Below are 115,343 nucleotides of genomic sequence, written 5' to 3' on the forward strand. Positions count from 1 at the left end.
TCAATTGGATTGTCATTAAGCCAGAGTACTTCAGCGAAATTGATCAGCTTAATTTTGGAGACTGGACGCGCTTACCTGCCAATTTTCAGCAAAACCTGGGAGAACTGATCGCTTCCGAACGTGGTATAGTGATTCGAAACGCCCGAAATTTTAAACGTTATTTTTTGGACCTGAAAAGGGAATTAACGGATCAGGCAGATGGATATGAAATGATCGTGACCAATATTCTGGAAAATATGTTGATCGCTTTAAATCGACACCTGGAAAATAGAAAACAACAAATTCAGGAGGAAGACTCCTTTATTCTTTCTCTTAATGAGGCAATCAATGCGGACCTAACGAAAAAATGGATTGTGGATGATCTCGCTCAGCAGTTTGGGATGGGTAAAACAAAGTTCACCGATGAGGTTCGCAGATTAACGGGCTATCCTCCCAACAGCTATATTATCAACCTGAAACTCAAAAGAGCCAAGGATCTGCTGCTCAACGCCCCGTCTCAGACACTTTCACAAATTGCCTATACCTGCGGTTTTTCTTCACTTCAGCATTTTACCTCATCGTTCTCTCAGCGAACGGGAATCACCCCGGCATCCTTTAGAAAGAATGGAATGAATTGATCCGAGGCACCAATCATTTATCGCCATAGAGCAAGCCAGGCCTTTATACCTCTTATAAAAAGAAGAACCCTTCAAGTCACAAGCCTGAAGGGTCTATTCCATCAAGGTAATTTTTATCTATTCTCTTTGATATGACGTTAGTCCCACCGCAGATATGGATGCTACTTTCCAATCATCACTTCGCTTTTCCATAGAGTAGTTTTCATAGGTTTCCCAGTTCCGAACAAAGACAGAATCATCTATTGTCATTTTACCTTCCCATTTAATCTTGAATTCTGCAGTAGCCATGGTATCACATACACGAATGAAAAAATCATAAGGCTCAAGCGTAACTCTTGGTCTCGGAGGCCCATCATAATTCTTAGGCCAAAATCTGTTGTACAAAGCTGCCAGGGTATCATAGTTTTTGACAAAAAAATGACCTCCGGAATCCGCTGCAGAAATAAATACATAAGGTTCTGGCACCCACTGTCCCAACCAGGCATCTGCATCACTATTTGCATGAGCAGTAGTTAAGGTTGTAATGGCTGTTTTGATCAACTCTTTCTCCTGGTTAACATCAACGGGAGGTTTGGTTTCATTGGCCTGGGTCTGGCATGAAACAATCCATATGCATAACGCAAATGGAATTAGCAAGTGAATAAATTTTGATTTCATTATTAGGTAGTTTAGGTGACATTCAGAGCTAATGACCTTGATTAAGGTACAAAAAAATATGTTTGAAACAAACACAATTAAAGTATTGACACATAGAAAGATATGAACAAACGTTTAATCATGGAATTTACTAAGGCGTCGTCAAATCATTGCTACGAATAGTTTCGAGGATAAGAGAGTTGATTTACCCAACAATGAACTCAATATTCACATATCACAGGCACTTTCACCTTAATTAATTTTAATCTTGTTAGCAGCGATTACGACTATTGCAGGACTTTAGTCTGCTGATTTAATGATTCATCCTAAATTCATAATTTCCTGACTTCAATTCATACACCAAACGATCACCTTCGGTGCGTAGGTACTGGAAGGTTGATTTTCCTTGATTTTCCTCCACATCGGTTTGCTTTTTTCCTGGGAGATATATCAGAGCGGTTGTATTTGGTGGAACTGTGATATTCCAGGTCAGCTCCTCTCCCTTTTTCGTCCAATGACTTTTAATCAGACCATTCACAGATTTGTAAGAAGCTTTCACATAATCCAGATCCACATCAAATTCAGGCTTCATCTCAATCACTTTAAAACCAGGCTCTACGGCCTTGATACCTGCTAAACTGTGGTAGTACCACATAATCAAATCACCCAGCAGCATCACATGATTCTGAGAGTTCATCTTTGGATTGGCCACATTTCCGTGCCACAACTCCCAAATGGTAGTAGCTCCATTTTCGACCATGTAGCCCCAGGATGGATAGGTTCTTGTCGTGGTTAGCTTATAGGCAAGATCAGAACGTCCATATTTGGTTAAGGTCCTCATCAACCACTGAGTCCCTATCAAACCTGTACTTAAGTGCCCATTGTTCTTTTCCTCAATCGTCTTGATTAGATTATCAAAAACTATTTCTTGATTCCTGTCATCAACCAAACCAAAGTATAGTGGCAGAATATTATCCGTCATTCGACCTTCTCCATAGTACCCTTCTTCGTTATAGAACTTGGCATTAAAAGCCTGCTTAGTTCTTTCCATATCTGTCTGATAGTTTGAGATATGCCTTTCGTTTCTTGTGAGACTGGCAAACTCAATCATCATTTCCATGAAATGGTAATAGTAGGCAGAGGCGATGAGTTGACTGGGTTCCTTTAAATCCGCGTTTTTCCCTGTACCTTCTTCAATACTTTTAGGTGGTTTGCACCAATCCCCGTAACTATCCTTTGTCATGATGTATTCATCACTCATGTAGCGATCCCTCATATAGAAAAGCCATTTTCTCATCGCTGAATAATTATCTGCTATTGGTTCGATATCACCTGTCTGCTCGTAAAGCATCCTGGCTATAATCAACATGGTCCCCGGCCAGGTCATATTGTCGCTATAGTAATTCCAATAGGCAGGAGCTACGTCTGACATACTACCATCCTCCTTCTGTGCATACCGCATGTCCTCCAACCATTTCTTGTACAAAGGCGCATTGTCAAACATAAAATTCTCGCCATAAGTACCAACAGCATGATCAGCCAGCCATGGCTGACGTTCATTCCGTTGAGGACAGTCCACAGGCATACCCTTATAGTTACTTGCCGTCCCCCACCATGCATTTGCATAAATCTGATTGATTGTTGGGTCTGAAGTTTCGAACGAACCCACAGTTTCCATTTCATCATAAATGAATTTCCCAACAAAATCATCGATTGTAGGTTTCCCAGGATACCCCGTAATTTCTACATACCTAAATCCATGGTAAGTAAAACTGGGCTCCCAGGTCTCTATATCCTGCCCGCTCAAGATGTAGGTATCGGTAGCCTCCGCATCCCTCAGGTTGGTTACAAAGAGCTCTCCATCGTCCTGCAAGGACTCCGCAAATCGTAGCTTTACCTGCGTACCCTTTGGTCCCTTAACACGCATTTGCAACCACCCGGAAATATTTTGGCCAAGATCGAGGACATATCGGTTTTGATCGACCTGACTAATCGAGATCGGCTTAATTTCCTTCATGACCCTCATATTGGGATTCATCTGTGCCTGATAGGCTCCATTAGGTTCCGGCACGTATTCGACATCGAGCCACCTGGAGTCATCATAGCCTGATACCGCCCAATCGCCTAGCTCCTTGCGGGCATCATAGAACTCGCCATCATATTCATTGTTATTGCGTATTGGGCCATCCGTGGTGCCCTTCCACTTGTCGTGGGACCAAACTCTTTGTTGACTCCCATCCTCAAAAGTGATCACCATATGAAAGAGGAGCTTTGGCATTCCAAAATTCCTGATTTTATAAGGCTTATAGTTCTGCCTCATGGTAAAGTATCGTCCACTTCCAAGGACTACCCCTAATGTATTGCTTTCCCCAGATCGGAGATAATTTGTCACATCATAGGCATTGTACTTCACATTCTCAAAGTAATCAGTAGGTGCCGGGGCCAGCACTGCCTCACCCACTTTTTGGCCGTTGAGAAACATCTCGTATAGGCCTAAACCTATGATATATGCGGTTGCTGATTTAACCTTTTTCTCAAGTTCAAATTCACTTCGTAGATACCTGGCCCCAAGTGTGGGCCTTGTATCAATCTTCTCCCATTCAAATGGCTCATTAAAACCAATCCACCGTCCCCACCAATCCTTGTAGTATTTCAAGCCAGTGCTCCAGTAACCAATCTGGCTCCACTCGGTCACTCCTTTGTTGGTCCACACTTTTACTTTCCAGTACTGCTTCGAGTTGCTATCTGGTGCCGTTCCTGAATATTCAATTTGAGTAGCTCCACTCTTTACTTTCCCTGAGTTCCATAAATCTGCTGAGGCCTCAGTTAAACTATCCGCAGAACTCGCTACCAGCACCTGATAGGCTGTTTGATAAACATCGTTCTCATTTGTTTCAATCAACCAGCTTAGGCCCGGATCAGTAACATCAATACCTTCCGGACTGACCAAACCTTCAGTTCTCATAGAACCAATCGAGATGCTCTCATTAATTGTATTGTCCTCTTTTTTCGAACCACTACAGGAAAGCAAAATAAATACGATCAGAGCTGGGGCTATTCGTCTCATATTACAAATTTGCAGTAAGCTTTTGAAGAGAGGTTGAATTTGCGATTTGTTTACCATCAGCGAGTATTGTCAAACCAGCACCCTTTCCATATTTGGTTCCATCTTTATCCCAAATAATTGAGATCTTCTTGCCATGATACCGGACCCCATCTAATGCAAACCAGTCCCACTTGTCTGCTGGCACCAAGGGATTAACCTCAATAATGTCATCTGCTCTTGGACGCAACCCAACCAAACCAGTGATCACAAGGTCATTAAATGTAGAGTGATTGTAATATCGACTACGCTCCTGATCACCCTTGAGCCAATACCCTGTTTGCTCATCCAGGTATTCACCAATGTATGGCCTGCCTCTATAGTATTGAGACTCCACATAGGTTTCCAGTAGATCAAAATAGATTGAGTCGGTCATCAGCACCTGATCATAATCATTCAGCAGGTTTGCCAACCCCGTAAGCGTTTGTGAGGTAGCAAACGGCCAAACCGCACCATCCCATTCACATTTACAACATCCATTACCTCTAAATTCTGGATGTCTTATTTCTGCTGTAGTTAATCCAAAAGGTGCGAGGAAACCCTGCGGATCAGTCACTTGATTCCAGGCCACTGTCTTGTCTTCGCCTGGTAATCCAAAATACCAGGGAATGTAGCCTATTGCTTCTCTGACATCGGCATATTGACCATTTTCTCGAAGGGTTTCATAAAAGTTCAATTCAGGATTCCAAAGCACTGTGTCAACCAGGGCCTTAATCGTATCTGCCTTAGCTGTGTATAATGACGCTACCTTTTCATCTCCTTTTAGCTTTGCCATTTCAGCCAGGGCCAAAGCATTCCCGTACATATATGAATTGATGGTTGGTCTGGCGTTCTTAACCCGACGGCCTCCGCTGATCTGTTCCTCCATCCCGTCTTTCACGTCCTCCTGCCAAAAAAGGCCGCTAGAAAGTCTTCTTTCTTGTTCCCATCGTGAGTACTCCTTTACAAAATCCGGATACATATCCAGCAGGTAAGTCGTATCCAGATTCACCAGAAACCGCTGGTACTCTGCATAGGGTGTCCAACTGCTAAACTTATTGAGCTTTTTCATGGGTTGACCATCGTTCCCCCTGTACCACACATGAAGGTAATCATCCATGTACTGATCATTGTATAGCCATCTCGATTCTGACACATGATGACCAATAGCACAGGCAATTAGGTTGTATTTGTCGGAATAGCTCCTATCAACCAGGAATTCTGTCATGGCATAACCGACAGGAGTTGCCTTGATATGTTTTCGTAAGGTCCACCATCGGTAATAGTACATTTCCTCAAAATTCTGTTGTGGACACTCAAACAATGGGATATTGGCCTTCATCCATTCCCACGACTTGTTATTTGGTATGGCCTGAGTGATGTTCTCATCCTCACTACTATTGAATACATCCACATAATGTCTGTAATTATCGGCAGTCAAAATAGAAGTCTCGTCTTCATCACCAGAACATGCCGAGATAAAAATTAAGAGGACGAAACAAGCAATAATTACAGGAAGCCTTTCAAGTTTAAATTGGGGCATTTGGGTTAATTTTTATTCTATTCAGAATCACTTTAAAAATAAGTGTACAAATAACATCTATTATTCTTAGTTATCCATCCTGCACTATTATGTGTTGCCAAATTTTAAATGAGCAAACGTGTGCAAGATACTTATTGAAAAATTTTAGTCTTAATCTATTCAAAAAGGGTTTGATTACATTTCATAAACTTGGAAGTTGTTGATTATTAAGATATTTTCAAGCCGCCAAATTTTTGGGCTATTGACATATTATAACACAAATAACATTTTATGGGTTTTTTGACGCTTGATTACATTGTCTTTGGAGCCTACTGTGTAGTGATTCTATGCATAGGTTTATTTATCTCCAGAGATAAAGAGGGAGAGGAAAAGACTGCCAATGATTACTTTCTGGCAGGGAACTCTTTATCATGGTGGGCCATTGGAGCATCTTTGATTGCTGCCAATATTTCCGCCGAACACTTCATAGGCATGTCGGGTTCCGGTTTCGCGGTTGGAATCGGTATTGCTGCATACGAATGGCTGGCAGCTATCACATTAATACTGGTAGCTAAATTCTTATTGCCACAGATGATCGATAAGAAGATCTATACCATGCCACAATTTGCAAAAGAAAGATACGGCAAGGGAGTTAGTTTCTTCTTCTCATTTTTCTGGCTGCTAGTTTACGTATTTGTAAACCTTACTTCTGTTGCATGGCTTGGTGCGCTGGCTATGGAATCGATCTTAGGATGGCCAATTCAATATGGTGTACCAGGTTTATTGGTTTTTGCCGGTATTTACTCCATCTACGGTGGATTGAAAGCGGTAGCATGGACAGATGTAATTCAGGTAATATTCCTGGTTGGTGGTGGACTCATCACCGCATTTTTCGCATTATCTGCAGTAGCAGGTGATACCGGAGGAGCTTTCGAAGGCTTCATGATAGTATTAGATAAGGTTCGTGAAGTACCATCTGATCTTCACTTTAGTATGATCCTTAGAGAGGGTGTATCTACTATTCCTGATGGAGCTGGTGGCGTAAAAGACCCTTATATTGACCTGCCGGGTCTTGCAGTTATTTTTGGTGCCATGTGGTTGACCAATATCGGTTACTGGGGCTTTAACCAGTATATCATTCAAAAAGGACTTGCAGCTAAAAACCTTAAGGAAGCTAAGAGAGGCTTGATCTTCGCAGGATACCTGAAAATTTTGATCCCGATCATTGTTATTGTTCCTGGTATCACGGCTTACGTCATGTTTAATCACCCTGACTTGAGCCACTCTATTGAGGGTCTTTCAGGTACCATTGATAAAGCAGATCAGGCTTATCCATGGTTGTTACGAAACTTTGCTCCAACTGGAATTCGTGGTTTGGCGTTTGCAGCCCTGATCGCTGCGGTGGTTTCGTCATTGGCTTCAATGCTTAACTCTACGTCCACCATCTTCACATTGGACATTTATAAGGATATCATCAATCCTCAGGCAAGTGAGAAGCAATTGGTAAGAATTGGTCGTGTGACTGCGTTTGTTGCTTTGGTTATAGCAGTATTTGCTGCAAAGCCATTGTTAGGTGGACTTGACCAGGCATTCCAATACATTCAGGAATATACAGGGTTCATTTATCCTGGAGTTGTCGTGGTATTTGGTATGGGTATCCTTTGGAAGCGTGCAACTTATCGTGCGGCATTATGGACAACCATCGCTACCCTTCCGGTTGGTATTCTTATGAAGGTATTGTTACCGGAACTTCCGTTTATTATCCGAATGGGCTATGTATGTATCACATTGATCTCTATGGCCCTGATCCTGGTATTGACTGATAGCCATAAAGTACAGGCCAAGGAAATTTCTCCTGAAAACCGTAAGAAGCTCACCACAGCAGGTAAAGCATTTGGTTTTGGAGCTGTTCTTTCATTAGTCCTAGGCTTACTTTTCGGAACTCCTCTCTTTGGGTTGAGCATGAGAGATATTGGTTTTCATTCAATATTCATGATGGTGTTCCTATTAGGATTCCTGTCAATCATCATGTTTACCAATGCTAATTCGGATAAGGAAGATGAAAAGGCCTATACATTTGAGCCTGAGTTATTTAAGACTGACAAAACCTTCTTCATAGCATCCATGGGTATTGTGTTGATCATCGCAGTACTGTATGCTGTATTCTGGATGTAAATAGACACTTAATTACATATTTAAAAGGCCTTCAACTTAAGTTGAAGGCCTTTTTTATTGCATTCCTTATCATTTTTAGTGACATTAATAAAATGAAAACCTATCAAAAAGAAGATATTACAGTTACCTGGGAATCTGAAAAATGCATTCATTCAGGAGTATGTGCCAGAGGGTTGGCGGCTGTATTTAAACCTCGTGAAAAACCCTGGATTCAGGTAGATAACGCCTCCAAGGAAGATATCGTAAACCAGGTTAAAAAGTGTCCTAGCGGGGCGTTGGGAATCAAATAGACTATGATTCTTGCATTGTATCTAATATCCTCCAAATCGCAAATTCACTTTCCAGTTTCACCGATAAGGCAAAAAAAATCCCCACTTCAGAAGAAGTGAGGATTAAAATTTACTTCAGAAAATGAATCGATTCCCTTACAGAGAAGCGAGATAAGATTTCACTTCGTCGTAAACGTGTTCTCCTGTAAATCCAAACTTCTCATCAAGCACACCCGCAGGTGCTGAATAACCGAAGTGATCTAAACCGAATACTTTACCTTTCTGACCAACTAGCTGAGCCAATGTTACAGGCAAACCGGCTGTTAGTCCAAATACCGGCTGGCTGTTATCCAAAACAGAAGCCTGGTATGATTCTGATTGATCTCTGAAAAGTCCCTCAGAAATAACAGAAACGATGTTCACTGAAATACCATCTTTTTCTAGCAGTTCAGAAGCTGCGATCAAAGTAGATACTTCAGATCCATTTGCTACAAGCGTTACATCAGCACCTTCAGATGACTTAACTACATAAGCACCCTTCTCAGCTCCCATAGCATCTACAAAACGATCTCCGGTAGAAGGAATATCCTTGATACCCTGACGAGATAGAATGAGCGCTGTAGGCGTTTCTTTATTCTCAAGCGCCATCTTCCATGCAACAGTAGTCTCTGCGCTGTCTGCAGGTCTCAATGCAAGGAAACTTCTCTTTCCTTTGTGGTTTTTCAACTGCTCCAACAACCTTACCTGAGCTTCCTGCTCAATCGGCTGGTGAGTTGGTCCATCCTCTCCTACTCGGAATGCATCATGCGTCCATAGATAGATCACAGGAAGCTCCATCAAAGCTGAAAGTCTGTAAGCAGGCTTCTGATAATCAGAGAAGATGAAGAATGTTCCTACAACAGGAATTACACCCCCGTGAAGAGCCATACCATTCGCCATTGCAGCCATAGAAAACTCACACACACCGGCATGAAAGAAATTAGCATCAAATTGACCAGGAGCAAATTGCTTTGACTTCTTAAGGAAGCCATCAGTTTTATCACTATTTGCAAGGTCTGCAGAAGCAACAATTACGTTTTCAATGTTCTCAGCCATGTAAGCCAAAACAGATGCAGAAGCATCACGAGATGCTGCATTCTCTTTATGGGCAATTGAAGCAAGGTCAAGATCAGGAAGTTTTCCTGCAAGGAACATATCCAATTTCGCTGCAGATTCAGCATTTGAACTTCTCCATGAAGCTTCTTTCGCTTTTGCTTCTTTTACTTCGGCTCTCTTTTTATCAATAATTTCACTGTATAGGTCAGCCACATCAGGGAAAATCACAAAAGGATCTTCTAGACTACCACCCAAACCTTCGATGGTTTTGTCGTAAGAACCTTTTGTACCACCAATTGGCTTTCCATGAAGCTCAGACTTACCTTCATAAGGATTGCCATCAGCATCTTTACACCCCTTACCCATGATCGTCTTACCGATAATCAGGAATGGCTTTTCAGTCTCCTCATTAGCTTGTTTTAGAGCCGCTCGGATTTGGTCGTGATCATTACCATCAATGGTAACAACATTCCAACCCCAGGCTTCATATTTCTTAGCTGTATCTTCGTTTGTAACCTCGTCAGTGTAAGTCGAAAGCTGAACATCATTAGAATCATAGAACATGATCAGGTTGTTCAAACCAAGGTATCCGGCAATTCTACCCACACCCTGAGAAATCTCTTCCTGAATACCTCCATCGGAAATGAAAGCATAAATCTTGTGGTTCATCCAGTCACCAAACTTGGCTCCAAGGAATTTTGCTGCCAATGCAGCTCCTGCTCCCATCGCATGTCCCTGACCAAGAGGGCCTGATGTGTTTTCAACACCTCTGGCTACATCTACTTCAGGGTGTCCAGGAGTTACTGAACCCCATTGACGGAAAGATGAAATGTCTTCCTTTTTGTAGTTACCCAACAAGTAAAGTTGAGAGTAAAGCATTGGAGACATGTGTCCAGGATCGAGGAAAAAACGATCTCTGAATGGCCAGGACGTATCGTCCGGATCAAATTTCATAAATTCACTAAACAGGATGTGGATATAATCCGCACCTCCCATAGCTCCCCCTGGGTGTCCTGAATTAGCCTTTTCTACCATGGCAGCAGACAGCACACGAATGTTGTCAACGGCTCTTTGGTCTTTTTGGTGATTACTCATTATTTAACTTTTTCTGTAAAATTAGAACTAATAGTCAATTTAACTATAAGTCAGAAATCTCTATTTTGTAGAGAACTTCATAACTGTTACAGTGCGGTAAGTTTCCCCGGGGTTAAGCACTACGCTTGGGAAGTCCGACTGATTGGGTGAATCTGGGTAATGTTGTGTTTCTAAGCACAAACCAGTTCGATAGTTGTAAACTTTACCTTCTTTTCCTGTTATTGTTCCATCAAGAAAATTTCCAGCATAGAACTGAATAGCAGGTTCTTCGGTGTAGATTTCCATCAATCGACCACTCGTTGGTTCATACAAAGAAGCTGCAAAATTAAGACTGTCTGTGGATTCTGCAAGTACCCAGCAGTGATCATATCCTGGACCGTACTTTATTTGTTGATTATCCGCATCAATTTCAGCTCCAATAACTTTAGATTCAGTAAAGTCAAATGGTGTTCCTTCTACCGGTCTCAATTCGCCTGTAGGGATCAAAGTACTGTCAACAGGTAGAAAATAAGGTGCATTAATTTTCAACTCATGACTAAGGATATCATCCTTCATGGCCGTGAAGTTGAAATATGCATGTTGAGTAAGATTAACTACTGTTTTCTTATCTGTGGTCGCTTCATAACTTACAATCCAATCATTGTCATTGGTCAGCGTGTAAATTACTGATGTAGTTAGAGTACCTGGGTAACCCTCTTCCATATCAGCACTTACATAGCTTAATTCCAAAGCAACACCATTGTCAACTTCCAAAGGTTTAGCTGTCCAGTTAACCTTGTCGAAGCCGACTTCACCACCGTGCAAGTGGTTAGGGCCATTATTTGCTGCGAGCGAATATTCAACACTATCGAGAGTAAATTTCGCATCGGCTATTCTATTACCATATCGCCCAATAATAGCTCCAAAATAGGGTGTTTGCTCCAGGTATCCTTCAATATTATCATAACCCAGCACCACATCTTCCAGCTTTCCTTCTCTATCCGGGATCATCAACGAAGTAACGATACCACCATAAGTAATGACATCCATGCTCACACCATTGACATTGGTCATTGTGTATGAGGTTACTTCCTGTCCATCAGGGAGTTTTCCGAATGGAGCACTTGTAATTGTCGCTTCCTGAGCTTCCCCTTTCGGCGGTGTACAAGAGATTCCTAGAACTAGAATTAATAAAGCTAGAAGAAGGGTGTTTTGAATTTTCATTGGGTTACAATTTTATTTTATGGATTACATTTTATTTTGGAAAAGGTGATAGTATACCTCATTCCAGTGCAATTGATCTTTAAACTGTCGAGTGGTTGTGTCTTTGTCGATAACCACCATTTCAATTCCGGCCATGTCAGCAAAATCTTCAAAATATTCAGTATTTAAAGCTTTACTAAATACTGAGTGGTGAGCACCACCGGCAAGAATCCAGGTTTGAGCAGATACCTCAAGGTTTGGCATAGGATCCCAAAGAACTCTCGCAACTGGAAGCTTTGGTAAGTCATTCTCTGGTTTCACAGCTTCTACTTCGTTCACTACCATTCTAAATCTGGTACCCATGTCAACGAACGTCGCCATTACAGCAGGACCTGCATCTACGTCGAATACCAAACGAGCCGGATCTTCTTTTCCACCAATACCCAATGGGTGAATCTCAACTTTAGGAGTACCCATGGCGATTGAAGGACAAATTTCCAACATGTGTGAACCAAGAACTCTACTTCTTCCAGAGCGGAAGTCATACGTGTAGTCTTCCATAAACGAAGAACCACCTTCCAGACCTTCATCCATGATTTTTGCGGCTCTTACAAAAGCAGCCGTTTTCCAGTCACCTTCTCCACCGAAACCGTAACCTTCAGCCATCAAACGCTGAGTTGCGATACCAGGCAGCTGTTTCATACCATGTAGATCCTCGAAAGTATCTGTGTAAGCGCCAAACCCACCAGCTTGAAGGAAGGTTCTAAGCGCAATCTCAATTTTCGCAGAATCTTTAAGGTTAGGATTTTTCAAAACCTCATCAGTTATCTGATAGGTATCGCCATACTCTTTTACTAATTTATCTACCTCAGCATCAGACACCTGATTCAGCACATCTACCAAATCACCGATACCGTAACCGTTTACCTCAAATCCGAAACGAACCTGAGCTTCAACTTTATCTCCTTCTGTAACGGCTACCTGACGCATGTTGTCACCAATTCTGGCTACTCTTGTTGTCTGCCATGCATTCCAACCTGCAGCTGCTCTGGTCCAAACACCAAGTCTCTTTTGTGGTGCTTCATCCTTCCAGTGCCCAACAATAACTTTTCTGTTTTTTCTCAAACGAGATGCCATGAACCCAAATTCCCGACCACCATGAGCAGTCTGGTTTTCGTTCATGAAGTCCATGTCAATTTCAGACCATGGAATCTCAGTATTGTACTGAGTGTGGAAGTGAGCAAGAGGCTTGCTCAAAGCCTGAAGTCCTTTGATCCACATTTTTGCGGGAGAGAATGTATGCATCCAAACGACCATACCGATACACTTCTCAGCTACATTAGCCTCAACGCATACTTTGTAAATTTCTTCAGGAGTAGTTACAACAGATTTGTAAACTACCTTCACCGGAACGTGCTCACTATCGTTAAGCGCTTTCGCAATTTCCTCGGAGTGAACCGCAACGTTCTTTAGTGTTTCAGGACCATAGAGGTGCTGGCTTCCGGTCACAAACCAGACTTCGTATTGATTTAATTTCGTATTCATTGTTGTATTAATATTCTAGTTGAATTTGTTAAAAAGGACTGGACTTATGATTGACCATAGTAAGCATCCTTACCATGTTTTCTTTGCCAGTGCTTGTCTATAAGAGCATCCTTCAATCTTGGAGCCTGTGGATTGATCTGCCTGGTCAGGTAAGCCATTTTTGCTAATTCTTCCAAAAGTTTACTATTGAAAACAGACTTAGCGGCTGTCTTACCCCAGGTGAATGGACCATGGTTGCCTAGCAAAATCATTTCTACTTCCTTGTGGGAAATTCCCTTTTCCTGAAAGCAATCAAGGATCTGCTGTCCGGTCATGTGCTCATAGTTTCCTTTGATCAGCTCATCACTCATCGGAGGAGCACAAGGAATATCTGTTGTCAAATAATCAGCATGAGTAGTTCCAAAAATTGGAATATCCATTTGTGCCTGAGCCCATGAAACTGCATAGGTAGAATGGGTGTGAGTGATTCCACCAATCTCCTCCCACTCCTTGTATAGGAAAGCGTGAGTTTTAGTATCAGAAGAAGGCCTCATCGATCCCTCAACAATATTGTTATCATAATCAACGATCACAATATCTTCAGGCTTCAATATCGAGTAATCTACCCCACTAGGCTTTATTGCAAAAACCCCCTCCTTACGGTCAACCGCACTTACATTACCGAATGTAAAAATTACAAGACCATATTCCGGAAGCTGCATATTAGCTTCGTAGCATTCTCTTTTTAATTCTAAAAACTTGGACATTATTTATTGTTGATTTTAGATTCTACAAATTCACCAAGCAGGTTGTAGCGCTCGTATAGTTTGGCATAAAGCTCAACTTGCTCAGGCTGCGGATGATATGTTTTTTCGAAACCATTACCCATCGCAGCCAATGATTCTTTCATTGAAGGGTAAATACCCGCTGCAACAGCTGCATACATCGCAGATCCCAAGGCAGGTGCCTGATCAGAAACAGCAACTTTGATAGGTACATTCATTACGTTAGAAAGGGTTTGCATTACGAATGAAGACTTCTTCGCCACACCACCAATCGCTACAACAGATTTGATTTCAACGCCCTCAGCAGTGAACCTATCAGCAATTTTCTTTGAACCAAAGCAGATAGCTTCAACCAATGCTCTGAATATATGAGGAGCTTTTGAACCAAGGCTCAAGTTAACAATACCAGCTTTTAATGCCTGATTGGCATCCGGTGTTCTACGGCCATTAACCCAATCAAGAGCTACAGGCACGCTTTCATTAAGAGGAGTTTGCTCTGCTTGCTTAGAGAGTTCCGCTATGATACTTCCTTTAAGCTCATCAATTTGTTCTGTAGTGAGCATTCCTGATTTAGCAATCAGATTGTCGATCGGCCAGGAAATCACATCTTTGAACCATGCCAATACATCACCAAAGGCAGACTGACCGGCTTCAAGACCTATCATTCCAGGAATCACAGAACCATCAACCTGACCACAAATACCTTTTACCGTCTTGTCTCCTACAACCTCTTTGGATGACACGATAATGTCGCAGGTAGAAGTACCCATCACTCTTACAAGGGTAAATTCTTCGACTTCAGCACCTACCGCACCAGAGTGTGCGTCGAAAGTACCAACCGAAACAACTGTATCCTGAGTAAGACCTAATTTACCAGCCCACTCAGCGTTCAGCTTTCCGGCAACCACATCAGATGTATAGGTTTCCGTATATAATTTATTCTTTAACTCAACCAAATATGGATCAAGCTTGCTCAGGAAGGCATCTTCAGGAAGACCTCCCCAGCTCTCATGCCACATGGCCTTGTGACCAGCCGCACATCTACTTCTCTTAAGACCGTCAATATTTCCATCTCCAACAAGAATGTAAGTCATCAAATCACAATGCTCCACCCAGGTGTAAGCACTGTCCTTAACTTTTTTATCTTCTCTTGCAATGTGAAGGACCTTCGCCCAGAACCATTCTGAGGAATAAATTCCACCTTCATATTTAGTGAAATCCTCTCCTCCCCATGTTCTTGCCAGATCATTGATCTCATCTGCCTCTCCAATTGAAGTATGATCCTTCCACAAAATCATCATGGCGTTAGGATTTTCTTCAAACCCGGCAGTCAAAGAAAGTGCCTCTCCTTTTTCATTGACAGGAACAGGAGAAGATCCTGTTGTATCAATGCAAATACCCTTTACTTCAGCAGGGTCAACTTTGGTTTCAGACACAACCGCCTTAATGGAAGCTTCCATACCTTCGATATGATCCAGGGGGTGCTGTCTAAATTGATTCTCTTCAGGCTTGCAGTACTTTCCTTCTTTCCATCTTTTATACCACTGCACGTTGCTCGCCAGTGCTTCGCCATTAGCTGCATTTACCAGAACGGCCCTTACAGAGTCGGTACCAAAATCCAATCCAATTACATACTGATTTTTCATTCCGATTTTATGATTTTTTCAATTTGCAGCTAAATTATTAAAATAAATTCATAAGTGTAAGCAAAACAATTGTTCATTTTCTGTCTGAAAATCAGGATATTTCCTACCTTCGCTAGTTGCAAACGTTTGATTGATAAACCAGACCTGTTGAAATCGTTTTCATCATTTTTAAGATGGATAAAGAATTTTTTTTAGATCGTCCGACCATTACTGCCTACAAACACAATTTCAGAACTTTACTGGCAGTTGATAGTATCATCTTTGGATTTGACAACGAAGAGCTGAAATTACTTATCATAAAACGGGACTATGAGCCTGAGTTAGGAAGCTGGTCCCTTATGGGCGGGTTTATGCTCGAAGAGGAAACACTCGAAGAAGCTGCCAATCGTGTACTCTATAACCTGACCGGATTGCACGATGTTTACATGGAGCAAATTCAGGTCTTTAGTAAACCGGACAGAGACCCTGTCGAGCGTACGGTTTCCGTTCCTTTCTATTCTTTAATTAACATCGAGGAACATGACAAGGAATTACTGAAGCATCACTCCGCAAGCTGGTTTCCCCTTAAAAAAGTTCCCAAGCTGATCTTTGACCATAATGACATTGTCAATGCAGCCATCAAACAATTAAGGTACAAGACATCTATTCAACCTATCGGCTTTGAATTGCTTCCGGAAAAATTCACGATGCGACAGTTGCAGAAACTCTATGAGGCGATTTTAGACATAGAACTGGACAAGAGAAACTTCAGTAAAAAAATACGTCAGCTAGACATCCTCGTCAAACTTGATGAAAAAGACATGAGCTCTTCCAAGAAGGGATCGTTCCTTTACATGTTTGACAAACGTAAATACAAGGAGAAAGTAGCTGACGGCTTTATTTTCAAGCTATAGTTTTTCTACACACCTGAAAAGGCACTAAAACCTCCATCAACGGGAATGGTTGTTCCGGTTACGAATTTCGAAGCATCGCTGCACAACCAAAGTAGTGTACCAATCAATTCATCAGGCTGACCAAATCTCCCCATTGGAGTATGATCTACAATTGTTTTACCCCTGGATGTTAATGAGCCATCTTCCTCCGTCAGCAGACGCTCATTTTGTTTCGTAAGGAAAAAGCCAGGTGCAATCGCATTAACCCTCATCCCTTCGCCGTATTTATTTGCGAACTCTACTGCCATCCACTTGGTGAGATTATCAATACCGGCCTTTGCAGCAGAATAACCCACCACCCTCGTCATTGGCCTGGACGCTGACATTGAAGAAATATGAATAATATTTCCTTGTCCTTTCTTTGACATCGATTCTCCAAACACTACCGAAGGAACAACAGACCCCATGAAGTTTAGATCTATTACTCCCTGAAGGGCCTTAAGGTCTATATCGAAAAACGAACCATCAGGCATAATTGTCGCTCCTGCCATATTCCCTCCTGCCGCATTGATGAGGATATCAATTTTACCCCATTTGCTTAGCACCTCAGCACGTGCATCCTCCAAAGCCGAACGATCCAACACATCTGCAACTAAACAAATCGATTCTCCGCCGTTTTCACGAACCCTGTCCGCTACTTCACTTAAGGCATCCAGACGTCTTCCCAGCAATCCAATTTTGACTCCATTGGCCACCAGGCCATCAATTAAGGCTCCGGATAAAATACCAGCTCCACCAGTGACTACAGCCACTTTTCCTTCCAGATCACTACAGCTTATCATAATATCATTTTCATTTTAGAGCCCAAAATTATCCAATTGAATACCACCTGAGAGCCATATTTATATAAATATTCGTATATAAGCTTTACTTTATCTATGTTTCTAAGCATTTATACGTATTACTTCGCAAAAGAGCGTAAAAATGAAAAACCGCCTATCTCAGCAAATAGGTATTATTTTGAACAAAAGGCAATTAATAGGAAAAATGATTACCACTTTCGTAATCATTTCACATTAAAGCTGATTAAATTTGCATTCCCTCAATTTTTAAGAATACGTTTTGAAAAAATTGAAATAATATTTTAAGGACTTAGTAATAAGCCATATTATATTTTATTTCGCTGATAAAAAGCGATAATTTTGACGTCATTTTACCGAATACTCGGAGGAAAAAAGTATGCAGAAAAAGACATTATATAGGAAAGAATTTGAACACGATTCGTGTGGTGTTGGATGTGTAGCAAACCTAAGTAACAAACCTGACCATAATGTAGTGAAAGATGCTCTTTCGATGCTATGTTGCATGGAACACAGAGGTGGTACGGGTAGTGACCCGGACTCAGGTGACGGAGCTGGTATCTTAACTCAAATTCCTCATTCCTTTTTTAAAGAGGAGTTATCAAAATTCGCTATAAATCTTCCTAAAAGGGGTACTTATGGCGTGGGGATGCTTTTCTTACCAAAAAACTATCAGCTGAGAGAAAAGTGCAGAAGCATCTTAAATGAATGTATTAGCAATTTAGGTCTTAGCCTGATTGGGTACAGATTGGTACCAGTAGACGAATTGGTGCCAGGTCATGAATCAAAAGCTGTTGAACCATACGTTGAGCAGGTTTTTGTTGGAGCCAATGACGAAATGAGTCAGGACGAATTAGAAAGAAAGCTATTTGTTCTGAGCAACTATGCTTCGCACGAAGTTGAGCACAATGTCAAAGGTGAAAATGGCGACTTCTACGTATGTAGCTTCTCCAGCAAAAAGATTATTTATAAAGGACAGTTGAGAACTGATCAAGTTGGTCGTTACTATCATGACCTGAGAAATGAGAAATATGTATCAACCTTCGCGATAGTTCACTCAAGATTCTCGACTAACACCTTCCCTAACTGGAAGTTAGCTCAGCCTTTCCGTTACCTTGCCCATAATGGTGAAATCAACACCATCAGAGGAAACGTCAACAAAATGAAGTCCAAGGAGGCTACTATGTCTTCAAAATACTTCACAGACGAAGAACTGCAATGGCTACTTCCGGTAACTGATATTAAGAATTCAGATTCAGCTAACCTCGACGCGTTGGTTGAACTTCTATACCTTGGTGGACGTAAGCTTCCGCATGTAATGATGATGCTTGTTCCGGAAGCATGGCAGGACAATAAAGGCATGGACGCTGAAAAGAAGGCGTTCTACAAATACCATTCTGCCATCATGGAACCATGGGATGGTCCTGCAGCTCTATTCTTCACGAATGGAACTGAGCTTGGAGCTACCTTGGATAGAAACGGTCTGCGTCCGGTACGTTACTGTGTAACAAAAGACGGCAGAGTGATCATGGCATCTGAGGTTGGTGCACTAAACCTTGATCCAGACAACATCCTTGAAAATGGCCGTTTGCAGCCAGGAAAAATGTTGTGGATAGACCTTCCTAACAACAAATTGGTTAAGGATGATGAGATCAAAAGAACTGTGATCGAATCCAAACCATATTTTGACTGGGTTAAGAAAGAAAGAATCAAATTGAAATTGCTTCCTACTCCTGATTACACGATCGAGGAAGTGGATGATGATACATTATTGAAGCAAATGAAGGCCTATGGCTACACTCAGGAGGATCTGAAGATGACTCTTGAGCCAATGGCTCTTCAAGGAAAAGAACCTGTTGGCTCAATGGGGTCTGATTCTCCACTGGCTGTTATTTCCAGACAGAGTCAGCATGTTGCTAACTACTTCAAACAATATTTTGCGCAGGTTTCCAACCCTCCTATTGACCCAATCAGAGAGCGTTTGGTAATGAGCCTTTTCACTCGTGTGGGTGAAGCACAGAACATTCTGGATGAAACTCCGGAGCATACCCGTCAAATCCATATTTCACAACCGGTACTATCTCATGCAGGCTACCATAAGCTTATGGAGCAAGAGGACATTGGGTTTGGTCATCACAAAATTGAATCAGTGTATGATCCTTCCCAAGTTACCTTAAAGGAGGCGATCAACCGTGTTTGTAAAGAAGCTGAAGAGGCCGTTGAATCCGGGAAATGTGTAATCATCCTAAGCAACAGAAATGTTGACGAAAAACACGTTCCGATTCCATCGCTTTTGGCGACAGGAGCAGTTCATCATTATCTCGTAGAGAAAAACCTTAGAACCAAATCCAGTCTTGTCATTGAGGCCGGGGATATTTGGGAAACGCATCATTTTGCAACCATTATTGGTTATGGTGCCAGTGCTGTATACCCATTCAAGGTTTACGATATCATCAAGAGCCTTCAAAATGAAGGAGTTCTTGATCAAAGTGTTAAGCTTGGAAAATACTATGACAACTTCACTAATGCGGTTGGTCAGGGGCTTCTCAAGATCTTATCAAAAATGGGTATCAGTACCCTTCAGTCTTACCAGGCAGCTCAAATCTTTGAGTGTGTAGGACTTGGAGCAGAAGTAGTATCTAAATGTTTCAAAGGAACCGTTAGCCGATTGGATGGATTGACCTTTGATGATCTTGAAAAAGAGGCACTTATCAAGCACCATGCTGGATATGAGTCAGATAAAAAGATTCTTGAGGTTGGCGGATTCTTTCAGTGGAAAAGAAATGGAGAGGTTCACCTATTGAACCCTGAAACAATTCATTTACTCCAAAAGTCAACTTCTCTAAATGATTATGAACTTTGGAAGAAGTACTCTGAATCCGTTTACAACCATCAGGCGAAGAATAGTACGCTAAGAAGTTTATTTGACTTCAAAGCGCGTCCATCAGTGCCATTGGAAGAAGTTGAGCCGGTAGAAAATATCCTTAAGCGATTCGCAACCGGTGCGATGTCATTCGGATCCATCTCTTACGAAGCGCACTCGACCCTGGCTATTGCCATGAACCGAATTGGTGGTAAGAGTAACAGTGGAGAAGGGGGTGAAGATGAAATCAGGTTCGAAAAGAAACCCAATGGAGACTGGGAAAGATCTGCTATCAAGCAAATTGCGTCCGGAAGGTTTGGTGTTACAAGTAACTACCTAAAAGAAGCGGACGAACTTCAAATTAAAATTGCTCAGGGAGCGAAGCCTGGTGAAGGTGGTCAGCTTCCGGGACATAAAGTAGATGACTGGATTGCACGTGTAAGACACTCGACTCCGGGAGTAGGTTTGATCTCTCCTCCCCCACACCACGACATCTATTCAATCGAAGACTTGGCACAGCTGATCTATGATCTTAAAAATGCCAACAGACATGCCAGAATTAATGTAAAACTGGTATCAGAAGCTGGAGTAGGTACGATCGCATCAGGTGTGGCTAAAGCAAAGGCTGACGTAATCATGATTTCAGGAGCAGATGGTGGTACCGGAGCTTCTCCAATCAGTTCTATCAGACACGCTGGACTCCCGTGGGAAATGGGACTTTCAGAAGCACATCAGACCCTTCTTAGAAACAACCTGCGAAGCAGAATTGTCCTGCAAACGGATGGCAAGCTTATGACCGGTAGAGATGTGGCTGTAGCCACACTACTCGGTGCTGAAGAATATGGTTTTGCTACAACCGCTCTTATTGTTGAAGGTTGTATCATGATGAGAAAATGCCATCTGAACACTTGTCCGGTCGGTATTGCAACACAGAAACCTGAACTAAGAAAACTATTCACAGGTAACCCTGATCACGTAGTGAATTTCTTTAGGTTCATTGCTCAAGAGCTAAGAGAAATCATGGCTGAACTTGGTTTCAAAACGGTGAATGAAATGGTAGGACAGTCAGAGGTTCTTAAAGTGAAGTCTGATCTGGATCACTGGAAGTTGAAAACTATCGACTTTAATCCAATCCTTAACAAGGAGATGGTGCCTGATTCATTTGGTGTATATAACCAAATTGAACAAAACCATGGATTAGAACATGTTCTTGATACCAAAATCATCGAGGATTACCTGGTAAAAGAACAGAATCATAAGCTATACGACATCATCAATACCGATCGTTCAGTTGGAGCGATGTTCTCTCATGAGATCTCCAAAAAGTACGGTGGCAAAGGGCTACAGTTGAATAAAGCTAAAGTTGGATTCAAAGGATATGCAGGACAGAGCTTCGGAGCCTTCCTTGCTCCTGGCGTAGAGTTCGAATTGGAAGGTCAGGCCAATGACTACTGTGGAAAAGGTCTTTCAGGAGGAACGCTTGTTATCAAAGTTCCTGAGAAGACTTCATTCGTACCTAGCGAAAACATCATTATTGGTAACGTAGCGTTTTATGGCGCTACTTCTGGTAAAGCTTACATCAATGGAATGGCCGGGGAACGTTTCTGTGTAAGAAACTCTGGAGTTGAGGCTGTTGTTGAAGGTATTGGAGACCATGGCTGCGAATACATGACTGGCGGAAAAGTGATCATTCTTGGTGAAACAGGAAACAACTTTGCTGCTGGTATGAGTGGTGGTATCGCATACGTAATTGATGAATTTGATGCATTCAATGACAGGTTGAATGGTGAAATGGTCTCTCTTGAAAAACTGCAGGCTGAGGATCTTATCTATGTGAAAGAGGAAATCGAGAAGCACATTGAGCTTACTGACAGCGGACGTGCTAAAGAAATTCTTGAAAACTGGGATAAGTACCAGTCGAAGTTTGTGAAGGTTATGCCAAATGACCTGAAGAGAGTACTTGAAGAAAAAAGATTAAAAGAAAAAGTAGCATAAATGGGAGCAGTAGACGGTTTTTTAAAATACGATAGAGAGTTACCTTCATCAAGAGATCCGAAACAGCGAATTGGAGATTATAAAGAAATCTACGAACCATTTGCTGAGGAAAAAACAAATAATCAGGCTGCACGATGCATGGATTGCGGAATCCCATTTTGTCACAATGGATGTCCGCTGGGAAATCAGATTCCTGACTTCAATGATGCGGTTTATAAGCAGGATTGGGAAGCGGCGTACGATATTCTGACGTCTACCAATAACTTCCCTGAATTTACGGGAAGAATTTGCCCTGCTCCTTGTGAAGCTTCTTGTGTACTAGGTATCCACAAACCACCTGTTGCAATAGAACATATCGAAAAGTCAATCATTGAAATGGCTTTCGAAAAGGGTTATGTTAAAGCAAACCCTCCTAAAACCCGTACAGGTAAGTCTGTTGCCGTTGTAGGATCAGGACCGGCGGGCCTGGCTGCAGCTCAGCAGTTAAATAAGGCTGGACACAATGTAACAGTTTTTGAAAGAGCTGAAAGAATTGGTGGACTTCTCCGATTAGGTATTCCTGATTTCAAACTTGAAAAGTGGACCATCGACCGCAGGTTGAAGGTAATGGAGGAAGAAGGTATCAACTTCAAGACTAATGCGAACGTTGGTGAAAATATATCAGTAGAAAGTCTTAAGTCCGACTTTGATGCAATCATGTTAGCCGGAGGATCTACTGTACCAAGAGGCCTACCGCTTCCCGGTAAGGATCTTGAAGGCATACATTTCGCGATGGACTTTTTAAGTCAGCAAAATAACCGTGTCTCTGAAGCAAAAAATGAACTTGTAAATCACAAGGGAGAAACTTTGGAAGCACCGATCATGGCTACTGGGAAAAATGTGGTTGTAATCGGTGGTGGTGACACAGGTTCTGACTGTGTTGGGACATCTAACCGTCATGGAGCTAAATCTGTGACTCAAATCGAGTTACTTTCTAAGCCCCCTGATAGCAGGGCTGTACATAACCCGTGGCCAGAATGGCCTATGACCTTGAAAACCTCCACTTCTCATGAAGAGGGATGTTCGAGAGATTGGGCGGTTCTAACCAAAGAGTTTATCGGTAATGACAAAGGTGAACTGGCGGGAATGAAGATCGTTAGAATCGAGTGGGGTGAAAAAGGCTTTAAAGAGGTAGAAGGAACAGAAGAAGTGATACCATGCGAGCTTGCCTTGATTGCTGCTGGTTTCGTTCATCCTCAACAAGAAGGAATGATCGAGCAGTTGGAGCTAGACCTTGATGAAAGAGGAAATGTAAAAGCTGATAACTACCAGACCAGTGATAAAGATGTCTTTGCTGCTGGTGATATGCGAAGAGGGCAATCTTTGGTGGTTTGGGCCATTTCAGAAGGACGAGAGGCTGCAAGAGCTCTTGATATCCATTTGATGGGATCGTCACTCCTACCATCCAAACAAGAATCATTCTTCAAATTACAATCTTGATAGAATCGTAAGGGAGTTGAGTTATCTCAACTCCCTTAATTCAAAATCCCTTCCCCTCCCATACTTAATCAGTTCTGATAACTGATAATACTCCAGGGTATTTAAATCTTTAAGGTAAAAATCATCTGAACCCAGATATTCTGTGATCTGAAACTCATATAGATCTCCAAAATTTCTGAGCCAATACCTATGCCCTACTCTTAAGCTGCTAAAAGCCAGTCCCGCCATTTTCAGTAAATTGATCCAAGTATAACTTAGGACGAAAATATTGATTCGAAATTTCAATGCCAGTCAAAAAAACATTAAAATTGAAAATCATAAACTAACTATCTTCTAAAATGAAATTAAACTCTCGCTCATTGCTCAACTTCATCGCGATTGGATCCCTGTCAGGGGCGCTCCTAAGTTGTGGAGGATCAACAAAAACTGAATCGTCCAGTGAAGTGGAATTTGATGAAGAGCAACAAATCACGACTGATATCAGTAAAGTAATAGGCGATTTACCCTCACCTTCTGAGGTCCCATACACAATGCAGGCGATCGGAGCTGATTTCGATAAGTCTCTAATCAACGATCTTACTAAAATTGAGCACTACAGTGCAAAAGAAGATGAGGCTGCTTTAAATCTGGGAGTTTACGCAACTGACATCGGATACCTGTCATCTTATAAGAAAGGTGCGGATGCTATGGAATACATGCAGAAATGTCATGACCTTGCAGAAGCTCTAGGTATTGCAACTGTATTTAATGTTGCCACAATGGAAAAATTCCAGGAATCCATGGGTAGTCCGGAAGAATTTAACAAAGTTCTAAACGACGCAATCCTCGAGGCTGAGGAAAGATTAGAGACTTCAGATAGAGCATCAATCGCTGGTCTTGTTCTAACCGGAAGCTTTGTTGAAGGTCTTTACCTCGCAACTAAAGTAATTGAAACCTATCCAGAAGATGTTCTTGATGATCAGACCAGAAACCTTATCCTTGAGCCTCTGGTTCGAGTAGTTCTTGATCAGAAAAAACCATTATTGGACATCATTGGACTTCTTAATGACTTACCTCGTACTGAAATCATTACGCACATGATCAGCGAAATGAACATCTTAAAAATCTTATATAATGATGACCTTGCAGTCATTGAAGAAAAGATCAAAGCAAATACAGGCAACTTCGTCATTACTCAGGATATGCTTTACGATGTGACTGAAGAGGTAAAAAGAATTAGAAAAGACATTGTAGAGCTTTAAAGATTTTAACTAACCTACCTAACCTAAACGAAAGCATTGAGGAGTATCTTCAATGCTTTTTTGTATTTTAGCCCGACCTCACAAACGCCTAATACATGAGTGAAGAAACCCTAAGTGCAATCATACTATTGTTAGCTATCGTCGCTAAAGAGGATGATGTAACACTTGATGAAAAAGCTTCCATCCAGACTTTTTTGGAAGAGAGTCTCAATGAGACAGATGCTATCAGGTACATGACGCTCTTTATTAAACTCTCTAGTGAGCAGGCTCTCGATAAAGAATCTGAAAAGAAGCGCATAATAAAGGAATGCAGCAAAATCAACAGGGAACAAACCGTCCAGCAAAAAGTTGCAATCATCCTTCACCTTATCATCCTCATTGCAGCTGATGGGCATGTTTCAGAGCGTGAGCAAGAATTATTGTATTACATAAGTGAACAACTCAATGTAAGTAAACGGGTAACTGATTTGGTTAAAGCCTTTGTAATTTTCGAAGACAGAAAAAAAATTATTTCCCGTAACATCCTGATCATTGACAATGGAAAAGAAGAAGTCCCTGAGAGGTGTCGCCACCTGGCCCATGAAGGCATGCCGGGTTTTCTTTTTGTGCTGCTCGTTCCTGAAGTCAATATTTACTTAACCAAATATATCGGAGAACATGACCTTGAGTTGAATGGTGCTCCCATGAGGAACGGGAGAATTTACGTTTTCCCTACAGGAAGCGTTATCAAGTCTACCGACTTCTCTCCTATTTATCACAGTGAAATTGTCAATGAGTTTCAGACCATTGATTCGGATCACCACATCACCTTCACCGCCAGAAATATCTCCTTCAAATTTCCAAACGGAGACCTCGGACTTAGGGACGTCAATATTGAAGAAGAATCCGGAAAGCTCATAGCCCTAATGGGTGGGTCCGGTGCAGGAAAATCGACTTTGCTGAATGTCCTTAATGGAAACGAGCAACCGTCAAAGGGAAGCGTTAGAATTAATGGGGTTGACATTCATACCCAGAAGAGTAAGATTGACGGAGTCATTGGATATGTTCCTCAAGATGATCTACTCATCGAAGAACTGACTGTTTTTGACAACCTCTTCTATGCTGCGAAGCTGTGTTTCAAATCTCTAAACGATGGCCAGTTAGAATCACTGGTAACAAAGACCCTGCAATCACTAGGGCTTTATGAAACCAGAAACCTGAAGGTTGGTTCCCCTCTGGAGAAGACCATATCCGGTGGTCAGCGCAAAAGACTTAATATCGGACTGGAACTATTGAGAGAGCCCTCCGTGATGTTTGTGGATGAACCTACAAGTGGACTTTCATCCAGAGACTCCGAAAACATCATGGACCTGCTAAAAGAGCTTTCCCTTAAGGGCAAGATGATCTTTGTAGTTATCCACCAGCCTTCGGAAGAAATATTTAAGATGTTTGATAAGCTCATCATTCTTGATGTTGGGGGCTATCAGGTCTATTATGGTAACCCAATTGGGGCCATTGAATATTTTAAAAGCATCGTGAAAATGGTTGACCCGTCGAAGGCAGTCAACCCGGAACAGATATTTAACATCATTGAGTCCAAGGTCATCAATGAATATGGGAATTTTACAAATCAAAGGAAGGTTACCCCTGCCCAGTGGAACCAGCATTTCAAAGAACAAATTACCATAGAGGAGATAACTGAAACAGCTATCGTTCCCCATAAAACACTGCATGTTCCAAACAAACTGAAGCAACTGGCCATCTTCACTATACGTGACCTAAAGGCTAAACTCAGTAATAAACAATATCTCTTCATCAACCTGCTTGAGGCGCCCGTCCTGGCCGTGATTCTTGCATTTATTGTGAAATACATCCCTCATGAAATGACGGATTACGTGTTTAGAGAAAACCTCAATATTCCGGTTTTCTTTTTCATGAGTGTGATCGTTGCCCTTTTTATGGGCTTAACTGTGAGTGCCGAGGAAATTATCAAGGACCAGAAAATTCTTAAGAGAGAATCGTTTCTAAACCTGAGTCGGGGGAGTTACCTTTTTTCCAAGTTGTTTATCCTATTCGGACTTTCTGCCGTTCAAACGCTCACATTCGTTCTTATCGGGAGCTTTATATTGGAGATCCATGGAATGAATCTCACCTTTTGGATGATCCTTTTCTCTGTCTCTTGTTTCGCCAATGTACTTGGGCTAAATATCTCATCAGCATTCAAATCTGCGGTAACTGTTTATATCCTGATTCCATTGTTGGTCATACCACAGCTCATCCTGAGTGGTGTCGTAGTAAATTTCGATAAACTTCACCCAAATCTCAGCACCAGAGATAAGGTTCCATTCATCGGAGAAATCATGGCCTCACGATGGGCTTTTGAAGCTCTGGCCGTTCATCAATTTGTGTACAATGACTACGAAGCCAATTTTTATGGTGAAGATAAAATCATGGCGGAGTCAGAGTATAAAACCATCTATTTTTTCCCCGAACTGGAGTCGGACCTGGAATATATCCATCACAAGATCAATGGAAGTACTCCAGAAGATAGTGTTCATATCATTTCAAATCTGGCTATAATCAAAAAAGCTCTTCAAAGAGAACTGCTAAGTATTAAAGGTGCGGAATTCCCTGAAATTGATGAGTTAGAAATCCATAATTTCAAGGAACACACCTATGAAAGTACCAGAGCTTTCCTCAAGAAACTGGAATCGTACTATAATAAGAGGTATAAGAAAGCCAACGAGCTGAAACAAGCATTCCTAAGTAAATACACAAAGGACGAAAATGATCATCAGAAGTTGATTGACTTTAGGAACAAATGTGAAAATCAAGCCATTGCTGAACTTGTCAAAAACACAGCTGCTGAGCAGAGGTTCATCACCGTGGGGGATGAGATCATTCAGAAAATTTATCCGATATTCTCTGAGCCAACCTTCCCGGATCATGTCTTTGATTTCAGAGCTCAATTTTATGTGCCCTACAAACATTTTTTTGGAGCATTAATCGATACGTCAATATTCAACGTCTACATCATTTGGCTTATGACCGTTGTCCTTTTTGTAGCCCTGTACTTTGATTGGTTAAGGAAATTCGTATCCCTGTTCTAGCATGTTTTTCTATTTATCGAAGGTACTGGGGATACTAATTGATCCCTTCCTGTGGATTCTTGTGGGGTTGATTTATGGACTCTGGAATAAAAAAACCAACAAACCCAGATTTATACTTCCTGCCTCTTTGATCCTGCTGGTCCTTTTCAGCAACCCTTTCTTATCTAACTATGCCATGAGGCAATGGGAATTCCCACCGATAAATAAGGCAGACCTCCCCTATACAGACATAGGAATTGTCCTGACGGGAATGGCGCATCCGGACTTTATCCCGGAGGATCAAATTCACTTTTCTGAAGGAGCCGATAGAATTACAGAAGCCATTACACTTTACCATGATGGACTGATTGCCCGGGTACTTGTAACAGGGGGCATTTCCGTCATTAAAAAAGAAAGAACTCCGGAAAGCGAGGCATTGCTTCCCCTACTCCATGCCTCAAAAATTGAACAGAGTGATTTGTTCATTGAGAAGCAGGCGCGAAATAGTTATGAAAATGCCCGCTTTACTAAAGATTTTTTGGTTCATGAAAATTTGCAAGACCGAAGAGCATTGCTCATTACTTCTGCCTACCATATGAAACGAGCTATGGCCTGTTTTAAAAAACAGGGACTGGATGTGATCGCCTATCCTGTGGACTATCGCTCCGGACCAGTCGACTTTGATATTCAGTGGATTTTGCCATCAGCAATAGCACTGAATAATTGGAGAATACTCTTCAAAGAGTGGGTAGGTTACGTCACCTACAAGCTCCTGGGATATGCATAAAAAAGCCTGACTCAAATGAATCAGGCCTTTGATAATATTTTTGAATGGATGATTACTCCTCTGTTTTCTCAGGAGCCTCAGCTTCAGCAACAGGAGTTTCTTCAACCTTCGCTTCTACTTCTTTTACTTCCTCCTTTTTCTCAGCTTTGCTTTTGCTAGCTTTTTTAGGAGCAGCTTTTTTCTCGAACTCTGCTTTAATTGCCTCAACGTCAACCATTTTCAATACAGGTGCGCTGTTCAATCTTTTGATTGTATTTACACGAGCTTTCGCTCTGGCTTTGTTCTTTCTACCTTTTCTTTCTAGTCTAGTAATCGCCATTTTTAGATCATTTCCGTTAAACGAGGTGCAAATTTACGGGTTTAGTTAGATTTGTGCAAAATTTTTATATGTCAACTCAGAAACCTTCTATTCCTAAAGGAACACGCGATTTTGGCCCTGAAGAATCGTCAAGACGAAACTACATCATGGACATCATCAAGTCCAACTTTAAACTTTACGGTTTTAGCCAAATCGAAACCCCAGCTATAGAGAACCTTTCGACCCTTACCGGGAAATATGGTGATGAAGGAGACAAGTTGCTTTTTAAAATTATCAATTCTGGTGATTACCTAAAAAATGTAACCACTGATGACCTTGAAGGTGGAAGTCAGCAAATGCTAAGCAAAATATCTGAAAAAGGGCTTCGCTATGATTTGACTGTTCCCTTTGCACGATTTGTTGTGCAGCACCGAAATGATATCACATTTCCCTTTAAAAGATTCCAAATCCAGCCGGTCTGGAGAGCCGACCGACCGCAAAAAGGAAGGTATCGGGAGTTTTATCAGTGCGACGCCGATATTGTAGGTACTGATTCGCTATGGAATGAGGTCAACCTGACCATGCTTATCCAGGATGTATTCAGAGACCTGAAATATGAGCAAATCACCATTAAAATCAATCACCGGGACATATTATCTAAATTGGCCTCCTTCGTAGGATTACCGGGTCAGGAAATCCCATTTTGTGTAGCCATAGATAAACTTGACAAGATTGGCGATGAGAAGGTAACAGAAGAACTTATTGGCCTCGGTGCTGACTCTGCTAAAATTGCTGAATTATTTGAGATCTTTGGTAAAGAAGATTCCAGTGCTTCCAAACTAGAAGCAATTGCATCGATTTTAGGTTCTTCAAGAGGAATTGATGAGCTAAAGGACTATTTTAAATTCTTAAAATTAGCAGGGGGTTCTGACGCCAATGTGGAACTGGACTTTAGTCTGGCTCGTGGTCTAACCTACTATACCGGAGTTATCTTTGAAGTAAAAGCAAACGACGTGAAAATTGGAAGCATTTGTGGTGGTGGGCGATATGATAACCTTACAGGTGTTTTTGGAATGGAAAATGTTTCAGGTGTTGGAATCTCGTTCGGTTTGGACCGGATCTATGACGTCCTAACCGAGAAGAACCTCTTCCCTACTTCAGTAAACCAGCCAGTGGATGCTTTGATACTTCACTTCGATCAGGAAAGTTTTGAACATGGTCTGGGACTACTGGCAAAAATGCGATCCGCCGGAATTACTTGCGAGATATATCCTGATGTAATAAAAATTAAAAAACAATTTAATTACGCTGATAAAATCGGAATTCCTTACACCATCGTAATTGGTTCCGAGGAGATCAAAACCGGAAAATACGCTTTTAAGAACATGAAAAGTGGTGAACAACAGACGCTCGATATCAATGAAATAATTCAGTTGATTCAAAACGACTAAACTCGCTACTTTTTTCGTTGTGATAAAAAACATCACTATTTTGAAGAAAGGCCTATTCCTTTTAATGCTACTACCCATTTGCCTGAAAGCACAACATTTCAGCAAGCTGAATAGGTTTTCCATTGAATTTCCCCAGGGATGTGCACCTGCAACCGTACGAGTCACAGAATACACCCCTCCAAGTCAGCCTACTTCTTTTTTTTATGAGGAAGGCCAACCTGACATAGCTGACACTTCCTATACATTTACTGAACCCGGAACTTATCAGATCATCCAACTTTTGGGCGAAGATGTAACTCCAAAAACAGATACACTTACGTTTACGGTCATTGATCCACCGGCTCCTGAATTTGTTGTTTACTTCTGCTCATCTAATGAGGTGGAGGTGGAAATAACAGACACCTTCTATGACAGCTACAGGGTCTATTTTGGTTCACTGGATTCAATTGATGTACAAGGTTCAGACCCAAACCCCGGATATTCGTTTCCGGACGCTAACGCCAACATCACGGTCAAAGGGTTTCTGAATAACTCATTTAATGGCAATTGTGGCACTACGGAAAAATCATTTACCATCCCCAATAGCCTCTTCACACCACAGATAACAGGAACTTCTCTTTACAGAAGTTGTGATGATAGCTACACGCTCAATATTGGATTTTCGAACACATCCAATTTCTTTTACTCAATAGGGTTTGAAGCAAATCCCTCGAGTGGCATCTGGTTATATGAGGGTACTTTATCAGACATTACCAGTATTAGTGGTGTAGAATTAAATGGCGATACACAAAAGTGCCTTTATGTAAAAGTCACAGACATTTGTAATGGAAATTCAGTTACAAGTGATCCCTACTGCTTTTTCATCGATTACCAAATGTTGCCCAGGTTACAGGGAGCCTATGCCACGTATTCCGGTGCAAATATTCTGCTCCATTTCGGACTTAATGATTCCTATCCGCTAGATATCGAGCGATCTGCTAACAATCAAAATTTCACCTACTTGAGTCAGGCAACCGGGGCAAATTTTATTGATAATGTTTCTGGCTCGCCTACTTACTCCTACCGGGTAAGCTTCACAGATGATTCATGTGACAGTACAAGTCAAACAATTCTTGCGCCGCCTAAAATCAGTTTCAGGGCTTTTGACCGTGAGACCAATCAGGTGACTTTAAATGCGACAGCTCCTGTCAATGTTTTGAATGATGATCAACCCAGTAAATATGTTGTGCTTTACAGCCAGGACAGTTCCCAACTCCTTGAAAGTACTTATACAAATCCATTTACGTTAAATCCGGTCCTTGGCGAATACCAATACATTCGCTTGAAATACTCTTATGAAGACCATGTCGATATTTATTCCAATGCATTACTTGCTCATCAATATTACTCCGTCTATGTTCCGAAGGCCTTCACTCCCTATAATGGTGATGGCCTCAACGATCGCCTAGAGTTCTTTGGTCTACCCTCAGAAGAAGGCTCCTTTGATATTTATAACCGGTGGGGAGAAATGATTTATTCCTCAGACCAACTCACTCTTGGATGGGATGGATATACAAAACAGGGAAAGGTTCCGCAGGGAACTTACCGTTATAAAATTCGTTTTAAAACTCCCGGTGGGGATATGAAATCTCAAGTTGGTACTTTTGTTCTTTTAAGAGATTAAATCATTGCGATATGTTTGATATGATGAAAATGATGGGCAAGTTGAAGGAAGTCCAGGAAAAAATGAGGATTGCTCAGGAGGGCTTGAAAGATATTACGGCAGAAGGCGAATCCGGAGCGGGCATGGTTAAGGCTACCGTAAACGGACAAAAAGAACTTATCGATTTGCAGATAGACCCATCCATTATCAATCAGGACGATAGTGATATGATGAAAGACCTGATCATCGCAGCAACCAATAAAGCAATTCAGACGGCAGAAATCAAAGCCAAAGAACATCTTAGGTCAGCTACCGATGGCATGATGCCGAACATTCCAGGGTTCGACCTCAACAATATGATGTAAATGTCAAAAGTTGCGGTTGTAATACTCAATTATAATGGAACAGACTATTTAAAGGAATTCCTCCCCTCAGTCATCCAGCATACTCCCGAGGCAGAAATCATTGTTGCAGATAATTGCTCAACAGACCATTCTCTCGATGTACTGAAAAACCAATTCCCAGGAGTACGTATCATTATACTCCCTGAAAATTATGGGTATGCAGGAGGATATAATGAATGTCTGAAACAGGTTGAGGCAGAATATTACCTTCTTCTTAACTCAGATGTTGAGGTAACACCGAATTGGCTGGAACCACTCGTCGAATACCTGGATGACCATCCTGACTATGCTGCTGTCCAACCCAAGTTACTCGACTACAACAACAAGGAATATTTTGAATACGCCGGGGCTGCTGGTGGCTTTATAGACCAGTGGGGTTACCCCTATTGTCGGGGTAGAGTTTTTGATGTTATTGAACATGACAGTGGTCAGTACGATTCCTTTCTGGATATTCATTGGTGTTCGGGCGCATGCTTTTTGATTCGCTCAAAGGTATTTCACGAATTAGGCGGTTTTGATACCGACTTCTTTGCCCACATGGAAGAAATTGATCTCTGCTGGCGAATGATGAATCGTGGATTTCTTTCAGGGTATCTTCCACAATCCAAAGTATTCCATGTTGGTGGTGGGACACTCAATAAGACAAGCCCTAATAAGACCTATCTTAATTTCAGAAATAATATGGCCATGCTTATTAAGAACTTACCCTGGCCAACACTGCTGTGGATTTATCCGTTGAGAGTCATTTTAGATTTTTTGGCTGCCCTTAAAATGTGGTCTGATCAGGGATCAAAGCACTTTATGGCAGTGATTCGATCTCATGCCTACGTGATAAAAAACAGTCGAAGAATTTTAAGAAAAAGGTCAGTTACGAAAAGAATCCCATCTCAAATCCGGCTTCTGGAAGAATTTTATATAAGAAAAAGAAAAACTTTTTCAAGCTTCAGTAGTACCAAATAGCATTGTTTCTTCTTCTCAGCAGTTTCCTGAAATTCATGATAAATGCCAGCCCCAGATAGATGATAACGGGGGACCCAAAGGTCAAAAAAGAGCCGTAAATGAACAATAAACGGATATTTGAGGTAGGTATTCTAAACTTTTCACCTAACCGAGTACAGACCCCAAAAGCATATTTTTCTAAAAAATCCTGCATCTTTTATGAATTTATACAGAATCTATTGATTTTCGATGGAACAAATATAATAAAACCACATCCAGTTTGTTTTGGATGCATTTAGTATAAAGTTTATTTTTCCGTATTATTGCGATTAAATAATAGGAATTACACCATTATTATTAACAAAGAAAATTTAAAAATGATCCACATGAGAAAACTTAACCTGGCGACGGCTATACTTGCGGGAGCAGTTGTATTTTCCGGCTGTACTTTGAGCAAGATGATCAAGCTAGCAAAAGATCAGGACTTACAGGTAAGTCCTAATCCGCTTGAGCTTCACGGAGGCGAGATTCCGTACGAGATGTCTGTGGTTTTACCTCCTAAAATGTTGCCTACTGGCAAAACCTATACCGTCAACACCTATTACGTCTATGGTGATCAAGAAGTAGCAGGCGGGTCTATCGAGTTCAAAGCCGAAGACTTCCCTAACAGCAGTTCATCTACTTCTAGAAAAAGTGCAAGTTTCTCAATACCTTATCAATCGGGAATGAACCCGGGCGAACTTTTTGTAGAAGGTATTGCTTCCGATCCGGAGAGCGGAAAATCTAAAACTTCTCCAAGAATGCAAGTAGCAACTGGTCTTGTTATGACTGCGACCTTTGCTAAACCTGTTATTTACTCGTCTTATGCAGATCATGGCTATAATGAGCAGGAAGAGCTAATTCCTACTAAAGTTGATTTCTACTTCGAACAAGGTATTTCAAGATTGAATCCTTACTTCAAGGTAGATGGTGAAAACAACAAAACTAAGAGTAGCAACCTTTCAGCTTTTATCGCAGAAAAGAACGTAACCAGAACTGTTACTATTACTGGTACTCACTCACCTGAAGGTCCTGAAACTATCAACAGCAACCTTGCTGAAGATAGAGCTCAGACTATCGAAGATTTCTACAGAAAGCAGATGAGAAAGTATGACTACAAAGGAATGTCTGATTCTATCAAGTTCATCCTGAAGCCTGTAGTTCAAAACTGGAACTCATTCAAAGCAGCTCTAGCTGATTTCGAAGGTCTTGATGAAGAGCAAAAGGGTAAAGTAACCAACATCATAAATGGTACTGGTTCTTTCGAAGACAAAGCGAAAGCAATTGGTGAACTTTCTTATTACAGCACTATTCTTGATGAAATCTACCCAGGCTTAAGAACAGCTCAGACTGAAATCTTAACTGTAAAAGAGAAAAAATCAAATGCTGAAATCGCTGTATTAGCGAAACAAATTGTTGAAGGAAAAGCTGAGGCAGACGTGCTTAGCGATGAAGAGCTACTATTCTCTGCTACTTTGACTCCTTCTCTTGATGAGAAAGAAGCGATCTACAAAGCTGCTACTAAGAAATCTGGTTCTTGGGCTGCTCACAACAATCTTGCTGCAGTTTACCTTGAGAAAGCTAAAGCTGGTGACAAGGCAATGATCGAATCTGCTCTTACTCAACTTGAGATTGCTAAAAACAAAAATGGTAACGCTGCTGAAGTTCACGCGAACATGGCTGCTGCTTACATGCTTCAAGGTGCCTATGATCAGTCTCTAGAGTCTGCTATCGCTGCTGAAGGTGCCTCTCCTTCCAACACCACAAAAGGTAATGTTAAAGGAATGAAAGGTTCAGTTCAGTTAATGCAAGGTGACTATGAAGAAGCAAAAGCTTCTTTCGCTTCGGCTACACCAAGTGATGTTGTAAGCTTTGACTACGGTTTAGCTTCTCTTCTTAACGGTGATGCTGAAGAAGCAAAAGGTCAGCTTAGCAAAGTTACTGGTGACGAATTGATGGCTGAGGCTGCTTATCTAAGAGCTATAACTGCTGCTAGATTGAACAACACTAATGATGTGGTTAGCAACCTTAAAGCTGCTGTTGAAGCTGATCCTTCTTTGAAAGACAAAGCTTTAAACGATTTGGAATTCAACAAATATGCTAACGCTGTGGCGGAAGCATTGAAATAATTGAAATAACATTAATGAAAAGCCTTCCAATTATGGGAGGCTTTTTTCATTTATAGCCCTTTATGAATTAATTTAGCGCAGCTAAAAATCAAAATAAGAAATGCGAGAAATACAATTTAGAGAAGCACTCAGAGAAGCGATGAATGAAGAAATGCGCAGAGATGAAAAAGTGTTTCTTATGGGAGAAGAAGTAGCAGAATATAATGGTGCTTACAAAGTGAGCCAGGGCATGCTTGAAGAATTCGGTGCTAAACGAGTTATTGATACTCCAATTGCTGAGTTAGGGTTTGCCGGACTTGGTGTTGGTGCGGCAATGAACGGTCTAAGACCAATCATTGAGTTCATGACTTTCAACTTTTCTTTGGTTGCTATTGATCAGGTAATCAACAGTGCCGCTAAGATGATGTCCATGTCAGGTGGACAAATTCAGGTTCCTATTGTATTCAGAGGTCCTACAGGTAACGCAGGACAGCTTAGCTCGCAGCACTCTCAAAACTTTGAAAATTGGTTCGCAAACACTCCCGGACTTAAGGTAGTTGTCCCTTCCAATCCATATGATGCGAAAGGATTGCTTAAATCTTCCATCAGGGATAATGATCCTGTGATCTTCATGGAATCTGAATTGATGTATGGAGATAAAGGTGCTGTTCCTGAAGAAGAATACCTGATCCCGATCGGGCAAGCCGAGGTTGTTAAGGAAGGAAATGATGCCACACTGGTTTCTTTTGGTAAAATGATGAAGGTTGCCAACGAAGCTGCAGAGGAAATGGCTAAAGAAGGTGTAAACGTTGAAGTGATAGACCTAAAAACAGTAAGACCTATTGATTACGCTACCATTGTTAATTCTGTTAAGAAAACAAACAGGCTGGTAATCGTGGAAGAGGCATGGCCATTAGCCTCTATCTCAAGTGAACTTAGCCATCATATCCAACGCAATGCGTTCGATTATCTTGATGCCCCTGTTCACAGGATCACAAGTAAGGACCTTCCTTTACCATACGCTCCTACACTTATTGAAGAAATCCTTCCAAGCGTTAAAAGAACTATTGAAGCAATCAACGCCGTTTGCTATAGGTAATTAAGGCTCGGAATACAACATAAAAAAAGCCTCGATTCTTTAGAATCGAGGCTTTTTTCTTGCCCCGGAAAGCAAAAGTTATTATTTCAACAATCCGGAAAGCGCCTTCGCTCCTCCCATTTTGTTCATCGTTTTCATCATTTTACGCATCTGCTGGAATTGCTTTAACAGCTGATTCACCTGATTGACAGAAGTACCACTACCCTTTGCGATCCTTTGTCTTCTGGAACCATTAATGAGATCCGGGTTTTCCCTTTCAGTCGGTGTCATAGATTTAATAATAGCCTCTATTGGTTTCAATGAGTCATCATCTATATCTACATCCTTAATGGCCTTACCTACTCCGGGAATCATACCTAAAAGATCCTTCATGTTTCCCATCTTCTTGATCTGCTCCATCTGAGATAAGAAGTCATCAAAACCAAACTGATTTTTCTTAATCTTCTTATTGATCCTTCTAGCCTCTTCCTCATCAAAAGTTTGTTGCGCCTTTTCTACCAGGGAAACAACGTCACCCATGCCAAGGATTCGATTAGCCATCCTATCCGGATGAAAAAGATCAATGGCATCCATCTTTTCACCGGTACTGATGAATTTGATCGGTTTTTGTACTTCATTCCTAATCGAAAGCGCCGCTCCACCACGAGTATCACCATCTAGCTTGGTAAGGACCACCCCGTCGAAGTTCAGACGTTCGTTGAAGGTCTTCGCAGTATTTACCGCATCCTGACCAGTCATTGAGTCAACTACGAACAAGGTCTCTGAAGGCTTAACCTCCCTCTTTATCGCCTCTATCTCATTCATCATCGCCTCGTCAACGGCAAGACGACCGGCGGTATCTATGATAAGTGACTTCTTTCCATTTTCTTTCGCATACTTAACTGCATTTTTGGCAATTTTGATAGGATCCTTCTCATCCACTTCCGTATAAACCTCCACTCCTATCTGCTCACCCAATACCTTAAGCTGATCAATCGCAGCAGGTCGGTAAACATCACATGCAGCCAAAAGAACAGTTTTCCCCTGTTTCTTAAGAAGACTGGCAAGTTTCCCGGAGAAAGTTGTCTTACCAGAACCTTGTAGACCAGATATTAGAATCGTATTCGGAGAACCTTCCAGATTAATCGGAACGTTCCTTTCTCCCATTAAAACAGTTAACTCCTCTGCTACAATTTTTGTAAGCAATTGACCAGGAGAAACAGCAATTAAAACATCTCTACCGAGTGCTTCAGCTTTAATCTTATCTGTTACATCCTTGGCTACTTTATAGTTAACATCGGCATCGATCAACGCCCTACGAATCTCCTTAACAGTAGTTGCTACGTTGATTTCAGATATTCGTCCTTGTCCCTTGAGTGTCTTAAAAGCCTGATCAAGCTTTACACTTAAACTGTCAAACATATTCTTTCCTCTTTTCCAGTTGCAAAAATAAATAATTGATCGGTTTCGCAACCTGCAAATGAATATTTCAGTATTATGATATACGAAGTACCTTGTATTACATAATAATAAAATATGAAACGCCTTTTTATTCTTTCCACACTGGCCCTATTGCTTTCCCACTTCAACTACGCCCAGGAAAAAGTCAAACCAGGTCAATTAGCAGGGGATTGGAAACTGATTATTGACATTGATGAGGCCTTTGATGAAGCAAAGGAGGAACTGAAAGACGATGAGCAGCTGGTTGGATCACTCTTACTTTCTTCTATTTCCGGTCTGGTGGGAGGACTACTCGACAACGTCAATGTATTTTTTGAATTTGAAAAAGGAGGAGATTTAACAGTAACCGTGGAGGCATTTGGGGAAACGGAAAAAGAGTCATCCAATTGGAAAATTGATAATCGCGGGAGGTTATATCTCGATTATGAAGATTCTTTTTCAATCAATGAGGAATCCTACTGGATGCTCCAGAACAATATTCTGGTCAATTATGACGAAAACGACGAACCGAACAATATTTACCTTGTGAAGATTCTATAATAAATACCATATTTAAGGTATTTCATAACAATATTTACTCGTTTCATTGAATAGATGGTAACAATTAGTTTATTTTGTTCAAAATCTAATACAAACACCGTCTACCGTAATGAATCGAAACAAAATCACCCGCACAATTCTGTTAAGTTTCATATATGCACTACTCCTCACCTTTTTTGGTTGGCCTGAAGAAACAGCCACTCCGGATTTAGTTGAATGGAGCGCGAACTCAATCCAGAGCTTAGCTTTCTTACTGAAATAAGGGTAATTACTTATCAAGAATCCCTTTTATATCTGCTGGTGAATAATTCACCGATTTGAGTGTTTTATGATCTCCCTTCCGGTAAACCAGGAATTTACCATCCTCTTTTTTATAGTAGGCATCCGTTTCTTTATTCGAAACATAATGAGCCACTGTATTCTTTGCTTCTTCTTCGGTATCACATGCCTTACTCATGTTTGAACGCTGTACTTCATTGAACAGCTCAACAAACTTCTCTCCCAAACCAAATTCCAGGACAGCTCCTGACAAGACGTATTGAATATCGCATAGTGCATCTGCAATCTCTACAAGGTCCTTATCCTTAATCGCTTGTTCCAGTTCCTTCAACTCCTCCCTGATTAATGACACACGTAAATCGCACCTGCTTTCAGATGGTATACTAGGCGATTCCAGAATTGGGTGTTTGAAAGTTTTGTGAAATTCAGCTACCTGATTGAGTGCGTCTATTTTGTCCATATTACTTTGAAGAATTTTGTTTTTCTTTTCTGATCGCCAAAAATAAAAAGTATAAAAATCCCCCAACAACAAGTCCGAGAATAAATATCATACTGAGCACAGTTACCGTTGTCATAGCAATTATTTACAAAATGTTCTGAATAGGTATCTATTGAGTATCAAACCCACCAATATCACAGCTCCCCACTGCGTAACGATCGAAGCATTGCTATAGACATCCCTCCAATTCCAGTTCCCGCTTGCATCAAACCACGGGAAAGCGCTGTATCCCTGCGACATCCACCAATAAATCAAGAACACCCCAATAAATAGATTAAATATCAGGGAATAACGAAAATAGGCATTCGGAACCCGCATATCAGAGTCCAGATCGATAAGTTCCTTTTTGAATTTATTAGCACCGTATCTTACCGTCGCAAAGCCAATAAACAAACCACTCAAGATAAGACCAACTCCCCAGACCCAATCCTGATTGGAAAAGAAGTCTAATGAAAAAGCGGATGGGAAACCAATAGCCACGAACGCTACAAAAAGAATCCACTTATTGGCTTCTTGAGGTACTCCTGCACGTTCAAGGTTCGACTTAAAAAGCTCAATCATGGGGAGAAACGAACTGAATGCGGCCAATGACAATGCAAGGAAGAAAAACACAGACATGAAATAGCCTCCAGGAACATTCGCAAAGAGCTTTGGAATAATCGTGAAAGTCAAAGCCTGGCTTCCTGACTGAAGATGCGCAATAGCTTCTGATTCACTTGCTGCAAGTGCAAATACAGCAGGCAAAATGGCTATTCCTGAAATCAAAGAAGCAGTATTATTTCCAAACGCCCCAATGAACGTATTAAGAGTGACGTCCTCCTTATCTCTTGAGTGAGACGATATAGTCATCATTAAGCCCCAACCCGCCCCGGTGGACCATGCGGACTGCGACAGTGCCTCAATCCACACAGTAGGATTGCTAAAATGGTCTACATTGATAGAAAACATATATTCCAGGCCACTAACACCATTGTCCATTAACAAGGCCGAAAACCCTATAATGATCAAAAGCACAAAAAGCCCGGGAATAAGTACCCTGTTAGCCTTTTCTAAACCATTCTTTATCCCTTTCCCAATTACAAAAAGACCAATAATTATAACCACAATGTAGGTACCCACAGTAAGCCAATTGCCATTGGAAATTTGATCCCACTGGTCTTGTAGGTAGACAGGGTTGCTTTCCAGTTTTTCACTCAGGGTAAAACCATGAATAACACTATCATATAAATTGATAAGAGAAATGCCGAGGTATTCGAGGGACCACGCGGTAACAACGGAGTAATAGAATGCAATACCCAAAGTGCAGACCGTAATAAAGAAACCCATCCAGGTTAACTTACTTCCTGCTAATTGGCCATAAGATCCAATTACTCCACTCTTATATTTCTTCCCAATAGAGAACTCGGCCAGTAACAATGGAATGGACCAGACAAGTAAGAACAATATCCACAATAAGATAAATGTCCCTCCATATTGACCGGCTAGTCTTGGAAAACGCCATAAGTTACCCGCACCGATGGCCATCCCCAACGAAGCCAGAATGATCCCCCATCTGCTACTAAATTCCTGCCTTTCCGACATATCAACCTTTCTTTTTACTTACTGATATGATGGTAGTATACAGGTATATCAAAATAAGTGCAAGTAAGAATAGCCCCAAAAAGCTTCCTCCCATTCCAATATGTCCAACATGAAGATCTAAACCTAAAGTAACCAGCAATGCAATGAGTATCCCCATTAAAGCTTCACCTGTGATCAGACCGGAAGCTACAAGAAGCCCAGCGTTTTGCGCCTTGTCTTTCACAGCATCAGACACTTGATTGCTTTTGAAACTTCTATCCACCAGGTAGGCAATCACCCCTCCAATAAATATTGATGAATCCAATTCAAATGGAAGATATAGTCCAACTGCCACAGCCAAAACCGGCATTCGGAAATCAGAATTGATCTTCTTTAAATACAGGTCAGATATAATTATCAACACCCCAATGCATCCGCCGATGATAATAATAGTCCAGGGAAGTTCCCCACCGAAAATACCAGTGGCCACACTCATCATTAATGTCGCCTGAGGCGCGGTCAAAGGATTAGGAAATTCCGGCGTTGGGCTTCCTATCCCTTTAGAGTGCAGCAATAGATTCAAAACTGGAGCGATCAACAACGCTCCTGCAACCACTCCGATCATCTGCATGATTTGCTGGTTTCTCGGAGTTGCACCCAACACGTGTCCTGCCTTGAGGTCCTGCATGTTATCCCCGGCAATTGCCGCTGCACAACAAACCACACCTCCGACGAGAATAGCTCCAGCCGCACCTTTTGCAGGATCTGACGACCCCATCAAAAGCAATAAAAGAATTGCGGTGGTGAGAATGGTTGCGATCGTCACTCCTGAGATAGGGTTGTTTGAACTGCCTACCAGTCCTGCCATGTATCCGGCCACAGCCGAAAACAGGAAGCCTGCAACGACCATCATCAGAGCCATAAACAGCGTAATAGGAATGTCCTTAATAATAGTGATATAAATAAAGAAGACGGGAACGATCATCACACCTATACCTATAAATACCCATGACATAGGGGTATCCAGTTCAGTTCGTAAAATTTCTTCTGTCCTTGCAGCCCCTTTCTTGAAGGCCTCTACTCCGGATTTGAACGCCGCACCTAATGCGGACCTCAAATTAACTAATGCCCACAGCCCCCCTACAACCATAGAACCCACTCCTAAAAATCGCATCTTAGCACTCCAAAGAGCTCCTCCCAAAGCTTCAGGAGAAACCTGACTTACATCATCAAATTTTCCAAGTGCGACCAATTCAGCTGCTACATTTCCAAACCCATTCATACCAACATAAGTTGGTATGGCAATCCACCAGGTGATCACTCCTCCCATAAAGACAAGGGTCGCTATATTAAGACCAACAATATAGCCTACTGCCACCAGAGCCGGAGACAGGTTTAAACTGAAGTACAAATAGGCCTTGTCCCTTATGACAGTCGCCCTTTCAAATATACCATGCCACAATCCCATTGCTTCCGCTCCAAACTTGAATATGGCTCCAATCAAACTACCGTAGATTAAGAACTTCACGGATTTACCCCCCTTCTCTCCTGACTTCAGTACCTCGGCGGTTGCAACCCCTTCCGGAAACATTAATTTCTCCTTGACAATCAAAGCACTTCGCAATGGAACAGTAAATAAAACTCCAAGGACTCCTCCACAAATGGATATTATGGTCGTTTCGAAATAATTAAACTCCTGCCAATACCCCATGATCACCAGTGCCGGTATCGTAAAGATCACGCCGGCAGCAAGAGACTCACCGGCAGACGCTGCAGTTTGAACAAGATTGTTTTCAAGAATATTCGAGTTCTTGAAAAGTTTAAGAATAGCCATTGAAATAACCGCTGCAGGAATTGATGCAGAGACAGTTAATCCGGAAAATAAACCAAAGTATGCATTAGCCGCTCCCAGAATTATTGAGAGCGAGGCACCAATGAGAATAGATTTAAAAGTAAGTTCTGTAAGACGCGTTTCGGGAGAGATGTGGGGTTGGGACATAACAATACCAGGTTAATGAAATTAAAATCTAGTAAAAATTAGTTCTTCTTGAAACAAAAAAGGTGACCTTAAGTCACCTTTTAAAACCTTGAAGATAAAGACAAATACCACTTTGTTCTATTGATTTACTGCATATTATATTGATGGCAGCATAGACTCTCAAGCGGTATGGTTTAAATCTTTCTTGATAATTCTGCTAGTAGCCTTAATCCTTCCTTCAAATACGGATCATCCGAGAGCTTTTCCTCCGTTTCATCTTCTGTAACGACTTCATCCGCATCAATTGAAGTCGCCAAATCATCTGTACCGTCCTGATTCTTGCGAGTATCGAAATTTAGCGATATCTGGTTGTCCGCATTCATCCTTTTTATCTTGTTAACCTCATTGAGGAGATCAATAAGGTCCTTATCATCCGACAAATGCTTCTGATAGATTTTACTAAGCTTCTCGATCATCTCATCAGTCACTTTATTTGTGCTGTAAAATCTTGATGTCTTAATCTCATCCCATGGCAAGGCGTTCGGTCTACTACCCTCTCCAAACTCTTCCCCATCATAAGGTGAAGGAAACGCTATATCAGGAGCCACTCCAAGTCTCTGTGTGCTGCTACCAGTCACTCGATAAAATTTAGCCAGCGTCAACTTTAGCTGTCCTACCGGCAAATCACCTGAGAGCACCTCCGACCTCATTCTTACCAGCTCATCCACTTCATCTTTTGAAAAATTCTTGCTCAGGACTTCCCTTTTCAGCTCATTAGCTACTGAACGCTCTAATCCTATCAGGTTCTGAACCGTACCTTTCCCAAAGGAGTTTTCCCCGAGAACGATTCCTCGTTTATAGTCCTGGATAGCACCTGAAAAAATCTCGGAGGCTGATGCACTGTAGCGGTTAATCAATACGGCCAACGGACCATCATAAAACACCCCATCGTCCTCATCCTCATGTACATCAACCATTTCAAGTGGGTTCTTAACCTGAACAACCGGACCATCAGGAATAAACAACCCTGTTAAAGTAATTGCTTCATCAAGTGACCCTCCTCCATTATATCTAAGATCTATCATCAGGCCATCAATGCCATCCGCCTGCAGGTCAGTGATCAACTTCTTTACATCTCTGGTGGTACTCTTGTAGTCCGGAACACCTTTACTCCTTTCATCAAAATCGATGTAAAAACTGGGGACGGTTATAACTCCCAATTTGTAAACTTTATTACCTTCTGTTATTGGAATAATTTCAGCTTTGGCTGAAGATTCCTCCAACTTAATCTTGTCTCTCACCAACCTTAAGGTATCCGGAAGAGTACCCATTTCCTGGTTTGCTTTCAAAATTTGCAATCTCACCACAGTTCCTTTCGGACCTCTGATCTTTTGAACCACATCATCCAGTCGCCAGCCTATTACATCTTCATATTCCCCGTCATCTCCCTGAGCCACACCCACGATCTTATCATCCTTCTGTAGAAACTTGCTTTTGTATGCAGGCCCTCCTGGTATCACATCAGCTATCACCGTATAATCCAACTGCTGCGTTAATCGCGCCCCAATACCCTCCAGTGATTTGGACATTTCAATCTTAAAATTATCCCGATCTATAGGCGAGAAGAAATCTGTATGGGGATCATATGCACTTGTAAACGCATTCATATAGGCCTGATACACATCCTCACTGTTATATTGTATCAACGCCTTTTCAATTCGATTGTACCGTTTGGTTAGGGACGTACATATATCATCCCATTCTTTACCTGCCAGCTTATAACTAAGCGCCTGATTCTTTATGATCTTCCTCCATATCTCATTGAGCTCTTCGGTGGTTTCAGGCCACGGCATTTTTGATCGGTCCGCTACCAAATATTCATCCTCAGAGTAATCGAACTCATTTTCAAGTAAGGTATACACATGAGCTATGCGCTGTAAGGCCCGCTCACGATATAAAGTGAATACCTGAAAGCCAAATTCCACATCCCCATCCAGAATCGCATCATCTAGGTCATCTTTGTATTTCTCAAAATAGGCCACATCATTAGCAAGAAAGTATGACTTATTAGGATCAAGGGATGAAAAGTAGTTATTGAATATGGTGTTTGACAACGAGTCATCAATAAACACCTTGTTGTAATGATAGTTATTCAATAGCCCTACGATCACCTTCGTTTCTATGGCGTGCTCCGGCTTAGGCGCTAATTCCTGAAGGGAATCTACCTGCGCAAATGAACTTGTTACAAGACCAAGAAATAAAACTATCCCTAATATATATCTCCTCACATCTCTCATAATGTTGACCTTTTAATTCTTCACTGGTATAAACTTGCAAGTAACATGCCGTCTTTTAATTAACACAGCTTATTGCCAGATTATCACGGCAATGAGATGTTAAAAGTTATTAAAAACCGGAATAAAATCATTCATGATCCCATACCAAAGCAGCAGCACCAAGTATGGCAGCGTTCTTTTTAAGCATTCCGGAAGGCAGTAATTTTACTTTTCCTTTATAAAATGGAAGAAGGTTTCCCTCAAGATGTCGTCTTGTAGGCTCAAAAATCCATTCACCTGCCTTAGCCAATCCTCCGAGAAGGAAAAAAGCTTCAGGGTGCGAAAATGTTGTGAAGTTTGCCAGTTGCTCTCCAAGAATTCTCCCCGTCATCTCGAAAGCTTTGATAGCAATAGGATCACCGTCTTCAGCTGCTTTGGTGATAGTTTCTCCGTGCAGATTGTTATATGAATAGTTTCTCAAAACACTATCTTCCAATGAATCAGACAAGAGGTGAAAAACTGTTCTTTTGATTCCCGTTGATGACACATAGGCTTCCAGTCCGCCTCTACGGCCCAGTCCTGTCATTCGTCCATTTGGATCAATAACCACATGCCCCAACTCCCCGGCTTGAGAATCAAAACCATATACGAGTTTACCATTACAGACTATACCACTACCAAGTCCGGTACCCAGGGTAATGACCATGAAATCTTTCATGTTCTGAGCGTTACCGTAGATCATCTCTCCAATGGCCGCAGCACTTGCGTCATTAGTGATATAAACGGGGTGATCAAATCGCTTCCCGAACTCCTCAGAAAATGGCACTACTCCTTTCCACTTCAAGTTGGCGGCGTACTCAATTGTACCTCTGTAATAGTTGGCATTAGGAGCTCCTACTCCATACCCAACAATTTCATGTTCAAAATCAAGTTTTCCTCTAAGTTCCTGAACCAATTTCTGGAGGTGATCGAGGTACTCTCCAAAATCTTCATACTTTACGGTGCTAAAATCTTCATGGACAAACAGCTCTCCCTCCCTGTCTACTAACCCTACTTTGGTGAGAGTGCCTCCAATGTCAATTCCAACAGCTAATTTCTTACTCATAAATCAATCTTTTCAATTCGCCAAAGATATGAAAGTGCGGTTTCTTACAAACAAGAAAAAGGGAATACATATCATTTACATACCGCACCGCACGAATTGATATTTTGGTAAGCAAAAAATGCTGGCTCCATAAAACTATAATTATCTCCCCCAGTAGTAAATAACAGTCATAACTTACAATCCAGTTATTCTTTCTTAATTTTCAATATGGGATTGCTATGGTTTAACTATTAGGCATTTTGAGGGGTTAAAGTATAATTTACAAGGAATTCGGCTCCATTTGGCGACACCTAAATCGCGGTCATAATCTTATTGATTACAGTATATGAAGGAATACTTATTCGCTTACGGTTTACTGAAACGAAAGTATAGTTCGAACCCAATTTACGGAGTTCCGCCCATGCCCATAAAGTACGTTGGAGTAGGTATTTACCAGGGAAAGCTCTATCGGGTTGCTCATTATCCCGGGGTCAAGTATGACCCAAAATCCTCTAACAAAGTAATAGGAGATGTTTATGAGGTGAATAATCCCTTTTTCCTTAATCGTATGGATGCTTATGAAATGGCCTGGCCTTTGATCAAAAAATTTCCGGAATACAGGAGGGTAAAGCGGCCCGTAATAGTAAAGGGAAAAACTATTCAATGCTGGGTATATGAATATGAAAAGCCCCTATCGCCTTTAAAGCGGATTTTTTCAGGAGATTTCTGATAACCTGTACGTTTAATTTCAATCATTTTTAGGTATATTACTTATCACGGTACTGAACCTGAGACATCACCCCTATGAGCAATGTTAAACTTCATACGCTTCATTGTCACCTAAACGATGAAACGGATTCTGATGAGATCTATTTAAAGTATAACGAGAATAAAATTTGGCCCATGGGCTTCTTCAAATTGGTCAATTCCGGAGATATTAAAAAGCTGGAGATTACACTGAAACACGAAGACCCCAAAAAGCCACTAATCATTGAAGTATGGAACTATGATTTCTTATCAAAAAACGATCTCATAGGAACCTTTGAGCTAATTATTGGAAGTGAAACATCCGGCAGGTTTCAGGCCAACATGAAACCTGCAGAAAAAAGAGGAACCGCTTCTTATCTTTTAGATTGGGAAATACTCAACTAGATAAATTGATTCATCGTTTAATAAAACAACATAAGCCCTTAGTAAATGTCTAATTTTAATGAACTGATTAACCAGAACAAGCCCACACTGGTAGACTTTTCAGCCGATTGGTGTGGACCATGCAAGATGATGCCTCCCATCCTGAATCAGGTTAAATCTAAAATGGGAGAAAAAATACATATCCTAAAAGTGGATGTGGATAAAAACCAGAAAGCCGCGCTTAAGTATGGTGTTAGAAGTATCCCTACCATAATTCTATTCAAAAACGGCAAGGTGTTATGGAGAAAAACCGGTGTTGCGCAATCACCAGAAATCACCTCCGCAGTAAAAAAGGCGATCGGTAAAGAAATTTTGCAATAATATCATTTGATCAAACGATTTCGTTCACTCTGATTTGTTTAGTTTGCAGTAGTATTTAACAACTCGCAAATGATGAATCCATGGCATGATCTTAGGATCGGAGACAATGCACCTGAAGAGGTCAATGGTATTATTGAAATCCCAAAAAACACCAGGGCTAAGTACGAGCTGGATAAAGAATCTGGTATGCTTATTTTGGATCGAGTGATCTACTCTTCCATGCACTACCCTGCTAACTATGGATTCATCCCGCGTACTTATTGTGATGATGGTGACCCATTGGACATTCTCATCCTTACTCAGATTGAAGTTCAGCCTCTTTGTATAGTTCCAGCCAAGGTTATCGGCGTAATGCAAATGTTGGATCAGGGTGAAAAAGATGATAAAATCATCGCTGTTGCCACTGGCGATATGAGTGTAAATCACCTAAATGACACGTCTGACCTTGCACAACATTTTGTAAAGGAGCTCCAGAACTTCTTTGAAGACTATAAAAAGCTTGAAAACAAAACGGTTGTTATCGAGGATTTTCAGGATCGAAACACAGCTGTGGCTATTGTTGAAAAAGCCATGGCCGACTATCAAAAGAAGTTTTCAAAATAACTTTTCAGGACACCCTTCTCTGTTTGCCACAATACGTACAGGTGATAATTCCTTCGGGCACTTCATGATTACACGCCTCGCAGTTGTAGAATTCTGAAGTTAAGAGGTTTCCACTCTCATCCCGGTAAACATTGAGTTCTTTGCATTTCATGCAGTGAAAGTTTTGTATCTGGGGAAGTCGGTTGATAAAGCCACATTTTTGACAAACAGCCTTAACAGAGTCCCTTCGTTTATGGAGATACTTTACTCTGATCCAAAAAAAAGCTGGAAGAACCACAAAGGCCACAAAGAGCAACACATACAGATGATCATATTCCATGACGCCTTAATTAGATTAATGAAGCCTATTTCAGGTTTATGATCAGAAAAGTTTGGCGTTCATTACAATCTCACGCTTAACCTTATAGAATTCTTTGTGAATATTAAACCTTTTTTGATCCTCTGGCTGGTATGGAGTAAAAGAGCCATCCTCGTTCAGCACATAGGTATTTACATTGTCTTTAAGGTTATAAGCCAAAATATTGATTGCTTGCTGCTTCAATAATTGATCATTGATCAAAAACAATGACTCAAGTCTCCGCTCAAAACTACGCACCATCATATCCGCACTTCCTGAGTAAACCAGGGGTTTCCCATTGTTGTGGAAATAGTAGATCCTCGAGTGCTCAAGATAATCTCCTACGATAGACCTTACCTCAATATTTTCACTTAGCCCAGCCCTTCCTGGTCTAATAGAACATATTCCCCTAACAATAAGCTTGATCGGAACACCTGCCTGAGAAGCAGAATACATCGCCATAATCGTATCCTTATCCTGAAGGGAATTCATCTTAATAACTACACCCGAAGGTAAACCTTGCTTCGCATTTTCTTCCTCATTTTTTATGAGATCAATTAGTTTGTCCCGCATATCTCTCGGTGCGGTAAGCAGGTAAGTATATTTATCGGGAACCGAGTGCCCGGTAATTACATTGAAGAACTCCTGTACATCATTGGCATAACCTTCATCAGAGCTGAGTAAACTTATGTCAGTATAAAGCTTCGAGGTGTCCTCATTGTAGTTTCCACTTGACATATGAACAAACCTGGTCACCTTATCCCGCTCTCTCCTCACAATCAGCAATAATTTCGTGTGCGTCTTAAGTGAACCAACCCCATAAATAACAAAGCATCCAGCTTTTTGAAGCTTTTGAGCTTCCTTTAGGTTATTCTCTTCGTCAAAGCGTGCTTTTACTTCAAACAAAACTGACACGTGCTTTCCGTTTTCAGCAGCATTGAGCAGGGCATTGACCACGCGGGAATTTTTCGCCAGTCGATAGATGGTCAGCTTGATTGACAAAACATTTGGGTCCTCAGCTGCCTGATCCAAAAGGTCCAGCAATGGATCGATGGTATTGTACGGATGATGTAACAGTATGTCCCGATCCTTCAGGATTTTGAACATATTCTGATCCTCGTACTCCGACATACTAATTGGAGGAACCGGAGCCTGTCTGTCAGGTAAAAGATGCCTTAGATCTTCGTGACCAACCATTTGCCAAAGCCCAGTATAGTCCATCAACGCTTCCATTGGTATTTTGATCACATTCTCAGGACTGATGTCATATTTGCTCATCAGCTGGCGTAAGAGCCATTTGTCATGATCCGATTCAATTTCCAAACGTACAACCCTTCCGGTCTTACGCGTTTTAAGTTTCTTCTTTACCTCCTCGATAAAATTAGCCTCATCATCCTCAGACTCTTCGAGCGTAAAATCCCCATTTCTTGTCACTCTGAACAGTGTAGACGAAACAATCTTTACATTCTTGAACAGATCCCCTAAATGCTCCCTGATTATTTCTTCAATGGGAACGAATATGGTTTTCCCCTTACGGTCAAGCTCATAAAAGCGAGGCAGGTTCTGTGGTATCTGGATAAAAGACATCTTCTTTTTATCCTTGTTGTCCAGGCTCTTCGTTACCACTCCGAAAATCAGAACATTGTTAACCAGAATCGGAAAGGTATGGTAACTGTCATATACCATTGGAGTGAGCATCGGGAAAACGATCTTCTCGAAATAGTGAGTCACCTTATCTTTCTCCCTTTTTTCCAACTCCTCCAATCCCTGAACCAGGAACCCGTTTTGAGCAAATTCCGGCTTAAGTTTTTCAGTGAAAATTTTATTTTGAAGTGCCGCAAATGCCTGGTAATCTCCAAGCAGCTTCATCTTGAAGGGAATAGATCTTAAACCGCAATAGTCAATGCGCTCCTTACCATAATCAAGGTAATTGTAAAGACTTCCTACCCGAATCATAAAGAACTCATCCGCATTAGATGAGGTGATCGCCAAAAATTTCAGCTTATCAACGATACTCCTACCCTCCTTTTCGCTCTGATCCAGCACTCGGTGGTTAAAGTGCAACCAACTTAAATCCCTGCTGATCAGTTCACTTTGAAATATCTGCTGATTATATTTTTCGATCATCTTACGGCTCTTAAATATCAAGGAGCAATATATAAAATGAAAAAAAAAGCCGCTCGATGAGCGGCTTAATCTTTTATATAAAAAAGTGAATTTAGATCACACTCATCTCAGTAAGTACATCATTCATCTTACGAACAGCATCCGCGCTCGTTTTGAAGTTCTCTTGCTCAGCGCTATCAAGTTCGATCTCAACAATCTGCTCAATACCACCTTTACCTATAATCACAGGAACACCTAAAGCAATGTCACTCTGCCCGTACTCACCACTCAAGAATGCGGAGCATGGGAACATCTTCTTAGTATCACAAGCGATTGCCTGAACCATTGCAGATACGGCAGCTCCCGGAGCGTACCATGCAGAAGTACCTAACAACTTAGTCAAAGTTGCACCTCCAACTTTAGTTTCTTCCTTGACATAAGTAAGCTTGTCATCACTCAAGAACTTAGAAACAGGAACACTGTTTCTGGTTGCAAGACGAGTCAATGGAATCATGCCTGTATCGCTGTGCGCTCCGATAACCATGCCATCTACATCCGACTGAGGGCACTCCAAAGCTTCCGCTAATCTGTATTTGAAACGAGCAGAATCCAACGCTCCACCCATTCCAATGATTCTGTTTTTAGGAAGACCAGTTGCTTTGTGAGCCAAATAAGTCATAGTATCCATTGGATTGGAAACCACAATGATGATCACATCAGGAGAATGCTTGATCAGGTTTTCTGATACACTTTTAACGATACCCGCATTCGTAGAGATCAATTCTTCTCTAGTCATACCTGGCTTTCTTGGAATACCCGAAGTAATCACCGCAATATCACTTCCCGCCGTTTTCGAGTAGTCATTAGTTGTACCAGTGATCTTCGTATCGAAGCTGTTCAAAGATGCAGTTTGCATCAAATCCATAGCCTTACCTTCCGCAAAGCCTTCTTTAATGTCGATAAGTACAACTTCCGAAGCAAAGTCTTTGATAGCAATGTATTCTGCACAACTGGCGCCCACTGCTCCCGCGCCTACTACAGTAACTTTCATTATTATGTTTGTTTAGGGTTATTCCTGATAAAACAAGAGAATGACCACCTAAATAAGAATGGACACGTTCAACCTATTTATCTATGGAGTATAATTTCTATTTCGGGCCGCTAAATTAGCACCCAAATAAGGAATAGCAAAGTCAAAATAGCTGAAGTATGTCAGCTATACACGGTATTTAATTCAAAGAAGCCTCGATTACTCTTGTAGGCATCAAATAGTTTGGCGGTAAACTCATCGCAAAGCTGGGCGTAACCGGTCATCATCTTTGCCTGAATAGATGGATGGTGCTCCATGACCTCAAATATATTTGACGAGGGTATCACATAAAGCTCAGTGCCCTCCCCCAGAACAATGGCAGAATTTCTTCTTTTGGCTTTGGACAAAATAGCATTCTCTCCAAAAACACTTCCATTTCTCAAAATCAGCAGCTTTTCAAATTCACCTCCAATTTCAAGATTCAGCGAGACAACGCCCTTTTTAACGATATAAAGTGCGTGACTGGGGTCATTGGAAAAGTAAACCACTTCATTCTCATTGTAGCTGCGAACGTAGATATAGGGCTGAAGCTTAGCCAGTTCCTCATTGGACAATTCAGACATCAAACGATTCTTTCTTAAAAACCGATAGAGCCTTTTGTCTTCATCCGAGTAGGTTTTCTTAAAATACTTCAGCATCAGTAGAGATAATTTTCAAAACGCTTTTGGTGGCTTCCCCAACTTTGAAACGATCATCAATTCTATGACCAACCAGCCAAACAATCGCGCCATTAGACTCAACAACCAAAACGTCCTTTTTCAATGATACGGGAATTTTACTGTCAATCATATAATCACTTACCATTTTTTTACCCTTCATTCCCAATGGAACAAATTTGTCCCCTTTTTTCCAATTGCGAAGTTTCAAAGGCCATTCTATCTTATTCGCATCCAACAAGGCAACACCACTCCCCTGATCCAACTTTTCCACCATTTCAACATTCCTAAATTGCAATACCGCATTTGCAAAACGAACTATGCTTTCCCCTTCATACACCAAAACTTCCACATCACTCAACTCACTTGCCAAAGGCTTGATTATCAGTTTTTCTCTATCTACGTTGAGTGAATGGGTCTGAGAGGAAAACATCTTCCCCGATTGACCATCGAGTACACAACTATATAAATCCTGTATTTGCCTGAAATTCATCTGGTAATCAGAAAGAATTTCAGAAAGAATTAAAAGTGATTTTTTATCATTACTTACCCAATTGGTTCCGAGCTCTTCATAACCATTATCCATTTTCATATGAGAAGCCCTTATATCCATGGCAGTTGATTCTAACAACTCAATTGCTCCTTCCATTCTGACAAGCGTATCCTGAAAAGTCTCGAGTATTGAAGGGTTGATTTCTTTGAGAACAGGGCTCACATTATGGCGAATATGATTTCGCTGATAGTCTACCTTTGAATTGGAGGAGTCTTCGCGCCACTCCACATTATACTGCTCGGCGTACTTCTTAATTTGGTCACGATTGGCAAACATAAGCGGACGAATGATGTAACCATTCTTAACAGGAATACCTCGAAACCCTTTTGGACCAGTCCCTTTTATTAAGTTGAGCAAGACCGTCTCAATGGAGTCATTAAGATGGTGAGCAGTTGCCAGCCTGGTATATCCGTGATCGGCCATTAGAGATTCGAAAAATTCATAACGAATCTTCCTGGCGACCATTTGGATAGATTCATTTGTGTCATAAGCATCGGCATCTACCTCTTTTACATAGACCATGACATCATGGGCTTTCGCCCAGTCAACTACAAAGTCACGATCTCTGACCGAATCATCGCCTCGAAGATTGTAATTCACATGGGCAATCGAAAATGGAATCCCCGCGTTTAAGAATAGTTGAGCCATAACCATAGAGTCAATGCCACCACTAACCGCAAGCAGTAGTTCATCTTCCTGACTAAAAAGATTCTCTTTGGTAATAAATTTTAACAATGACTCAACCATAACTAAGTAATGACTATCGTCTGAATGATTAGCTTTGCGAACCCATGTTCAAGTTACAATATTACATTATTCCGCTCATCGTTTTCGCCACAACGTCCATCGGCTATTCTCAGAAGAAAAACGACAAGATCAGGTATAAAGCCGATGAGCTTGAACTTATAAAAATTGATAATGAAAAGGTAAGAAAGCTCAATCGAAATGTGATCTTTACTCAAGAAAACACGACCGTGTATTGTGACAGTTCCTATTATTATAAGGACACCAATATCATGGAGGCCTACGGTCACATACGAATTGTAGATAAAGAAACAACCATCACCTCCGAGCGACTTACCTATAATGGAGACACGAGGATTGCCTATCTCAGGAAAAATGTGATCTATCGCAATGAAGAACACACTTTATATACAGATTTCCTGGATTATGATATGGATAATGAAATAGCTCATTATTTCAATAAAGGAAAGCTGATTGATTCAACAAATACCTTAACCAGTAAAATCGGCTACTTCTACTCCATTCAGGATTATGCCATTTTCTGGAAAAACGTCTTTTTGGATGCTCCTGATTACGATCTATACACAGACACTTTAAGATATCAGACTCAATCCAAAATCGCCTACACCTTTGGGCCAACCAAAATTGTCAAGCCGGACAGCAGTGTACTAAACGCTCAAAAGGGAGAGTTTCGAACAAAAACAGATGAATCTGAATTCAAACAAGGAGCCATTGAAACACCTGAATATTATATGGAAGGCGACCAGCTCTATTTTGATGAGGCCAATAAATACTACAAGGCGATTGGACATGTCGTACTCACCTCAAAGGAAGACAGCGTGATCATCATTGGTGATGAAGGGTACTATGATAAGGAGGCAGGGATAAGCAAGGTCTATGGGAACCCTTTGATGAAAAAGCCAATCGATAATGATACCCTTTTTCTTGCGGCTGACACTTTGATGGCGCTGGAAAGTGAATTCGATTCATTGAAGCGGATCCTCGCATTTCATGATGTAAGACTTTACAAAAAGGGCCTTTCAGGAATATCTGACTCCATGGCCTATTTCAAAAAGGATTCTCTTCTGGTTTTTTATCATGAACCTGTCATGTGGAATAATAAGAATCAAAGTGAGGGAGATACTATTAAGCTGCTGATCAAAAACGAAAACCTGGATCAAATGCTTATTAATACCAATGCCTTTTTGATATCAGAAGATACGCTCAAGAACTACAATCAAATCAAGGGGCGAAATCAGATAGCCTATTTCGTCAAGAGTAAGATTGAGAAAATGAAGGTCAATGGGAATGGCGAAATGCTCTATTACAGTCTGGAGGAAGGAGACTCTGTTCTAAGAGGGATGAACAAGGTCTTTTGTAGTCATATGGAATTAAATTTCAGAGATGAGAAATTGGTCATGTTTAAAGTATATGTAAATCCTGAAGCCAATTTCATTCCGCCTCATGAACTCACTCCTCAAATCCAGCGTCTCGAAGGCTTTCAATGGCGCATTGAAGAAAAACCGGAGATATATGATGTCGTCTTCTATTATGACAGTACTTATGTCGAACCAAAAACAACTCCTGAAATCATTGAAGCAACTATAGAAGAGGTGATCGCACCTGAAGAGAATGCCCCTGTAGAGAACACTCCAATCAATGAAGAACCGGCCATACAGCCTTTTGAAAAGCCCAAGCAAGTTCCCAGACTAAAAGAACAGACAGAAGGAGATGTTAAAAATTACAAAAGCGGCATACAATGATTTTGGGGCTTTTCGGTTTAAGAAATCAAAAGGGTTAAGTTTGCGGACAATTACCGATTCAATGCACAAGAAGATAATCAGATTATTTCCACTGCTTTTGTTAATGATACTTATTGCCTCGTGTTCTAAGTTCAGGAAAATTCAAAAAAGCGGTGATTGGAAATTGAAGTACGAGGCTGCTTTGAAATACTACGAAGAGGAGGATTATTATCGAGCCGGGATTCTTTTCGAAGAAATCCTCCCTATCATCCGAGGTACTGAAGAAGCAGAAAAGGCCAATTTCCTTTTCGCCTATACCTATTTTTATCAGCGTCAATATATTTTGAGTGCTCACCAGTTCAAACAATTCACCAGGGTTTATGGTCGAAGCGAATATGTAATGGAGGCAGCCTATATGTATGCCAACTCATTATACCTTCAATCCCCTGCCCCGAGCCTTGATCAGACCAGTACTTATGAGGCTTTAGCAGCTTTACAGGGATTTTTGAATAAATACCCTTACTCTGAATATTCGGAACAAGCGGATGCGCAGGTTCAGGACTTGCAGATAAAACTGGAAAAAAAGGCCTACGACAATGCTAAGCTTTATCATAAGCTCAGAAATTACAAATCCGCCATTGTAGCCTTTGATAACTTCCGTTTGGACTATCCTGATTCGAAATACCAGGAGGAAATATCCTTTTTAGCAATTGAAAGTATATATGAACTTGCGAAGGTCAGTATTCGTTCTAAGCAAGAAGAAAGATTCCAGGATACGATCAATAAGTACGAAAACTTCGTGGATAGGTATCCAAATAGCAAATACCTGCAAGATGCCGAGAAATATTATGAGGATAGCATCAAAGAATTGCGTAGATTTGCAGATCAAAATTCATAAGATAACCAAAAAGATAAATGGCTAGTAACGCATCTATCATCACAAGGGATAATCAAAAAATAGCTGATCCATCAGGCAACGTATATGAATCTATCGTTGTTATTGGAAAAAGAGCAAGACAAATCAGCGCACAACAAAAGGAAGAATTGAATAGCAAGCTTGCTGAGTTCGCATCTTCTGTTGATAACCTTGAGGAAATTTTTGAAAATAGAGAGCAGATCGAGATCTCTAAGTTCTATGAAAGAATGCCTAAACCATCTACTGTAGCAATTGATGAGTTTCTTGATGGCAAGCTTTCATTCAGAAGACCAGACCTGGAAGAGCTGGAATCATAATCATCCGCCATGTTGGCTGGAAAGAAAATCTTATTAGCGGTTTGTGGCTCAATTGCAGCGTACAAAGCCGCTTTTTTTGTGCGCTTACTTATCAAGGAAGGCGCTGAAGTACAGGTCGTCATGACCGAAAGCTCGAAGGGCTTCATTACTCCCCTCACGTTATCCACCCTATCTAAAAAGCCAGCACTCAGCGAGTTTGTAAAGAACAATGCCGGAGAATGGAACAATCATGTGGATTTAGCTTTATGGGCTGACCTCATGGTCGTTGCTCCCCTAAGCGCCAACACTTTGGGCAAGATGGCTACTGGTCGATGCGACAACCTTGTGTTGGCTACGTACCTTTCGGCCAAGTGTCCCGTTATGGTATGTCCGGCTATGGACCTGGACATGTACCTACATGACTCCACTAAACAAAACCTTGAGATACTTCGCGGTTTCGGAAATATTGTCATCGAAGCGCAGAGCGGAGAGCTTGCAAGTGGCTTGCACGGTGAAGGACGCCTGACTGAACCTGAAGATATCCTTGAGTCGATAAAAGATCATTTTAAGAAAGCTCACAGTTTTGAAGGAAAAACTGTCCTTATCACCTCCGGACCTACCCAGGAAGCCATCGATCCCGTAAGGTTTATTGGCAACCATTCCACAGGAAAAATGGGAAAAGCTATTGCTATTGAGATGGCGTCACGCGGTGCACAGGTTACCTTCGTTTCGGGTCCGGTAACTCTCTACCCTATTCACCCAAACATCCAGGTAAAAAAGGTGTCGTCAGCTGTGGAAATGTTCACTGCGGCTAATGCAGCCTATTCAACTTCAGATATTGCCATTTTTACTGCTGCGGTGGCTGATTTTAGACCGGAAGTTGTCGCTGATAGCAAAATCAAAAAACAAAAAGAGGAAGGAATTACCATTAACCTGATTCAAAACCCTGATATTGCCAGGGAACTTGGGCAGCAAAAAACCAGGCAATTCAATGTAGGGTTTGCATTGGAAACAGACAATGAAGCGGTTAATGCTCAGAACAAGTTAAAGAGTAAAAATTTCGATTTGATTGTCCTTAATTCACTCAGACAAGAAGGTGCCGGCTTTGCTCATGACACCAACAAGGTCACTATCTTTGATAAGGATAATAAAGAATACCATTTTGAGTTAAAAAGAAAAGAAGAAGTTGCCAGTGATCTGGCAGAGATCATTTACTCAAAAACAAATGCATAGATACCTCACTTCAACATTATTGATTGGCCTTTCCTTTTTGAGCTTCGCTCAAGAGCTTAACTGTAAGGTCATAATCAATGCTCAACAAATCCAGTACCAGGAACGACAGATTTTCGAAGAAATGGAAATCGCATTTACCCAGTTTGTAAATGATCGCAAATGGACTGATGATGAGTTTTCCGTTGAAGAAAGGATTAACTGCAATATTATTTTAACTCTGGACCCAAAAGAAACGCAACCGGCAGCAGGACTATTCGCTGCTTCTGTTCAGGTGCTATCATCACGTCCGGTTTATGGTACTGATTATCAAACCGTGGTTTTCAATTTTGCGGATCGAGACTGGCTTTTTGAATATCAGCCCAATCAGCCCCTTCAGTTCAACGAAAACACTTTTAGTAACAATATCACCTCTCTCCTGGCCTACTATGCTTATACCATCATCGCCTATGACTATGATACTTTTAGTGAACTGGGCGGAACGAGGTTTCACCAAATCGCTAATCAGATCGTCAACAATGCTCAGAGCAGCAATTATATCGGCTGGAATCAATTTAACAGCGTGAGAAACAGGTACTGGTTAAATGAAAACCTACTCAATTCAACCTTCGAACCACTGAGAAGAGGTTTGTATTTATATCACTTAAAGGGACTCGACCTCTTTGGAACTGAACCTGAACAATCAAGAACAAACATTCTCCAGGCCTTGACCCTGCTTCAGACTAGTAACAGGAGTCGCCCAAGGGCTATTGCAACGATTACTTTTCTAGATTCAAAAGCAGAGGAATTAACGGAAATCTTTAAGGAAGGCACACCAACCGAAAAGAAACAGGCCTATGACATTCTTCGAGGAATTGACCCTGCGCGTACCGAGGTATTCAAGAAAATGCTGGACTAATGAGCAAAAAGCAAATCAGGATTAAGACAAGTCAGGTCATTCAGTTTGTTGGGTCAGGGCAGCTGTTAAATTTCATTTTAAAAACTGGTAGTGTCGTTCTGGCCGTACCTTTAGAATTCAAAGACAAGAATTTAAAAGTCAAAAATACCAGAGGTCATAAGTTGCAATTACCTTTGAGCCAAATCGAAGAAATTTGGGCCGATGAAAAGGTAGTTTCCTGATATGATCCAATCCCTTTCTATCAACAATTACGCATTAATTCAACAGTTGGAGATGTCCCCATCTTCTAAACTGAATATTATCACCGGTGAAACTGGTGCCGGTAAATCCATTATGCTGGGAGCTATCGGGTTGCTTCTGGGAAATAGAGCAGATACCAAGGCCCTGTTCTCTGAGGATGACAAATGTGTGGTTGAAGGAATCTTTGATATTTCAAGTTATTCCCTACAAAGCTTCTTTGATGAGAATGATCTGGACTACGAAAAAGAATGCATCATCAGAAGAGAAATTTCTCCTGCAGGAAAATCCAGGGGCTTCATCAATGACACCCCAGTGACACTGGACATCATGAAATCACTTGGTGTTTATCTGATTGACATCCATTCTCAGCACGATTCACTGCACCTTGCCAATAACTCCTATCAAAGAGATATTCTTGACCTTTTTGCCGGGAATCATGAAATTAAGGAAGGGTATCATCAGGCGTTCCAACAGTTTAAGGAGGCACAAAGACATTATGAAGATCTGAAATTCAGGGCAGAGAAAAGTGCAACAGATCAGGACTACCAACAGTTCCTCTTTAATGAATTAGAAGAAGCCCAATTAACTGAGGATGAACAAGAGCAATTAGAGCAAGAACTAGAGCTACTGGAACATGCCGAAGATATTAAGCTCAATCTGTCACAGTTGACACAACTTCTCGACGAAGCAGACTTCTCTGTTCTTAATCAGCTCAAAGAGGCCACTTCTGCCCTCTCTTCTATCAAAAAGTATTCTCACTCCCTTGAAGCACTTTTCGAGAGGTTAGAGAGCTGTAGCATAGAACTAAAGGATCTTGCCAGTGAAGTATCACGGGAACAAGACGCGATTGAGTTCGACCCTGAAAGAATACAAATTGTTAAGGAAAGACTGGACTTAATTTTCCGGTTACAGCAAAAGCATCAGGTAAGAACGATCTCCGAGCTTATCGAAATCAGAGACCGTATAGGTGCTGAGCTCGAATCTGTCCTAAACCTTGATGCGGATATTTCCAAAGCAAAGTCAGCTCTTGACGGGGCAGAGCAGGTCTTACTAGAAATAGGAGAAAACCTCTCAAAGTCACGAGACACTCATGCACCAGTCTTTGCGTCAGAAATTGAAAGTATCGTACATCAATTAGGAATAGAAAACGCTCAAATTAGCTTTCAAATTGGGCGCGTTCAGGCATCATCCCATGGGCTGGATCTGGTAGAAATGCTCTTCTCAGCCAATAAGGGTGTCACTCCAAAAGGATTGAAAAGTGTAGCTTCAGGCGGTGAATTTTCCAGACTGATCTTCGCGGTGAAGTATTTGATTGCCAATAAAACCTCTCTCCCAACCATCATATTTGATGAAATTGACACTGGCGTTTCAGGTGAAGTGGCCCTCCAGATGATCAATATGATGAAGGAAATGGCTCAAAGCCATCAGGTTATTTCTATTAGCCATTTACCTCAATTTGCAGCCGGAGGCGATGCACATTATTTTGTTTATAAGGATCACTCAGCCGATAAATCTGTAAGTAAGATCAAAAGGCTGCAGAACAGCGAACGTGTTCTTGAAATAGCTAAAATGATTGGTGGAAATCAACCGGGAGACCACGCCCTGCAAAGCGCAAAAGAGCTACTCGGGGTAAAGTAGCCCTTTCCCATAGGATAAATCGTCCTTCAATTTACATCCGCGATGTTTAAACGATTTCTTTGTTTGCTAATAAAAAAATCGGTTGGAGCGTTTACGCGAATTGACCTATTTTTGGGCCGTAAAAAATAAAACATAAAATGTCCAATAACTTACTTAAAGGAAAAAGAGGAATCATATCTGGAGCTTTGGATAAAAACTCTATCGCTTGGCACGTAGCAGAAAGAGCACATGAAGAAGGTGCGACTTTCACCTTAACTAATGCGCCAATCGCGATGAGAATGGGAGCGATCAATGAGCTGGCGGAAAAAACCGGCAGTGAAATCATCCCGGCTGATGCTACTTCGGTTGAAGAATTGGAAAATTTATTCTCTAAATCCACAGAGGTACTTGGAGGCAAAATTGATTTCGTTCTTCACTCTATTGGTATGTCACCAAACATTCGTAAAGGAAAATCATATGGTGAACTCAACTACGATTGGTACCAAAAATCCATAGATGTTTCTGCACTTTCATTTCATAAAATGATGGCTGTTGCCGAAAAACAAGATGCCTTGAGTGAGTGGGGTTCAGTTGTTGGACTTTCTTATATTGCGGCTCAAAGAACCTATCCATTCTACACAGATATGGCTGATGCCAAAGCGGTATTGGAGTCTATCGCCAGAGGTTTTGGTTACAGACTAGGAAAAGCTAAAAACGTTCGTGTAAACACAATTTCTCAATCTCCTACAAAGACGACCGCAGGATCAGGTATCGGTGGTTTTGATTCATTCTTTGATTTTGCAGATAAAATGTCCCCACTTGGAAATGCTTCTGCAGCGGATTGTGCCAACTACTGCATTTTCTTATTCTCAGACTTAAGCAAAATGGTCACTATGCAGAACTTGTTTCACGATGGTGGCTACTCAATGACCGGTATCTCGGAGGAGATCATCGAGCAGATGGGTAAATAATTCTATTGATTCGATCAAGGTTGTTTAAATAAGACGACTTGAAATTATAAGCTTACAAGTCCGTGGTTATTATCACGGACTTTTTCATTTTTATGGACAGATAAAAACCTCAATAAAGTGATTTGTTTCCCAAATGCAAAAATCAACCTTGGACTGAATGTTGTATCCAAAAGAACAGACGGATATCACAATATTGAGACCTGCTTTTATCCTGTTCCATGGACCGACGTATTGGAGATTATTCCATCGGACCAACTAACCTTCAATCCTTCCGGATTAAGTATACCCGGAAATGCAGATAGCAACCTTTGCCTGAAGGCCTATTACTTACTCAAGGAGGAATTCGATCTGCCACCGGTAAGCATCTATTTACATAAAGTAATCCCTATGGGTGCCGGTCTGGGTGGTGGTTCTTCAGACGGTGCTTATACATTGAAACTACTTAATGAACTTTTTGCCCTAAAGCTTTCAACTCAAAAACTTGAAACCCTCTCAGGGAAATTGGGCAGTGACTGCCCATTTTTTATCCAGAACCAGCCAGCTTTTGCTACTGGCACCGGTACTGACTTCTCCCCTGTTAATGTCAGTTTAAAAGGAATGTTCATAGCTCTAACACATCCACGAATTCATGTCTCTACTTGGGAAGCTTATGCCGGCATAAACCCGCAAAAACCGGCTCAACCCATTACTGAAATCATCAACCAACCCCTTTCTTACTGGAGGGAGAATTTGATCAATGATTTTGAGTCATCCATTTTCTCCAATCATCCGGCAATTAAACAAATCAAAGAGGATTTCTACACTCACGGGGCGGTTTACTCCGCTATGAGTGGTTCTGGGTCATGCGTGTTTGGAATATTTGAAAATGAAGCTCCTCAACTTCAATGTGATGCCTATTTTCCTTTAGACTGATTGATCACTATAAAATAACCTCAACGTTGTCTAAAAAAATTCATATTTTACCCGGCAATATAAATAACCGAATTTTTCACCGTTAACTGGAGCTCACTTCTAAATTCCAACGACCGCGACAAACTAATTTCCTCAACCCTATTAGTTTCAAAACCTTTAATCCAATTTACTAACATTATGAACAAATCATTCCTAGTCTTAATTGCGCTACTCCTTACATTCAGGACCTTTAGCCAAACAACAGACATTGAATGGGGTAACCCCATGAAAGTATCCAAGCGATCTACCTTAAGTGATATTGTAGCTTATGACCAGACTGGGTTTTATGCCATTAAAACTGAAACAAGAACATTCGGAATTGGCCTCCTCTCAGTTACAAGAAGAATTATCACCCTCGAACATTACAACACTAAAATGAACCTGGATCGGTCTTCAGAGCTTGTACTGGAATATGAGGGTGATAAAACAGATTATGAACACATCATCCAGTTAAATGGACAGCTTTTCCTGTTTACCTCCTACAAGGATCAAAGCGATAAAATGAACACCTTGATGGTACAAAGTATCAACAAAAACACCCTTACCCCTAATAAGGATTTTAAGAAAATTGGTGAGGTGAGCTACGAAGGGAATTTCAAATCTAATGCAGGCAATTTCAGGTTAAGGCTATCCAGAGACAGTTCCAAAGTTTTAGCTTACTACAACTTGCCGTACGAAAAGACCGAGAATGAAAAATTTGGATTTCATGTTCTCGATCAACAAATGAACGAACTGTGGAAGAAGGAAATCACCCTCCCTTATGAAGAGGGTCTATATGAGATTGAGGACTACAAAATAGATAATAAGGGGAATGTGCATATTCTCGGTGTGGTATACAAAGAAAAAAGAAAAGCAAAGCGTAAAGGAGAGCCTAACTACAACTATGAGATTCTAAGCTATTATATGAAGGATGGTGGCTTCGACTCCTACCCAATCAAGCTTGAGGGCAAATTCCTCACAGACATGCAAATCTCCATCGATGATAATCGTGACATCATTTGTGCTGGATTCTATTCTAATGAAGGCACCTACAGCATTAAAGGCACCTATTTTATCAAGGTCAATAGCAAATCAAAACTCATTACGACTTCCAGTTTCAAGGAGTTTGATATGGATTTTATTACCCAAAATATGACAGAACGTCAAGAGGAAAAAGTTGAGAAAAAGGCAAAAAAGGGTAAAGAGGTTGAGCTATATCAATATGACCTTGATGACATTATTATTCGTGAGGATGGAGGCGCTGTTTTGGTTGGAGAGCAATACTATATTACCGTTGTTACCACGCCAATTAGTACAGGAACCGGCGGGGTAACTTATGTGACCACCTATTATTATAATTACAATGATATTATCGTCATTAATGTCTCTCCGAAAGGAGAAATTGAATGGGCACAAAAAATCGCCAAATCTCAATCTACTGCGAATGACGGAGGACACTTTTCATCTTATACCTCGGCCATCGTAAAGGACAAAATGTATTTCATTTTCAACGATCACCCTAAGAACATTACTGACCCGGGAGATCGGACTTTTAACTACACAGGAGGAAAGAATTCTATGGTAGTTCTGGTAGAGGTGGACTCAAACGGGAATGTAAACAAGAGCTCACTCTTCAGCACCAAAGATGCTGAAGTAATCACAAGACCAAAGGTTTGTGAGCAGGTGTCCGGAGATGAACTGGTGCTCTTCGGACAAAAAAGGAAGAACCATCAGTTCGCAAAAATCGTATTCAAGTAAACCCAATACAAAAGGCATTCATTCAAAAGTGGATGCCTTTTTAATGTTCAAAACTTGTAACATGAAAAGAATACTCCAACTAGAAGAAGCCGCCTTATTTGGGCTCTCGATTTATTTCTTTAATCAAACCCATTTTGACTGGTGGTGGTATATTGCTTTGATTCTCACGCCGGATGTTGGAATGATTGGGTATGCTTTTAACACTACTATAGGTGCCTATACTTACAACCTGTTTCATCATAAAGGTCTGGGTATTGTACTGCTAATCCTTGGGTGGAGTTTGGCCATTCCCTGGGTGGAGCTTACCGGGATCATTATTATAGGGCATGCTGCCCTGGATCGTGTATTGGGATACGGCCTTAAATACACCGACAGCTTCAAACATACACACCTTGGCCAGATCGGAAAGAACTAAATCTATTTAACGATCTTTCTGGGAATTGCAGCGGGCAACCGACTCAGCATCTCATTATTGAGTAGCTGTGTAACCTGAGTGAATGAGCTAATATTGATCGTGTTGTTCTTCTGTCTTCCGACCAAAACAACCTCATCTCCTACTTCTACCTCATCAATATGAGAGATATCCACCATAAACAGGTTCATGTTTATCAATCCTACAATGGGAGCTTTCTTGCCCTTAATTAAGACAAATCCTCTGTTGGATTGTGCACGTGGATAACCGTTTGAGTACCCAAGCGGCATTACAGCCACTCTCATATCTTGAGTAGCCTGATAAGCGGTACCATACCCAATGAACTCACCGGCATCCACATTGCGAATATCCATGACATCGGTCTTCCATGTAAATATGCGCTTCAATGCACCATCAGAACGACTACCCGTCTCCTGAAGGTGGGTATAATAGATATCCGGACTTGGCCAAAAACCATATTGAGCAACCCCAATTCGCACCATATCATATACGGTATCCTTATAGGCAAGAGCAGCGGCAGAACAGGCGATGTGCCTAATCTCAGGCTGCACCTTTTTCTGTTTGCATTGCTTTAAAAACTCTTTGTATCGGTTATGCTGCGATTCAATTTTAAATAGGTTGGCGAAACTTTCCGCTCCTCCAAAATGAGTACAGAGTCCAATAAATTTCACTGAACCTGAGTTCTTTTTAAGAAAGGATAATGTTTTGCTGAACTCTTTAGCCGGTAACCCTGTACGATTTGCACCGGTTTCCACTTCTATATGTACTTTGGCCTGTTTTTCAAGCCTTTTTGCTTTTTCAAGCACTAAGGGTAAACGATCATAATTGAACACATAAAATTCAATTCCATGTTCAATGGCCCATTCAATATCCTCATCATACAGAATACCCATTATCATGACGTCAGAATCCGGTGACTTCACTTGAAGCACTTCTTCCGCCTCAAATGCAGATGCAGTAGCAAAATGATCCACTCCCGCCTTCTCAGCCATTTTAACAAATTGGTCAATGCCATGCCCATAGGCGTTAGCCTTTACGACCGAGGATATCCTGACCCCCTGCCCAACCTTTTTTCGAATAAAATTGATGTTTTTTGACAGGGAGGATTGACTTAGTTCAATTCTGGAGGAGTGCCTTACCATAATTTGGTTTGTTGGTTCCAAACATATGACTTACCCCACGATGAGTGGGCCAGGTCTTCTACTTTTTTTAACAGTTCTAGGGGTACTATGTTTAGCCTGTCTTTTATTTCCAGGCAATTGTAATGAAAGGCATAAACTCTTGCTGCAAATTGGTGAAATGGAAGTGATGACTCACCGGGCTTTTCCCCACTACCATGAACAGAGGGCCTTATCTCCTGACCCCAGTCTTGTCTCCCTTCATTGTTCGGATTTAAAAAATAAGCTCGCATAACTCCCTCATCATCTTTATTGACACGTAGCAATGAAACGGCATGAAAACCCACCATATCCCCTTTGTTACTCGTGATGAAGATGCCCACAGGATTTGGATATACCATCTCATGATGTCCATTATAATCGAGATGAAAAGCAGCGTAAAAGATTCTTAAGAATCCTTCAAAATCCAGAATTGAGTTACTGAGATAGTCGTAACAAGAAGCAAATCCTATTTGAATCCACTGTCCATACATTGCTGGGTTGACCCATTTATGTGGATCATCTGCCCTTCCATAAGACCGTTTCATCATCTCGTTATAGATTTTATCCAGGTGAGGCACCAGCAGCACGGACACCACATCCAGATTATAATCCAGCTTATCTACCAGACCTTTCCCAAGATGATTGGATACCAGGTCCTGGTTTTCAAACCGCATCATTAGGTTGTTCTGAGTAGCTACAGTAATGATCATGTCGATCAGCTTGGCAGGTGAATGCTGGCTCCACATGCTAATACCTCGTGCAGATTGGCAGGTTGGATTATTTCCTTGCCCAACCCCCAAGGGCTGCCCCAATACCTTAATGGTACCTCCAATCAAGTATTGTAAAATGGTTACCTCCGCATCCGGATTAATCAGAGATTTTTCAATCCGTTTTTCGACCTGACTGTTGATCTTTATTTTGCGAAGATTCTCCAGTCCTACGCGCACCGGACGCCTGGAAAAAAGATTAGCTCCCAACATCCGGGTCAGACCATAAATGCATTGACAATTATCTGTGCTTACCGTTTCCTGGATAATATTTGAAACAAGTTCGTTGAACTTCTCCCACTCAGCAATACCGCGGTCATTGAGATCAAGACAAAGTGGCACCAGGTCCTTATAGTCGTTTACGAGCCTTCTTAGAAGAATGGCATGATATCCGCTCACCAAACCCGTCTCATTCATCAGCTCGCCCATTGCATGAGCTTCCTCTGCCAAAGTACGTTGATCAGACTGATCAACGAATTTCTGATAGGAGGCATAATCAGGGCACTTGACACTTCCCTCTGAAGGTGCATAAATAGCATTAATAAAAGTCCGCATCTCACGATCCACCTCAGAATTTCCACTTGTATCAAAACGGTGATTTACCAGACTAATCAATTCCCGGGTCTTCCTGGTCAATATTGGGCGCTGAGCACATTTTAGCCTTATCTCTTCAACCAACTTTCCATAGACTCCACTGAGATCTATTTCCGTCATGATAAAACTGAAAAGGTTGAAGGCCTTCTTCATTTCCCGGTCTGACATAATAGACCTGGTCTCCTCAGAAGGTTCCCGCAAAGCAAATTCAAGATTATGGACCATCACTTCCTCTAAGAAATCCTGTGCCTCTTCCTGTGATATTTTGGAGCTTGTATTGACACCTGTGGCATATCCCAGTAATCTTAGCTCTGAGAGGATCTCAAAGCTGGAGGAAGGATGCCCTGCCTTTAGGGTTCCTTTAACAAAAAACGGGATCAATTTATCAGGCTCATCCCAGGCAGTGCCTTTAAAAATACCGGCTTCATCTAGCACAGCACTTTTACTGTAAAGATGAGAAAGTCCGTTTCTAGTCAAACTAAGCACATCAACCTGACTCGTGAGTTTAGTGGCTTTATCTTGCTTGGTAATTTCCGCAGAGTCGACAAAATCCCTCAGACTCTGATCAAAGTTATCAAATACCTTATCGGTTATTTCCTGCATGAAGTAGGTTATCAATTATTGATTAAGCTAAAATGGGGATTTCCGATCGGAAATCCCCTCGAAACATGATTTCAATTAGACATAGAAATCCACTGTTTGATAATGCTTCAGTAGCTCCGTCATGCGATCAGGATCTTCCCCTTTGAAATTGATGGTTCCAAAGTGATTTCCAAATCCGTCCCTATCCGCATCCAATTTTTGACCTTCCAATGGCGGTACCAGGGTATGCTCCACAAAATATGGCTCATTATTCAGTTCTTCCGGAATTTCCAGTTTGGAAAACCTTCGTTTGTGTGGATATATCATCACATTTCCATGATAATTTCTTGGTTTGAAACTGTCGTCAGGGAAAATAGCATTGAGTTCTTCCTCAGTGGCATTTGGGTCATGGCTTACGACAAAAGCAGCCAGCGCGTCAAACTCGTATGATTTAGAGCACAATTCCAGAATATGTCCTCCCGGGATCCTACAAGCAGTTTCACCGAAATTCAATTCATCATTTTCCGTAAGAAACCACTCCGGGTGAACCATTCCGTATTCAATGCCGAATATATCAACCAACTTCTGAACATGCTTATGGATAAGATCCCTCTTGCTTTCCAGGTATCGACCTTCAGGAATGAAGTTCGAGAAACCGAGTTTGACATACTCAGTGATATTCAAAAACCTGATCTTTCCCTTATGAATAAAAGCCTCACATGAAAATTCTCGTCCCGGAAGGTGGCTTTCTGCCAAGCATGGAAAATCTCCATCTTCACATTTGTCATCTATATCGGACATAGATTTAAGTAGCCTATGCCCTACTGTTCCTGCGGAAGCAAATGGCTTAATGTGCACCCAGCTATCCTCTTCTCCTTCCAACTGGAGATTGGCCTGATTCAATCGCTTCATGAAAGCCTTTACACCCTCTTTATTGTAGACTTCCTCAAAAAGGCCAACACGAAGGCCTCCAATCAGAGCCTTTCTTTTCATCATGGCTTTATTTCTAAAAAGGAATGCACGATTTAAAACACGTGGATCTCCACGATATATCGAGTTTAAGGCCCCAGCCCACTCTACAGTCTCCTCATAAAGGGGTACAGCAACATCCACATCAAATGGCTTTAGCTGTTCTAAAAGGTCCAATGAATTAGAGGTATCACTCCACTCATCAAGCTGATATGGTACAAAAGGAATATCATTTTCATTAGCATAAGGCTCAAAGTCAGGTAATGAAACCACTACATATGGTTTTCCAAGCTTTTGCATACTTTCAATTACGGGCAAACTCCACCCTATCAATGCGAAACATTTAGCCATGATTAATCAAGATTTTAGGTTTTGAAATCGGTTTAAGAAGACAGACAATCCCATCGACACCATATGTATGGATAATAGCGATGGACATACTTTGCCTGTATCAGATGCAAACATCTATTAGTTATAAGGCAGGGGCACCAACAATGTTTCATAAAATGTCAATCCATTAGCTGAGTACAGTGATTTCTTAGAATAATGAAATCGTCACACCTTTATTTATAAAATAACAGTGTGAATGTTTAAGCTTACTCGTTCATAAATATTTCAATTCGCTGTTTCCTTCTTGATTGATTCATTAAGAAAAACTTTGTAATTCAAGTAGCATCAGAGAACAACTTGCCATATTTGATTGTTGCCCATTAAACGCTATAAAAATGAGTAAGTACGCCATTAAGTCAATCAAGCCGCTAAGTTTCCCCTGGAGCACTCAGGACCCATTTCTTTTTTGTGCCTACCACGAGGACAATTACCCAGAAGGCAATGAAAACATGGGGCCAAAACCTTCACTGGCTGGTCGGAACATAGGTCAGGATTTTCAGGGCATCGATGGATGGAATATGTATCATGGTTCTACAGTTCCCGGCTTTCCTTCCCACCCTCATTGTGGATTTGAAACAGTCACGATCGTTCAAATGGGTTTGGTTGATCATGCGGATTCTCTTGGGGCGGCCGGACGTTTTGGCAATGGTGATGTGCAATGGATGACTGCTGGAAAAGGCGTGCAACATTCGGAAATGTTCCCTCTTCTCAAAAGTGAGCAACCGAATCCGTTCTTACTTTTTCAGATATGGTTAAACCTGCCTCGATCCAAAAAGAAAACTGATCCACATTTTGCAATGCTTTGGAGTGAAACCATTCCAAAACTCAGCTTTACAGATGACCAAAACTTAAAGACTGAAGTCACACTGGTAGCCGGGAAAATAGAAGCCACTCCTGCCCCGAGTCCTGCTCCGGACTCCTGGGCTGCGAATCCGGATAATGATGTAAATATCTGGGTTATAAAAATGGACCCTGGCGCCACCTGGGAGCTTCCAACAGGAAAAGCTGGTTCTAACCGGTCCCTTTATTTTTTCAAAGGAGATGAAGCCAGCTTTGATGATGAAGTAGTTAAAGTCAATCATATGATTGAACACCATCCTGAGGAGCCCTTAATGATAAAAAATGGTCAGCAAGAGGCACATATCTTGTTACTTCAGGGCCAGCCCATATCAGAACCGGTGTTTACCTACGGCCCGTTCGTTACCAATTCGCGGGATGAGATTCAGCAGGTCTTTAATGACTATCAAAAAACTGAGTTTGGTGGGTGGCCATGGCCACGACGTGATCAGGTTCATGACCCGAAAAAAGGTCGGTTTGCGATCCATGCGGATGGTAGAGTCGAAGAAAAATAATGTCGTAGGACCGACTACATGAATAAAAATTGTAATAAATTAAAGAAATGATTTCCTCAAGGGAAACATTCTTTATCCCACAATGTTACAATTTAAGACCGGTATAATCTGCGCTGGCTCTAACACCCTTGTCAATTAAGAAACCATACCGTTTATGAGCCTGAAGGGTAACATGCTTTCCAGACGACATTCGTCTTTTGTCATCTCCCTCCCAGCCTTGAGGAGGTGTATTGGAATTATGAGCATATTCTTCCCTGTTGTTCTTGTTTTCGGCTCTATCCTTAAAGGTGGTTGTGCGGAAATTCAAAACGCCATTAGCAGCTACTATTACACCAATATGAGAGATCTATTCGTAGGTTGGATATGCCTGGTGAGCATGTTGCTTATGAGCTATAAAGGATACGGCCGAATAGACCAGGTGCTCAGTATAACTGCTGGAGTTTTTGCTTTGGGGGTAGCCTTTTTCCCAACCTCTATTAGACCACCCTTTACTGCTTGTGTTTCGGAAGGGATCAATCAAGGAGTTCGCGGTGTAATTCATTTAGTTTCAGCGGCCGGGTTCCTGATCACGCTTGCCTACCTGTCCTATTTTCAATTTACCAAATCGAGGCGGTGGACTACCCCCAGAAAAAGGATACGAAATCTAATTTATCAAGTTTGTGCCATCATAATGGTTGCTTCTACCATCTTGATTGCCTTTTACATGATCACCTGGAAGTTTACATTCCCTGCATTGCAAGGTTTGAAACCTATCTTTTGGTTGGAGACTATTGCCCTTTTCGCTTTTGGCTTTTCCTGGTTGGTAAAAGGTGAAATCATTCTGAAGGACCGCAAGCGACCTACCTTCGATTTGATGAAAGGGATTTTACAAACCTTGATAAGACCCTTTAAGAAAGCAAAAAAACTTAGCGTTTTCAGAGAGACTATTAAGAAACCAATCAGAGCCAAGTAAGATTTTATCTTCTCTTCCCACCTACTCCTGAAATTACTTAGGCCAATCAAAATCCTTTTCCATAGTCCAGCATTCCGGACATTCCTTTTTCCATCCGAAGGCAAAAAACTTGGTCGGTTGAATATTGCAGGTAAGTGGTAATCCTTCCTTCGGGAATAGTCTGAATTTAGTATTGGTTCGCTGAATGAAATCATCCATTGATGAGCCTAATGCAATGAATGTGGTGTTCGGGTTATTCTCGAACCAAACCGGTATGATGATCTTAGCCAGCATGCCACAAATAAGAATAACGATCCCTCCGTCAGGAAACTCCATCTCCTTTAGTTCATCATATTGGAGGTACGAATTTTTAAATGGAACAATTACCTGATTTTCCTTTTTGATGTTCACTCCCAGCTTCTCAAATATGGTCAAATCCTGATACTCATTTTTGATAAAGAAGCATTCCCTATCCTTCATGTAGTTGATGATATTCGGGAAGAAGCGTGGATTATGGTGCAATGACATTGCAGGTACAATATTCTTCTGACCTTCGACAAGCGAATCTGCCAACTGTCTCAATTTAGGATGGCTTGTCCCGCAGGGCACCCCAACATAATGCCTTGGCTGATCCAGTTTTAAGGCTTCGGTAAGTCGCTGACCAAGCAGCTTATTGTATTTCTGCTGGCGTCTTCCAAACCATGTCTCTGCATGGTCTCCGGATAAATATTTTTTAATAAAAGTAAGCTCTCCGTCATTGAAATGAGCAAAAGTGAAACCCTCCCTCTTCTGAAGATGCCCCAGGAAAAGCGCCATAACTCGTTTCCATTCAGGGTTGGCATTGGCTGCATACCTAAATATCCGATAAGGACTGGTCGTACCTCTATTGATCACCCAGGCAAACAGGAATAACCAAAATGATTTTACATAGGCCTCGAATGATCCCAACCATACCCTCAGTGTTTTACTATTTTTCTTTCCTTTTAGATAATCTAAAACCGACGCCTGATGTTTACTATCACTGGGAACAATCCAAATTGATGGGCTGGTCTTTAATTTCTTGATGGTCGGATTACCTCCCTTTACTGTGCGAACACCAAATGGCTTATTTCTTAGAAATTCATTTCCTTCAAATTGTTTGCTCTCAAATCGAACAAATAAGTCTCTTTGAATCCATGATAACATCGGCCATTTGTACGCACAAAGTTGGCCAGAGGCATCTCCTACGAGCTGTTGAGTTCTATCGATTTCAACATGGTAGTCAAAGGAAGTTGCCTTAAGCAAATAATCAACATAGAACCGGGTAAGGAGATCGTGCCAGGAGTACTCTTCCGGGTATTCAGCTTTGATAAGCTTAAACATGGCTACTAAAGCTCCTGCCTTACCCGCGATGAATGAGGCATTCAGGTAATGATATGGCGTTTCCCCCCTGGGGTAGAACTTCCAGAAATAGTACCTCAGCGCCTCATCATCATAATGAAATGCCGAGGATGCCGCGAACGTGATGTCACTTTTATAGGCATCTTGATCAGGCCAGCTAACTTTAGACAACCACAATTGATCAGACATCACAATAGTAGCAGTCTCTTGTGCCGCTAACCCATCTAGAAAACTTATTGCATCATCAATATTCGGATCAGTTCCTAAAAATGACATTTTAATTGAGTCTATAGGACCTGAAACCTCCAATTGCTCATTAGAACCAAATATTCCGATATGATTCATCATTTTACCGTTCTTCCTTTTTGAGCCACCTGTTTAAAGATATCATAATACTCCTCCACCATCTGACCCCACGAATAGCTTTGTTTCAAGGTGTTTTGTTGAAAGGTCATCGACATTTCATTGAGTTTGTCTTCGTCATCGAGTAATCCCTCCAGTCGCTTTACCCAAAGCTCATCATCTCCTGACGGAAGTAATATGCCATTCACTCCGTCCTCAATTGCTGTGGTAATACCCTCTATTCCTGCAGCAACACACATGGTGGCATTCGATGCGGCTTCCAATGCGACTAATCCAAAACCTTCAAAATCACCTTCCACCTTCACATTTGGCATCACAGAAATATCCGCTAGTTGTATCAACTGGGTCAATTCTTCATTGGATAAATGACTGACTCTCCTAACACGATCAGAGAGCTTAAATTCTTTGATGGCATCAACGATTTCGACCTCATCAACAGCCAAACCAGCAAAAAGCACGAGAAAATCGAACAACCTTTTTGGAAGGATGAATCTCAACGTCTTAATCAAACCCGTATTGGCTGGCGGCCCTACAATCAGGTAGCAAACATCATCAGGCAATTGAGTCAATACATTTCTAACAAACCAGGAAAAGCCCTTTCTTCGAACGCCCCTTCCAATAGACACAATAATGCGCTTATTTTCAGGGTCAAAGTCATAGTCGGACTTCAGCTTGGCAATAATGGTATCATGAGAGACCTTATCCCCAGATGGTAACTCAAAACCATTTTTGACCATGTGCACCCTTTCAGAGTTTAGTCCACGAATCAAACATTCCTTTTGCGTGGCATCGCTGACTGCAACTACGGCATCATATTTTGATAGCTTTGACTTAACCCAACGCTGATAAAACTGCATTGGAAAAACAATATCCAGTCCGTGTATCGTGACAACAATTGGAACTTGCAGACCTCTCAGGAGCTTTGTAAGTACAAAGGCCATCAACCCATCATTGACATAGATCAGAGAAATCTCCGGATTCGCCTTGAGTATTTTCCTGGCTTTTGAAACCGCCGTAAGAAAGAATAACAGTTTGGAGACACCTTCAGTTTGTATTAACCGGTGTACTTTGGTTTTTTTTGACAAGCCCTCCACCAACTCATAACATTGCTTCTGCATACCACCAATTGACGGCGGGTATTTATGTGAAATAACTAAAATCTCCAGCGATTTTTCCAAAACATTTATTCCTTTTCCCATACAACCATTTCCACTTTTTATCCGTCAATGATTGCATGGTATTTGCAATTTGAGTGCGCAAATATCAGGGAATATAAACGTATAGGCAACTTAACTTAATAGTGTTAATTTAGCGGTGCTTTACAGGGGTTATGACATAAGGCAAACCAACAGCAATCAGGTGAGTGTAGAAAACAAGAAAATTCGTATCGCATTTTTTGCGGACATCTTAGAAGAAAACTTTGATGGTGTAACACACACTCTCTATCATATCGTGAGACATGCACCGAGAGATCGCTTCGACTTTGTTTTCGTCACCCCTCACCCTCCAAAAAAGGAAACAAATTTCCCCTTTTCAGTAATTATCAGTCCCGGCATAAAACTCCCTCTTTATAAGGAGTACATGTTTGCTCTTCCTTTTCTCAGGAAGTCTATTGAACGCAAACTGGACCGCTTCGATCCACACATCATTCACTTCACAACACCATCATTGCTAGGGGTATATGCATTGAGGTATGGGAAGAAAAAGAATATTCCGGTTATCACTACTTACCACTCACATTTTCCATCCTACATAGAATATTATTTCAGGTATATACCATTTGCCTATAACATCATCTTTCCGCTAATCAAGAAGCCTTTGTGGTTGTACCCTCAGTGCGACCTTACGCTTGCCCCATCAATGGAAATGAAGGAATTCTTAATGGAAAATGATGTGGAGGAATCAAAAATCCGATTTTGGAAAAGAGGTGTGGACCGAAATAAATTCCATCAGCGTTTCCGACGGGAAGAATGGAAAAAAGAGCATGGGATTACGGAGGAAAAAACTGTCTTATTTGTAAGTAGGCTGGTTAAGGAAAAGGAGGTCTTTACACTGGCTAAAGTTTATCGGCTATTTCAGGAGCGTAATTTAAAAGTTCGCTTCGTAGTAGTCGGACAAGGCCCTGCAGGACAAAAACTTAAGGAAAAAATGCCTAATGCTGTTTTCCTTGGCAAACAGACCGGGCAAAACCTTTCTGAAGCATTTGCTTCATGCGACATCTTCATGTTCCCTTCTATTACGGAGACTTTCGGAAATGTGGTTTTGGAAGCCCTGTCATCAGGATTACCAGTCGTAACCGCTCAAGCCGGGGGACCAAAGGATATTGTTCAGGACGGCATTACCGGATACCATGTGACCCCGAAGAGTGTAGAAGAATTTTACGAAAAGATCAGCTTTCTCCTACGCGATGGGGAGGAGTATAAGAAGTTCAGAGCGCATGCGATCTCCTATGCAGAAACCCAAACCTGGGCCAATGTATGTGAGGAGTTATATAAAATCTATGAGGAGTATGGAAGTGTCAGAGAGGCTAAACAATTGTCCTGACAATACCCAAAAGCACCAACTTCCTCCTGATGCTTAACCAACTACTCCAATGCCTCCTGAGGTACTTTCTATGATAAAAGTGATGTTTTTGTTGTACCCATTCTTTAGGGTCTTTTTCAGGTGCTTCAAAAACTGTATTAGCATCAATTCTCCATTCTGAGTTTTCCATACAAGTAAGCGCCATATTTCGTTCAAGAATTTTACGACTAAGCTTTACTTCTCCATTTACAATCAACTCGATGCGATCCGTACATTCAGTTCCTGGGAAATTTTCTAAAAGGAAGTCGAACTTCTTCATTTGAGTAAGGAAGGCATAGGTCTGTACATGAGGAGAAAAAACAGCACCCTGGCTCTTATGTGTCATTAAATTAATAGTAGCACCACATAAACCCACATCAGGGTATTTGGTATACTGATCTATATAGGCGCTATACCAATTTTTATAAAACGGTCCGTACGCGCTCCTATTTAAAAAAAACAAGTAATCATTGTCTGTAGCATGATTAGACACTGCTTTATGGAGCTCTTCGTAAGAGCTAAAATCTCTACCCTTGTTGTCTTTGCGCAATATTCTAACCAGCTCAATAAAGGGGTGATCACGAAACAGTTTTCTTACCCATTTTTCGAACAACTGCTCTGACTTGGTATTTTTATTTACTTCGCTAATTGCCAGGAAGAGCTTTATTTTGTTAACACCAGGAGCATGGTGAGAAATCATCAACATGTTCCTGAAGTCTGACCACATCTTTGATTCGTTGGCAGTGGCATAGCATAAATAATAAGCTTCCTGATTCATTTGTTTTCATCTAAAGCAACAAGAAAATACATATTGCCCGTGATTCGATTTTACCTTCTCAAGTTTACGTATTTGAAGGTTCAATATTAGTGGACATTTTTATAACCGATTTCATAAACAATGAAATAGTAGAATTTACTTAATCACAAAAAATTCAATACAAATGATCTGACCCATAAAACAATCACAAGGTTGAAAGGATACTTTTCATAGAATTCATACAAACCACGTTTGTGCAGGCATGAGAGTCCAAATTTTATATTAGAATTGCCTGTAAAATGTTTGTTTCAAACCCAACATCTGCATACACCTTTCCCCTCAAGGAGAATTGAAAACACCTAACCACCATCAATTAGAGATAGCGACCAAAGCCTAAAATGACCATCAACCTAAAATGCCAAATATGCGGCAATGACAACGATAACAAGCAACTTATCGCCAATGAAATGATGTTTGGCACGAGAGATGAATTTCAATACCTTGAATGTGGTCAGTGTGGTTGTCTTCAGTTAATTGATGTTCCGGAAAACCTCTCTACCTACTACCCTCCTGATTATTATTCTTTTCAGGAAGAACCCGGGGATATTAGAAGCAAGGTAGATTCCTGGATCAAAAAGAAGGTAGCGATCCATAGGTGGAAGGGGTCATTCATAGGCAAATTATTACTACCCCTTCATAAACGTCACCTTCGGTGGCTGGGACCGGATTGCGGAATCAACAAAAATTCCAGAATACTTGATGTGGGTTGCGGAGGCGGAAAGCTGCTTAAAGAAATGAAGCATATCGGCTTCAGGAACCTGACAGGAATTGACCCATATATAGAATCTGATATAGACTTGGGTGACCTGCCAATTCTAAAAAGGGAACTGCACGAGCTCGATGGAGAATATGATTTTATTATGTTCCACCACTCTTTTGAACACATGATTGATCCGAAAGTCGCCTTAAATAACGCGGTTAAGCTTCTGGCAAAAGATGGTTCCATTCTGATACGTGTTCCTGTGGCCGATTCTTATGCCTATAAAACCTATGGAGTCAATTGGGTTGAATTAGATGCACCCAGACATATTTTTCTTCATACGGTAAAAAGCATGGAATCATTGGTGAGCGCATGTGATATGGAAATTCATGCCATAAGATACGACTCAAGCAGGTTTGAAATCGTCGGAAGTGAAAAGCATAAAAGAGGTATTCCTTCCAGCGATGACACTAAAATTTTCTCAAAAGAAGAACTCACAGAAATTGACGAGCAGGTTGACAAACTCAATGAAAATGGTGAGGGGGGTCGTGCTTGTTTCTATATTAAACCAGTTGGGCAATTACCTGCTTAATGCAGATGAAACACGTTCAACGAAGAGTTCTGCAACTTTTTGATGAGAATAATCCGAGGTGATCAAGTCGTAGGCGTTCTCGGCTATTGACATCCTAAAGCTTCTATCTTCTTTCCCTTTAAGAATCGCATCAGCAATAGCTTCGGGCTTGTTTTCCGTAAGCACAATATTATCATCACCTTGAAAAACCTCTTTGATTCCTATCGTATCCTTGGTTATAGTACACTTCTTCAAAGCAGAATAATGAAAAACCTTATTGGGGACCACCACATCCGCCTTTAGTGAGTCCCCAAAAACTCCCAGACAAATGTCAAATGCATTGATTTTATCATTTAGCTCCTCATAAGGCACCCATCCTAAAAACTTGAGATTATTCAAGTTCAATTTCCCGGCCTGCTCCTGAACTTGCTTAAACCTGGGGCCTTTTCCAATTAACTGAAATTCAATAGATTGGTCCTTACTTAGTAGGCCTGCACATTCTACAATCTTATCTACCCCCTGTAATGGGATCATTCCACCATAAAACCCCACCACAAACTTGTCATGCTCCTCTGCCTCTCGCTCTACAGGTTTGAAAAGCTCGGTATTGACTCCAACTGGCACTACAATCACCTTATCGAGCTCCAGACCATAGCGGTTAACAACATAATCCTTATGAGCCTGAGTATCCATGACTAACAAGTCACAATGATGGAAAGCCGCACGATCTCTCCAAGACTTTTCCCAGGCAGTCCACCATTTTCCATGATCAACGGTCCTCGTCAGATACTTTGATATCAGAGCGTCAAAAACTACAGGTGCTTTGCTCAGCTTCTTAATAAACTTTACATCGCTGTGGCGAAAGGGCGGTATATATACAATATTAGATTCCTTACTTAGCTCGGTGAACTCTTGCCTATTGAATGACTTACGGTCCTTGATAGGATAATAGGTGACTTCTACTCCAGGAAGGCTCTCCAATCCACTCAACAGGACCTGCGTCCTATTGTAAGTGAACTTATCCTTTCCGGTCGCAAGAATTTTCATTTGGATCGATTCCTAATTTAGTCCTGGGAAGATGGTTCAAAGTGATAACCAAACATCTCGATCAGATCCGAATAGGCCTCGGCAACATAACCACGCGTGTGCTCATCATAAAATTCCTGGTACCCTTTTTTCTTTCTTACTCCGGTTTTTTCCTTCGGCAATTTGGACTCGTCATAGGGTATGTACAGTTTCTCACAAAGTCTTTTCAGATCTTCATGCAAATGTTCATATCGGATGAAGAAGTAATCCGGCCATTCGCCATCCACCAAAGCGACCTTGTGATCAAGATTCATTCGGTTGGTCTCATGCAACCAGGTAATGAATTCTTTGAAATTCATTCGGTAAGCCTCGTTCTCAGGATGTCTGCCCTGAAGAATTCTCTTAAGCTTTACAAAGATTGACCTTTTGCGACTCCTCCAGAAATACCATGAAACCATTTTATCCCACGGATTACGAACGGGACATATTTTCAGGTAGGAATTCCAAATTTCATCCCCCACCTTCTCTTTGGTAGATTGTGCAGGACGATGACCACCCGGAATGTATTTCTCCACAATTCCGTCCTTGCAATATTTGGCCAAATAGTCCTGGATGCTGGACCCTGCAGTTTTTTTTGTCTTGATGAAGATGAACTTATGACTATGAGATACGAGCATTCAGATTAAAATTCGTATCCAAATCTGGCTATCTCATCTTCGTGTGCCTTTCTAACAAGCTCCTTTGTTTCCTCATCAAAATGCTGACGATAACCAGGCTCTTTTCTATGACCTGTCTTTTTCTTAGGAAGATCATCCGGGTTGTAATCCACACCTAGTTTCTTACAAAGCTCATCCATGTCATCATGCAGGTTTTCAAACCTGATGAAAAAATAATCAGGCAGCTCACCTCCTATCCTCACTATATTCTTGTCCGCGTTGAGGTCATTCAACTCAAAGAGATATTTGACATAACTCTTAAAATCGTGTCTCATTGCAGGTGAATGCCATGGCCAGCCACGTAGCACTCTTCTAAGGTGGATGTACAATGGACGTTTTCTACGTCGCCAATGATAGAGTGAAACAGTCTTATCCCATGGGTTTCTGACCACCGTCACCTTCAGGTATGAGTTCCACACTTCTTCACCCACCATCTTCTTTACATCAGCTGCTTTCATGTGACTTTTGGGATCACGATGATAGTTGATCCCGTTTTTACAAAACTGTGCTAAGTAGGCCTGAATACTGGATCCGGCTACTTTTTTAGGTTTAATAAAGATGAATTTGTGATCGTGGGAAATGAGCATTCTCTAATACTTATCGTTCCTTAAAAGGCAGGTCAATTAACTTTCTCGCGAATATAGAAGGATATGATATCCTTTGGAAGATTTTCTTTTACCAATTTACCTTCCTGAAGCAATAGGATGCGGTCTGCACAATCGAAGTATTGTTCATCATGAGTAATCACAAAAATGGTTTTACCCATCGCCTTCATGTCTGGAAGAATGGTCTTATAAAAAACATTTTTATAGTAAGGATCCTGGCTAGCCGCCCACTCATCAAACAAATACATTGGCTTGTCCTCAAGAAGTGACAGAAGAAGCACCAACCTTTTTCTTTGGCCAGTAGACAAGGAGGTGGTAGAAAGTTTATCATCCTCGATCTTTACTTTCCTATCAAGCTCTAGTAACTCAAGGTATTTCTGAGCCTTTTCCCTCCAAAAGTCACTCTTAACGTGGTGGAGATGCTCGAATAGATAGAAGTCAAAAAAGATGGCACTATAATGCTCACGATACTCATCGATATTGGTGCTATCGATCTCGTTCCCTCCGTAATACCTTTGTCCCGTTTCCGGTTCATAAAGTCCACACAACACTTTGGCTAGCGTACTTTTACCACTACCATTTCCACCAATCAGGTATACAATTTCCCCACGGTTAATATCTAATGAAATAGGGCCAAGCTGGAAGAATTTCTTTTCATCAGCATGAAAATAAGAAAAGGTAACTTCCCGCAGGCTAACCAATGGCTCTCCCTCCTTTTCGACAAATACTATGTCCTCATGCTCTGGTTCAGAGTATTGATCCAGGGTGAATCCCACTTCCTCTATCTGCTCCAGAGCAACATTTACTTTCCCCAGTTGAGGTAGAAAGTTGCTAAACCGCTGAAGTGCTGGGATAAGAAATAGTGCTACAGTTAAAAATTCCCCAAAACTTTCAAAGGAACTAACACCCAAACTAAATACGACGAAAAGCATGGCTCCCAAGCCAAGTAGCAATAACATCTCACCCCACTTTGAAATGAAGGTAAGTCGTATCCTGGCATTCATATTATAATCTCGCTGATCTTCACAGGCCGGAAATAATACATCCTCCTTGAAGGATTTTCTCAGGTTTTTACTCAGTGCAAGCTCTTTTAGTCCGTAGATCAATGCTTCGAAATACCCGAACAACTGGTTTTGAATACCCCTGGATTCTCTAATTCTCCATCTGTAGGCATTCATCGGCATCTTATAAAAGAAGAAGGCAATAACCAGCAATACAGCGAACATCCCGAACAACTCGATAGAAATAAAGCCCATGTAAACCACACACCCCAGGATCATAGATATAGCGGTTATTACGTTTGGCAGCCTGTTCACGCCATTTGAAATCGTAGTGATATCATTGGTGAGAATGGTGAAAAGCTTATTCCTTTCCATCTCCATAGATTGAAAAGAAACCTTGAGGATTTTCTCACTTACCATCTTACGAAGATCCAAGACGGCTTCTTCGCTGAGCCTTGTAATGATTTTGACAGACAAAAAGCTGGTAACGCCATAGCCTACCCAAACGAACAGAAACTTAACTACCAACATTTCTGGTTCGGCCATATTTGTTCTAAGTGCCTCTTGAATTGTCTTAATGATATAGGTCATTGTCACTCCGGAAAGAACTCCGGTGATGATAGCGGCAATGAAAGTAATGGGAGATGATTTTAAGAAAAGGGAAAATATTTTCATCCTATCAAAAGGCCCTACCGACCAAGTAAATTTTATTGAGATGCAAAGTAAATCTAAACTAATTTAACAACCTAAGAGGAGCGTCAATCTGACTCTCAGATCTTTACAAAACCAAGAGCTCAAAACATGATCTACATATATGTCACCCTTGTATACGTCTTGATTCTGGTTGCCATCATTGTTTATAAAAGCCGACAGGTCAAAACGGAAGAAGACTTTATTGTTGCGGGAAGAGGAGTTCCCGTTTATCTTTTAGTTGGAACGCTCATTACCACATGGATCGGCAGTGGTAGCCTCTTCGGAACTGCCGGACTCACTTTTCGAACGGGGTTTTCAGAACTTTGGTTCTCTATGGGTGCATGGATCGGGATATTGATTGTGTACTTTATCGCTGCCCGCGTAAGAAAGATTTCTCAATACACGCTAACAGATATTCTCGAAAAAAGATACTCTCCCATTGCCCGATTACTGGGTACTATCACTATTATTTTAGCTTATGTCATGATTGCCGGCTACCAATTTAAAGGTGGAGGGAGGCTATTTTCGATCCTGACTGAGGGGGCCATCGATACCCAAACAGGAACCCTGATTACTTTCCTCGTGATTATCCTTTTTACCGCCCTGGCCGGCATGATTTCCATTGTTTCGATAGATATATTCAATGGTATAATCATGCTATTGGCTATTATTATCACTTTACCAGTACTATTAATCCAACAGGGAGGATGGGCAAATATTGCAGCCAAAATAGCCGAAACACATCCAGATCATCTTTCGCTAACTGAGGGACATCCCATCTATTGGTACCTTGGGATATTGTTACCCACCCTCCTTTTGTTATTAAGCGAAAGCAGCATGTATCAGAAGTTTTCCTCTGCCAAAGATGAAAAATCTGCTAAAAGAGCTGTTTTCGGAATGTTCACCGGAGTGGTTCTAATAGAGTTCCTCATGTGCGCCATAGCCGTTATCGGCTTCTCAATATACATGAATGATCCGCGATTCATCAATCCGGATGGATCCATCAATGCCGGTATGTCAGAAGAGATCATCCTTCGTATTGGATTTGAGCAGGTTTCTCCTATCATTGGATCTCTGCTCTTTGCCGGAGGAGTAGCCATCATCCTAAGTACAGGTAACACTTTTTTAATGGTTGCCTCAACGAACATTTCACGAGATATTTTCGAGAAATACTTTTTTAAAGACCTCGATTCTAAAAAGAAGATACTACTGCAGCGCATATCCATTGTGTTTTTAGGGTTAATGGCTTATCTGATTATTACCCAATTCACCACCATACTTGAAATGGCCTTCATTAGTTACACCATGATCGGCGCATCCCTGGCACCAGCCCTATTAGCCTCCTTCTTTTGGAAAAGGGTTACCAGACAAGGAGGAATTGCCTCCATAGCCTCGGGAATGATTACAGTTTTTGTCATTTCACTTCTCAATCAGGTTTATGAAACAAGCCCTGTGGATTGGGGTTTCTTACAATTTCCTTTTGATACAGACTTAATTGCTATTCCATCTTTGATAGTATCATTGACATTTTTAATACTGGTCAGTTTGATGACTCCTCCGTCCAAAAAAGAAGTTATTGATCCCTTTTTTGATTCGGAGTGAATCATTAGCTTACCTGCAATCGTTTGCAAATAAACCCTAAATCATCATCCATATTGATGGTTGTCATATGTTCATGAAGAAGATTAAACCATCTTCACATTAAACCAAATTTGAATCCAACATCAACAATCATGAAAGAGTACGGATTAAAATCTCAAAAAAGCGGACTTGAAACAGTAGGCATCAAAAAAGTGAAAGAGGCCCACTGGAACCTGACTGCTGCAGAGTTGACCGAAGATGCTGTAAGGCTCGGTGAGGGCCACCTAACAGATACAGGAGCATTGATGTGTGATACAGGAAAATTCACAGGACGATCTCCAAAAGACAGGTTCATTGTAAAAGATGATCTGACGAAAGATAAAGTTTGGTGGGGAGACATTAACATCCCAATGGAGCCAGATCACTTTGAGCGCATCTATAATAAAATGATCGGCTATTTAGAAGATAAGACGGTATATGTAAGAGATGCCTATGCAGGCGCAGACAAAACCCATAGATTAAAACTAAGGGTAGTCAATACGATGGCCTGGCACAACCTGTTTTGTTATAATATGTTTATCACCCCTCCTGACTATAAGTTGCAGGACTTTATACCCAATTTCACCATCATCAATTGTCCTGATTTTGAAGCTGACCCCGAGACTGATGGCGTTCGTCAGGAAAACTTTGCGATCATCAATTTCACAAAAAGGATCATTCTAATTGGTGGGACTGCCTATTCAGGAGAAATGAAAAAGGGAATTTTTTCCGTCCTTAACTTCCTACTTCCCACGCAAGAAAATGTTCTACCTATGCATTGTTCTGCGAACATGGGCATTGAGAGACATGATACGGCCATCTTTTTTGGCCTTTCAGGTACAGGTAAAACCACCTTATCTGCTGACCCCGAAAGACTTCTCATTGGTGATGATGAACATGGCTGGACTGAAAAAAATGTGTTCAATTTCGAAGGTGGTTGCTACGCTAAGGTGATTGACCTGAGCGAAGAGAAAGAACCAGACATCTACAAAGCGATAAAATATGGGGCCATTTTGGAAAACACCCGCTTTATTCCTCATACCAGAACTGTCGACTACAATAACAGTGATGTGACGGAAAATACAAGGGTCTCCTATCCCATTGAGCATATCCAGAATATCGCCAAGCCATCCATTGGTGGTATACCTAAAAACATCTTCTTCCTAACCTGTGACGCCTACGGAGTCATCCCTCCAATTCAAAGATTATCCAAAGGTCAGGCTATGTACCATTTCATCTCAGGATACACGTCAAAAGTCGCAGGAACCGAAGCTGGAATTACTGAGCCCAAACCGGTATTCTCTGCATGTTTTGGTGCACCGTTTATGCCTTTACATCCCACCTCTTATGCGGAAATGCTCGGTAAGAAAATGGAAGAACATCAGGTGAATGTTTGGCTGATTAACACCGGATGGAGCGGAGGAGTCTACGGAGTAGGTTCCAGAATCAAGCTAAAATATACCCGTGCCATGATCAGTGCTGCCCTTTCCGGCGTACTTGAAAATGTTGGATACAGAACGCATTCCATTTTTGGAGCCGAAATACCTTTGACGGTTCCGGGAGTACCCAATGAAATCCTTAGCCCAAGGGAAACCTGGAAAAATGACGAGGCATTTTATAAAAAGGCTAACGAACTGGCGTTTAAATTTCAAAAAAACTTCGATCAGTTCAGAGAGTTTGCCAGCAAGGATATCCTGGCAGGTGAACCTCAACAAAACCCTAAATATCAATCTGCAACAGCTTAATTTAAATGCACATTTTCAAAAGGGAGGCAGCAGATTTGCTGCCTTTCTTTTTTTGGTTAAAATTACGGGCTAATCCACACTACTATGAAACTAGCCGTAATTGCCCACGATGGAAAAAAAGCAGAAATGGTCGCTTTCCTTCTGGAATACAAAGATCATCTGAAAAAGGTTGAAATTGTAGCAACAGGAACCACAGGAGGACATGCTGAAAGGGCCGGACTTCACGTTCATAGATTTCTATCTGGTCCGTTAGGGGGTGATGCACAAATAGCTGCACTGGCTGCCGAGAAAAAACTGGACATGGTCTTTTTCTTCAGAGATCCCATGGACAAGCACCCTCACGAACCGGATGTTCAGATGCTCATGAGGATTTGCGATGTTCATAACATTCCATTGGCTACTAACCCTGCCAGCGCAAGACTGATGATGGATACGCTTCTGACAAAATTTTAATATTGACTGATGCCTAAACTCAACTGGGGGATACTTAGCACTGCAAAAATTGCGGTCGAACAAGTGATCCCGGGAATGCTCAAAAGTGATAAGCTGAATATAGTTGCTATTGCATCCAGAAACCTACAAAAAGCACAATCAGTAGCTAACACGTTTGACATTGGTAAGGCATATGGATCCTATGATGAAATCATTGATGATCCTGATATTGATATTATCTACAATCCACTTCCAAATCATCTGCATGTTGAATGGACGAAAAAGGCTGTTCAGGCAGGCAAGCATGTACTTTGCGAAAAACCTCTGTTTCTAAATCCGGATGAAGCTGATGAACTCATTGCGTTGAGTAAAATCCATCAATGCATGGTTGGGGAAGCCTTTATGGTAAAGAGTCATCCGCAATGGTCAAAAACTAAGGAACTCGTTGATAAAGGAGTGATCGGTGAGCTTAAGTTATACCATGCAGTATTTAGCTATTACAATACGGATGCTGGCAACATACGTAATATCAGTGAATATGGAGGTGGTGCACTTTGGGATATTGGTTGCTATCCGGTGATGACCTCACGATACATTTTTGGAGAGAACCCTCAAGGTGTCCTTGCAACAACCGTTTTAGATCCTGCATTTGGTACGGATGTATTGAGTTCTGCAATCCTTGAATTTCCCGAAGGAAAAAGAGCCGTTTTCTCTGTAAGCTCACAAATGACACCCTATCAAAGGGTTCAACTTTACGGAACAAAGCAAAGCCTTGAGATCCAAATTCCATTTAATGCTCCAACTGACAGACCAACCCGGATCATTCTAAACCCAGGAGATATACTTCAGGAGAAAATAAGCACGGAAACTTTCGATGTATATGATCAATACCAGCTACAGGCCGAGGACTTTGTATCAGCCATTACTGAAAACAACAACCCTCTGAACTCTTTAGAAGACGCAAAAGATCATTGCACCATCATAAACGCACTATTCGAATCTGCAAAAAATAATCAATGGGTAGACCTTACCTACTAAGAAACCAATGCACCAGCTATCGAAGCGGTCATCATCGTAGCCATAGTGGCTGCAATCAGTGCTCGAATGCCGAGTTTAGAAATATTTCCTTGTTGGGTTGGGGCCATCCCCCCTATTCCTCCTATTTGAATGGCAATGGAGCTGAAATTAGCAAAGCCACAAAGCGCATACGTTGCAATTACAATTGACTTGTTGCTGAGTGCTCCGGTAGAAACGAAGTCAGACAAACCCAGATAGGCCACAAATTCATTGACCACCACTTTTTGCCCCAATAAGCTACCCACGGCCAAAGATTCTGACCAATCAACACCTATTGCAAAGGCGAAAATCCTGAAAAGTTGTCCAAGCATATACTCCAGGGAAAAACCCTGAAATGCCCCATTAGTCGACTGTACAATGATTTCATTTAAACCAATAACATCACCAATAGCAAGCAAAACATAGTTAACAGCAGCAATCAGAGCAATAAATGCAAGAAGCATGGCACCTATGTTCAATGCTAGTTTCAAACCATCAGACGCCCCATTAGCCAAAGCATCTATTAGGTTTACACCAACAGAGTCACCGGCAACCTTCAAATCACTATTAATTCGATCCCTGTAGAGTTCAGGAAGCATGATTTTGGACATAACTATCGCTGCCGGTGCATTCATGATTGAAGCACTCAACAAGTAGGAAGCAAACCTTTCTTGATCCACAGGGTCATTACCACCCAGAAATGCCACGTACCCGGCCAGCACCCCCCCAGCTATAGTTGCCATTCCCCCTGTCATCAGGCACATCAGCTCTGAATGAGTCATTTTAGAAACAAAAGGTCTGACTAAAAGGGGTGCCTCCGTTTGTCCAAGAAAAATATTACCTGCAGCCGAGAGTGCCTCCGCCCCGGACAACCTCATTGTTCTGGCCATTAACCAGGCAATTCCCTTGACGATATACTGTAACACCCCGAGATAATATAATCCCGCCGTTAATGTAGAAAAGAAAATGACTGTAGGTAGAACCTGAAGTGCAAAAATGAATCCCAGGCTATCAGCACCTATGAGGTTTCCAAAAAGAAACCTGGCACCATCTTCTGTGAAGCCCAGCAGCACCACAAACTGACTGCTAATCCAATTAAATCCTGTCTTTACAAGGGGAATTTTAGTGATAAGGAGACCAAAAATGACCTGCAAGGCTATACCCACACCAACGAGTCGCCAATGAATGTTTTTACGGTCTTTAGAGAATAGAAGGGCAATTCCAAGAAGAAAGAGTATTCCTAACAGAGCCCTTACAAAACCCATTCTTAAGCCATTTAATTACGTCGATTGATTTCATCCCGAATCTTAGCAGCCCTTTCATAGTCCTCACCAGCCAGGGCTTCATCAAGTAGTTTATTCAATTGATCAGAAGGTAAATCTTCCAGCTTTTTGGGTTTAAGGTCGGCAGTTTCGCTACTTGAAGATGTTTTTTTGGAAGTAACTTCCTGAATATCTTCCTCTTCGTCTGTTAAGACAATTCCGGCTTCCGTCAAAATGGTCTCATTGGTATAAATCTCCACATTAAACCGAAGACCGATGGCAATGGCATCAGAAGGTCTTGCATCAATTTCAATGATCTTTCCCTGATTCTCGCAAACGATTTTGGCAAAGAAAACCCCTTCTTTCAAATCTGAAATCAGAATCTCCTTTACTGTAAATTCAAAGTTATGTGCGAATGACTTGAACAGGTCATGTGTCATGGGTCTATTAGGCACTATCTTCTCAATCTCGATGGCAATGGCTTGAGCCTCAAACATTCCAATGATGATAGGCAGTCTTCGGTTTCCACCCTCCTCTCCCAGTACCAGAGCAAAAGACCCTGATTGCGATTGGCTTGAAGACAATCCTAATATTTCCAGCTTTATTTTATCCTTCATTAACTCCTCTGAGCCTTTATTGCTTCCGTCAGTTTTGGCACCACATCAAAGGCATCTCCTACAACTCCATAATCAGCAGCTTTGAAGAATGGGGCCTCCGGATCTTTGTTGATAACCAAAATGTATTTTGAACTATTAACGCCTGCAAGATGTTGAATAGCGCCCGAAATTCCAACGGCTATGTACAAAGATGGACTCACTTTTATCCCTGTTTGCCCAACATGTTCATGATGTGGTCGCCAATCCATGTCAGAAACCGGCTTGCTACATCCGGTAGCTGCACCCAGTTCTTTCGCTAACTCCTCTATCATGCCCCAATTTTCAGGGCCCTTTAAACCTCGCCCTCCTGAGACAACAATGTCTGCTTCGGGAAGTAGTACATCTCCTGTTGCTTTATCTGTTGATGTCACTTTAGCCTTAAAATCTTCATCTTTCGTGGCTGGTGTGAACTCTTCCACAGCAGGTGCTCCACCATCCTCTTTGATTTCGGCGGCATTTTTCTTTAACACAAGTATTTTCTTATCTCCCTTCAGTTCACTTACGGCATAAGCTTTTCCTGTATAAATACTGCTTTTCACTTTAAACCCGGAAGAGGTATCAGGCAGGTCCACCACATTGGATCCAAGGGCTGCACCTACCTTGATTGCTACCCTCGCAGAAATGGGATCACCCAATGAGGATTTAGCCAAAACAAGAAAATCGGCACCCTCCTTTTCCATAGCCTCCGCCACAGCCGATGAATACGCCATGATATTATTTTCCGCAAGTTTTGCATCTGTAACCTTCAGTACTTTGGTAGCTCCTGCCTTTCCAAGCTCAGCTATCGCACTATCATCCATGGTTCCAAAAGCTATAACTGAAACCTCACCACCCAGAGCCAACGAATAACTTACCGCCTCCAGAGAAGATTTCTTAACCTGTCCTTCTTCCAATTCTGCAAATACCAATACTGACATATCAAATAACTTTAGCTTCTGTTTTCAATAATTTAACTAGTTCTTCAAGATTATCCGGTTCCACCAGCTTAACCCCTGATTTTGCAGGTGGCATCTCAAATACTTCAACCACATTCATGGGATTATCACCTGTTGGATCAATCACATTGAGAGGTTTGGTACGAGCTGACATAATTCCGCGCATATTGGGGATTTTCCATTCAGCAATTGGTTCCTGACATCCAGCAATAAATGGCATCTCGATTTCCAGATACTCTTTCCCGCCTTCAATTTCCCTCGTGACTTTGGCTGTATTTCCTTCAATGTCCAGCTTCATGACGGGAGAAATAGAAGGAATACCCAGTATTTCTCCGACCATTCCGTGAACCTGTCCTCCATTGAAATCAATCGATTCCCTTCCCATCAATATCAGATCGTAATCACCACCTTTCGCCACAGATGCAATTTGTTTTGCGACAAAAATTGCGTCCTCAGGATGAGCGTTGACTCTGATAGCTTCATCTGCGCCTATAGCCAGGGCCTTACGGATGGTAGGCTCTGTTTCAGCCTCACCAACATTAATTGCAGTAATTGATCCTCCATGCTGCTCTTTCAGTTCCACCGCACGCGCCAGGGCGTAATCATCATATGGACCTATTATAAATTGAATCCCATTCTTATCGAATTTGGTGTTACCATCCGTAAAAGCTATCCGAGAGGTGGTATCCGGAACATGCGTTATACAAACTAGTATTTTCATTGAGTTTTATTGATTTTTGGGGTTGTTAATGTTTGTTTAAGAAAGATACTAATATCTCACTAAGATGAATGAGGAAAGAATCAAACAATTGGAACGGTTTATACAAGAAGACCCAAATGATCCCTTTCTCAAGTATGCCTTAGCCACAGAGTATCTCAAGAATAATAAACGTAAAAGCGCTGAATTGTTTGAGGATCTGCTTAAAACGCACCCTGACTATATCGCGACTTATTACCACGCTGCGGCACTTTTTACCGAATTCGGAGAGATGGAAAAAGCTGAAAATATTTACACAAGCGGTATTCAGAAAGCTCAGGCTCTCAATGAATCACATGCACTTAAAGAACTGCAATCAGCCTATATAAATTTTCAGTTCGAGAATGAATGATTAAACGTATTTCTTATTGCTGTAAAGAGCAATCAAAGGCGTTCAATCATGAGGAAATCCATGTATAAAGTGAGCCCAAAGGACTGATAATACCCGCCAATAGCTGGTGTTGACTGATCAAAATCGAACATCATTATATCATAGGTGGCTTTTAACCCAAACTCAATCATTGCAGGGCTGGAATAGTAGTAGGTATATGAGGGAGATTCTATCTTAAATAATCTAAAATCAATGGCAGCTCCTCCTCCATAAGCAAAAGAAGATAAATTAAACTTCTTATTACCTGACCGGTCGTTCTCAACAGGAGTTACGGAAAAACCGCCAATACTCACAAACGGGTAAAACCGGATCAATTTATTCGAGACGAGAGAGTAAGCTCCATAAAAGCTGACAAGAAGTGGATTCAAATCAACTCCCTTGCTCTGAAAATCCTGTCCTTTCACATTGAGGTCGGAGACAAGGTCACCCTTTCCTCCAATAATTTTAAAACCGGCCACCCAATGATTAAGAAGAAAGTCAAAACCGAAATAGAAGGGTACTTTAGGCTGTATAAAGTCGCTGGTACTTCCACCTATCTCACAGTAACCTGAACCCATGAACATACCATACCCTTTATCCACAGGAGCTAATTCATAAATAATATTCTTTTTGATAAACTTCTCCCACTGAGATCCAGGATAGTCTTTTAGATATTCCCTTCCAAGAACATTGAGGTCTTCTTGCGTGATTTTTAAAGAAGGATCGGTTGAAAGAAGTAGCTGTAGTAGTAATTTTAGGAACTCCTTTTGTTCCACAGAGTACACCATTCCATCAATGTCCCCTTCTATTTTAGCCTGATTGTCTACTGTGAGTTTGGTAAGGTTACCAAAAAAATTATCCTCCACCTGAGGATAGCCATAATAATGAGACTCCAGGCTATCCCAATATTGACAAATAAGTAATACCTGAGAATATTTGCGAAGTATCAGATCAAGAAGTAGTTCTTCACCAACATTAAATGCTGTATAAAACTCGTGATCAACATTTTCCGAGACATAGGCATGAACTTGATTAGCTCTCTTGATATCCCATTTTTTGACATTCTCAAGAATGAGTTTTCGGGAATTTTGGATGAGTAATAATGTCGTATCCTGGTAACCAAGGATCTCTTGTTCAAGCTCAATATCCTGACAAAAAGCATCCAAACAGAAAATAAGAAGGAATATGGAGGTGGTGATTCTAAACTTCAAAGTACAGCAAATCTGTTAGGCAATAAAATAGTGATTGTGCTAAATTGAATAGCACTGCCACAAATTAAAACTCCAAACCCATTTTTTTTTATTTAGAAAGGCATCTCCTCGTCATCATTCTTATTCGCCTTGCTCGGAAGGGTAATCGTAAAATCTGAGTTGGATTGATTAGAAGCTGGGAAGGAATTGCCATAGCCCGTATCCATCATGGTACTATCCAGATCTTCGAACTTCGTAAACTTACCAATGAACTTCAGCTGAACGTTTTCGAGTTTACCATTACGGTGCTTAGCGATGATTACTTCACCAACCCCATTCAATGGCATGCCATTTTCATCCTGGGTCATTCCGTAGTATTCCGGTCGATAAAGGAACATTACCATATCCGCATCCTGCTCGATAGAACCTGATTCCCTCAAATCCGATAGTTGCGGTCGTTTGTCTCCGCCACGCGTCTCTACGGCCCTACTCAACTGTGAAAGTGCTATTACCGGAACATTCAATTCCTTTGCTATTCCCTTCAACGCTCTTGAAATTGACGCGATCTCCTGTTCACGGTTACCACCAGCCGTTTTGGAAGTATCTCCTGACATCAACTGCAGGTAATCAATAATCACCATTTCAATTCCGTGTTGTGCCTTCAATCTTCGACATTTGGCCCTAAGCTCCAAAATACTCAAGCCAGGGGTATCATCAATAAATATTGGGGCCTCTGACATCTTGGCTGTTTTATGTAGCAATTGCTCCCACTCATAATCAGCCAGATCACCTTTTTTGATTTTTTCACTTTCCAATTCAGCTTCCGCTGAAATCAGCCTGTTTACCAACTGCACTGAGGACATCTCAAGAGAGAACAAAGCAACCGGCTTCCCAAACTCTACCGCCGCATTTCTCATCGCTGAAACAACAAAGGCTGTTTTACCCATACCTGGTCTCGCAGCAATAATGACCAAATCTGAAGGCTGCCATCCTGAAGTGACTCTATCCAATGCAGAAAATCCACTTGGCACCCCAGTCAAGCCATCTTTCTTATTTTTCTTCTCTTCTATCTCCTCAATCGCCTGATGCAAAAGCGAGCTCATAGAATCATAATTCTTTCGAATGTGTGACTCAGAAACCTCAAACAATCCCTGCTCAGCCCTATCCAACAGTTTGAAGACGTCCACCGTATCTTCATAAGCATCCTTTTGAATCTCTGAAGAAATTCGAATCAGCTCCCTTTTGATAGATTGCTCCGCAACAATACGTGCGTGATACTCAATATTAGCTGAAGAGTTAACCTTCGTGGTGAGCTCGGATACATAGTAGGCACCACCTACAAATTCCAGCTTGCCATTTTTCCGTAGCTGATGAACGACGGTCTTAATATCGACCGGATCACTGTTATTGAAAAGCTCAACGATAGCTTCGAAGATGGCCTTGTTGGCATCTTTGTAAAAGCTACCAGGCTTAAGTATCTCTATGACATTGGTGAGGGCATCACGTTCGAGCATTAATGCTCCAAGAATGGCTTCTTCTACCTCAATGGCTTGAGGGGGTATTTTCCCTAATTGGCTACTTGCTTCTGAAACTCCAAATCTCCTGCTCTTGTCAGATAACCTGATCGGGGACGTATTCCCTCCTTCCATTTTATTTTGGTTTAAGATGTTGCGATGACTTTACAAACCTAACATTCCGATGTCGACTCTCTCAAATTTTTGATTGTTAATTACAATCAACTTTTCAACGTGGTTTTCCACATCGCTGGTATAACGTCATTCAAGTTAGTTTCATTCCATGATAGCGCCTCTGATAACAGCATTTTAATTTGCCACCCTTGCAAATTCCTTTATTTTTGACCTTGTACCCAAAAGAATTTATGACAATCGATATAAACGCACTCAGGAACAAGCAACGTATCCTAATAGGAGGAAATCACGGCTTGGAGAAAATATCAAAATTAATTTCACAGGTGCTTGAGTCAACGGGCAAATCTTTTCATTTTCTTGAAAATGGCATCCCTGTTCCGGCCTCAAGTGCGGTAGTCTTTCTCAAAGGAGGTAATGAGCTTATTGATGGCTCCCCACTATTTCATCAGTTTCAGCCACATATTCTTGTGCTATTCAAAGTATCTAAAAAGACCCCGGAAGGATATGACTCCTTCGAATCATATGTGGGTGAAGTGGAAAAACTTGCCAACACATTACCCAAAGCCGGCACATTTATATTTAATCAATCAGACAATGTATCTCTGATGATTGGGAAAAATGATCGAGAGGATGTGAAGGCGATTGAGTTTAGCGCCTTGGAAGGGAAAAAAACCAATTCGGGATATTTACTCACTTATAAGAATGATCCATTTGAAGTCATCACCGACAACGAAAACTTCCTGGATCATGCAGCAGCAGCTAAAGCATTGCTCAACCGTATTGGAGTCTCAGATGATCAATTTTACGCTGTATTAAAAACACTTGCCCATGCTTAATTTGAAAAACCCATTAGTGGTTTTCGATCTTGAAACAACTGGAACTAATGTATCACATGACCGAATTGTTGAAATCGCCCTCATTAAGGTCATGCCTGATGGAAGTGTTGAGGAAAAATGCAGAAAAATTAATCCAACCATTCCTATTCCATTAGAATCAAGCCTTGTTCATGGAATTTATGATGAAGATGTAAAAGACGAAGCTACTTTCAAGCAAGTAGCTAAATCCTTAGCACAATGGCTTGAGGGCTGTGATCTTGCCGGGTTTAACATCCTGAAGTTCGATGTGCCATTGCTGGTTGAGGAATTCTTACGAGCAGATGTTGACTTCGAGGTATCTCAAAAGAAATTAATCGACGCTCAGAAGCTGTTCCATATGATGGAGAAGAGAAACCTTACGGCTGCTTTCAAGTTTTATTGTGGAAAGGATCTGGAAAATGCACATAGCGCATTAGCTGACACCCAGGCAACCTACGAAGTTTTAAAAGCCCAAATTGAAAAATATGAAGGAGAAGAGCTCACAGATTTAAAGGGTGAAAAACTTGGGATCATTGAAAACGACATGCAAGTCATCCATCAGTTAACAAATGGAAAAATGGTGGATTTGGCCGGAAGAATGGTGTTTGACAACGATGGTCAGGAAATATTTAACTTTGGAAAACACAAGGGTAAATATGTTTCTGATGTCCTCAAGGCTGAACCAGGGTTTTATGACTGGATGATGAAGGGAGACTTCCCTTTGGACACTAAAAGGAAACTAACCCAGATCAGATTAAGAAATTTCGGATAATTCCGATTCATTCAAGACGAGACAATGAATCTCGCAGAACCTTATTGATATGCCAAAAACAATTATTGTTTCAAACCGACTACCAGTTAAAATCACCCAGGAAGAAGGGAAATATGTCTATAAATCCAGCGAGGGAGGACTAGCAACTGGACTCGGATCCATCTACAAGGAAGGAGACAATATATGGATTGGATGGCCTGGAATGTCTGTTCCTAACACGGAAAACAGAAAGGACATCACCAATCATCTGGCAGAAGAAAATATGCGCCCCGTATTCCTTACTCCAACAGAAATAGAGGAATATTATGAGGGCTTTAGTAATGAAACTTTATGGCCAAACTTCCACTACTTTAATCAATATATCATCTTCAATGAAGAATTGTGGAAAGCCTACCAACGTGTAAATAAAAAGTTTGCCAAGGAGATTGCTCAGGTCTTAGAGCCAGAAGACACTGTCTGGATACACGATTATCAACTCTTGTTATTGCCTCAACTGGTGAGGGATTTTGCTCCTCAAGCAAGCATTGGCTTCTTCTTGCATATCCCCTTCCCTTCCTATGAGTCGTTCAGGCTATTGCCATGGCGTCGGGAAATCCTCAAAGGAATGCTGGGATCCGATTTTCTTGGATTCCATACTTATGATGACATGAGACACTTCTTGTCTTCCGTAAACAGGTTGGCAGGATTGGGCAACTCAAATAGTCGTATCAATGTAGATAATCGTAAAATCCTTGTGGATGCCCTACCAATGGGTATCGATTATGATAAATATGAGTCTGCTGCTTCACACCCGGAGACCCTTTCTCGAGAAGTAAGATATAGAACTGGCATTGGCAATCACAGGTTGATGCTTTCTATCGATCGACTTGATTATTCTAAAGGGATTCCCCAGCGTCTCAAAGCATTCGAACTGTTTTTAGAAAGATACCCTTCATTTAGAGAGAAAGTATCTCTTTTGATGATTGTGGTTCCTTCAAGGGATCAGGTTGGAAAATACAAAGAGTTAAAAGAGGAAATTGACCTTTTAGTAGGCCGGATCAATGGTAATTATGGCCGGATGAACTGGACTCCTATTCATTACTTCTACCGCTCCTTCCCGTTAACAGCCTTGTCCGCTTTCTATCGTATGGCTGATGTAGCTCTGGTAACACCGATGAGAGATGGAATGAATCTGGTGTGCAAGGAATTTATCGCCAGCAAACTGGATAAAAGAGGGGTGCTAATTCTCAGCGAAATGGCCGGTGCCAGTAAAGAGCTGTCAGACGCTATCCTTATCAATCCAAACAATATCGAACAGATGGTGAAAGCCATCAAAAAGGCCTTAGAAATGCCTGAATCAAAACAGAAAACGAACATGGAAACCATGCAGCGTTCTCTGAAAAGATATAACATTCACCATTGGGTGAACCTCTTCATGGAGAGGCTATCTACCGTCAAAAATGAACAAAAAGCATTGGAAACTAAGCAACTAGACAATCAGTACCAACAACAAATTGTAAACGATTATAAGGCAGCTAAGAAAAGACTTATCTTCCTTGACTACGATGGAACTCTCGTAGGATTTAATTCAGATCCTTTGGAATGTAAACCAAACAAGGAGCTTGTTGACATTCTAACCAAACTGACCACGGACAAGAAAAATAGAGTTGTTGTCATCAGCGGAAGAGGACGTGATACGCTTGAAGCGTGGCTCGGCTCTTTTGATATAGAAATAGTAGCCGAACACGGGGTCTGGATCAAAGAAAGAAAGAAAAAATGGCGCACCATTACTACCCTGACCGACGACTGGAAGCCGGAAATCATGAAAGTTTTAGAAGGCTATGTTAATCGTACACCGGGAAGTTTTGTGGAGAAAAAAGATTACTCGCTGGTCTGGCACTACCGAAAAGTAGAAACCGGTCTGGGAGAAGAGAGAACACGCGAATTGACCAGCAGGTTGAAATATGCTACCGGTGACAAGAACTTAAAAGTTCTGGAAGGGAATAAAGTTGTTGAAATCAAAAATTCTGAAGTTGACAAAGGAAGAGCGGCTCAACTATGGATCAACAACTATCCATCAGAGTTTATCATGGCATGTGGCGACGACTGGACAGATGAAGACACTTTCAGAAGTATGCCAAAGAATGCTTACACTGTTAAGGTCGGAAATAATTCCTCTGCGGCGAACTTTCGAGTAGCGGAATACACGGACATTCGAGTACTTCTTAAAGCCTTAACAAAATAAAAAGAGCGGTCTTACGACCGCTCTTTTCTTATCCTTTCAGTACTCCTCTATCAAAGGAAGTCTGGTTTATCAATCTTTCTGGCTATTCTATTTGCAGCGTTCAGTAAACCTACGTGGCTATATGCCTGCGGAAAGTTACCCCACATACTGCCGTCCACCGCTTTCACATCTTCACTGAGCAAACCGACATGGTTTGAATATGAAACCAAATTATCAAAGTATTTAACCGCCTCGTCAATTCTCCCCACACAAGCAAGTGCTTCCACATACCAGAAAGCACAAATGAGGAAGGTGGTTTCAGGCTCTCCGAAATCATCAACGTGTTTGTAGCGATAGAATAGTCCATCTTTAGCATGAAGTTCCTTTTCCAAACCTATCAAGTGATCCTTAGCTGCCTGGGTATTACCGTCAAGGTAGTTCATCATGATCAACTGAAGGGTACTCGCATCCATGCGATCAACACCTTTTGCCTGAGCATAAGCCTTTTTCGATGGTACGTAACATTTCTCAATCATCCTGGCAGACTTTTCCTTTAGCTTCATAGCCTTCTCTCCCATCTTAGTATCTCCAATGACCTTTGCCATTTTTACTGCAGCGCTACTACCCGCCCAATGAAACAGATAAGTGTAGCAATGATGTTGACTAAGGTTTCTGAATTCCCAAAGGCCGGCATCCGTTTCATCAAATGTCTTCTCAATCATACTGAGGGTCTTATTGATCAAATCCGATGAATCAAACCTTTCCGTGAAAATAATCCGCTTATCCTCATAAAGGGGAAGTAGGGAAATCAACACCTGACCGTAAACATCGTTTTGTATGTGAGTATATGCCTGATTCCCGATTCGTACCGGTTTCTCGTTTCCACCATATCCAGCCAACGGAATCTCAACCTCATCCAACAGTTTCTTCCCGGTAATTCCATAGAGAGGTTGATACCTGTCAGACTCTTCTATGGTAGTATTGAGTATGTAATGGAAGTATTTTTCAGACTCCTCAAAGTGACCGATGTTATTGAAGGCATTCAAGGTATAGTAAGTATCCCGCATCCAACAGTACCTGTAATCCCAATTCCTGGTGCTTCCGGGAGATTCCGGCAAACTGGTCGTTGTAGCTGCTACAATAGCTCCCGTATCTTCATATTGATGAATCTTCAGGATCAATGCAGAGCGTATCGCCTCCCTTTGATAGAAGTTCACAATGCTGGCTGTTTTCACCCAGTTTCTCCAGTATTGTTTGGTTTTATTCAAGAATATCTCGGAGGTCTCCTCCAGCCCTGCCTCCAACGGAGGACCATAGGTAAACACCAGGTACTTGGTTTCGTTCAGCACAAAGCTTTCTTCATGAAGTACATAATTTAGCGAGATATTGGTGGTCAACCTGACATGAGCCCCTAATCCAAGGTATCGGATATGATTACTCCCCATGCTTGACTCAGGCTTGATATAACCATAGTCCCCTACCGGTCTACATCTAGCTACTAACCTCGGGTTGCCTCCCAGGCTTTCGACCTTTCTAATAAACATTAAGGGTTTATAGTACCTATCCGTTTGATAAAAACGAGGAGCAAAATCAGTAACACGATATTTACCAGTAGATGTTTCTACTTCGGTGCATAGTATATTGGTATTCTCAATGTAGTATTGCCTGGACTTGAAGTCTTTTTCTATAGGCTTAATGGAAAACTCCCCACCCTTTTCCTCATCTAGCATACGACCAAATATGAAACTACTGTCAAATCTTGGCCAACACATCCATGATACATTGGTATCAGTGTGTACATGGGCTGTATATGCGCAGTTTCCGATTACGCCAAAATCGTAAGTATGTCTCATAGGTGTATCATTAAATAAGCAAAGCCCTAAGATATTATGAATATTGTAGGAATTTCAATGAAAGTTTAAAAATTTGCAACCAAAATGGTGCGATTTCTTAAATCAATGATAAAGAAACGTATGGGAGAATTATTACAGAAAGAACAGTTGATTTCTAAATGTATCTTTTATATCCTTATTACTATATTTGGTGTTATTAGTCCCCGCCCATGAATAAATTCACTGATAAAAAGACCTTAAAAATTCTCCTTGGAATTGTTTTAGGTTTTTTCGTTTACTTTTTACTCATCACACTCCTTGTTCGGGTTGAAGAAGGGAGCACCCAGGCATCTATTACGAACTATCGCGATGCGATCTGGTACTCTATTGTAACATTAACAACAGTAGGTTATGGTGATCTGGTACCAGCAACGGAATATGGAAGATATATCGCCTTCATTTTCGTGTTGATCAGCATGGGTATTTATGGTGTGCTTATAGGGCAATTTTCCTCATTGATATCAACGATAAAAGAGAATAGAAAACTAGGATACAACGGAACAACCATGGAAGATCACGCAGTTATTATTGGATGGAATGAGTTTGGTAAGCTCGTTTTAAATCAACTTATAGGTGTAGGCAAGCGGGTTGCCATCATCACGAACAATAAAAGCGATATTGATTTTATACACGAAGAACAAAAAGCCAAAGATGTATTTGTACTTTATAGCGACTTCAATAACATGGAGCAGCTTAGAAAGTCTAACATTCAAAAATCTTCCATAGTCTTTGTCAATTTAGATAACGATACAGAAAAGCTCGTTTATATCCTTAGTCTTAAAAAGGCCTTTCCCAATCTCGAATATGTTGTAACCCTTGATAATGGAGACCTTAAAAACACTTTCATTAGCGCTGGTGTAACAAATACCATTTCCAAACACGAAATATCATCCAAACTTCTCGCCTCTTACATGTTTGAGCCCGACGTAGCAAATTATAGTGAATCAATTATGTCCTTTGCAGATGAAGATTCAGACTACGACATCAAGCAGTTCTTTGTCACTACCAGTAACCCATATCTTGGAAAGGCTTACCAGGAAGCTTTCTACGACCTCAAAAGAAGATACAATGCGGTCCTAATAGGAATTACCAAACGTGATAAATTCGGTAACAAAAAGCTGATCAAAAACCCCCTAGGCGACCTGAAAATATCGACCGGTGACTACCTGATCATTCTGCTAAACGGAAAATCCTTCAAACTGGTAAGAAAAATATTCGGTGTGGATGAAGGACTCATTCGAGAAAAATAATTTTACTATGAGACATTATCTTCCAATTGCATACCTAACCTGTCTTGGGTTTCTAATAGGTTGTGAAAACAAAGACCTGACTGAAGGCGAGGCGTTTAAGCCTCGTGAAATCCATGAGGAAATCAGCTTTCACTTTGATAAAGTCACCGTAGATGGGATTGAATATCTTATTCTGGAAAAAGACAACAATAACCCACATGAAGGGTTTGGTTTCATGGCTTTTAGAGCGAACAAGCTCATGGAAAAGCAGGACACCGTTATTTCACTTCTGAAGACCATCAAAGAACAGCAAAATGAAGTTCTTTCTGCAATAACCGGTCAATCACTCAGGGAAGTCAGGTACCGGTCTGATAAAATGTTTGAGAGATTTCTGGAAGAAGAATCTTCAGAGTTTCTAAAGTTAGAAGGAAAGGACCTAAGCGGTAAGTCTTCCCTTTCTGAGGAATCCAAAGAGAATTCGCAGGACAAGTAAAGCAAAAAGCCCTTACAAATAGGGCTTTTTTTTATTCATTCAAGTAGAGGACACGTTTTACTTGCCTGTAAAATAAGTCCTCAAAATTTTCAAAACTGCCGAGGTAGCCGGATCAATTACCGGAGAGTTCACAATATCCTTTGCCACTTTTACCGCATCTATCAGCTCGTCTTCATCTTTGAAAACTTCATTCAGAATGTGACAATCAAATATTAAAGACATTAATATTACGAATGATGGAGTTGGCTTTGCATTCTTGAATACAATTGCCTTAAGAGCATCTCTGATTTCCTGCTCAAAGGCATAATTCGCATTATCCATCCTTTCGGACAATGGAATCCATAAAAGTTTGGTAGCCTCTTTTTGCAAAATACCTCTTTGCAAGAGCAAGTTGATCAGGTCTTCCTGAATATTTGGAAACTGTCCTACAAGGCTCTCAATCTGATCAATGAAAGGAGCTCCGGTTTTCAACTTCTGAAGCACCTTATCCATGACAATATTACCCACCCCGGTGGTATCATTTACCTTGATTTTGGCATCTTCAAGGGAGATCTTTTTCAACAAAGACAGCTCCAAAACCATAGCGCTCAGCAAACCAGCATCTATGCTTTTTTCTGCTGCAGACAACAACCTACCTTCTTCGTCATCAAGCGCAATGAGATACAGTCCTTCTGCAATAGTTAATTTCATATGAAATGTTTATAACAGGTTTAAAACGTTTTGAGTATTTCGCGCAATTTAGTCTTTTAATAAAAAAGATATGGTCATACCCTGCACCAATATAGAGAAGACCACACAACAGTAGGTGGCAAATAAAATAGTTTCCTGTACTCCTTGTTCAATCCATTCATGCTCTGACACGGATAAGGCCAATGCTACGGAGATACCTCCTCTTAATCCTCCCCATGTCAAAATAGCAATCGTTTTTGGCTCAAAGGTTCTAAAAAATCTCATAATCGTAACCGGGACGGACACACCTATAAACCTGGCTGTTAGAACAATCAAAATCCCCGTCACTCCAATCAAAATACTATGAATAGAAAAAGAATTCGCTATCACAATCATTTCCAATCCTACAAGGATGAATAGAATCGCATTAAGAGCCTCATCCAGCAAATGCCAGAATTTAAAAACATATTCTCCGGTAGCATTTGCAAGCCTTTCATCTCTTCCCTCGTTCCCAATGAAGAGTCCCATAACCACCATAGCCAAAGGACCAGATACATGAAGCAACTCTGCTATTCTTCCACCGACCATTACCAAAGTCAAGGTCACCAGTACCTCAAGTTCTACATGGTCATTATCAATAAAGTCCAGAAGTTTGAATCCCAGAAACCCGAATACTGCTCCCATCAAAAGGCCCAGAATCACTTCCTGACCGAATATCTCTAATATAAAAGCGGCGCCAACTTCTCCTCCGCCATGACCTCCATGGCCTGCTGCTTCAGCACCACCAAACTGTGCCTGCGCGATGCTTAAGATGGTAAGAAAGATTACTACCCCAACACCATCATTGAATAAAGATTCACCGGCAATTTTTATTTCAAGTTTCTTAGAAATCGCAAACTCCTTAACCAGAGCCAAAACAGCAATCGGATCAGTTGGTGAGATCAATGCCCCAAATAATAAACAGTAGATCAAGTCAATTTCTACCCCAATCATTGGGAAAATGAAATAAACCAGATAGCCGACAATAAATGTAGACATCAACGTCCCAACAGTTGCCAGTATTAGCACAGGCCATTTCTCTTCCAGCAATGTCTTCAGGTTTACTGAAAGCGCCCCGGCAAAGAGCAGGAAGTTCAGCATCACTCCAAGTAGGACCTCCTTAAAATCAAATTCTTCAACAATATGTTCCGCTCCTCCCGTGACAGCAGGAAATATCCATCCCAATGCCAAAATCACCACAGACATCATCAGGGCAATCGCCATGAGACCAATGGTAGATGGAAGTCGTAATACAGTTATATTGATCAGCGTGAAAACTGCTGCCATGAAGATCAGCAAGGTGATTAGGTCAAGAATACTCATCGGCGATTTTGAATAGGTTTTATTATTACCACTTTAGGAAACCTAAAATAAATACAAAATTGATTGAATAAAAAGTTAGGGGGTCTGTGAGAATGTAATTGCTCCTATTTTTACCAAAAATGTGTTAACAAATGATCAAATTCTTCATTCGAAATCTAATGTTGAGCTGTTTTTTGATTTTAGCACTTCAGTCTTGCCAAAACATCAAACAAAACGTTGCCAACAGAAAGATTTCCAAGGAAATAACAAACTCAGAACTCCTTAAGAATCAATTTACCGGATTCTCTCTATTTGACCCAACAAATAAGGAATTCCTATGTCATTATAATGATCATCTTTACTTTACTCCTGCCTCGAACACGAAAATTCTAACAGCCTTCGCCTGTCTCTCCGAACTAGGAGACTCAATTGCCTCCTTTACTTACAGACAAGAAGGTGATACCATTTACCTCCGGCCAATGGCTGATCCAACCTTTCTTCATCCTGAATTTCCCGTTCAACCTGCAATAGACCTTCTATACCAAAAAAAACTTATCATTAAACTTCCAGCAGAACCAATCAAAAAATATGGCCCCGGTTGGGCATGGGATGATTATGAATATAGCTATCAGGCCGAGCGTACCTGGATGCCGATTTATGGAAATAGCCTAAGAATTTTTAATGATAGTCTGAATGACGATGTCACCCAATTAGAACCACGGTTCTTTACAAACTATACACAGGTACAAAAGGAAAATGGATCGAAAAGCTACATCCAGAGAGATCTCCAGCACAATATTTTCAATGCCTGGATTTCAAATGAAGTAAGGACTTATGAAAGAAAAATACCTTTTACTTATTCAAATGAGCTTTTGACTCAATTAATGCAGGACACGCTACAGACTCAGGTCAGTTTTTGTGATGCAATACCAGAGGCTTCGGACACCCTTTTTAGTCAACCTACTCGGGAAGTCATCTCTAAAATGATGATTCCTAGTGATAATTTCCTTGCAGAACAATTGCTCATACAATGTGCATTAATTCATAATGAACCGAATCTAGACGATTACAGGGTTGAACTTCAGAATAAATGGAAGTCATTTCTTCCAGACCCTATGCGCTGGGAAGACGGGTCCGGTCTGTCACGCTACAATCTCATAACACCCAGAAATCTGGTGGCTATTTTAAATCAAATTTACGATCAGACATCTTGGGCCACCATTCAAGATATTTTCCCAATTGGAGGAGTTTCGGGCACATTGAAGAACTACTATGCCGCACCCCAACCCTACATATACGCGAAAACTGGCACCCTAAGTAATAATCATAACCTAAGTGGATACATCAAGACTCAATCCGGAAAGATTCTAATTTTTAGCTTCATGAATAACCATCACCTGACATCAAGCTACACGGTGAAAATGGAAATGGAAAGGATACTTCTTCAGATCAGGGATCGCTATTGATCGTGTGAACTAACAATGCCACCAGTAAGCCTCATCAATTCTACCCTGGATTCCTTGAGAAGGTAAAGTGCCTCTAGTTTTTGAGATGATGCAGCCAAATAATTATTCTGAACTACCCTAAAATCAAATGAGTTAATAGATCCATTCTTAAACTTTTCATTTGACACATTTAAGTTGGTCTCAGCTACTTTTTCTTTACGAGCATTAATCATATAAATTTTCTTTCTGATCTCATATCTTTCGAATGCTTCCATAAGGTCCTGGGTCAGTGACTGCTTGAGCTGGTCAATCTGTAAATTCCCAATATCTTCAGAAACCACACTATTCCTAATCGCGCGATTTACCCGCCCACCATTGTAAAGATTAAATGAGAGCGTAAAATTTGCGAAGTAGGTTCCCGTCTTTGAAATGAGTGGATCGGGTGGGTTTTGGTAGGAAGTGTTTGGTCCGGAATACTCAGCGCTGGTCAAATCGGATTTATTTCTATTCCACTCATAACCTCCATTAAAATTCAGCTTAGGATAGAGGTCCGCTTGATTGCGTTTAACCTCCAGCTCCAAAATTGACTGAGAGACATAAATCTTTTTAAGGTCAACATTTTCACTTAGCATACGTCCCTCCAACTGATCATAGTTGTAGTTTTGATCTTCGAATACCAGACTGTCAGTAAGCTCATAATCCTGATTCAGATTATCATTCACCATGAGCACATTCAAATTTCTAATGGCATTATGATATATTAATCCTTGATTTATGATGTTGACCGAATCAGTCAGGTAATTCCCCTCCTCCAGCATTACATCCGTACTTGCAGCACCTCCTATTTCAAATTTTGTCCGTAAGTATTCAAATCGATCCGCACTTAAGTTCATCTGTTTTTCATAAACCTTCAGTCTCTGCTTTTCCAGCACCGCTATGTAATAAGCCAGAATTACCGATTGAATGGTATTTGACACCACCACCTCGGCATTTTGCATGGACTCAGCCTCCATCTGCTCCAAACGTCGTTTGGTCAATATTGCCTTGCCACCTTGAAATATGGTCCAATTTACCTGGGCAGACGGTACCAGGTTGTAGGTACGCTGATCATTTAGCTCAAATCCTGGGAAAAGCTGACCGCCAAAAAACAGATTATCAGAGGACTGATTTCTCCGGCTATTTTGACTTTGAAGTTGCAATGTAATAGTAGGTAATAACCCAGTTTCACCCCATGCATTATTGTTTTTAGCGATAATGTTCTGTTTCTCCTGGATTTGAATACCATAGTTTTCATCCAATGATATCGCGATTGCATCTGAAAGTGATAATGGCTCCTGACCAAACACCACATTCATATTAGCAACTAATATAAATGACAGTAACACCCCCCTCTTCAACGCAGTATAGTTAAGCGGATTCTTTATATTCATTGAGTCTTCCTTCTTGCAAAATGATAGCTTCTACTTCTTCCCTTGTAGGTTTTTTACCTGTCCAAAGCCATTTCAGAGATCTTCTCCAATCGTTGAAAAGCAGGATCATTACGGGGAAAAACAACAGAATAATAAACGTCCCAATAAGCACACCATAAGCCACTGATATCGCCATTGGAACAAGAAACTGGGCCTGAAAGCTGGTCTCTTTAATTAATGGGAACAATCCCAAAACAGTAGTCAATGAGGTTAAAACAATAGCTCTGAACCTGGCCTGACCTGCTTCGAAGGCGGCTTCCTTGACAGGAATACCTTCTGCCACTAATGAATTAAACTTTGACAGAAACACCACTGCATCATTAATAATCACACCAGAAAGCGCCACCATTCCCCAAACACTCAAAAGTGACACGGGGAGTTCTCTCATGCTCACCCATGATTCAATTCCATGGCCAAAAATGGCCCCAAACCACCCTAGCGGAATCAATAGAATGATCATTAACGCTTGATAAAACGAACGGAAAGTGATCATTAGAATAAAGAAAATGAGCACAAAAGCACCGCCAAAAAAGAGTCCTATTTCATTTCCTGCCCTCGCACTTTCTTTAGACTGGCCCCCATAATCCACTTTCACTGAAGGATATTTAGCCTGAAGCTGGGGTATGATGTCATTTCTGATCTTCTCCAAAACAGGTGGGACTTCACCAAAGGGGTCTGTCATTTCAGCTTCCACGGTAACAGACCTGGACGAATTATAATGTTTAATATCAGTGACACCTCGCTCAATTCTGTAATCAGCAAGTTGCCCAAGGGGAAATTCCTGACCAGAGGCTGTTTTTACCCTTAGATCCTCCAATTGACCAATGCTTTTCCTTCCACTCTCAGGATACCTGACCCAAACTTTCAATTCATCATTTCCTCGCATGAACCTTTGAACCTCCTCACCAAAAAATCCCTGACGCATCTGGCGAGTGATATCACTGTGCGTTAAACCTAAAAAGTACGCCTCAGGTCTAAGCTCAAATAACATCTCCCTACGACCAATGGGCACATTATCCTGAATTTCCTTCAATTCCGATACCTTCTCCAGTTGATCCTTGAGGTATACTTTGGCTTCATTCAGCTCATCATAATCTTTACCCATGAGCATCACGGCAACAGGTTTTCCCCATCTATTGCGACCTCCGATAGTAAATTTATCTGCTTCGGGAATTGGACCAATTTCCTTGCGTAACCGCTCTATTAGATCAAACTGATTAATCCCGTATTGATCTAACTCATCAAACTGAATATTAATATTTCCGGCATGAGATCCCTGCTCCCCAGAAGAAGAATACCCGACATCTGAAAACGTATACTTTATGATATCGTCTTCAGCATCAAACTCTTCCTTCATATTCTTGTTTACACGCCAAATGGCGTCTTCTATGCGTTCGAGGTAACGAGCAACTTTCTGTTCGCGCTCCCCGGGAATAAACGATATATCAATAATGAGGCTATTGAAGGCTATTTGAGGGAAAAATGTCGCTTTGATCTGTCCTCCACGAAGCAACCCAACTACAATCACCAAAAAACCAACGAGTATCGCCACGGCTATAGCTCTATGATCAATGCAATATTTTAACATGCGACCATAGATGTTGACCCGCATATAATCGATTTTACTGTTCAGAAACTTTCTGATTTTATAGCTGCGAGTATCTTCTGCTTTGATACTAAGCACTCTTTTACTTGCCAGGTGCGCCGGTAATATAAAAAAGGCCTCAAGCAAGGAAAACCCCAAACAGAAAATGACAACAAAGGCCATTTCCCGAAGAAACTCAAACCCTCCTGTCAGGAACAACAATGGTAGGAAAGCTACAATGGTAGTGGTTACAGAAGTAAAGACTGCTGGTAATACCTCCATGGTTCCATGAACTGCAGCCTTTACCGGGTTTCCATGCTTTTCAAAATGGGAGAAAATGTTCTCCGCTATTACGATACCGTCGTCGACCAAAATTCCAATAACGAGGATCATCCCGAAAAGCGAAATCATGTTGACGGTCAATCCCACCATAGTACCCAGAATGAACATCCCCAAAAAGGACGAAGGAATGCCCCAGGCTACCCAAAAGGACAGTCTCAGACTCAGGAAAAGCCCTAAAGAAATCAGAACAAGTATGAGCCCTACCATCCCATTAGTGGTAAGCATGTTTAACCTCTGAGTTAGCAGATCATTAAAATCCCAGGTAGTTCTTAATTCAACCGCTTCATTTCGCTCATTAAATTCCTTAACATAATTCTCTACAGCAACTGATATTTCAGTCAAATCCTCCTGCTCCAGCTTTCTCACCTGAATCCAAACAGCAGGCTTTCCATTTAATTTGGCTTGTGAAGGAACATCCTGAAACTGCTCTTTAACAGTTGCCACGTCTCTTACCAACAAATAGCTGCCATCCGGATTGCTTCGAAGCACAATATCTCCTATCCTGTCGGCATCGGTCTCCTTGGATCGTGACCTGATCAAAATCTCCTCTGTAGTAGATTTCACGGATCCTGCAGAGATGTCCCTATTATTGGAGCGCACGGCTGCAACCACCTGATCGAACGTAAGATTGTAGCGACGAAGGTCCTCTTCCGTGACTTCAATGGATATTTCCAAATCCGGGTAGCCATGGATGGTCACCTGGCTAATCACGCCTGTAGCTAGTAAATCATCTTCTATCGACTCGGCATATTCCTTCATCGTTTTGAGACTGACGTCTCCGGTTATACCCAACCACTGTGCTGTTGATCGTTGCTTCTGCTTAAATATTATTGGCTTTTCGGCCCCTTCCGGAAACTCAGAAATACCATCAACCGCATTTTTGACTTCGGTGTAGACTTCATCAATATCATAGTTATCCAGTGTGAGGATGTCAATGGAAGTAACATTTTCTGAGGAAGTTGAATTGAGCTCATCAATACCCGAAATGGTATTGATCGCTTCTTCTATTTTCGTTGTGACACCCTCTTCCATTTCCTCGGGAGATGCTCCCGGATAAGAGACGGTTATCAAGATATTTCTGTCCTTCGAAATCGGAAAAAAGGATTTTTTGGTACTTAGAATGCTGATAATTCCAGCCAGCAGCGTTAGCGCAATCAGAATATTCGCCAGTATAGGATGCTTAACAAAATGCGCTACTACATTCTTGATCATAAGCCAAATATTTAATTGCCGACAGCCTGTGAAGTGTTACCTGAAGCTTTGCTCCCATAATCAATCTCTCTTTTGTCCAGCTTGTAGGCGACCATGTTGTTATGAGCGTTGGATAGCGGCTCAACTACGATATCTTTTCCTTCATCCACTCCGGAAATAATAGCCTCCTCTTCCATCAAACGGTGAATTTTTACCTCTGTCACTTTAAGAAGTGTATCCTCTAAAACAAAGACCTCATTGCCATTATAAAGCACATTCCTTGGAATAATCATCCCCCCTGCAATAGTCCTCGCCGGAATTGAAGCTTGAAGAAATTGTCCATCATAGATTTTAGTCCTGGATGGCGCTATCTGAACATATACGTCTACTGACTGAGTATTTTGATTTACGAAATCACTGATGCGAACAACCTCACCTTGAAATTGCTGTTGGGTTTCCTCAGAACTTACAACGACTTCCGACCCCAGAGTAATCCATGGAATATCTCTTGTTTCAACGGCCACTTTCAACTCAAGCGCCCCGGTTCTTAAGATCGTCCCAATCTTGTTACCCGGACCAACATAGGCCCCTGATTCAATTACCACGTTAGTTATACTACCATTGAAAGGAGCATAGTATCTATGCTTTCGCAGTCTTACTTCCGAACTTTTAATTGTATAATAAGTAGAATAGATGCCTTTGGTTGCTAAAAAGGTCTTCTCCTTGTTACTTAATGTTTCGGGCAATTCAGGTAAGGCTTTATCAATATTAATGGAATTGAAATATTCATTCCACTGATCAAAACTTTCCGAATAGTCCAGTTTTATATCAGGTAAAATTGCCGCCAGATCTTTGAGAAAACTACTCTTTTGAGATTTCAGGTTTAAAGCAGCCTCTTTGTCATCAATGTAGAAAAGTAGATCCCCTTTTCTAAACCTTTGACCTTCCTTTAACAATACATTTCCCTGATACATCCTCCCTGCAACTTCTGATAATAAATCCAGAGTCTGAGATGACTGGACCCGCCCAAATGCTGTGACAGTAGTCTTGATGTCCCCGTAATTCACCGATTCGGTTTTGACATACTTTTTAGATACAGAAGTTTTCTTAAGACTGGGTTCTTCTTTGAGGCTGGCAAATAAAAAACTAAGACCAATTGCCCCTCCAAGAATAAGCAATGCCGTCCCAAGAATAGTAATTTGACGTTTGTTCATTAAAATGATCGGGTTGGAAGATTATGTCTACTTAAATGGAATTATGGGTTTTAAGTTTCAATTTTTCCGATTAATTATGATAATCGAAAGACAAACGGTCCAAATAACTGATGACCTCATTCGGGTAAATGGAAAAGCAAGACCTCGGCCATTTTATTGGTTAGACTGTCCATGTCATATAATGTGCATAGGTAAAATTGATGTGTCGATGAGCTGCAAGCACGGCAAAAATATTCTTGAAGAATTATTTTACCTGAGATAAAAAAAATCGTAAATAGCTAGCATTCACATCATAACGGTTATGACGCACTTAAGTACAATAAAGTATATAATCCCAGTCATTTTAATGGTTGTCACCAGTTCGGCGATAGCTCAGACTGATTCCACGCAGCTTGATGGTAATAATAAGATATTCATCATCATCACAAACAGTGGTGGCGAGTTCGTAGGAAGAATCCTTAAACAAGACCCTAAGGAAATTCTGATTTCTACCCAGGATCGAGGTGAAGTAATAATTCCAAAATATGAGGTCAAGGAAATACGAGAAGCTAAACCTGGAGATCTTTCAACCTCGGGTAAGTTCATTCCGGAACAACTGTTTTCAACTCGGTATTTTATTAATACCAATGGACTGCCAATAAAAAAAGGAGATAGTTACATGATTTTCAATCTCTGGGGACCCGACTTTCAATTTGGAGTCGGAGAAAACCTTGGTATCGGAGTGATGACATCCTGGGTGGGAATACCCATTATTGGATCTTTAAAATATTCCATTGAGTTAGGAGAAAATCTGAATATGGGTCTCGGCACTCTACTAGGAACGGGATCTTGGGCAGCCCCTGAGTTTGGCCTTGCCCTGCCCTTTGGAGCCCTGACCCTGGGTACCAGCAAAAACAACATCAATTTTACAGCGGGTTACGGAGTGGTTTGGAGTAACGGCAAAAGCGAAGGAAAGACCCTACTATCTGTAGCCGGCCTCAAACGAATTTCCAGAAATGCGAGCTTTGTAGTGGATTCCTTCATAGTACCAAATCCAGGAGGAGGTGATTTTAACGTAAGTACAATAGCCTTGATTACTCCGGGTCTTCGACTTCAATTCAAGGATAATAGCGCATTTCAGTTTGGCTTTGCTGCCATTTATGCAGAAAACGAATTAATTCCTGCCCCTATTCCATTTGTACAATGGTTCAAAAAATTCTAAAATCAGCATAAAGGTGATGGAGATTCCGCCTTTTAGATTATTGAAAGAAAGAACTATTTAAATCCTTTGAGGTTTATTAAATACAAAACAGATATAGCGTATATGAGCAAAATAGATAAGACACCTGACGAATGGAAAGCCGAGTTGACGCCTGACGAATACAGAGTTCTCAGAGAAAAGGGCACCGAGAGAGCATGGACCGGGGAACTTTTAAATAATAAAGAAACAGGAATGTATGAATGCGCTGGTTGTGGTCATCCATTGTTCACTTCAGACACCAAATTTGATTCAGGGTCTGGCTGGCCAAGTTTCTTTTCACCAGTGTCAAAAGATGCTATTGGATTTCATTTAGATACTTCTCATGGGATGACGAGGACTGAGATCACCTGTAATAATTGTGGTGGACATTTAGGCCATGTATTTCACGACGGCCCCCAACCCACAGGCGACCGCTACTGTGTCAACTCTATTTCACTAAAATTTAAAAAGTCATAAACGGCATCTAACCTCTCCCCACCAAAGACATTTTTTTACATATTTGCATCAAACTCAGAATAGCATGTATAATGTGGTTGTTGTCGGTGGAGGTATTGTAGGTTTGGCCTCTGCTTTAAAAATAAAGGAAGCCAATCCTAAACTAAGGGTGGCAGTTGTCGAAAAGGAGAACATTCTGGCCAAGCACCAAACAGGACATAATAGTGGTGTTATCCATTCGGGTTTATATTATAAACCAGGAAGCCTAAAAGCCCGCAATTGTGTGGACGGCTACAATCAAATGATCAGGTTTTGTGATCAGGAAGAAATCCCTTACGAATTATGTGGGAAAATTGTCGTTGCGACAAAAAACAGCCAGATTGAAGCACTTAACACCCTTTACCAGAGAGGAACCGAAAACGGACTCACTGGAATAAAAAAGCTCGTCGCAGAAGAATTGAAAGAATACGAGCCTTATGTAAACGGTGTTCAGGGGCTCTATGTACCGCAAACAGGAATTATTGACTACAAGGAAGTTGCCATCAAATACGCTGAGAAAATCAAGCACTTCAATGGTGATATATTCCTGGGAAACAAGGTCATTGATTTTAAGGAAAATAATGGATTTATTGAAGTCAAAACAGATAAACAAACCCTTATCACACGCCTCGTGGTAAACTGCTCTGGATTGTTTTCTGACAAAGTGGCCAAACTCACAGGAGTACCCGTTGATTATCGGATTATCCCATTCAGAGGGGAATACTATAAAATCAAGAAAGAAAAAGAACACCTCGTCAAAAACCTGATTTACCCTGTTCCGGATCCTGCATTCCCGTTTTTAGGAGTCCATTTCACTCGCATGATTGGTGGTGGTATTGAAGCAGGTCCTAATGCGGTGTTTGCTTTCAAGAGAGAAGGTTACAAACGCACAGACCTCAACATGGGAGACCTAATGGGCAGCCTGGGATGGAAAGGATTCAGAAAGGTTGCTGCGAAATACTGGAAAACGGGGATGGGTGAATTCTACCGTTCATTTTCGAAGTCTGCCTTCACAAAAGCCCTTCAGGAACTTCTGCCTGACATTCAAAAGAGTGATCTCGAACCAGGAGGAGCTGGTGTTCGTGCACAGGCTTGTGATAGAAATGGTGGATTGATTGATGACTTTCTGATTCTGGAATCGGAAAAAATCATCAATGTGGGTAATGCCCCCTCTCCGGCCGCTACCTCTTCTTTAGCGATCGGTCAACATGTCGCCGGGCTTGCATTGAAGCGCTTTTCATAAACACATTTGGGTTAGGATCGTTATTCTTGGTGAAAGAAGTAATTATGAGACAGATTCTAACACTTGTATTATTTAGTCTTCTGACTGTGGCCTGTGCCCAGACAGAAAATGTGTCAGATCCTTCCTGGGACCTTTCCGACGCCGAATGGAAAGAGCGATTGTCCGATGAGGAATATTATGTTTTGAGGGAAAAAGGAACCGAACGGGCTTTTACAGGTAAACTCTGGAATAATAAGGCCTCGGGCACTTATTCCTGTGCGGCCTGCAAACTCCCACTTTTCTCCTCGGAAACAAAGTTTAAATCAGGAACGGGCTGGCCTTCCTTCTATGAACCCATTAAAAAACTCAATGTTGCGGAGGAGAAAGATTACGCTTACGGAATGGTAAGAGTAGAAGTTCTCTGTGCCAGATGCCGTGGTCATTTAGGACATGTTTTCAACGATGGTCCTGAGCCTACCGGATTAAGATACTGCATCAACTCAGTGTCTTTGGTGTTTGAAGAGGAAAAGCCATAGCAATGCTATAAGATCACTTCATTTAGAAATTTCTCCGACCTTATCTCCATCCAGCTGTATCGCTTGAATGCACTAATCAAAAAACCAGCATGTCCTCCGTGTTTTGGTGTTTCCAGGTGAACTGATTTGCTTTCGCGAGCTATATCCCTTGGGTTACATTTATCACCGAGCATGGGATCATTAAGCGCATTAACAATTAACACCGGAACGGTGATGTTACTGAGAAATTGATCGCAGGTGGATTGCTCAAAAAAATCTGCAGCGTCTCGAAACCCATGTAGGGGAGCAGTATATCTTTCATGGAAATGGTCAAAATTATCCAACTCCTCCAAGCCTGAAAGGTCAATTTGATCCGGAAACATTTGTGCTTTGAGTTTGATCTTTTCAATCAGCTTATCCAAAAACCGCTTTTCATAAACATGATTTTCCTTCTCTCTCAGCCTATCAGAACTTTCCTTAAGGTTACACGGAACTGAAAAGGTTATAGCTCCTATAATTCTCTTATCTCTTTGTTTTTCACCTAAATACTTCAGACTCATACTGGCACCCATTGAATAGCCAAAAAGTATAACTTCCTGGTAGCTTCTATCAAGCACATTCCCAACAGTATATCCCAGATCCTTTGTTTCACCATGGTGGTAAAATCTGGGTAGTCTGTTCATTTCTCCACTACAGCTGCGACAACTCCAGGCAGCAATATCCCAACCTCGTTGATGGAAATAATCAGCAGTGCGCCGAACATAATATTTATCTGAACTACCCTCAAGCCCATGAGAAATCACCATACACCGTGTATGCGCTTTTTTCCTTAGGAAATCAATATCCAAAAAGTCACCATCAGGCAACTCAAGACGTTCCCTTTGAAACGGAACCTCCGGTCCCTTTGATATGATGGAAGGAAAAATAGTCTCCCAGTGACCATTCAACAGATAAAATGGTCTTCGATAGCTGGACTCATCGATCAATGGCATGTGGCAAAAATAGCAATCAACCGCCTTAAGTAAGCCTCCCGCAATTAGCGAAGCTAACTAGCTCAAGAACTTATGGGAAGACGAATCTCGGGAATGTTTAGTTATCAAGTGCTCCGTCGTCGACCCAACAAGCGATCAGATCAATTTGCTCCTGACTCAGTGTGGTATCATCAAAAGGCATATAACCAGATTGCGTAAATTCTTTAACATTGGCCGAATTCTCAATCACCGCAGATGGATTATTCTCGAAAACCGGACGTTCGCTTTGCCCTGATTTATGACAATCAGT

General features: G+C 41.3%; 97 protein-coding genes (2 of these 97 cut by a window edge). 50 read left to right on the top strand and 47 right to left on the bottom strand.

Going from position 1 to position 115,343, the window contains the following annotated elements; translation table 11 throughout:
* On the top strand, window positions 1-617 hold the 3' portion of the coding sequence (locus NXR94_RS11240) for an AraC family transcriptional regulator (protein WP_258104726.1). The gene continues 304 nt to the left of window position 1, outside the view; 617 of the gene's 921 nt are visible here — the last part of the coding sequence; the start codon falls outside the window, past its left edge; its stop codon occupies window positions 615-617.
* 117 nt (window positions 618-734) lie between these two features.
* Here NXR94_RS11240 and NXR94_RS11245 read toward each other — a convergent pair whose 3' ends face one another.
* The 3 genes from NXR94_RS11245 to NXR94_RS11255 form a co-directional block, all read right to left on the bottom strand.
* Complete coding sequence (locus tag NXR94_RS11245) at window positions 735-1,274, bottom strand: hypothetical protein (RefSeq protein ID WP_258104727.1); 540 nt, start codon at window positions 1,272-1,274, stop codon at window positions 735-737.
* Window positions 1,275-1,566: 292 nt separating this feature from the next.
* Window positions 1,567-4,320, bottom strand: coding sequence for an alpha-L-rhamnosidase (locus tag NXR94_RS11250; RefSeq protein WP_258104728.1), 2,754 nt, complete (start codon window positions 4,318-4,320; stop codon window positions 1,567-1,569).
* A gap of 1 nt (window position 4,321) precedes the next feature.
* Window positions 4,322-5,878: a glycosyl hydrolase family 65 protein gene (locus NXR94_RS11255; protein ID WP_258104729.1), complete on the bottom strand. Its 1,557-nt coding sequence runs from the start codon at window positions 5,876-5,878 to the stop codon at window positions 4,322-4,324.
* 270 nt (window positions 5,879-6,148) lie between these two features.
* Here NXR94_RS11255 and NXR94_RS11260 point away from each other — a divergent pair, with 270 nt between their 5' ends.
* Together NXR94_RS11260 and NXR94_RS11265 are read left to right on the top strand one after the other, a co-directional pair.
* The gene (locus tag NXR94_RS11260) at window positions 6,149-8,032 is read left to right on the top strand and encodes a sodium/solute symporter (protein WP_258104730.1); all 1,884 of its coding nucleotides are present in this window, start codon (window positions 6,149-6,151) and stop codon (window positions 8,030-8,032) included.
* Between the two features lie 92 nt (window positions 8,033-8,124).
* A complete protein-coding gene (locus NXR94_RS11265; RefSeq protein WP_258104731.1) occupies window positions 8,125-8,322 on the top strand; it encodes a (4Fe-4S)-binding protein in 198 nt (65 codons plus the stop codon).
* Between the two features lie 135 nt (window positions 8,323-8,457).
* On the opposite strand, the gene NXR94_RS11270 is transcribed toward NXR94_RS11265, so the two are convergent.
* Genes NXR94_RS11270 through NXR94_RS11290 form a run of 5 tightly spaced genes read right to left on the bottom strand, consistent with a single transcriptional unit; the run spans window position 8,458 to window position 15,628 of the window.
* Window positions 8,458-10,491: a transketolase gene (locus tag NXR94_RS11270; RefSeq protein WP_258104732.1), complete on the bottom strand. Its 2,034-nt coding sequence runs from the start codon at window positions 10,489-10,491 to the stop codon at window positions 8,458-8,460.
* Between the two features lie 60 nt (window positions 10,492-10,551).
* Entirely contained in the window at window positions 10,552-11,694 is a 1,143-nt protein-coding gene (locus NXR94_RS11275) for an aldose epimerase family protein (protein WP_258104733.1), read from the bottom strand.
* A gap of 24 nt (window positions 11,695-11,718) precedes the next feature.
* Window positions 11,719-13,218, bottom strand: a complete 1,500-nt coding sequence (gene araA, locus NXR94_RS11280) for an L-arabinose isomerase (protein WP_258104734.1) — start codon at window positions 13,216-13,218, stop codon at window positions 11,719-11,721.
* A gap of 44 nt (window positions 13,219-13,262) precedes the next feature.
* The gene (locus NXR94_RS11285) at window positions 13,263-13,964 is read right to left on the bottom strand and encodes an L-ribulose-5-phosphate 4-epimerase (RefSeq protein WP_258104735.1); all 702 of its coding nucleotides are present in this window, start codon (window positions 13,962-13,964) and stop codon (window positions 13,263-13,265) included.
* Window positions 13,964-15,628 carry a ribulokinase gene (locus NXR94_RS11290; protein ID WP_258104736.1) on the bottom strand — a complete coding sequence of 555 codons (1,665 nt, stop codon included), beginning with the start codon at window positions 15,626-15,628 and terminating at the stop codon, window positions 13,964-13,966. The genes NXR94_RS11285 and NXR94_RS11290 overlap by 1 nt, the downstream gene beginning before the upstream one ends.
* Window positions 15,629-15,801: 173 nt before the next feature.
* Between NXR94_RS11290 and NXR94_RS11295 the strand changes: the two genes are divergently transcribed.
* The gene (locus NXR94_RS11295) at window positions 15,802-16,521 is read left to right on the top strand and encodes an NUDIX domain-containing protein (RefSeq protein WP_258104737.1); all 720 of its coding nucleotides are present in this window, start codon (window positions 15,802-15,804) and stop codon (window positions 16,519-16,521) included.
* Between the two features lie 5 nt (window positions 16,522-16,526).
* On the opposite strand, the gene NXR94_RS11300 is transcribed toward NXR94_RS11295, so the two are convergent.
* Entirely contained in the window at window positions 16,527-17,342 is an 816-nt protein-coding gene (locus NXR94_RS11300) for an SDR family oxidoreductase (protein ID WP_258104738.1), read from the bottom strand.
* 397 nt (window positions 17,343-17,739) lie between these two features.
* Between NXR94_RS11300 and gltB the strand changes: the two genes are divergently transcribed.
* Together gltB and NXR94_RS11310 are read left to right on the top strand one after the other, a co-directional pair.
* On the top strand, window positions 17,740-22,218 hold the full coding sequence (gltB, locus tag NXR94_RS11305; RefSeq protein WP_258104739.1) for a glutamate synthase large subunit: 4,479 nt from the start codon (window positions 17,740-17,742) through the stop codon (window positions 22,216-22,218).
* The gene (locus NXR94_RS11310; RefSeq protein ID WP_258104740.1) at window positions 22,219-23,697 is read left to right on the top strand and encodes a glutamate synthase subunit beta; all 1,479 of its coding nucleotides are present in this window, start codon (window positions 22,219-22,221) and stop codon (window positions 23,695-23,697) included.
* 21 nt (window positions 23,698-23,718) lie between these two features.
* On the opposite strand, the gene NXR94_RS11315 is transcribed toward NXR94_RS11310, so the two are convergent.
* Window positions 23,719-23,925 (bottom strand): hypothetical protein, encoded by a 207-nt coding sequence (locus NXR94_RS11315; RefSeq protein ID WP_258104741.1) that lies wholly within the window; start codon window positions 23,923-23,925, stop codon window positions 23,719-23,721.
* Window positions 23,926-24,035: 110 nt separating this feature from the next.
* On the opposite strand from NXR94_RS11315, the gene NXR94_RS11320 reads away from it, so the two are divergent.
* The 3 genes from NXR94_RS11320 (at window position 24,036) to NXR94_RS11330 (ending at window position 28,793) form a co-directional block, all read left to right on the top strand.
* On the top strand, window positions 24,036-24,938 hold the full coding sequence (locus tag NXR94_RS11320; RefSeq protein ID WP_258104742.1) for a hypothetical protein: 903 nt from the start codon (window positions 24,036-24,038) through the stop codon (window positions 24,936-24,938).
* A 95-nt stretch (window positions 24,939-25,033) separates the two neighbouring features.
* Window positions 25,034-28,027 (top strand): ATP-binding cassette domain-containing protein, encoded by a 2,994-nt coding sequence (locus NXR94_RS11325; protein WP_258104743.1) that lies wholly within the window; start codon window positions 25,034-25,036, stop codon window positions 28,025-28,027.
* A 1-nt stretch (window position 28,028) separates the two neighbouring features.
* A complete protein-coding gene (locus tag NXR94_RS11330) occupies window positions 28,029-28,793 on the top strand; it encodes a YdcF family protein (protein WP_258104744.1) in 765 nt (254 codons plus the stop codon).
* Window positions 28,794-28,845: 52 nt separating this feature from the next.
* On the opposite strand, the gene NXR94_RS11335 is transcribed toward NXR94_RS11330, so the two are convergent.
* Complete coding sequence (locus tag NXR94_RS11335) at window positions 28,846-29,112, bottom strand: hypothetical protein (RefSeq protein WP_258104935.1); 267 nt, start codon at window positions 29,110-29,112, stop codon at window positions 28,846-28,848.
* Window positions 29,113-29,180: 68 nt separating this feature from the next.
* Here NXR94_RS11335 and hisS point away from each other — a divergent pair, with 68 nt between their 5' ends.
* Genes hisS through NXR94_RS11355 form a run of 4 tightly spaced genes read left to right on the top strand, consistent with a single transcriptional unit; the run spans window position 29,181 to window position 33,548 of the window.
* Window positions 29,181-30,542, top strand: a complete 1,362-nt coding sequence (hisS, locus tag NXR94_RS11340; protein WP_258104745.1) for a histidine--tRNA ligase — start codon at window positions 29,181-29,183, stop codon at window positions 30,540-30,542.
* Between the two features lie 40 nt (window positions 30,543-30,582).
* Window positions 30,583-32,205, top strand: a complete 1,623-nt coding sequence (locus tag NXR94_RS11345) for a gliding motility-associated C-terminal domain-containing protein (RefSeq protein WP_258104746.1) — start codon at window positions 30,583-30,585, stop codon at window positions 32,203-32,205.
* A gap of 11 nt (window positions 32,206-32,216) precedes the next feature.
* On the top strand, window positions 32,217-32,549 hold the full coding sequence (locus tag NXR94_RS11350) for a YbaB/EbfC family nucleoid-associated protein (RefSeq protein ID WP_258104747.1): 333 nt from the start codon (window positions 32,217-32,219) through the stop codon (window positions 32,547-32,549).
* Window positions 32,550-33,548, top strand: a complete 999-nt coding sequence (locus tag NXR94_RS11355; protein WP_258104748.1) for a glycosyltransferase family 2 protein — start codon at window positions 32,550-32,552, stop codon at window positions 33,546-33,548.
* Here the strand turns inward: NXR94_RS11355 and NXR94_RS17185 are convergent.
* Window positions 33,532-33,741, bottom strand: coding sequence for a PspC domain-containing protein (locus tag NXR94_RS17185; RefSeq protein ID WP_258104749.1), 210 nt, complete (start codon window positions 33,739-33,741; stop codon window positions 33,532-33,534). The genes NXR94_RS11355 and NXR94_RS17185 overlap by 17 nt on opposite strands.
* A gap of 172 nt (window positions 33,742-33,913) precedes the next feature.
* Here NXR94_RS17185 and NXR94_RS11365 point away from each other — a divergent pair, with 172 nt between their 5' ends.
* The gene (locus NXR94_RS11365) at window positions 33,914-35,695 is read left to right on the top strand and encodes a lipopolysaccharide assembly protein LapB (protein ID WP_258104750.1); all 1,782 of its coding nucleotides are present in this window, start codon (window positions 33,914-33,916) and stop codon (window positions 35,693-35,695) included.
* 100 nt (window positions 35,696-35,795) lie between these two features.
* Window positions 35,796-36,773, top strand: coding sequence for a pyruvate dehydrogenase complex E1 component subunit beta (locus NXR94_RS11370; protein WP_258104751.1), 978 nt, complete (start codon window positions 35,796-35,798; stop codon window positions 36,771-36,773).
* 81 nt (window positions 36,774-36,854) lie between these two features.
* On the opposite strand, the gene ffh is transcribed toward NXR94_RS11370, so the two are convergent.
* Entirely contained in the window at window positions 36,855-38,174 is a 1,320-nt protein-coding gene (gene ffh, locus NXR94_RS11375) for a signal recognition particle protein (RefSeq protein WP_258104752.1), read from the bottom strand.
* Between the two features lie 114 nt (window positions 38,175-38,288).
* Between ffh and NXR94_RS11380 the strand changes: the two genes are divergently transcribed.
* Window positions 38,289-38,753, top strand: a complete 465-nt coding sequence (locus NXR94_RS11380; RefSeq protein ID WP_258104753.1) for a hypothetical protein — start codon at window positions 38,289-38,291, stop codon at window positions 38,751-38,753.
* Window positions 38,754-39,021: 268 nt separating this feature from the next.
* Here the strand turns inward: NXR94_RS11380 and NXR94_RS11385 are convergent, their stop codons facing one another.
* The 5 genes from NXR94_RS11385 to NXR94_RS11405 all read right to left on the bottom strand — a co-directional run bounded on the left by NXR94_RS11385 (window position 39,022) and on the right by NXR94_RS11405 (window position 46,450).
* Window positions 39,022-39,492: a nucleoside triphosphate pyrophosphohydrolase family protein gene (locus tag NXR94_RS11385; protein WP_258104754.1), complete on the bottom strand. Its 471-nt coding sequence runs from the start codon at window positions 39,490-39,492 to the stop codon at window positions 39,022-39,024.
* Window positions 39,493-39,612: 120 nt separating this feature from the next.
* Entirely contained in the window at window positions 39,613-41,112 is a 1,500-nt protein-coding gene (locus NXR94_RS11390) for a sodium-dependent transporter (protein WP_258104755.1), read from the bottom strand.
* 1 nt (window position 41,113) lies between these two features.
* Window positions 41,114-43,090 (bottom strand): OPT family oligopeptide transporter, encoded by a 1,977-nt coding sequence (locus tag NXR94_RS11395; RefSeq protein ID WP_258104756.1) that lies wholly within the window; start codon window positions 43,088-43,090, stop codon window positions 41,114-41,116.
* A gap of 173 nt (window positions 43,091-43,263) precedes the next feature.
* Window positions 43,264-45,366, bottom strand: coding sequence for a carboxy terminal-processing peptidase (locus tag NXR94_RS11400; protein ID WP_258104757.1), 2,103 nt, complete (start codon window positions 45,364-45,366; stop codon window positions 43,264-43,266).
* 127 nt (window positions 45,367-45,493) lie between these two features.
* A complete protein-coding gene (locus NXR94_RS11405) occupies window positions 45,494-46,450 on the bottom strand; it encodes an ROK family protein (protein ID WP_258104758.1) in 957 nt (318 codons plus the stop codon).
* A 325-nt stretch (window positions 46,451-46,775) separates the two neighbouring features.
* Between NXR94_RS11405 and NXR94_RS11410 the strand changes: the two genes are divergently transcribed.
* The 4 genes from NXR94_RS11410 (at window position 46,776) to NXR94_RS11425 (ending at window position 48,544) form a co-directional block, all read left to right on the top strand.
* Window positions 46,776-47,159 (top strand): gamma-glutamylcyclotransferase, encoded by a 384-nt coding sequence (locus tag NXR94_RS11410; RefSeq protein WP_258104759.1) that lies wholly within the window; start codon window positions 46,776-46,778, stop codon window positions 47,157-47,159.
* A gap of 74 nt (window positions 47,160-47,233) precedes the next feature.
* Window positions 47,234-47,581: a hypothetical protein gene (locus NXR94_RS11415; RefSeq protein WP_258104760.1), complete on the top strand. Its 348-nt coding sequence runs from the start codon at window positions 47,234-47,236 to the stop codon at window positions 47,579-47,581.
* Between the two features lie 45 nt (window positions 47,582-47,626).
* Window positions 47,627-47,941 (top strand): thioredoxin, encoded by a 315-nt coding sequence (trxA, locus tag NXR94_RS11420; protein ID WP_258104761.1) that lies wholly within the window; start codon window positions 47,627-47,629, stop codon window positions 47,939-47,941.
* Between the two features lie 69 nt (window positions 47,942-48,010).
* On the top strand, window positions 48,011-48,544 hold the full coding sequence (locus NXR94_RS11425) for an inorganic diphosphatase (protein ID WP_258104762.1): 534 nt from the start codon (window positions 48,011-48,013) through the stop codon (window positions 48,542-48,544).
* A gap of 4 nt (window positions 48,545-48,548) precedes the next feature.
* Here NXR94_RS11425 and NXR94_RS11430 read toward each other — a convergent pair whose 3' ends face one another.
* From NXR94_RS11430 to tilS, 5 genes are all read right to left on the bottom strand, one after another.
* A complete protein-coding gene (locus NXR94_RS11430) occupies window positions 48,549-48,695 on the bottom strand; it encodes a hypothetical protein (RefSeq protein ID WP_258104763.1) in 147 nt (48 codons plus the stop codon).
* Window positions 48,696-48,905: 210 nt separating this feature from the next.
* Window positions 48,906-51,008: a polyphosphate kinase 1 gene (gene ppk1 / locus NXR94_RS11435; protein ID WP_258104764.1), complete on the bottom strand. Its 2,103-nt coding sequence runs from the start codon at window positions 51,006-51,008 to the stop codon at window positions 48,906-48,908.
* A 91-nt stretch (window positions 51,009-51,099) separates the two neighbouring features.
* The gene (gene mdh / locus NXR94_RS11440; RefSeq protein WP_258104765.1) at window positions 51,100-52,038 is read right to left on the bottom strand and encodes a malate dehydrogenase; all 939 of its coding nucleotides are present in this window, start codon (window positions 52,036-52,038) and stop codon (window positions 51,100-51,102) included.
* 161 nt (window positions 52,039-52,199) lie between these two features.
* Window positions 52,200-52,715: a cyclic nucleotide-binding domain-containing protein gene (locus NXR94_RS11445; protein WP_258104766.1), complete on the bottom strand. Its 516-nt coding sequence runs from the start codon at window positions 52,713-52,715 to the stop codon at window positions 52,200-52,202.
* A complete protein-coding gene (tilS, locus tag NXR94_RS11450; RefSeq protein WP_258104767.1) occupies window positions 52,699-54,033 on the bottom strand; it encodes a tRNA lysidine(34) synthetase TilS in 1,335 nt (444 codons plus the stop codon). Before tilS ends, NXR94_RS11445 begins: the two co-directional genes overlap by 17 nt.
* Window positions 54,034-54,077: 44 nt before the next feature.
* On the opposite strand from tilS, the gene NXR94_RS11455 reads away from it, so the two are divergent.
* The 11 genes from NXR94_RS11455 (at window position 54,078) to NXR94_RS11505 (ending at window position 65,043) form a co-directional block, all read left to right on the top strand.
* Window positions 54,078-55,793: an OstA-like protein gene (locus NXR94_RS11455; RefSeq protein WP_258104768.1), complete on the top strand. Its 1,716-nt coding sequence runs from the start codon at window positions 54,078-54,080 to the stop codon at window positions 55,791-55,793.
* Between the two features lie 61 nt (window positions 55,794-55,854).
* Window positions 55,855-56,670, top strand: coding sequence for an outer membrane protein assembly factor BamD (locus NXR94_RS11460; protein ID WP_258104769.1), 816 nt, complete (start codon window positions 55,855-55,857; stop codon window positions 56,668-56,670).
* A gap of 17 nt (window positions 56,671-56,687) precedes the next feature.
* On the top strand, window positions 56,688-57,005 hold the full coding sequence (locus NXR94_RS11465) for a DNA-directed RNA polymerase subunit omega (RefSeq protein ID WP_258104770.1): 318 nt from the start codon (window positions 56,688-56,690) through the stop codon (window positions 57,003-57,005).
* A 9-nt stretch (window positions 57,006-57,014) separates the two neighbouring features.
* On the top strand, window positions 57,015-58,217 hold the full coding sequence (gene coaBC, locus NXR94_RS11470; RefSeq protein WP_258104771.1) for a bifunctional phosphopantothenoylcysteine decarboxylase/phosphopantothenate--cysteine ligase CoaBC: 1,203 nt from the start codon (window positions 57,015-57,017) through the stop codon (window positions 58,215-58,217).
* A complete protein-coding gene (locus tag NXR94_RS11475) occupies window positions 58,210-59,112 on the top strand; it encodes a DUF4835 family protein (protein ID WP_258104772.1) in 903 nt (300 codons plus the stop codon). The genes coaBC and NXR94_RS11475 overlap by 8 nt, the downstream gene beginning before the upstream one ends.
* Window positions 59,112-59,333 carry a hypothetical protein gene (locus tag NXR94_RS11480; protein WP_258104773.1) on the top strand — a complete coding sequence of 74 codons (222 nt, stop codon included), beginning with the start codon at window positions 59,112-59,114 and terminating at the stop codon, window positions 59,331-59,333. The genes NXR94_RS11475 and NXR94_RS11480 overlap by 1 nt, the downstream gene beginning before the upstream one ends.
* 1 nt (window position 59,334) lies before the next feature.
* On the top strand, window positions 59,335-60,990 hold the full coding sequence (gene recN / locus NXR94_RS11485; RefSeq protein ID WP_258104774.1) for a DNA repair protein RecN: 1,656 nt from the start codon (window positions 59,335-59,337) through the stop codon (window positions 60,988-60,990).
* Between the two features lie 137 nt (window positions 60,991-61,127).
* Window positions 61,128-61,940 (top strand): enoyl-ACP reductase, encoded by an 813-nt coding sequence (locus NXR94_RS11490; protein WP_258104775.1) that lies wholly within the window; start codon window positions 61,128-61,130, stop codon window positions 61,938-61,940.
* A gap of 117 nt (window positions 61,941-62,057) precedes the next feature.
* Window positions 62,058-62,852: a 4-(cytidine 5'-diphospho)-2-C-methyl-D-erythritol kinase gene (ispE, locus tag NXR94_RS11495; protein ID WP_258104776.1), complete on the top strand. Its 795-nt coding sequence runs from the start codon at window positions 62,058-62,060 to the stop codon at window positions 62,850-62,852.
* 177 nt (window positions 62,853-63,029) lie between these two features.
* Window positions 63,030-64,628, top strand: a complete 1,599-nt coding sequence (locus NXR94_RS11500; protein WP_258104777.1) for a hypothetical protein — start codon at window positions 63,030-63,032, stop codon at window positions 64,626-64,628.
* Window positions 64,629-64,689: 61 nt separating this feature from the next.
* On the top strand, window positions 64,690-65,043 hold the full coding sequence (locus tag NXR94_RS11505; protein ID WP_258104778.1) for a DUF4260 domain-containing protein: 354 nt from the start codon (window positions 64,690-64,692) through the stop codon (window positions 65,041-65,043).
* Between the two features lie 2 nt (window positions 65,044-65,045).
* Here the strand turns inward: NXR94_RS11505 and alr are convergent, their stop codons facing one another.
* From alr to NXR94_RS11520, 3 genes are all read right to left on the bottom strand, one after another.
* Window positions 65,046-66,203 carry an alanine racemase gene (gene alr / locus NXR94_RS11510; protein ID WP_258104779.1) on the bottom strand — a complete coding sequence of 386 codons (1,158 nt, stop codon included), beginning with the start codon at window positions 66,201-66,203 and terminating at the stop codon, window positions 65,046-65,048.
* Complete coding sequence (locus NXR94_RS11515; RefSeq protein WP_258104780.1) at window positions 66,197-68,185, bottom strand: hypothetical protein; 1,989 nt, start codon at window positions 68,183-68,185, stop codon at window positions 66,197-66,199. The genes alr and NXR94_RS11515 overlap by 7 nt, the downstream gene beginning before the upstream one ends.
* A 75-nt stretch (window positions 68,186-68,260) precedes the next feature.
* The gene (locus tag NXR94_RS11520) at window positions 68,261-69,484 is read right to left on the bottom strand and encodes an acetyl-CoA carboxylase biotin carboxylase subunit family protein (RefSeq protein ID WP_258104781.1); all 1,224 of its coding nucleotides are present in this window, start codon (window positions 69,482-69,484) and stop codon (window positions 68,261-68,263) included.
* A gap of 374 nt (window positions 69,485-69,858) precedes the next feature.
* Here NXR94_RS11520 and NXR94_RS11525 point away from each other — a divergent pair, with 374 nt between their 5' ends.
* The gene (locus NXR94_RS11525) at window positions 69,859-70,875 is read left to right on the top strand and encodes a pirin family protein (protein ID WP_258104782.1); all 1,017 of its coding nucleotides are present in this window, start codon (window positions 69,859-69,861) and stop codon (window positions 70,873-70,875) included.
* A gap of 238 nt (window positions 70,876-71,113) precedes the next feature.
* A complete protein-coding gene (locus NXR94_RS11530) occupies window positions 71,114-71,827 on the top strand; it encodes a DUF998 domain-containing protein (protein ID WP_258104783.1) in 714 nt (237 codons plus the stop codon).
* A 33-nt stretch (window positions 71,828-71,860) separates the two neighbouring features.
* Here the strand turns inward: NXR94_RS11530 and NXR94_RS11535 are convergent, their stop codons facing one another.
* Both NXR94_RS11535 and NXR94_RS11540 read right to left on the bottom strand, forming a co-directional pair.
* The gene (locus NXR94_RS11535) at window positions 71,861-73,534 is read right to left on the bottom strand and encodes a hypothetical protein (RefSeq protein WP_258104784.1); all 1,674 of its coding nucleotides are present in this window, start codon (window positions 73,532-73,534) and stop codon (window positions 71,861-71,863) included.
* The gene (locus tag NXR94_RS11540; RefSeq protein WP_258104785.1) at window positions 73,531-74,748 is read right to left on the bottom strand and encodes a glycosyltransferase family 4 protein; all 1,218 of its coding nucleotides are present in this window, start codon (window positions 74,746-74,748) and stop codon (window positions 73,531-73,533) included. The genes NXR94_RS11535 and NXR94_RS11540 overlap by 4 nt, the downstream gene beginning before the upstream one ends.
* A gap of 160 nt (window positions 74,749-74,908) precedes the next feature.
* On the opposite strand from NXR94_RS11540, the gene NXR94_RS11545 reads away from it, so the two are divergent.
* Window positions 74,909-76,093 carry a glycosyltransferase family 1 protein gene (locus NXR94_RS11545; protein ID WP_258104786.1) on the top strand — a complete coding sequence of 395 codons (1,185 nt, stop codon included), beginning with the start codon at window positions 74,909-74,911 and terminating at the stop codon, window positions 76,091-76,093.
* Here the strand turns inward: NXR94_RS11545 and NXR94_RS11550 are convergent.
* Window positions 76,077-76,889 (bottom strand): hypothetical protein, encoded by an 813-nt coding sequence (locus NXR94_RS11550; protein WP_258104787.1) that lies wholly within the window; start codon window positions 76,887-76,889, stop codon window positions 76,077-76,079. The two genes, NXR94_RS11545 and NXR94_RS11550, sit on opposite strands and share 17 nt — an antisense overlap.
* Before the next feature lie 377 nt (window positions 76,890-77,266).
* On the opposite strand from NXR94_RS11550, the gene NXR94_RS11555 reads away from it, so the two are divergent.
* Entirely contained in the window at window positions 77,267-78,220 is a 954-nt protein-coding gene (locus NXR94_RS11555; protein WP_258104788.1) for a class I SAM-dependent methyltransferase, read from the top strand.
* Here NXR94_RS11555 and NXR94_RS11560 read toward each other — a convergent pair.
* From NXR94_RS11560 to NXR94_RS11575, 4 genes are read right to left on the bottom strand one after another with little or no spacing between them, the layout of a single operon-like run.
* Window positions 78,209-79,246 carry a glycosyltransferase gene (locus tag NXR94_RS11560; RefSeq protein WP_258104789.1) on the bottom strand — a complete coding sequence of 346 codons (1,038 nt, stop codon included), beginning with the start codon at window positions 79,244-79,246 and terminating at the stop codon, window positions 78,209-78,211. The two genes, NXR94_RS11555 and NXR94_RS11560, sit on opposite strands and share 12 nt — an antisense overlap.
* Window positions 79,247-79,263: 17 nt before the next feature.
* Window positions 79,264-79,902, bottom strand: a complete 639-nt coding sequence (locus NXR94_RS11565; protein WP_258104790.1) for a sulfotransferase family protein — start codon at window positions 79,900-79,902, stop codon at window positions 79,264-79,266.
* Between the two features lie 5 nt (window positions 79,903-79,907).
* Window positions 79,908-80,528 (bottom strand): sulfotransferase family protein, encoded by a 621-nt coding sequence (locus NXR94_RS11570; RefSeq protein WP_258104791.1) that lies wholly within the window; start codon window positions 80,526-80,528, stop codon window positions 79,908-79,910.
* A 32-nt stretch (window positions 80,529-80,560) separates the two neighbouring features.
* Window positions 80,561-82,222: a cyclic peptide export ABC transporter gene (locus NXR94_RS11575; protein WP_258104792.1), complete on the bottom strand. Its 1,662-nt coding sequence runs from the start codon at window positions 82,220-82,222 to the stop codon at window positions 80,561-80,563.
* 126 nt (window positions 82,223-82,348) lie between these two features.
* Here NXR94_RS11575 and NXR94_RS11580 point away from each other — a divergent pair, with 126 nt between their 5' ends.
* The 4 genes from NXR94_RS11580 (at window position 82,349) to NXR94_RS11595 (ending at window position 87,075) form a co-directional block, all read left to right on the top strand.
* On the top strand, window positions 82,349-83,842 hold the full coding sequence (locus NXR94_RS11580) for a sodium:solute symporter (RefSeq protein WP_258104793.1): 1,494 nt from the start codon (window positions 82,349-82,351) through the stop codon (window positions 83,840-83,842).
* A 131-nt stretch (window positions 83,843-83,973) separates the two neighbouring features.
* Window positions 83,974-85,605, top strand: a complete 1,632-nt coding sequence (gene pckA / locus NXR94_RS11585) for a phosphoenolpyruvate carboxykinase (ATP) (RefSeq protein WP_258104794.1) — start codon at window positions 83,974-83,976, stop codon at window positions 85,603-85,605.
* Window positions 85,606-85,689: 84 nt separating this feature from the next.
* Window positions 85,690-86,058 carry a methylglyoxal synthase gene (locus NXR94_RS11590; protein WP_258104795.1) on the top strand — a complete coding sequence of 123 codons (369 nt, stop codon included), beginning with the start codon at window positions 85,690-85,692 and terminating at the stop codon, window positions 86,056-86,058.
* 9 nt (window positions 86,059-86,067) lie between these two features.
* On the top strand, window positions 86,068-87,075 hold the full coding sequence (locus NXR94_RS11595) for a Gfo/Idh/MocA family protein (protein ID WP_258104796.1): 1,008 nt from the start codon (window positions 86,068-86,070) through the stop codon (window positions 87,073-87,075).
* Here the strand turns inward: NXR94_RS11595 and NXR94_RS11600 are convergent.
* From NXR94_RS11600 to NXR94_RS11615, 4 genes are read right to left on the bottom strand one after another with little or no spacing between them, the layout of a single operon-like run.
* Window positions 87,072-88,358 carry a NupC/NupG family nucleoside CNT transporter gene (locus NXR94_RS11600; RefSeq protein WP_258104797.1) on the bottom strand — a complete coding sequence of 429 codons (1,287 nt, stop codon included), beginning with the start codon at window positions 88,356-88,358 and terminating at the stop codon, window positions 87,072-87,074. The genes NXR94_RS11595 and NXR94_RS11600 overlap by 4 nt on opposite strands.
* Before the next feature lie 11 nt (window positions 88,359-88,369).
* A complete protein-coding gene (locus tag NXR94_RS11605; protein ID WP_258104798.1) occupies window positions 88,370-88,972 on the bottom strand; it encodes a bifunctional nuclease family protein in 603 nt (200 codons plus the stop codon).
* A complete protein-coding gene (locus NXR94_RS11610; protein WP_258104799.1) occupies window positions 88,972-89,928 on the bottom strand; it encodes an electron transfer flavoprotein subunit alpha/FixB family protein in 957 nt (318 codons plus the stop codon). Before NXR94_RS11610 ends, NXR94_RS11605 begins: the two co-directional genes overlap by 1 nt.
* A gap of 1 nt (window position 89,929) precedes the next feature.
* A complete protein-coding gene (locus NXR94_RS11615; RefSeq protein ID WP_258104800.1) occupies window positions 89,930-90,667 on the bottom strand; it encodes an electron transfer flavoprotein subunit beta/FixA family protein in 738 nt (245 codons plus the stop codon).
* Window positions 90,668-90,731: 64 nt separating this feature from the next.
* Here NXR94_RS11615 and NXR94_RS11620 point away from each other — a divergent pair, with 64 nt between their 5' ends.
* Complete coding sequence (locus NXR94_RS11620) at window positions 90,732-91,055, top strand: tetratricopeptide repeat protein (protein WP_258104801.1); 324 nt, start codon at window positions 90,732-90,734, stop codon at window positions 91,053-91,055.
* Window positions 91,056-91,087: 32 nt separating this feature from the next.
* Here NXR94_RS11620 and NXR94_RS11625 read toward each other — a convergent pair whose 3' ends face one another.
* Both NXR94_RS11625 and dnaB read right to left on the bottom strand, forming a co-directional pair.
* Entirely contained in the window at window positions 91,088-92,284 is a 1,197-nt protein-coding gene (locus NXR94_RS11625) for a hypothetical protein (RefSeq protein ID WP_258104802.1), read from the bottom strand.
* Window positions 92,285-92,376: 92 nt separating this feature from the next.
* Window positions 92,377-93,912 carry a replicative DNA helicase gene (gene dnaB, locus NXR94_RS11630; RefSeq protein ID WP_258104803.1) on the bottom strand — a complete coding sequence of 512 codons (1,536 nt, stop codon included), beginning with the start codon at window positions 93,910-93,912 and terminating at the stop codon, window positions 92,377-92,379.
* Between the two features lie 230 nt (window positions 93,913-94,142).
* Here dnaB and NXR94_RS11635 point away from each other — a divergent pair, with 230 nt between their 5' ends.
* From NXR94_RS11635 to NXR94_RS11645, 3 genes are read left to right on the top strand one after another with little or no spacing between them, the layout of a single operon-like run.
* Entirely contained in the window at window positions 94,143-94,748 is a 606-nt protein-coding gene (locus tag NXR94_RS11635; protein WP_258104804.1) for a hypothetical protein, read from the top strand.
* Entirely contained in the window at window positions 94,741-95,538 is a 798-nt protein-coding gene (locus NXR94_RS11640) for a 3'-5' exonuclease (protein ID WP_258104805.1), read from the top strand. The genes NXR94_RS11635 and NXR94_RS11640 overlap by 8 nt, the downstream gene beginning before the upstream one ends.
* A gap of 49 nt (window positions 95,539-95,587) precedes the next feature.
* Window positions 95,588-97,762 carry a bifunctional alpha,alpha-trehalose-phosphate synthase (UDP-forming)/trehalose-phosphatase gene (locus NXR94_RS11645; RefSeq protein ID WP_258104806.1) on the top strand — a complete coding sequence of 725 codons (2,175 nt, stop codon included), beginning with the start codon at window positions 95,588-95,590 and terminating at the stop codon, window positions 97,760-97,762.
* Between the two features lie 50 nt (window positions 97,763-97,812).
* Here NXR94_RS11645 and NXR94_RS11650 read toward each other — a convergent pair whose 3' ends face one another.
* Entirely contained in the window at window positions 97,813-99,594 is a 1,782-nt protein-coding gene (locus NXR94_RS11650; protein WP_258104807.1) for a glycoside hydrolase family 15 protein, read from the bottom strand.
* A 209-nt stretch (window positions 99,595-99,803) separates the two neighbouring features.
* Between NXR94_RS11650 and NXR94_RS11655 the strand changes: the two genes are divergently transcribed.
* Together NXR94_RS11655 and NXR94_RS11660 are read left to right on the top strand one after the other, a co-directional pair.
* Window positions 99,804-100,883 carry a TrkA family potassium uptake protein gene (locus NXR94_RS11655; protein ID WP_258104808.1) on the top strand — a complete coding sequence of 360 codons (1,080 nt, stop codon included), beginning with the start codon at window positions 99,804-99,806 and terminating at the stop codon, window positions 100,881-100,883.
* Window positions 100,884-100,890: 7 nt separating this feature from the next.
* A complete protein-coding gene (locus tag NXR94_RS11660; protein WP_258104809.1) occupies window positions 100,891-101,355 on the top strand; it encodes a hypothetical protein in 465 nt (154 codons plus the stop codon).
* A 57-nt stretch (window positions 101,356-101,412) separates the two neighbouring features.
* On the opposite strand, the gene NXR94_RS11665 is transcribed toward NXR94_RS11660, so the two are convergent.
* Window positions 101,413-102,045, bottom strand: coding sequence for a GPP34 family phosphoprotein (locus NXR94_RS11665; RefSeq protein ID WP_258104810.1), 633 nt, complete (start codon window positions 102,043-102,045; stop codon window positions 101,413-101,415).
* A gap of 48 nt (window positions 102,046-102,093) precedes the next feature.
* A complete protein-coding gene (locus tag NXR94_RS11670) occupies window positions 102,094-103,386 on the bottom strand; it encodes a sodium:proton antiporter (protein WP_258104811.1) in 1,293 nt (430 codons plus the stop codon).
* A 131-nt stretch (window positions 103,387-103,517) separates the two neighbouring features.
* Between NXR94_RS11670 and dacB the strand changes: the two genes are divergently transcribed.
* Window positions 103,518-104,831: a D-alanyl-D-alanine carboxypeptidase/D-alanyl-D-alanine-endopeptidase gene (gene dacB, locus NXR94_RS11675; protein ID WP_258104812.1), complete on the top strand. Its 1,314-nt coding sequence runs from the start codon at window positions 103,518-103,520 to the stop codon at window positions 104,829-104,831.
* On the opposite strand, the gene NXR94_RS11680 is transcribed toward dacB, so the two are convergent.
* From NXR94_RS11680 to NXR94_RS11690, 3 genes are read right to left on the bottom strand one after another with little or no spacing between them, the layout of a single operon-like run.
* Window positions 104,825-106,240: a TolC family protein gene (locus tag NXR94_RS11680; protein ID WP_258104813.1), complete on the bottom strand. Its 1,416-nt coding sequence runs from the start codon at window positions 106,238-106,240 to the stop codon at window positions 104,825-104,827. The two genes, dacB and NXR94_RS11680, sit on opposite strands and share 7 nt — an antisense overlap.
* The gene (locus tag NXR94_RS11685; protein WP_258104814.1) at window positions 106,218-109,418 is read right to left on the bottom strand and encodes an efflux RND transporter permease subunit; all 3,201 of its coding nucleotides are present in this window, start codon (window positions 109,416-109,418) and stop codon (window positions 106,218-106,220) included. Before NXR94_RS11685 ends, NXR94_RS11680 begins: the two co-directional genes overlap by 23 nt.
* A gap of 11 nt (window positions 109,419-109,429) precedes the next feature.
* The gene (locus NXR94_RS11690; RefSeq protein ID WP_258104815.1) at window positions 109,430-110,611 is read right to left on the bottom strand and encodes an efflux RND transporter periplasmic adaptor subunit; all 1,182 of its coding nucleotides are present in this window, start codon (window positions 110,609-110,611) and stop codon (window positions 109,430-109,432) included.
* 346 nt (window positions 110,612-110,957) lie between these two features.
* On the opposite strand from NXR94_RS11690, the gene NXR94_RS11695 reads away from it, so the two are divergent.
* The 4 genes from NXR94_RS11695 (at window position 110,958) to msrB (NXR94_RS11710) (ending at window position 114,083) form a co-directional block, all read left to right on the top strand.
* Window positions 110,958-111,812, top strand: a complete 855-nt coding sequence (locus NXR94_RS11695) for a hypothetical protein (protein WP_258104816.1) — start codon at window positions 110,958-110,960, stop codon at window positions 111,810-111,812.
* A gap of 102 nt (window positions 111,813-111,914) precedes the next feature.
* Entirely contained in the window at window positions 111,915-112,307 is a 393-nt protein-coding gene (msrB, locus tag NXR94_RS11700; protein ID WP_258104817.1) for a peptide-methionine (R)-S-oxide reductase MsrB, read from the top strand.
* A gap of 64 nt (window positions 112,308-112,371) precedes the next feature.
* Window positions 112,372-113,568: an L-2-hydroxyglutarate oxidase gene (gene lhgO, locus NXR94_RS11705; RefSeq protein WP_258104818.1), complete on the top strand. Its 1,197-nt coding sequence runs from the start codon at window positions 112,372-112,374 to the stop codon at window positions 113,566-113,568.
* A gap of 44 nt (window positions 113,569-113,612) precedes the next feature.
* Window positions 113,613-114,083, top strand: a complete 471-nt coding sequence (msrB, locus tag NXR94_RS11710) for a peptide-methionine (R)-S-oxide reductase MsrB (RefSeq protein WP_258104819.1) — start codon at window positions 113,613-113,615, stop codon at window positions 114,081-114,083.
* Between the two features lie 5 nt (window positions 114,084-114,088).
* Here msrB (NXR94_RS11710) and NXR94_RS11715 read toward each other — a convergent pair whose 3' ends face one another.
* Window positions 114,089-115,054 (bottom strand): YheT family hydrolase, encoded by a 966-nt coding sequence (locus tag NXR94_RS11715; RefSeq protein ID WP_258104820.1) that lies wholly within the window; start codon window positions 115,052-115,054, stop codon window positions 114,089-114,091.
* Window positions 115,055-115,151: 97 nt separating this feature from the next.
* A protein-coding gene (locus NXR94_RS11720) for a SprB repeat-containing protein (RefSeq protein ID WP_258104821.1) crosses the window boundary here: on the bottom strand, window positions 115,152-115,343 show its end. The gene runs 612 nt beyond the window's last position; the window shows 192 of its 804 coding nt (coding positions 613-804); its start codon lies off the right edge, out of view — the gene reads right to left on this strand; the stop codon is at window positions 115,152-115,154.

The organism is Marinoscillum sp. MHG1-6, assembly GCF_024714475.1.
Lineage (GTDB): Bacteria > Bacteroidota > Bacteroidia > Cytophagales > Cyclobacteriaceae > JAMZMI01.

Excerpts from the sequence above, each read along its gene's own strand:
- NXR94_RS11245 (WP_258104727.1), bottom strand. The coding sequence starts at position 1,274 with ATGAAATCAAAATTTATTCACTTGCTAATTCCATTTGCGTTATGCATA.
- NXR94_RS11250 (WP_258104728.1), bottom strand. The coding sequence starts at position 4,320 with ATGAGACGAATAGCCCCAGCTCTGATCGTATTTATTTTGCTTTCCTGT.
- NXR94_RS11255 (WP_258104729.1), bottom strand. The coding sequence starts at position 5,878 with ATGCCCCAATTTAAACTTGAAAGGCTTCCTGTAATTATTGCTTGTTTC.
- NXR94_RS11260 (WP_258104730.1), top strand. The coding sequence starts at position 6,149 with ATGGGTTTTTTGACGCTTGATTACATTGTCTTTGGAGCCTACTGTGTA.
- NXR94_RS11265 (WP_258104731.1), top strand. The coding sequence starts at position 8,125 with ATGAAAACCTATCAAAAAGAAGATATTACAGTTACCTGGGAATCTGAA.
- NXR94_RS11270 (WP_258104732.1), bottom strand. The coding sequence starts at position 10,491 with ATGAGTAATCACCAAAAAGACCAAAGAGCCGTTGACAACATTCGTGTG.
- NXR94_RS11275 (WP_258104733.1), bottom strand. The coding sequence starts at position 11,694 with ATGAAAATTCAAAACACCCTTCTTCTAGCTTTATTAATTCTAGTTCTA.
- araA (WP_258104734.1), bottom strand. The coding sequence starts at position 13,218 with ATGAATACGAAATTAAATCAATACGAAGTCTGGTTTGTGACCGGAAGC.
- NXR94_RS11285 (WP_258104735.1), bottom strand. The coding sequence starts at position 13,964 with ATGTCCAAGTTTTTAGAATTAAAAAGAGAATGCTACGAAGCTAATATG.
- NXR94_RS11290 (WP_258104736.1), bottom strand. The coding sequence starts at position 15,628 with ATGAAAAATCAGTATGTAATTGGATTGGATTTTGGTACCGACTCTGTA.
- NXR94_RS11295 (WP_258104737.1), top strand. The coding sequence starts at position 15,802 with ATGGATAAAGAATTTTTTTTAGATCGTCCGACCATTACTGCCTACAAA.
- NXR94_RS11300 (WP_258104738.1), bottom strand. The coding sequence starts at position 17,342 with ATGATAAGCTGTAGTGATCTGGAAGGAAAAGTGGCTGTAGTCACTGGT.
- gltB (WP_258104739.1), top strand. The coding sequence starts at position 17,740 with ATGCAGAAAAAGACATTATATAGGAAAGAATTTGAACACGATTCGTGT.
- NXR94_RS11310 (WP_258104740.1), top strand. The coding sequence starts at position 22,219 with ATGGGAGCAGTAGACGGTTTTTTAAAATACGATAGAGAGTTACCTTCA.
- NXR94_RS11315 (WP_258104741.1), bottom strand. The coding sequence starts at position 23,925 with ATGGCGGGACTGGCTTTTAGCAGCTTAAGAGTAGGGCATAGGTATTGG.
- NXR94_RS11320 (WP_258104742.1), top strand. The coding sequence starts at position 24,036 with ATGAAATTAAACTCTCGCTCATTGCTCAACTTCATCGCGATTGGATCC.
- NXR94_RS11325 (WP_258104743.1), top strand. The coding sequence starts at position 25,034 with ATGAGTGAAGAAACCCTAAGTGCAATCATACTATTGTTAGCTATCGTC.
- NXR94_RS11330 (WP_258104744.1), top strand. The coding sequence starts at position 28,029 with ATGTTTTTCTATTTATCGAAGGTACTGGGGATACTAATTGATCCCTTC.
- NXR94_RS11335 (WP_258104935.1), bottom strand. The coding sequence starts at position 29,112 with ATGGCGATTACTAGACTAGAAAGAAAAGGTAGAAAGAACAAAGCCAGA.
- hisS (WP_258104745.1), top strand. The coding sequence starts at position 29,181 with ATGTCAACTCAGAAACCTTCTATTCCTAAAGGAACACGCGATTTTGGC.
- NXR94_RS11350 (WP_258104747.1), top strand. The coding sequence starts at position 32,217 with ATGTTTGATATGATGAAAATGATGGGCAAGTTGAAGGAAGTCCAGGAA.
- NXR94_RS11355 (WP_258104748.1), top strand. The coding sequence starts at position 32,550 with ATGTCAAAAGTTGCGGTTGTAATACTCAATTATAATGGAACAGACTAT.
- NXR94_RS17185 (WP_258104749.1), bottom strand. The coding sequence starts at position 33,741 with ATGCAGGATTTTTTAGAAAAATATGCTTTTGGGGTCTGTACTCGGTTA.
- NXR94_RS11365 (WP_258104750.1), top strand. The coding sequence starts at position 33,914 with ATGAGAAAACTTAACCTGGCGACGGCTATACTTGCGGGAGCAGTTGTA.
- NXR94_RS11370 (WP_258104751.1), top strand. The coding sequence starts at position 35,796 with ATGCGAGAAATACAATTTAGAGAAGCACTCAGAGAAGCGATGAATGAA.
- ffh (WP_258104752.1), bottom strand. The coding sequence starts at position 38,174 with ATGTTTGACAGTTTAAGTGTAAAGCTTGATCAGGCTTTTAAGACACTC.
- NXR94_RS11380 (WP_258104753.1), top strand. The coding sequence starts at position 38,289 with ATGAAACGCCTTTTTATTCTTTCCACACTGGCCCTATTGCTTTCCCAC.
- NXR94_RS11385 (WP_258104754.1), bottom strand. The coding sequence starts at position 39,492 with ATGGACAAAATAGACGCACTCAATCAGGTAGCTGAATTTCACAAAACT.
- NXR94_RS11390 (WP_258104755.1), bottom strand. The coding sequence starts at position 41,112 with ATGTCGGAAAGGCAGGAATTTAGTAGCAGATGGGGGATCATTCTGGCT.
- NXR94_RS11395 (WP_258104756.1), bottom strand. The coding sequence starts at position 43,090 with ATGTCCCAACCCCACATCTCTCCCGAAACGCGTCTTACAGAACTTACT.
- NXR94_RS11400 (WP_258104757.1), bottom strand. The coding sequence starts at position 45,366 with ATGAGAGATGTGAGGAGATATATATTAGGGATAGTTTTATTTCTTGGT.
- NXR94_RS11405 (WP_258104758.1), bottom strand. The coding sequence starts at position 46,450 with ATGAGTAAGAAATTAGCTGTTGGAATTGACATTGGAGGCACTCTCACC.
- NXR94_RS11410 (WP_258104759.1), top strand. The coding sequence starts at position 46,776 with ATGAAGGAATACTTATTCGCTTACGGTTTACTGAAACGAAAGTATAGT.
- NXR94_RS11415 (WP_258104760.1), top strand. The coding sequence starts at position 47,234 with ATGAGCAATGTTAAACTTCATACGCTTCATTGTCACCTAAACGATGAA.
- trxA (WP_258104761.1), top strand. The coding sequence starts at position 47,627 with ATGTCTAATTTTAATGAACTGATTAACCAGAACAAGCCCACACTGGTA.
- NXR94_RS11425 (WP_258104762.1), top strand. The coding sequence starts at position 48,011 with ATGATGAATCCATGGCATGATCTTAGGATCGGAGACAATGCACCTGAA.
- NXR94_RS11430 (WP_258104763.1), bottom strand. The coding sequence starts at position 48,695 with ATGAAATGCAAAGAACTCAATGTTTACCGGGATGAGAGTGGAAACCTC.
- ppk1 (WP_258104764.1), bottom strand. The coding sequence starts at position 51,008 with ATGATCGAAAAATATAATCAGCAGATATTTCAAAGTGAACTGATCAGC.
- mdh (WP_258104765.1), bottom strand. The coding sequence starts at position 52,038 with ATGAAAGTTACTGTAGTAGGCGCGGGAGCAGTGGGCGCCAGTTGTGCA.
- NXR94_RS11445 (WP_258104766.1), bottom strand. The coding sequence starts at position 52,715 with ATGCTGAAGTATTTTAAGAAAACCTACTCGGATGAAGACAAAAGGCTC.
- tilS (WP_258104767.1), bottom strand. The coding sequence starts at position 54,033 with ATGGTTGAGTCATTGTTAAAATTTATTACCAAAGAGAATCTTTTTAGT.
- NXR94_RS11455 (WP_258104768.1), top strand. The coding sequence starts at position 54,078 with ATGTTCAAGTTACAATATTACATTATTCCGCTCATCGTTTTCGCCACA.
- NXR94_RS11460 (WP_258104769.1), top strand. The coding sequence starts at position 55,855 with ATGCACAAGAAGATAATCAGATTATTTCCACTGCTTTTGTTAATGATA.
- NXR94_RS11465 (WP_258104770.1), top strand. The coding sequence starts at position 56,688 with ATGGCTAGTAACGCATCTATCATCACAAGGGATAATCAAAAAATAGCT.
- coaBC (WP_258104771.1), top strand. The coding sequence starts at position 57,015 with ATGTTGGCTGGAAAGAAAATCTTATTAGCGGTTTGTGGCTCAATTGCA.
- NXR94_RS11475 (WP_258104772.1), top strand. The coding sequence starts at position 58,210 with ATGCATAGATACCTCACTTCAACATTATTGATTGGCCTTTCCTTTTTG.
- NXR94_RS11480 (WP_258104773.1), top strand. The coding sequence starts at position 59,112 with ATGAGCAAAAAGCAAATCAGGATTAAGACAAGTCAGGTCATTCAGTTT.
- recN (WP_258104774.1), top strand. The coding sequence starts at position 59,335 with ATGATCCAATCCCTTTCTATCAACAATTACGCATTAATTCAACAGTTG.
- NXR94_RS11490 (WP_258104775.1), top strand. The coding sequence starts at position 61,128 with ATGTCCAATAACTTACTTAAAGGAAAAAGAGGAATCATATCTGGAGCT.
- NXR94_RS11500 (WP_258104777.1), top strand. The coding sequence starts at position 63,030 with ATGAACAAATCATTCCTAGTCTTAATTGCGCTACTCCTTACATTCAGG.
- NXR94_RS11505 (WP_258104778.1), top strand. The coding sequence starts at position 64,690 with ATGAAAAGAATACTCCAACTAGAAGAAGCCGCCTTATTTGGGCTCTCG.
- alr (WP_258104779.1), bottom strand. The coding sequence starts at position 66,203 with ATGGTAAGGCACTCCTCCAGAATTGAACTAAGTCAATCCTCCCTGTCA.
- NXR94_RS11515 (WP_258104780.1), bottom strand. The coding sequence starts at position 68,185 with ATGCAGGAAATAACCGATAAGGTATTTGATAACTTTGATCAGAGTCTG.
- NXR94_RS11520 (WP_258104781.1), bottom strand. The coding sequence starts at position 69,484 with ATGGCTAAATGTTTCGCATTGATAGGGTGGAGTTTGCCCGTAATTGAA.
- NXR94_RS11525 (WP_258104782.1), top strand. The coding sequence starts at position 69,859 with ATGAGTAAGTACGCCATTAAGTCAATCAAGCCGCTAAGTTTCCCCTGG.
- NXR94_RS11530 (WP_258104783.1), top strand. The coding sequence starts at position 71,114 with ATGAGCATATTCTTCCCTGTTGTTCTTGTTTTCGGCTCTATCCTTAAA.
- NXR94_RS11535 (WP_258104784.1), bottom strand. The coding sequence starts at position 73,534 with ATGATGAATCATATCGGAATATTTGGTTCTAATGAGCAATTGGAGGTT.
- NXR94_RS11540 (WP_258104785.1), bottom strand. The coding sequence starts at position 74,748 with ATGGGAAAAGGAATAAATGTTTTGGAAAAATCGCTGGAGATTTTAGTT.
- NXR94_RS11550 (WP_258104787.1), bottom strand. The coding sequence starts at position 76,889 with ATGAATCAGGAAGCTTATTATTTATGCTATGCCACTGCCAACGAATCA.
- NXR94_RS11555 (WP_258104788.1), top strand. The coding sequence starts at position 77,267 with ATGACCATCAACCTAAAATGCCAAATATGCGGCAATGACAACGATAAC.
- NXR94_RS11560 (WP_258104789.1), bottom strand. The coding sequence starts at position 79,246 with ATGAAAATTCTTGCGACCGGAAAGGATAAGTTCACTTACAATAGGACG.
- NXR94_RS11565 (WP_258104790.1), bottom strand. The coding sequence starts at position 79,902 with ATGCTCGTATCTCATAGTCATAAGTTCATCTTCATCAAGACAAAAAAA.
- NXR94_RS11570 (WP_258104791.1), bottom strand. The coding sequence starts at position 80,528 with ATGCTCATTTCCCACGATCACAAATTCATCTTTATTAAACCTAAAAAA.
- NXR94_RS11575 (WP_258104792.1), bottom strand. The coding sequence starts at position 82,222 with ATGAAAATATTTTCCCTTTTCTTAAAATCATCTCCCATTACTTTCATT.
- NXR94_RS11580 (WP_258104793.1), top strand. The coding sequence starts at position 82,349 with ATGATCTACATATATGTCACCCTTGTATACGTCTTGATTCTGGTTGCC.
- pckA (WP_258104794.1), top strand. The coding sequence starts at position 83,974 with ATGAAAGAGTACGGATTAAAATCTCAAAAAAGCGGACTTGAAACAGTA.
- NXR94_RS11590 (WP_258104795.1), top strand. The coding sequence starts at position 85,690 with ATGAAACTAGCCGTAATTGCCCACGATGGAAAAAAAGCAGAAATGGTC.
- NXR94_RS11595 (WP_258104796.1), top strand. The coding sequence starts at position 86,068 with ATGCCTAAACTCAACTGGGGGATACTTAGCACTGCAAAAATTGCGGTC.
- NXR94_RS11600 (WP_258104797.1), bottom strand. The coding sequence starts at position 88,358 with ATGGGTTTTGTAAGGGCTCTGTTAGGAATACTCTTTCTTCTTGGAATT.
- NXR94_RS11605 (WP_258104798.1), bottom strand. The coding sequence starts at position 88,972 with ATGAAGGATAAAATAAAGCTGGAAATATTAGGATTGTCTTCAAGCCAA.
- NXR94_RS11610 (WP_258104799.1), bottom strand. The coding sequence starts at position 89,928 with ATGTCAGTATTGGTATTTGCAGAATTGGAAGAAGGACAGGTTAAGAAA.
- NXR94_RS11615 (WP_258104800.1), bottom strand. The coding sequence starts at position 90,667 with ATGAAAATACTAGTTTGTATAACGCATGTTCCGGATACCACCTCTCGG.
- NXR94_RS11620 (WP_258104801.1), top strand. The coding sequence starts at position 90,732 with ATGAATGAGGAAAGAATCAAACAATTGGAACGGTTTATACAAGAAGAC.
- dnaB (WP_258104803.1), bottom strand. The coding sequence starts at position 93,912 with ATGGAAGGAGGGAATACGTCCCCGATCAGGTTATCTGACAAGAGCAGG.
- NXR94_RS11635 (WP_258104804.1), top strand. The coding sequence starts at position 94,143 with ATGACAATCGATATAAACGCACTCAGGAACAAGCAACGTATCCTAATA.
- NXR94_RS11640 (WP_258104805.1), top strand. The coding sequence starts at position 94,741 with ATGCTTAATTTGAAAAACCCATTAGTGGTTTTCGATCTTGAAACAACT.
- NXR94_RS11645 (WP_258104806.1), top strand. The coding sequence starts at position 95,588 with ATGCCAAAAACAATTATTGTTTCAAACCGACTACCAGTTAAAATCACC.
- NXR94_RS11650 (WP_258104807.1), bottom strand. The coding sequence starts at position 99,594 with ATGAGACATACTTACGATTTTGGCGTAATCGGAAACTGCGCATATACA.
- NXR94_RS11655 (WP_258104808.1), top strand. The coding sequence starts at position 99,804 with ATGAATAAATTCACTGATAAAAAGACCTTAAAAATTCTCCTTGGAATT.
- NXR94_RS11660 (WP_258104809.1), top strand. The coding sequence starts at position 100,891 with ATGAGACATTATCTTCCAATTGCATACCTAACCTGTCTTGGGTTTCTA.
- NXR94_RS11665 (WP_258104810.1), bottom strand. The coding sequence starts at position 102,045 with ATGAAATTAACTATTGCAGAAGGACTGTATCTCATTGCGCTTGATGAC.
- NXR94_RS11670 (WP_258104811.1), bottom strand. The coding sequence starts at position 103,386 with ATGAGTATTCTTGACCTAATCACCTTGCTGATCTTCATGGCAGCAGTT.
- dacB (WP_258104812.1), top strand. The coding sequence starts at position 103,518 with ATGATCAAATTCTTCATTCGAAATCTAATGTTGAGCTGTTTTTTGATT.
- NXR94_RS11680 (WP_258104813.1), bottom strand. The coding sequence starts at position 106,240 with ATGAATATAAAGAATCCGCTTAACTATACTGCGTTGAAGAGGGGGGTG.
- NXR94_RS11685 (WP_258104814.1), bottom strand. The coding sequence starts at position 109,418 with ATGATCAAGAATGTAGTAGCGCATTTTGTTAAGCATCCTATACTGGCG.
- NXR94_RS11690 (WP_258104815.1), bottom strand. The coding sequence starts at position 110,611 with ATGAACAAACGTCAAATTACTATTCTTGGGACGGCATTGCTTATTCTT.
- NXR94_RS11695 (WP_258104816.1), top strand. The coding sequence starts at position 110,958 with ATGGTTGTCACCAGTTCGGCGATAGCTCAGACTGATTCCACGCAGCTT.
- msrB (WP_258104817.1), top strand. The coding sequence starts at position 111,915 with ATGAGCAAAATAGATAAGACACCTGACGAATGGAAAGCCGAGTTGACG.
- lhgO (WP_258104818.1), top strand. The coding sequence starts at position 112,372 with ATGTATAATGTGGTTGTTGTCGGTGGAGGTATTGTAGGTTTGGCCTCT.
- msrB (WP_258104819.1), top strand. The coding sequence starts at position 113,613 with ATGAGACAGATTCTAACACTTGTATTATTTAGTCTTCTGACTGTGGCC.
- NXR94_RS11715 (WP_258104820.1), bottom strand. The coding sequence starts at position 115,054 with ATGCCATTGATCGATGAGTCCAGCTATCGAAGACCATTTTATCTGTTG.